This is a genomic window from Herbaspirillum robiniae, assembly GCF_002213415.1.
GTDB classification, from domain to species: Bacteria; Pseudomonadota; Gammaproteobacteria; order Burkholderiales; family Burkholderiaceae_D; genus Herbaspirillum; species Herbaspirillum robiniae.
In genome coordinates, this window is record NZ_NJGU01000006.1 from 400,608 (window position 1) to 494,036 (window position 93,429).

The following is a 93,429-nucleotide window of genomic DNA, read 5'->3' on the forward strand; positions in this document are numbered from 1 at the left end:
GCGACCGCACCAAGATTTCGGTATCGGGCTTCTCGACGCTGGGCCTGGTGGAAATGACGCGCAAGCGCACCCGCGAATCGCTGGCCCACATCCTGTGCGAGACCTGCCCGGCCTGCAAGGGCCGCGGCCAAGTGAAGACATCGCGTACGGTGTGCTACGAGATCCTGCGCGAAGTGATGCGCGAGGCCAAACAGTTCAACCCGCGCGAATTCCGCATCCTGGCGTCACAAGTCGTCGTGGACATGTTCCTCGAAGAAGAATCGCAACATCTCGCCATGCTGGGCGACTTCATCGGGAAACCGATTTCGCTGCAGGTGCAGAGCGATTATCAGCAGGAGCAGTACGACATCATTCTGATGTGATCGGGACTGCCTCCTGATCCTTGCGGCAATGGTGAGGCGATTGCCGCGCCATGCAGCGCATGTTGCTCGAAGGATTGACGTACCCAGGCCTCACCCGGCGGCGGCTGAATTGGCCGCCTGTCGCGGCATGAGGAACTTGGGAGCGAATCGGGAGAACTATCTTTCTCCACGGGCGGGGGGGATGGCGGCAGCCATGGGGCAAGCTGCGACGGAAATCTGTTCGAAAAGCCGTCACACGGCCAAATGCGCAGGACTGAACACGATCTGGCCGACAGTCCGACCAAGCACGAAGATCAGTCCCTTATCCTACCGGCCATGAGGCGTCTTGCTTGCAGCATTCAAGCCGGCGCGCTGATCTCCCGATCAGGTTGCCGGAAGCGGAACAAGGCCGCCATCGTCACGGCCAGCACCACGGTGTAGAACAGTCCGCACTCGCGCCACGCGAACATCACGTCCACCAGGCCATCCAGGAAATAGGACAGGCACAGCACGGTACCCATGCAGGCAGCCGCCTTGACGCTGCCCGGCTGGCCACGCGCATATCGAACGAAATACGCAACCGGAATGAAGTACAACGCCAGCAGCGCGACGATGCCGCAGGAGCCGAACAGCACGGCGGTAAAAAGAATCTCGTTGTGGGAATGCGGGTATTGCGCACTGCCTTCGCTGATCACTCCCTCATCGGCCATTTTCCTCAGCGCCCGGGAGTATCCGTTGATCCCGACGCCGATGAAGGCATTTTCCCGATACAGGCGCAAGGATGCCTGCCAGAGCTGGAAGCGCGTGCCGACGGAGGTATTGAGGTCTGATTTGTTTTCGAACTGGACAACATCGTTACGGGCAGCCAGCAAACGCTCACGCACCGAGTCCGTCGATCCATAGATGCCCGCGACCACCAGCATGATCGCCAGCACCGCCGCCATCTTGCGCAGCATGCTTGAGCTGGGGAGGAAAAGTAAGCATGTGGCCACCGCAAAGACTGGAATGGCCAACCATCCGCCTCGGGACTGGTAAAGATAAATCGCGTACAGCCCCCCGAGACCAGACACTACTTTGAGAGCGAACAACAACCTGCGAATGCTCTCTGGCAGTTCTACGTCCCATTTGACGGAACACATAGCCATTGTCCCCGAGATGGCAGCTAATTCGGTATAGGCCAGGATAGGCATGAAGTTAGGGTGCTCACGTACTGTTCCGCCGGCGGTCATCCAGTAGGTCTTGGCCGTGGCCACAAGGGCGGCGATGGCAAAAGCGACACCCAACCACTTGAAGAATCGCCGCGGAAGATGCAGGAACACCCAGAACAGCAGGACGAAGCCCTGAAAGCGCAGGGCGAAATTGAAGTCCTTGGCCGAACCGTTGGCCACGAGGATCTGGCTCAGCACCAGACAAAACGTGAAACCTGAAACGGCCAGGTACAGCGGCCAGAACGTGCGCCAGGAAGCCAGAAACGCTGAAACCGACGAACGGCCGCGGATGAAGACCGCCACGATGCCCAGCAGCAACATGGCGTAATAACTGATGCCGGCAATCTTGTCGACCGACAGCCCGAGCACGATAAAGGCCGTTGCGGCAGCAAACATCATCCATTGCATCGGTACCGGCAACATCGGTTTCTCACTCATTGCCAGCTCCCCCGGGCACGCCGAACAGCCACAAAAGCGAGCTGGAGCCATTTCCCTTCGGAAGCAAGAAACCGCAGACTTCCCCAAAATTCATTGTCTTTCCCTGATGCTTCAAGTACAAAGCGCCCCCTTGTATCCACACGCGCTTGTATGTCGCCGTGCGCCTCGACGTAGTCTTCCGGACATCGTCGGCGGACGGCTGCTGCGTTGTGCGCTGCGAAGTATAACGGTTCGATATACGGCTGGCATGGCAATTTCACTCGCCGACCGGCGCTGTTGGAAAGCTGCGGCGAAAATCAAATGTTTCACTTGACAGCCGCGTGAGCCATGACCGATGTCACGCGTCGCGCGTCAGTACCTCCATCACGTCATCAACGGAGATTTCCGTCAGCCATCCTTTGCGCGTCTTTACACTCAGGACGGTGCTGTTGGCGGCATCGATCGGGGTCCATTCGGGACTGGTCTGGCGCATCAGCGCGACGACCGGGACATGCACCGCATTGGCCAGGTGCATGACCGCCGTCTCGACCGAGACAATCAGGCTGCACAAGCTCAAGACTGCCGGCAGCTGGAAGAAGTTCTCTTCAGCGCTGAAAAGCTGCAGTTTGCCGCTCTGGTCGGCGGCGATCACCGACCTGGCCTGCGCCAGCTTCTCCGGCACCACGTTGAGGATGAAGTGCGCGTCGCGCCATTTCTCCAGGCTGCGCATGCGTCCGGCGAGCTCCACCATGCGCTGCAAGGGCCAGCTGCGCTCCTCGGACTTCGAAAACGCGTTGAGAAATACCAGCGGCGCGTCGTCGGCCACACCCTGCGCGCGCAGATCCGCGCGTGCGCGCTGCTGCCATTGCGCGGAAACATCGAGATAGGGAAAGCGCTCCGACTCGGGTATGGCCATGCCGAACAGGCTCTCGAACCAGCCGGCGTAGATCGCGCTGATGTGTTGTCCTTGTCCGGTTGCGGCGTAGGCCGGAATGAAGGCGTCCAGCTTGCGGTAGGCCAGGTGCTTGCGGATGTCCAGCAGGCGTACGCGCTTCTTCTGCGCCACGATGAAGCCCTGCGGACTCAGCTTGCGCGCCAGTTCGGCGTACAGGTGCCGGCGCAGGACCGCGAACGAAACCACGATGGGATAGTGCTCTGCGCGCGCCTCGTCGATCGACTGCTTGTAGAGCTGCGGGCTGTAGGTCTGATCGTAAATCCTGTCGAACATCCCGCAGGCCTTGACCCAGTCATACAGCGCGTACTTGCGCAGGTGCTCCCATTGGGAGGCATCCGGGGTGCGCCGCACCTCGTCCACCCACAAATGCATGCGGATATGCGGAAACGCCCGCGCAAATGCGCGGAAACAGTTTTGCATATACGTGAAGTCGCCCAGCGCCAGATGCGCCACGAAGAGGATCTTGTCGGCTTTGCGAAGCAGCGCTGAGGGAATCAGTTGTTCGGCCATGTTTTTGCTTTCCGATCGCGCGGCCCATGCGCGCGAGTGATATGAATGTCGTCAGTACCGCGCCCGGCGGCTCACTTGCGCGCGCGCCGCACCATCAGGTAGCGCCAGTACCAGCGCAGGCTGTCGATGCGCTTGCCGCGCGCCCACTGGAAGCGCGAGTGCATGCGCAATTCCTTGTAGTTGGTCGGCTCCAGGTCGAGCGCCTGGTCGGACCAGCCCGACAAGGCATGGTACTTCTCGAACAGGAGCACCGAATCGTGCCCGCTCCACACGCCCCAGGGCTTGACCGAGCCGGCGAAGTGGATGAAGGTCGCGGCGCCGTCCGGAATGGCCAGCGCAGGCCGGTTGTTTTCGAGGTCGCCGACCAGGCCGTACAGGTAGTTCCAGCGGATGCCGACGAAACGCGCCCGGCCATCCAGCACGACGTTGAGCGCGTCCTGGTCCGGGAAGCGGAACTGTTCGCCATCCTTCAGGATCGCGTCGATGGTCTGCTGCGTGATGCCCGCCGCTATCCAGGCCGGAATGTTGATGTACAGCATGCCGGAGTTGAAGTAACGCGGATGCTTCAGCTTGAGCGCATCCACCCGGCGCCGCGTGGTGGCCTCGGCATCCGGCACGACGGCGGCGATGTCGCCGCTCAGGTCGAGTTGCGCCAGCTCGTCGATATTGCCCACGCACAGTATGTCGGCGTCCAGGTAGAGCACCCGGTCCGTGTACGACTTGAGGATGTCGGGAATCACCAGCCGCGCGAAAATGGCGGACGAATAATAGGAAGACTTGGTGTACTGCTCGAAGCGCGAAAACAGCGAGGCGTCGAGCAGATGCAAATGCGTGGAGACCTGCCGGCCATTGGCCAGCGCCGCGAAGCGCCGGCGGTTGTCGTCCGACACCTTGGTCGCCAGGACATGGAACGCGAAATTGCGCGCGGGATTGTTGGCGACGATGGACGCGATGGTCGCGCCCATGCAGCGAAAATACCGGTCGTCCACGCAGAACACCACATGAAAGGCGTCCGCCGCGGGCGCCGCCCCGGCTTGCATGGTTTCATTCATGGCAGTACCTCCATCACTTGCTGCACGTCGATGGCGTCGACCCAGTCGCCGCGCCGGGCGGCCATGATCACCGTGCTGTGCTCGCGGTCGATCGGCGCCCACTCGGGGTTCTTGCGGCGCATGAGCGCCACCACCGGCACCTTCACGGCATTGGCCAGGTGCATGACGGCGGTCTCCACGGAAATGATCAGGTCGGCGCGCTGCAACAGCGCCGGCAGCTGGAAGAAGCTCTGCTGCGCGCTGAACCAGTGCGTATTGGGCGGCAGGCGGTCGGCGATCTGCGCCTTGGCATGCTCGATCTCCTGCGGCGTGGCGTTGATCACGAAGGTGGTCGTGCGCCATTCCTCCTTCTGCTGCAGGGCGACGATCAGGTCGGCGACCTTGGCCACGGGCCAGCAACGTTTCTTTGTCTTGGCGAAGGGATTGATGAACACCAGTCCGGGCCGCCCGTCGGCAGCCTGCACGGCCACGCCCCATTGGGCGAGCTGGTCCGCCGCCGCCTGTTGCCATTGCGGCGCGATGTCGACGAAAGGATAGCGCGCCGCGCCCTCGACCCGCAACCCCGACAGCTGGCCGAACCAGTCGGCGTAGACATCGGTGATGTGATAGCCGGCAAACGACGAGAACGGGGCGAACGATGCGTCCAGCTTGCGGTAGGCCAGGAAATCCCCCGGCGCATACCAGCGCGTCTTGCCGCGCATGCCGACCACCCAGGCGTCCGGGCCGCCGGCGTCGCGCGCCAGGCGCGCATATTGCGCCGGCCGCAGCGTGGCCAGCGACACCACCAGCGGATACTGCTCGGCGCGCGCTTCGGCGATTGACTCGGCCAGCAGCTGCGGGCTGTAGGTGCGGCGATAGACCTTGGCGAAGAACGGGCAATTCTCGGCCCAGTCGTACAGCGCATAGTTCTTCAGGTAGCCCCACTTGGCCTGGTCGTTGGTGCGCCGGACCTCGTCGATCCAGATGTGCACCTTGAGGTGCGGGTGCGCCTCGGCGAAAGCCTTGAAGAAATTCTGCAGATAGGTGAAGTCGCCTATCGCAAGGTGGGCGATAAAGAGGATCTTGTCGGCCGCCGCCAGGCGCTGTGGAGGAAGGAGCTGCATCTCAGCCGGCCATCCGGGCAAGTTGACCGGGAGTAAAGCGCGGCGCGCTGCCCATGGGCATCTGCAAGAACTCCATCACCGTATCGACGCTGATCTTGTTGATCCAGTCGTCCTTCTCCGGGGTGTAGACGATGTTGGTGTTGGCGGCATCGATCGGCGCCCATTCCGGGTTGATCTGGCGCATCATCGCCACCACCGGCACCCGCACCGCATTGGCCAGATGCATGATGGAGGTCTCGACGGTGATGATCAGGTCGCTCTGCTCCAGCATGGCCGGCAGCTGGAAGAAGTGGTCGTGCGCGCTGAACAGCCGCACGCGCGGCACGCCCGCGGTCTGCACGTCGCGCTGGGTGCTGTCCCACAGCTCGGGCATGGTGTTGATGACGAAATCGGCGTCGGCCCACTTGGGATCGGCCTGCATGCGGCGCACCAGCTCGGTCACGTTCGACACCGGCCAGGAGCGCTCGGGAGGCTTGGCGAAGGCGTTGAGGAACACCAGCGCGCGAGTGCGGCCGGCCTTGGCCGCGATGCCCCACTCCTGCAACTGGCGCACGGCGCCATCCTTCCATTGCTGCGGCACGTCCATGGTCGGGATGCGCTTTTCATGCGGCACCTGGATGCCGAACAGGCTGGTGAACCAGTTGGCGTAGACGTCGCTCACATGCAGGGTCTTGTCGTGCGAATACACGGGGATGGTGCCGTCCAGCGCGCCATAGATCAGGTGCTTGCGGAAATCGTAGAAACGCACGCGCTTGGTCATGGCGACGGCGAAGCCCTTGCGGCTGATCTTGCGCACCATCTGGGCATACATCGGACGGCGCGCCAGGCCGAACGACACCACGACCGGGTAGTCCTCCTTCTGGGCCTCGCGGATCGATTCGCGCAGCACGAAGGGGCTGTAGGTCTTGGTGTAGAGCTTGTCGAACATCGGGCAGGTCTGCAGCCAGTCGAACACGACGTAGTTCTTCAGGTGCTTCCACTGCCGGAAATCATAGGTACGGCGCACCTCGTCCACCCACAGGTGGATCTTGATGTGCGGGTAGGCTTCGGCGAAGGCCTTGAAGCAAGCCTGCATGTAGGTGAAATCGCCCAGCGCGAGGTGGGCGACGAACAGGATCTTGTCTGCCTTTTCCAGCAACTCGGCCGGCACGATCTGGTTCAGCTTGGGCAGTGATCCTGCATCGATCTGTTTGGTCATGCTTTTTCTTCTGATATGCGCTCGTGGTTCAGAGCAGTTTCTTCAATTGCTGCAGCTTGGCTTCGTCCTGCTCGGTTCCTTCGCCCGAGAACTGGAGGTGATACAGCTTGGCGTAGGCGCCGTTCTTGTCCAGCAGCTCCTGGTGCGAGCCGACCTCGACCACCTGGCCGGCCGACAGCACCACGATGCGGTCGGCGCGCTCCACCGTCGACAGGCGGTGCGCGATGACGAAGGTGGTGCGGCCTTCCATCAGCCAGTCCAGCGCGGCCTGGACAGCGCGCTCGGATTCGGTGTCGAGCGCCGAGGTGGCCTCGTCGAGAATCAGGATGGGCGCATTCTTGTAGATCGCGCGGGCGATCGCCAGGCGCTGGCGCTGGCCGCCGGACAGGCGCGAGCCGTTGTCGCCGACCACGGTGTGGATGCCCTCGTGCAGTTCCTTCATCAGGTCGCCCAGATGGGCCGCGTCGAGCGCCGCCTCGACCTTGGCCAGGTCAGGATCCGGATCGCCGTAGGCGACGTTGTCGATGATGGTGCCGTTGAACAGCACCACGTTCTGGCTGACCATGGCGATCTGCTGGCGCAGGCTGCGCAGGGAAATGTCGTCGATGGACTCGCCGTCCAGCAGGATCTGTCCGGCGGTGGCCGAATAGAAACCCGGGATCATGTTCACCAGCGTCGACTTGCCGCCGCCGGACATGCCCACGAAGGCGATCGTCTCGCCGGCATTCACGCTCAGGTTCACATGATCCAGCGCCAGCTGGTCGCGCTCGGGGTAGCTGAAGCACAGGTCCACCAGGTCGATCTTGCCGGCGGCGCGCTTTTCCAGCGCGCGGCCGCCGGTGCGTTCGGTCGGCATGTCGATCAGGTTGAACACCGCCTCGGCGGCGGCCATGCCGCGCTGCAAGGGGCCGTTGACTTCAGCCAGCTGCTTGAGCGGGGTGAGCAGCATCAGCATGGCGGTGATGAAGGACACGAAGCCGCCCACGGTGATCTGGCCGTTGCCCGACTGGATCAGCGCCATGACGATGACGATGGCCACCGCCGAGGCGGTCATGAACTGCGTGATGGGCACGGTCGACGAGAAGGTCTTGGTCATGCGCATGGTGTAGCGGCGCAGGTTTTCCGAGTTCTCGTGGAAGCGCCGCTTTTCAAACTCCTGGCCGCCGAAGATCTTGATGACCTGCTGGGCGCGGGTCGATTCCTCGATCACCTGGGTCAGCTCGGCGTTCACCCGCAGCGAATCCTGGTTCAGCTTCTTCAGGTTGCGGCTGGTGAAGCGCACCACGATGGCCAGCAGCGGCAGCAGGATCAGCGTGACGATGGTCAGCACCCAGTTCAGGTAGAGCAGCCAGGCCAAAAGGCCCAGCACGGTCAGCGCCGAGCGGATGATGGAGGTGAAGATGCGGGTCACCATGTCGGTGATGCCCTGCACTTCGAACATGATGGAGTTGATCACCTTGCCGACGCTGTTGGTGGCGTAGAAGGCCAGTGGGAAATCCAGCATGCGGGCAAACATCTGGCCGCGCACTTCGTTGAGGATGCGCGTGGTCACCCAGGTCATCAGATAGCTGCTGGCGAAGGTCGATGCGCCGCGAATGACGAAGATCCCGATCACCGCCACCGGCACCAGCCACAGCGAGAACGTCGGCTTGCCGACGAAGCCCTTGTCCAGCAACACCTGGAAGATGTAGGGAACGACCGGTTCGGTGCCCGCAGTCACGGCCATGGCGATGAACGCCAGCAGCAGGCGCCAGCGGTATGGCTTGTGCATGTGCAGCAGGCGGATGAAATACGGCGAGATGTTCAGTTTCATTCTGTTATTCCAAAAGCGGGCGTCTTGTCGGACGCGCCCGCATCATTGCATCACGGCCTGCCCTTCCCGACAGGCCTTCCGATTGGCCAAACCCGCGATTTTACCGCTGCAGCGCAAAAAACCCGGGCCAAAGGCGGACGAATCAGTATTCGACCACCACCGCTTCCTTGCCGAACGACGCCACCAGCGAGCTCTGCAGGCTGTCGCTGGGGTTGACGCGCCAGGCGTCGCCGAGCATGACCTCGCAGCCGGCGTCGGCCTGCAGGTAGCGCATCACGAACGGCAGCCCCTGCTCCTGGCGGTGCGACGACAGCGTGTCGCGCAGCAGGTTGGCGTCGACCGCCTTGTTGATCTGCACCACCATGCGCACGCCATACTGGATACGCGCGGCGCCGAGGTCCATGACCTTTTCGGCCGACACGCGCAGGCCGCCGTTGAAGCGGTCTTCCGATACCCGCCCCTGCACCACCAGCAGTTCGTCTTCCTTGATCAGGTGCTTGAAGGGTTCGAACACTTCGTTGTAGATCGATGCCTCGATCACGCCGGTGCCGTCATCCAGCGTGCAGATCACCAGCTTGCCGCGCTGGGTCATCTGCACCCGCACGCCGGTGATGATGCCGGCCAGGCTGCGCGGCTCGCGCGAGGGTTCCAGGCTGGAGATCTTGGTGCGCACGAAGCGGCGCACTTCCTTCTCGTAAGCGGAGAACAGGTGGCCGGACAGGTAGAAGCCCAGCGCGCCCTTCTCTTCGGTCAGGCGCTGCTTGTCGCTCCAGGGTGTGACCTGCACGTATTCCAGCGGCGCTTCAAGGTCGCTGTCGTCGCCGCCGAAGAGGCTGACCTGGTTGGCCGACTTCTCCGCCTGCTCGGCGCTTTCCCAGGCCAGGCCGACCGAGGCTTGCAGGATCGCGCGGTCGACCTTGAAGCAGTCGAAGGCGCCGGCGCGGATCAGCGAGTCGATGGTGCGGCGGTTGATCTGTTTCTTGTCGACCCGCTTGGCGAAGTCGAACAGGTCCTTGAACGGGCCGCTCTTGCGCGCCTCGATGATCGATTCGATGGCGTTCTGGCCGGCGCCCTTGACCGCGCCCAGGCCGTAGCGGATCTGCGTGGCCTTCTTGCCCGGCTCGCCCACCGGCATGAAGCGGTAGTCGGACTGGTTGATGTCCGGCGGCAGGATGGTCAGCTTGCAGATGTCGAGTGCGTCCTCGATCAGGATCTTGACCTTGTCGGTGTCTTCCATGGCCAGCGACAAGTTGGCTGCCATGAACGCGGCGGGATGGTGTGCCTTCAGGTAGGCGGTGTAGTACGACAGCAGCGCGTAGGCGGCGGCGTGCGACTTGTTGAAGCCGTAGCCCGCGAACTTCTCCATCAAGTCGAAGATCTCGTCGGCCTTCTCGGTCGACAGGCCGTTCTTGGCGGCGCCCTCGCGGAACAGCTCGCGGTGCTTGGCCATTTCTTCGGCCTTCTTCTTGCCCATCGCGCGACGCAGCAAGTCGGCGCCGCCCAGCGAGTAGCCGCCGATCACCTGCGCCATCTGCATCACCTGCTCCTGATACACCATGATGCCGTAGGTCTCGGAGAGAATGCCTTCGGTACGCGGGTCAGGATAGTCGAAGGCCTCACCGTGCTTGCGCTTGCAGAAGTCGGGGATCAGGTCCATCGGGCCCGGGCGGTACAGCGCCACCAGCGCGATGATGTCCTCGAAGCGGTCGGGCCGCGCATCCTTCAGCATGCCCTGCATGCCGCGGCTTTCAAGCTGGAACACGGCGACCGTCTTGGCCTTGGTCAGCAGCTCGTAGGACGCTCGGTCGTTCAGCGGCAGCGTCTCCAGCTCGAAGCCGGCGTTGGCCGGGTCGAGCATGCGGATGTAGCGCACCGCGCGGTCGAGGATGGTCAGCGTGGTCAGGCCCAGGAAGTCGAACTTCACCAGGCCCACGGCCTCCACGTCGTCCTTGTCGTATTGCGACACCACGCCGGCGTCGCCGCCCTGCGTGTACAGCGGGCAGAAGTCGGTCAGCTTGCCGGGCGCGATCAGCACGCCGCCGGCGTGCATGCCGATGTTGCGAGCGATGCCTTCGACCTGCTGGGCCAGGCCCATCAGCTGCTTCACTTCTTCTTCGTTTTCCAGCCGCTCTTTCAGCAGCGGCTCTTCCTCGATGGCGTCGGCCAGCGTGACCAGCTTGCCGGGCTTGAACGGGATCAGCTTGGAGATGCCGTCGCAGAAGTTGTAACCCAAATCCAGCACGCGGCCCACGTCGCGCACCGCGCCCTTGGCGGCCATGGTGCCGAAGGTGGCGATCTGCGAGACCGCCTCCTTGCCGTAGCGGTCCTTCACGTACTGGATGACGCGGTCGCGGCCTTCCTGGCAGAAGTCGATGTCGAAGTCGGGCATCGAAACGCGTTCAGGGTTCAGGAAGCGCTCGAACAGCAGGTTGTAGCGCAGCGGATCCAGGTCGGTGATCAGCAGGCAATACGCCACCAGCGAGCCGGCGCCGGAACCCCGGCCGGGGCCGACCGGCACGCCGTTGTTCTTGGCCCACTGGATGAAGTCGGCCACGATCAGGAAGTAGCCCGGGAACTTCATCTTGATGATGGTGTTGTTCTCGAACTCCAGGCGCGCCTCATAGCGCGGCCTTTGCTTCTCGCGCTCGGCCTCGTCGGGGAACAGGTGCTTCAGGCGCTCCACCAGGCCGGCCTTGGTCTGGGCCACCAGGAAGTCGTCGATGGTCATGCCGTCCGGCGTGGGGAAGTCCGGCAGTTGCGGCTTGCCCAGCTGCAGCACCAGGTTGCAGCGCTTGGCGATCTCGACGCTGTTGGCGATGGCGCCCGGCAGGTCGGCGAACAGCTCGGCCATCTCGGCCTGCGACTTGAAGTATTGCTGGTCGTTGAAGCGGCGCACGCGGCGGGCGTTGGCCATGATCTCGCCTTCGGCGATGCAGGTGCGCGCCTCGTGGGCGATGAATTCTTCGGCGCTCTGGAACTGGATCGGGTGCGTGGCCACGCTGGGCAGGCCGAGCCTGGCGCCCAGCGCCACGGTCTGGCGCACCTGGATTTCCATGTTGGCCTGGCCGGCGCGCTGCAGCTCGAGGTAGTAGGAGCCGGGGAAGATCTCGCTCCAGCGGCGCGCGCATTCCTCGGCCAGCGCCATGTTGCCGTTGTCGATGGCCTGGCCGACGTCGCCCAGCGAGGCGCCCGAGAGCGCGATCAGGCCGTTGCCGCCCTCCTGGCGACGCAGCGCGTCCAGCCATTCGATGCGCACTTCGGCGCGGCCCTTGTACTGGTTGCTCAGCCAGGCTTCGGACAGCAGCTCGCACAGCTGCAGGTAGCCGTGGCGGTTCTTGATCAGCACCAGGAGGCGGAACGGCTTTTCGCGGTCGGCGTCGTTGGTGATCCAGAGGTCGCAGCCGGCGATGGGTTTCACGCCCTTGCCGCGCGCTTCCTTGTAGAAGCGCACCATGCAGAACAGGTTGGCGAGGTCGGTGACCGCCATGGCGGCCTGGCCATCCTTGGCGGCGGCCTTGACGATGTCGTCGATGCGCACGAGGCCGTCGACGATGGAGTACTCCGAATGCATCCGGAGGTGTACGAATTGCGGTGTAGTCATGGGGCCACATTTTACCGGAGGTTGGGATGCGAACCGGTCCCGATTAGCCGCTTTTTACCGATGGCTGAAGACGCTTGACAAGCCGTCGCCCCACCCTGTCCGCCGCCCGCTTGGACTGTGCTTGATCTGCATCAGAGAAGGGCCGATTAGCTGCGAAGACCGGCCCCGCGCGTATATAATGCTGACAATTCAAAGACTTAGAGCAAAGAACCATGCAGTCCCCGGATACACCCTACGTCAATATCGCCGCCTACAAATTCATCAGCTTCGACGACACCGCCGACAAGCGCGCCGAATTCCTGGATATTTGCCAAAAGAACAACCTGCGCGGCACCGTGCTGCTCACGCCGGAAGGCATCAACATGTTCCTGGCCGGCCTGCGTCACGAGATCGACGCCTACCTGGCCTGGCTGCGCGCCGATCCGCGCTTCGCCGACATCATCGTCAAGGAAAGCTACTCCGAGAAGCAACCCTTCACCCGCATGCTGGTCAAGCTCAAGGCCGAGATCATCACGATGAAGCACCCGCTGATCAAGCCGGAGGAAGGCCGCGCGCCCTTCGTCGAGCCCAAGGACCTGAAGCGCTGGCTGGACCAGGGCCATGACGACAACGGCAAACCGGTCGTCATGGTGGACACCCGCAACGGCTTCGAGGTCGACGTCGGCACCTTCGACAACACGGTGGACTACCGCATCGCCAAGTTCACCGAGTTTCCCCAGGTCATCGCCGACCACAAGGCCGACTTTGACGGCAAGACCGTGGTCACCTTCTGCACCGGCGGCATCCGCTGCGAAAAGGCCGCGATCCACATGCAGAACATCGGCTACGACAGCGTCTACCAGCTCGAAGGCGGCATCCTCAAGTATTTTGAAGAAGTCGGCGGCGCCCATTACAACGGCGACTGCTTCGTGTTCGACTACCGCACCGCGCTGAGCCCGGACCTGAAGGAAAGCCAGACCGCGCAATGCTTCGCCTGCCGCGCCGTGGTCACGCCGCGCGAGCAGCTGTCGCCGGATTATGTGCCGGGCAAGTCCTGCCCGCACTGCGCGCCCAGGCAGCGCGCCGCGGCCGACGACGTGGCCGCACAGGCTTGATCCGGGGGCGAGTCATCCGCCGCGCCCCAGCCGCAATGAAAAAAGCCCACCATCCGGTGGGCTTTTTTTACGTCCTTGGAATCCTGGGGCTTATTTCTTGAAGCGAATCGCGGTTTCCACGACGCGCTTGCCGAACAGCTTGGCGGTTTCCAGGTCGCCCGGCAGCGGGCCTTCTTCCGGCGAGGAGTCCGACGGGCTTTGCGCCATCAGGCCCGAGAAGGAGCCGACGAAGTTGATGTCATTGCGCTGCGCGGCCTTGCTGTTGGCGGGCATCAGACCGGTGCCGACCCACACCATGCTGTGCTGCATGCCCAGCGTGAACAGGTAGTGCAGGGTCGACAGCTTGTCGCCGTTCATGGTCGCCGAGTTGGTGAAGGCGGCGCCGACCTTGTCTTTCCACTTCTGGCCGAACCAGGGCTTGGAGGAGGCGTCGGCGAACTTCTTGAATTGCCAGGACACGGTGCCCATGTAGGTCGGCGAGCCGAAGATGATGGCGTCGGCCGCATCCAGCGTCGCCCAGTCGGCGTCGGTGATGTTGCCTTCGGCGTTGATGGCGATCAGCTCGACGCTGGCGCCGGCGACCGATGCGGCGCCGGCCTGTACGGCTTCAGCCTGCTTCTTGGTGTGGCCGTAGCCGGAGTGGTAGACGATGGCGACTTTGCTCATGGCGGTGTTCCTTCTCTAGAGATTGACGAGGTTGAAAAAGACCGCCGGTGTGATCGGTACCGGCGGGTGCTGCGGATTTCAATAAACGATACGGCTCAGTGCGGCAGGTCGAACAGCAGGACCTCGGCCTTGTCGCCGCCGCTGATCTCGACCTTGTCGATCGCGGCCAGCTGCAGCGCGTCGCCGGCTTGCAGCGCCTGGCCGTTGACGCTGACCGAACCGCGGGCCACGTGCACATAGCCCAGGCGACCTTCCGGCAGCGTGTAGCTGGCGCTTTGCTCGCCGTCGAACAGGCCCGCGTAGAGCTGGGCGTCCTGGTTCATGCTGACCGAACCGTCGCGGCCGTCGCGGGAGGCCACCAGGCGCAGCCGGCCATCCTTGTCGGCGGCCGAGAAGTGGGCCTCCTGGTAACCCGGCTCGGCGCCGGCGCGATCCGGCATGATCCAGATCTGCAGGAAGTGCGTGGTGCCGTCCTGCGAGTGGTTGTACTCGGAGTGGCGCACGCCGGTGCCGGCGCTCATGCGCTGCACGTCACCCGGGCGGATCACGCTGCCGTTGCCCATGCTGTCCTTGTGGGCCAGTTCGCCTTCCAGCACGTAGGAAATGATCTCCATGTCGCGATGGCCGTGGGTGCCGAAACCCTGGCCGGCGGCCACGCGGTCTTCGTTGATCACCCGCAGCGGGCCAAAGCCCATGTGCTTCGGATCATAGTAGTCGGCGAAGGAGAAGCTGTGGTACGAATCCAGCCAACCATGGTTGGCGTGGCCACGATCGTTCGCTTTGCGCAGTTGCATCATGTCAACACCTCTTTCTTCAAGTGACGTACGACTCGGAAGTGATTCGTACAAATTGTTTGTCGATGTCGTCACTATAGGCACTATCTTTTTCCGATATAAGGCCTAAAATCCGTAGGGTTCATTCAAAAAATTTAAACAAGCCGGAGCCGACTTGAACCTGACCCTGGAATCGCTGCTGATCCTCGACATGATCGACCGCAAAGGCAGCTTTGCCGCCGCCGCCGTGGCGCTGGACCGCGTCCCCTCGGCGCTGACCTACAGCGTGCGCAAACTGGAAGACGACCTCGATGTCCTGCTGTTCGACCGCCGCGGCCACCGCGCCCAGCTGACCCCGGCCGGGCAGCAGCTGCTGCAGGAGGGCCGCCACCTGCTGCTGGCGGCCAGCGACCTGGAGCAGCGCGTCAAACGCACCGCCACCGGGCGCGAGACCGAACTGCACATCGTGCTCAACAGCCTGATTCCCTTCGGCAAGATCCTGCCCATCATCGAAGCCTTCGACCGCGAACAGTCCGGCACCCGCCTGCGCTTCACGCCCGGGGTGCTGACCGGCGCCTGGGAAAAGCTGATCGAGGGCCGCGCCAACCTGGTCATCGGCGTGACGCTGGACGGCCCGGAGGTGGTACGCACCAGCGGGCGCTTCCAGATGCAGGAGCTGGGCACGGTGGACTGGGTGTTCGCCGTGGCGCCCCACCATCCGCTGGCCGATGCGCCCGAGCCGCTGTCGGCCGAACTGGTGCGCTCGCACCGGGCGGTGGCCGTGGGCGACAACAGCCAGTCGCTGCCCACGCTGACCATGGGCCTGCTGTCGGGCCAGGAGACCCTGACGGTGGCCACCGTGGCCGACAAACTGGAAGCGCAACTGGCCGGGCTGGGCTGCGGCCACCTGCCGCGCATCTGGGCCGAGCCCTATCTCGCCAGCGGCGCGCTGGTCGAAAAGCAGACGCTGGCCTCCAAACCCAACGACAACTTCATGGTGGCCTGGCCCAAGGCAGAACAGGGCAAGTCGCTGAAATGGTTCATCCATCACCTGAGCCAGCCGCAAGTGCGGCACTCGCTGATCGGCCCGGTCGCGGCGAACCTGCAGGCATGAGCATGGCGGCGGACTACATCGGCCGTTTCGCGCCCTCGCCCTCCGGCCCCCTGCACGCGGGGTCGCTGGTCGCGGCCCTGGCCAGCTACCTGGATGCGCGCGTGCACGGCGGACGCTGGCTGCTGCGCATCGAAGACATCGACGAAACCCGCACCGTGCCGGGCGCGGCCGACGCCATCGTCGCCGCGCTGGCGGCGCTGGACATGCGCTCCGACGGCCCGGTGCTGGTGCAAAGCCAGCGCAAGCATCGCTACCAGGCCGCGCGCGACCGGCTGGGCGCGCTGGCCTACCCCTGCGGCTGCAGCCGCAAGGAAATCGCCGACTCGCGCGTGGGCACCGCCAGCGACGGCGCAGCCATCTATCCCGGCACCTGCCGCCACGGCCTGGCGCCGGGCAAGGTGGCGCGCACCTTGCGAATGCAGGTGCCCGACGCCGGCAGCGAAGGCGAACTGGTGCGCTTCGACGACCGCTGGCTGGGACCGCAATCGCAACACCTGGCCGCGGAAGCGGGCGACTTCGTCCTGCAGCGCGCCGACGGTTTCTGGGCCTACCAGTTGGCGGTGGTGGTGGACGACGCCGACCAGGGCGTGACCGACATCGTGCGCGGCGCCGACCTGCTGGACTCGACCGCGCGCCAGATCTACCTGCAGCGTCAGCTGGGCTATGCGACGCCGCGCTACCTGCATGTGCCGCTGCTGACCAACGCGGCGGGAGAGAAATTCTCCAAGCAGAACGGCGCGCAGGCGCTCGATCTTTCACAACCGTTGGAAGAGCTGCGCCGCGCCGCCCACTTCCTCGGCATCGACGCCGGCGCGGCGCGCGACCGCGAGGCCTTCTGGACGCTGTCGCTGGCGGCCTGGGATGCGCGCTTCGGCGCCGGATGAGACGCAGCGATGCCCCAATAAAAAAGCCCGCTGGATGCGGGCTTTTTTATTGCGGGTGCGGAAGGCTCAACGCTTGGGCATGCCGCCCAGCAGCGCCGCCACCTTGGGCTTGGCGCGGTTGGACTTGGCCAGCTCCGGCTTGGTCGACACCACTTCGCCGGAGGTCGGCTCGTAGGGCTTGAGGAACCAGGGATCGACCTTGTCGCGACGCGGCGACGGCGCGCTGCCGTCACGGCTGCGGCTGCTGCGTTCGCTGCGCTCTCCACGTTCACCGCCACGGTCGCTGCGCTCGGTGCGGTCACCCCGCTCACCACGTTCGGAACGCTCCGCGCGCTCATGGCGAACGCGGGGGGCGAAGCCGTCCAGCGCGGCGCGCTCGAATTTCTTCTTGATCAGCTTTTCGATGTCGGTCAGCAGGCGCTCGTCCTTGTCGCAGAACAGCGAGATGGCGTCGCCGGAGGCGCCGGCGCGGCCGGTGCGGCCGATGCGGTGCACGTAGTCTTCGGCGTTGTACGGCAGGTCGTAGTTGATCACGCAGGGCAGCTCGGCGATGTCCAGGCCGCGCGCTGCGACGTCGGTGGCGACCAGCACTTCGATCTGGCCTTGCTTGAAGGCTTCCAGCGCGGCCATGCGTTCGCCCTGGGTCTTGTCGCCGTGGATGGCGGAGGCGTTGATGCCTTCGGCAAGCAGCGTGCGCGCCAGGCGCGAGGCGCCGATCTTGGTGTTGGAGAAGACGATCACCTGCTTCAGCTGGCGCTGGCGGATGATGTAGGCGACGGCGTCGGCCTTGGCCGACTCGTCGACCTTGTAGATGGCCTGGGTCACGGTCTCGGCGGTGGCGTTGCTGCGCGCCACTTCGATGGTGACCGGGTTGTTCTGGAAGCTGGCGGCCAGCTTCTTGATCTCGGGCGAGAAGGTGGCCGAGAACATCAGGTTCTGGCGCTGCTTGGGCAGCAGGTTGATGATGCGCTGCAGGTCCGGCAGGAAGCCCATGTCGAGCATGCGGTCGGCCTCGTCCATCACCAAGATCTGGGTCTGGCCCAGGTTCACGGTCTTTTGCTGCACGTGGTCCAGCAGGCGGCCCGGGGTGGCGATCACGATCTCGACGCCGGCGCGCAGCGCCGCGGTCTGCGGCGCCATGTCGACGCCGCCGAAGACCACCGTGGCGCGCAGCGGCGTGAAGCGCGAGTATGCCTTGACGTTGTCGGCGACCTGGTCGGCCAGTTCTCGGGTGGGCGTCAGGATCAGCGCGCGCACCGGGTGCCGCGCGGGCGAAGCGCTGTGGCTGGCGTGGGCCAGCAGGCGCTGGATGATCGGCAACGAGAAACCGGCGGTCTTGCCGGTGCCGGTCTGGGCGGCGCCCATGACATCGCGCCCCTGCAGGACCACGGGAATCGCCTGGGCCTGGATCGGGGTGGGATGGACGTAGCCTTGCTCGGCCAGCGCCTTGAGGATGTCGGGCGAGAGGCCGAAATCTTCAAAACGGACGGCGGGTGCAGCCGGTGCTGCGGACGCGGACGTGGTGTCGGACATGGTTTATTGCGAACGGTGCGACAGCGCCGCGGCAGCCGCCAGGCGGCTCCGGTGCATGGGGTGCATGCGCACGGGTTCAGTTGCTTTCAGTGTTGAAGTATTACGCAAGGAGCGACCGATCTGCCCGACCGCCCGCTTCGGATGATGCAAGGAATTGCTGACCGGGCCGGCTGAAGCGATTGCCCGGAAGCCAGCTATTATACGCCGCATCGCAGCGGCCTTCATGACAGTTTGGTGTCCGGGCCATGCCGGGCGCGGGAAATGCCGCCAAAATGGCACGGATCCGGGCGCCAACGCTGTCTTTTTGATATCGGCCGCAGGCACCGTCCCGACCGGGATGCGGCGCCCGCCACGCCGCTATCAGCCGATGGTGATGTTGATGTCCGGCAAGCCTTCCACATGGCCTTGCAGCCGGTCGCCCTTGACCACGGCGCCCACGCCTTCCGGAGTGCCGGTGAAGATCAGGTCGCCCGGGAACAGCTCGACCAGGCCCGACAGGTAGGAAATGGTCTCGGCCACGCTCCAGATCAGGTCCGACAGGTCGCCTTCCTGGCGCAGTTCGCCGTTGACCTTGAGCCACACCGGGCCCTTGGCCGGATGGCCGGCCTGGGCCACCGGCACGATGGGCGCGCACGGCGCGGACTGGTCGAAGCCCTTGGCCATGTCCCAGGGGCGGCCCATCTTCTTGGCCTGGGCCTGGATGTCGCGACGGGTCATGTCAAGGCCGACGGCATAGCCGTACACCAGCTCCAGCGCCTTTTCCACCGGAATATCGCGGCCGCCGCCGCTGAGCGCCACCACCATCTCGATCTCGTGGTGATAGTCGGCCGTGGCCGCCGGATACGGCACCACGGAGTCGGTCGGGACGATGGCGTCGGCCGGCTTGGTGAAGAAGAACGGCGGTTCGCGGTCGGGATCGTGGCCCATCTCGCGGGCGTGGGCGGCGTAGTTGCGGCCGACGCAATAGATGCGGCGCACCGGGAAAGGATTGCCGCCGACCACGGGAATGGTGGTCTGGGCTGGCGCGGGGATGGCGAAACTCATCGGGAAGACTCCGTAGTGGATGAAAGCCGGTTGGCCGGCCGGTTATGGCGTTGATGGCTTGCGGCACTGCGGCGGGCGACGCGCGCCCCACTTCGCATGTGCAGGCGGCAAGTTTAAAAGAAAAGCCGCACTCCCGCTTGGCCGGCCCGGTTCGGCCGATGCTGGGCCCGGCGACGGAGCCGCGGCGCGAAGCGCAGCATGGGGCGGGGCGAAGATATAGGCGGCAATTCCGCCTGTAATCCGCTGGATAAAACAGCGCGAATTTGGGACACTTGCGGCATGACAAAGCGCGGCCCGCCGCAGATTCCGGACGGATCGCTTTTTCCCAACCCAGCAGAACAAGACTTTCCTACCCATGCGTCAGCAAGCAAATGCCGCCACCATCCTGTTGCAACAGGCCCTGGCGCTGCATCAGAAGGGCCAGATGGCGCCCGCAGAAGAACTGTACAAGAAGGCGCTGGCCAAGTCGCCCGAGCATTTCGAGACCAATTACCTGTACGGCATGCTCAAGCTGCACCAGGAGGACTGGCAGACGGCGGCGCAGCAGCTGGGGAAGGCGATCGAACTCAATCCCGGCCACATCGATACCTATTTCGATCACGCCACCGCCCTGCAAAAGCTCGGGCGTCATGAAGAAGCCATCCGCAGCCTGGACCGCGCCATCGCGCTCAAGCCCGATTTCGCCGAAGCCCTGCTCCAGCGCGGCAACAGCCAGCGCCAGACCGGCCGCACCCAGGCGGCGCTGGACAGCTTCCAGCGCGCGCTGGCCATCGACGCCGACAATGCCAACGCCTGGTTCCAGCGCGGCAACGTCAAGCACGACCTGAAGCAATACGCCGAAGCGCGGGACAGCTACCGCAAGGCGGTCGAGCTGCGTCCTGACTTCGCCGAGGCCTGGTTCAACCTGGGCAACACGCTCAAGGACCTGGAGCAGCCCGAACAGGCGCTCGAGGCTTACGACCATGCCCTGGAGATCGAGCCCGACTTCGCACAGGCGCTGACCAACCGCGGCTATGTGCTGTTCCTGATGAAGCGCTCCGAAGACGCCCTGGAGAGCTACGACCGCGCCAGCCTGCTGGACGACGCATCTTCCGAACTCTGGTTCAACCGCGGCTCGACGCTGGAAGACCTGCAGCGCTTCGACGAAGCCATCGCCAGCTACCAGCGCGCGCAGCAGATCGATCCCGATGCCGCCTCGCCGCACTGGAACGAAAGCCTGACCCGCCTGCTGCTGGGCGATTTCGAGACCGGCTGGCAGAAATACGAATGGCGCTGGGCGACCGAGCAGATGCGCGATTTCGTGCGCCGACTGCCGCAGCCCTTGTGGCTGGGCAAGGAATCGCTGCAGGGCAAGACCATCCTGCTGCATTCCGAACAGGGTTTCGGCGACACGCTGCAGTTCGCCCGTTTCGTGCCGCTGCTGGCAGCTCAGGGCGCGCGCGTGATCCTTGAGGTGCAGCCCTCGCTGAAGAACCTGATGGCCAACCTGCCCGGCGTGAGCCAGGTCATCACCAGCAGCGACTATCCGCGTCCCCAGTTCGACCTGCATTGCCCGCTGATGAGCCTGCCGCTGGCGTGCGGCGTGACCGGCGACGAGGACATCCCGCGCGCGCCCTATCTCGCCGCCGAGCCGAAGAAATGGGGCGAATGGTATCGCCGCATGCCGCAAAACCGCGCGCTGCGCGTGGGCCTGGTGTGGTCGGGCAATCCGCGCGCCAACAACGCGGCGGCCAATCGCATCGATTCGCTGCGCTCCATGCCCTTCGAGACGCTGGCGCCCATCGTCGAGCTGGCGCGCGACCAGGGCGGCGTCGAGTTCTACTCGCTGCAGGTCGGCGACAACGCGGCGGCCCAATTGCGTCGCCATCCGCTGGCGGCCTACGTCACAGATTACTCCGCCGAACTGCGCGACTTCTCCGAGACCGCCGGCCTGATCGCCAACCTCGACCTGGTGATTTCGGTGGATACCTCGGTGTGCCATCTGGCCGGCGCCATCGGCAAGCCGGTCTGGCTGCTCAACCGCTTCAATACCTGCTGGCGCTGGCAGCTGGAGCGCACCGACACACCCTGGTACCAGAACTTCACGATCTTCCGCCAGAGCGTGCAGGGCGACTGGAGCGACGTGATCGCCCAGATGCGCGAGGCGCTGTCGGCGCACCTGGCCGGCGAATAAGCCGACGCGCGCGCAGGCCCCGGGCCGGGTTGCCGTCAAGGCAATCCGGCTTTTTCATACGGGAAGAGGATGCAAGCTCATCCATGGCGCCAGTCATCGGAACCTGGCACGCCCTCTTCCCTCATAGCATGTAGGGAAGCTTCATCAGCCCGCCCATCCCTGACTACAACATGCCTGCACGCCACGCAATCCGGCAGGCAGCGCAAAGGACAAAAAGGACAACAGGAATGCAGACCGGCGACCAGAACAGCAGCACCATCCACACCGGCGGCGCCGACCACGCGGACGGACCGCGCCTTTTGGCCGACATCGGCGGCACCAACGCGCGCTTCGCGCTGGAGCCGGGCCCCGGCCGCATCGAGCAGATCAAGACCCTGCCCGCCGCCGAGTACAAGGAATTCACCGACGCCGTACAGGCTTACCTGCGACTGGCGGGCAATCCGCCGGTGCGGCACGCGGTAGTCGACATCGCCAATCCGGTGCAGGGCGACCAGATCAAGATGACCAACCACGACTGGGCGTTTTCCATCGAGGCCGCGCGCCAGCTGCTGGGCTTCGACACCTTGCTGGTGGTCAACGATTTCACCGCGCTGTCGATGGCGGTGCCGCAGCTGAAACCGGCCGACCTGTGGCAGATCGGCGGCGGACAACCCGAAGCGGAACAGCCGATCGGCCTGGTGGGCGCCGGCACCGGCCTGGGCGTGGGCGGGCTGGTGCGCGGCGGCGGTCGCTGGCTGCCGCTGGCCAGCGAAGGCGGACACGTCGCCTTCGCGCCGGCCAACCCGCGCGAGGCCGCGGTGCTGCAATACGGCTGGCAAAGCCATGAGCACCTGTCGGCCGAGCGCCTGGTCTCGGGCCCTGGGCTGGAGATGATCCACCGCGCACTGCTGGCCATCGACGGCCATCCCGCCGAAGAACTCAAGGCCGCGCAGATCGTGGAGCGCGGCCTGCAGCAGGGCGACGCCATCTGCAAGGAAACGGTCGACCTGTTCTGCAGCATGCTGGGCACCGTGGCCGCCGACCTGGCGCTGACGCTGGGCGCGCTGGGCGGCATCTATATCGGCGGCGGCGTGGTGCCGCACCTGGGCGACTACTTCGGACGCTCGCCGTTTCGCGCTCGCTTCGAGAACAAGGGACGCATGTCGGTACTGACCCGGAAGATCCCGACCTACGTCATCACCGCCGACTACCCCGCCTTCATCGGCGTGTCGGCCATCCTCGATGAAAAGCTCGGCGCCGGCGGCGTCCCCATCCTCGAACGCATCCGCAGGATGCAAGCCGATTTCTCGCCGGCCGAAGAGCGCGTGGCGGCGCTGGTGCTGGCGCATCCGCGCGTGGTCGCGGGCGAACCGATCTCGGCCATCGCGCGCCGCGCCAAGGTCAGCCAGCCCACCGTGATCCGCTTTTGCCGCAGCATGGGTTGCGAAGGACTGGCCGACTTCAAGCTCAAGCTGGCCTCGGGCGTGACGGGCAACCTGCCGGTCGCCCACAGCACGGTGCAGGAAGACGATGCGCCGCTGGACGTGGCGGCCAAGGTGGCCGACAACACGATTGCCGCCATCCTCGAGCTGCGCGACACAATCAACGCCGACACGCTCACGCGCGTGGTCGACGAGTTGAACCGGGCCGCGCGCGTCGAGCTCTACGGCTTCGGCAGCTGCGGCACGGTGGCCGAGGACGCGCAACAAAAGCTGTTCAGCCTGGGCCTGGCCTGCGCCGCCTACGTCGACCCGCAGTTGCAGGAAGTCTCGGCATCGCGCCTGAAGGCGGGCGACGCCGCCGTGTTCATTTCGGATTCGGGAAAGCTGGGGCACCTGTCGCGCGCAATGGAGCTGGCGCTGGAATCGGGCGCGACCGTCATCGCGCTGGCGCCGGCGCAGTCACAGCTGGCCAGGCGCGCGCATCACGCGCTGGCGGTGGAACACGACGAAGACACGGCCACGCAGATGCCGATGCTCTCGCGCACGCTGTTCCTGCTGGTGGTGGACATGCTGGTGGTGAGCCTGTCGCTGCAACGCGCGACCGGCGATGACGCTGCCTGAGGAAGGGAAAACTTCAGGGAAGAAAAAGAGAGAGGCGAGCCTTGTCTGCGGCACTTGCGGGAAATGGCTGTGGCTGCTTCGTTCCCGACCTGACCAGGTTGACCATGCCACAATGCGCAGGGGCCCGCCGGCGCAAATTGTACCGCATTTCACGCTGCCCCGGCCAGAGAATTCACGCCGGCGCCCGCCGCAATGAAAAAGCCGCGCAATTGTTTACACAATTTGCGCGGCTTTTTTTTGTCCATCGCCTCAACGCATCAGATGCCCAATTGGGACCAGATGTCGTCAACGCGGCGCTTGACCTCGTCGCTCATCGCAATCGGCGTGCCCCACTCGCGGCTGGTTTCGCCCGGCCACTTGTTGGTGGCGTCGATCCCCATCTTGCTGCCCAGCCCGCTGATGGGCGAAGCGAAGTCGAGATAGTCGATCGGCGTGTTGTCCACCATGACCGTGTCGCGCACCGGATCGACGCGGGTCGTGATGGCCCAGATCACTTCCTTCCAGTCGCGGATGTCGACATCCTCATCCACCACCACGATGAACTTGGTGTACATGAACTGGCGCAGGAAACTCCACACCCCGAACATCACGCGCTTGGCATGGCCGGCATAGGACTTCCTCATCTGCACCACCGCCATGCGGTAACTGCAACCTTCGGGCGGCAGGTAGAAATCGGTGATCTCGGAGAACTGCTTCTGCAGCAGCGGCACGAACACTTCGTTCAGCGCCACGCCCAGCACGGCCGGCTCGTCGGGCGGCTTGCCGGTGTAGGTCGAGTGATAGATCGGGTCGCGCCGCATGGTGATGCGGTCGATGGTGAAGACCGGGAACCAGTCCTGCTCATTGTAGTAACCGGTATGGTCGCCGTACGGACCTTCCAGCGCATGCTCGTAGCCGGACGGATGATTTTCGTCGGGATAGATATGCCCTTCCAGCACGATCTCGGCCGAGGCCGGCACGCGCAGCTCGCTGCCCATGGCCTTGACCAGCTCGGTGCGGCTGCCGCGCAGCAGGCCGGCGAACTGGTATTCGGACAGGCTGTCAGGCACCGGCGTCACCGCTCCTAATATAGTAGCGGGATCGGCGCCGAGGGCGACGGCCACCGGATAAGGCTTGCCAGGATTGGCGATGCAGTGCTCGCGGAAATCCAGCGCGCCGCCGCGATGCGCGAGCCAGCGCATGATGACCTTGTTCGGCCCCAGCACCTGCTGGCGATAGATGCCCAGGTTCTGGCGCTTCTTGTTGGGTCCCTTGGTGATCACCAGGCCCCATGTAATAAGAGGCGCGACGTCGCCCGGCCAGCAATGCTGGATCGGCAGGCGCGACAGGTCGACGTCCTTGCCCTCCCACACCACGTCTTGGCAGGGAGCGGAACTGCGCTCCTTGGGCGCCATGTCCCACAGCGACTTGACCATCGAGCCCAGGCCCAGCACATCCTTGAAGCCCTTGGGCGGTTCCGGCTCCTTGAGCTTGGCCAGGAGGTGGCCGATGCGGCGCAGCTCGGCCGTATCCTCGGCGCCCATGCCCAGCGCGACGCGGCGCGGGATACCGAAAAGATTCGCTAAAACCGGGATATTTTTCTGGTCGACGCGCTCAAAAAGGAGCGCCGGACCTTCCGCCCGAAGGGTGCGGTCGCAGATCTCGGTCATCTCCAGATGCGAAGAAACCGGAATGGATACGCGCTTCAGCTCACCATTTTGTTGCAACTGAGAAATAAAATCGCGCAGATCCGTGTATTTCATACTTTTTAACAAATTTCTTTTTGCATCACAGCCGGATCAGGTATCCCCGGCAAACGCTTGATTCTATTGATTTTTGAAGGAAGGCCACGACCAATATGATACACAAAAGTTATAAAGACAAAGTTCAATAGTATTGACTCGATATAAAGTGGCTTCTACAATGCGCCCACCCTAACCGAAGGGTAGAGCTTAAAGAAGCTCATCGAGGCTTGAAACAAAGATAACAAGCCGCAAGGTATCCAGGGCCACGGGGGCCCAGCAACTTAAGAAGTGTCATCCAAGGCGTCAGCCTTACCCCCCGAACACCGCCATCCGTCGGCAGGGCCAGCAGGCCTCGCGGATGGCCTTGCCGTAACGCCTTGCGACGGTAACGTAATTGATTGCAGCAGCGCCAGTCCAGTTCTCCGGTCTTCACTTCTTGGCCGGCGAGCCCTGTCTTTGCCGCAATAACGCAGGAGGTTCAATGTCCAACCAAGCTACCGAGGCGCCTTTAGCAGGCACCCCGCAGATGGTTCGCCGCGTCGCCTTCCGGATCTCGTCCGGCAATGCACGCATTGGTCAATTTTTCAGCATCGCCCACCGCGCTCTGACGGTACTCGGCGTTGCCGCCCTGTTCGTACTGGGCCTGATGTTCTTCAACCCGGACCTGGCCGACAAGCTGATCAGCATGTCGCCGTTTTCGGACTCGACGGATGAAATGGCCGCCGACGCACCGGAAGCCCCGCCGCTGGCCGAGCTGATGTCGCCGGCCATGCCGGTGGCAACCGTGCCGGCCATCGCCGGCGCCGCTGCGGCGGCGTCCGTGGCGCCCGCCGCCACCCCGCAGCTGAGCGCGGAAGAGCGCCAGCTGCTGGGCACGCCGCGCCAGCAGAAGCTGGTCACCGACTGGCTGGCCAAGCGCTATCGCGTGGCCAGCGACGCGGCCGACATGCTGGTCTCGGCCGCTTACCTGACGGCGCGCGACATCAAGCTCGACCCGCTGCTGATCCTGTCGGTGATCGCCATCGAGTCGCGCTTCAATCCGTTCGCGGAAAGCCCAATGGGCGCGCAAGGCCTGATGCAGGTGATGTCCAAGGTGCACCATGACAAGTTCCAGGACCTGGGCGGCATCAAGGCAGCCCTGAATCCGGTGGCCAATATCCGCGTCGGTTCGCAGATCCTGAAGGAATACGTGACCCGCGGCGGTTCAGTCGAAGCGGGCCTGAAGACCTACGTCGGCGCGGCCGAAATGGCCAACGACGGCGGCTACGGCGTGAAGGTGCTGTCCGAGTACCAGAACCTGAAGCAGGTGGCGATGGGCAAGAACATCTCGATCTACACCAACGCCATGATCAAGCTGCCGCCGGCGGCCCCGGCCGTGTCGGCCAGCGCCGCGCAGCCCAAGCCGGCCAGCAACAACGTGGCCTCGGCGACGCCCGCCAAGCCCAAGACGGAAGAACAACTCGCTGCTTTATGAGCGTGTTGCGATTGAATATTACCGGTATTCAAAACGCAAAAAAGGAGCCTTCGGGCTCCTTTTTCTTTTCAGGGCTTCCTGCCGCAAGCCCTGTCAGACAAGGCGCTCAGGCCGCCTTGCGCTTGTCGAAGAAGACCTTCAGGCGCGCCACCGCCTCCTGCAGGTTTTCCATCGACGTGGCATACGACAGGCGGATGTAGCGGCGCGCCGTGAACGGGCCGAAATCCAGGCCCGGCACCAGCACCACGCCGGCCTCGTTGAGCATGTCGACGGTGAGCTGGTCGGCGTCATCGGACAGCGCGCTGCAATCCGCGTATACATAGAAGGCCCCGTCCGGCACCACCGGCACGGTGAAGCCCAGGCTTTCCAGCGCCGGGACGATGTAGTCGCGGCGGCGCTTGAACTCGGCCTTGCGCTCTTCGTAGATGGCGATCGACTCCGGCGCGAAACAGGCCACGCCCGCATGCTGCGCGATCGAAGAGGCGCAGATGAACAGGTTCTGCGCCAGCTTCTCGATCTGCGGCACCAGCGCCGGCGGCAGCACCAGCCAGCCCAGGCGCCAGCCGGTCATGTTGAAGTACTTGGAGAAGCTGTTGATCACCACCACATCCTCGCCCAGCGACAGCGCCGAGAACGGCGCGCCTTCATATGACAGGCCCTGGTAGATCTCGTCGACGATGGTGAAGCCGCGGCGTTCGCGCACCTCGGCGACGATGGCGCGCAACTCCTCGGGCAGGATGGAAGTGCCGGTCGGGTTCGACGGCGAGGCCAGCAGCACGCCGCGCGTGGCCGCCGACCAGTGCTCGCGCACCATTTGCGCCGACAGCTGGAAGCGATGCTCGGGACCGCTGGCGATCAGCCTGGCCTGGCCTTCGAAGGCTGCCACGAAATGGCGGTTGCACGGATAGCTGGGGTCCGGCATCAGCACTTGCGCCCCCTTTTCCACCAGCGCCGCGCATGCGAGCAACAATGCCGCCGACGCGCCGGCCGTGACCACGATGCGCGAAGGCGCGATGTCGAGTCCGTAGACGCTGCGGTAATGGTCGGAGATCGCCTGGCGCAGCTGCGGCAGGCCGGTGGCCGAGGTGTATTGCATCTTGCCGTCGGCCATGGCGCGCGTGGCCGCCTCCACCACGGCCGGCGGCGCGGTGAAATCGGGCTCGCCGATCCCCATGTGGATGATGTGACGCCCCTGCTGCTCCAGCACGGCGGCCTTCTTGGCCAGCTCCATGACGTGGAAGGGGGCGATGTTCTGCAGGCGGGATGCGAGTTCGTTCAGTTGCATGACGGATCCGGAAGATCGGCGCATGCGGGCGACGCTGCGCCGGGATGGAAATGAGACGGGGTGCGGATGATCACGGACGGCCGCGCATGGGCCGCCCGGCGGCGATGCTCAGCGGCGGCCGGCTTCGACTTCGGTGGCGCGGGCCTGGGCGGCGAAACGGTCCAGCACGCCGTTGACGTACTTGTGGCCGTCGATGCCGCCGAAGGACTTGGTCAGCTCCACCGCTTCGTTGATGACCACCTTGTAGGGAATCTCGATGTGGTTCTGCAGTTCGTAGGCGCCGATCAGCAACGCGGCGTGCTCCACCGGCGACAGCTCCTTGATCGGGCGGTCGATCAGCGGCGCCAGGTCGGCACGCAACTTCTCGGCATTGCGGATGGCGCCGGTGAGCAGCGTATCGAAGTGCTCGGCATCGGCCTTGTCGAAACCATGGGCTTCGCGGATGTGGGCCTCGATGGCGCCCGCGTCCTCGTGGTTGAGCAGCCACTGGTACAAGCCCTGCAACGCGAACTCGCGCGCGCGGTGGCGCGGGGTGCGGTTCTTGTTCGAGTTTGCGTGTTGATTTTTGTTCGACATGATGAATGCGGCCGTAGCCTTGATCTTACTTGGTTGTTACTGAAATGCCTGCGCGCTGCAAGCCGCCCGCCGGATCGCTATGCCCGGCCAGGCAGCCTCCGGCGCCGGCTTACTCTTCTTCGTCGGTCGCCTGACCCAGCTCTTCCAGGACGATCGACAGGTTGGCCATCTCGACGGCCACGCGCGCCGCGTCGGCGCCCTTCTCGGCCATGCGCGCTTCGGCCTGCTCGTCGTTCTCGGTGGTCAGCACGGCGTTGGCGATGGGCACGCCGAAGTCCAGGGCGATGCGGGTGATGCCGGCGCCGGATTCGTTGGAGACCAGCTCGAAGTGATAGGTCTCGCCGCGAATGACCGCGCCCAGCGCGATCAGTGCGTCGAACTGTTCGGTCTCGGCCATTTTCTGCAGCGCCAGCGGGATTTCCAGCGCGCCCGGCACGGTCACGTGCAGGATGTCCTCGTCGGCGACGCCCAGGTGCTTCAGTTCAGCCAGGCACGCGGCCAGCAGGCCGTGGCAGACGTCTTCGTTGAAGCGCGCCTGCACGATGCCGATGCGCAAGCTTTCGCCATTCAAATCCGCTTCAAATGTTCCAATGGTCATGGCTTTTCCTTATCTGTGTTGACTTGCGTGATTGCTGATCGTTGTTCGGTGCGCCTGCGCGCTCATGCATCTTCGCGCGCCTGGTAGCCGGTGACTTCGAGCTTGAAGCCGGCCATCGAGGGCATCTTGCGCGGGCTGGCGAGAAGCTTCATCTTGCACACGCCGAGATCCTTCAGGATCTGGGCGCCGATGCCGTAGGTGCGCAGGTCCATGCGGTCGGCGCGCGCGGGCTTGGTGGCGGCGGCGGTGCCGACCTTGTTCAGCGCGCCGAACTGGTCGAACATCTGCTGCGCCGACTCCTCGCAGTTGAGCAGCACGATCACGCCGGAAGGCGCGGCCTGCACCGCCTTCATGGCCGCCGCCAGGTTCCACGAGTGGGTGGTGACTTCGGACTCCAGCAGGTCCAGGATGGACACCGGCTGGTGTACGCGCACCAGGGTTTCCTCGCCCGGCTGGATGTCGCCGCGCACCAGCGCCAGGTGGGCGCCGCCGGAGGGCGTGTCGCGATAGGCGATGGCCTTGAAGCTGCCGTGCACGGTGTGCATGTCGCGCTCGGCGACGCGCTCGATGATGCTTTCGTTGCGGCTGCGGTAGTGGATCAGGTCGGCGATGGTGCCGATCTTCAGCTGGTGCTTCTCGGCGAACTCCATCAGGTCCGGCAGGCGCGCCATGGTGCCGTCTTCCTTCAGGATCTCACAGATCACGGAAGCCGGGGTCAGGCCGGCCATCGCGGTCAGGTCGCAACCGGCTTCGGTGTGGCCTGCGCGCATGAGCACGCCGCCCTTCTGGGCGCGCAACGGGAAGATATGGCCCGGGTTGACCAGGTCGGACGGCTTGGCGCTGCGCGACGCGGCCACCTGCACGGTGCGTGCGCGGTCGGCTGCGGAGATGCCGGTGGTCACGCCTTCGGCGGCCTCGATGGATACCGTGAAGTTGGTGCCGAACTGGGTGCCGTTGCGCGAGGCCATCATCGGCAGGTCGAGCTGGTCGCAGTGTTCTTCGGTGAGCGTCAGGCACACCAGGCCGCGCGCGTGCGTGACCATGAAATTGATGGCTTCGGGCGTGACGAAATCGGTGGCGAGCACCAGGTCACCCTCGTTTTCGCGGTCTTCCTCGTCGACCAGGATCACCATGCGTCCGGCACGGAGTTCGGCGACGATTTCTTCTGTTGTTGCGAGTGGCATATGATTTCTTTTCCCTTTTGGAACCAGCTATTTTAAAGGATTGCCGGGCTCCCCACTAAGCCTGTGGCGCGCTTTGGCGCGATTTATTGATGCAGGGCAGCCTGGGCCGCCTGGCTCAGCGCCAGCGCCTCGCGCAACAGCGCCGGATCGCCCAGCGCCAGGCGCTTGGAGTCCGACAACGCCTGGCGGAAGGCGCGCGCGCCCGGCACGCCGGTCAGCAGGCCCAGCATATGGCGGGTCATGCTGTTCAGGCGCAGGCCGCGGCCGTTGTCGCCGTGCAATTCCAGCTGGCGTTTCATGTAAGGCAACATCGCCGCCACGACTTCCTCGCGGCTGGGGTGGCGGCCGCCTTCGAGGCCGGCGTAATAGCGGGCGTCGAAACCGGCCATCAGATAGGGGTTATGGTAAGCCTCGCGGCCCAGCATGACGCCGTCGACATGCTTCAAATGCGCGTCGATCTCGTCCACCGTCTTGATGCCGCCGTTGATCAGGATTTCCAGCGCAGGGAAATCCTTCTTCAGCTCATACGCATAGTGGTACTTCAGCGGCGGGATTTCGCGGTTTTCCTTCGGGCTCAGGCCTTTCAGGATGGCGTTGCGGGCATGCACGATGAAGGTGGTGCAGCCGGCGTCGGCGATCTTGCCGACGAAGTCACGAACGAAATCATAGGACTCGACGCTGTCGATGCCGATGCGATGCTTCACCGTCACGTCGATCGACACCGCGTCGCGCATGGCCTTCACGCAGTCGGCCACCAGTTCCGGCTCATTCATCAGGCAGGCGCCGAACGCGCCCTTCTGCACGCGCTCGGACGGGCAGCCGCAGTTCAGGTTGACCTCATCATAGCCCCACTGCTCGCCCAGGCGGGCGGCGTGCGCCAGATCGGCCGGCTCGCTGCCGCCCAGCTGCAGCGCGACGGGATGTTCTTCTTCATTGAAGTCGAGGTGGCGCGGCACGTCGCCGTGCAGCAGCGCACCGGTGGTCACCATCTCGGTGTAAAGCCAAGTATGGCGCGTGATCTGGCGATGGAAGACGCGGCAGTGCCGGTCGGTCCAGTCCATCATGGGCGCAACGCTCAAGGTGCGCGGGGGCAAGGGTTTCTTCATTTGCTGGCGAAATCGTCAATCCGTAAATCGTTTCCGCTGTCGGCTGCCCCGCGGATAGGGTCCTGCATGTGTGCCGGATGCGGCGACGGGCCGCGGCGCGTGCACCATCTTCAGGCAGTGTCGGCGAAGGTCCGGCGCATCGCAAGCCTGGCCCCGGGGAGCCTCCGGAAGCGGCGCAAATAGAAAGCCCGCAAGGCTTTCGCGTTGCGGGCTGGTGTCCCCTCTATCCTCTGTGAGATAGGATTTTTATACAGCGGACACGATTCTGCACCACAATCCCGCAGGCGTCATTTCGCAATGCACAAATTCAGTGCCGAATGCGAAACATGCCGAGAAAACAACGACACTCCAATACCACCGTCCGGGAATTGTCTGTTGGCGTCTTTGTTCAAGCACCTCTGCCGGCCGCGGCAGCTCATCGGTGGAAAGCCTTGCCATGGAAGGCGTCGCCAAACTGATTCGACAAAAAAAAAGCCCACAACCGAAGTTGCGGGCTTGAATCCAATTCTTTAGGAGGAAATTGGAGGAGACAGGTGTAACTATATGGCAGCGCATCATAGTTGTCTGCTTTATTGTGCTGATATCTGATATTCACAAAAAAGATATCAACCCAGGCAGACGCCGTCTCCATGGCGGCCCCGCCACACGGCGGGCCGCCCTTCCGCATTACAGCGATTCTTCGCGCGAGGCCTTCTTGCGCTCGTGTTCCTTCAGGTGACGCTTGCGCAGGCGGATGCTCTTGGGCGTCACTTCGACCAGTTCGTCGTCTTCGATGAACTCGACCGCGTATTCCAGGTTCAGCTCGATCGGCGGCACCAGGCGCACTGCTTCGTCGGTGCCGGAAGCGCGCACGTTGGTCAGCTGCTTGCCCTTGATCGGGTTCACGACCAGGTCGTTGTCGCGCGAGTGGATGCCGATGATCATGCCTTCGTACACCGGGTCGTTGTGGCTGACGAACATGCGGCCGCGATCCTGCAGCTTCCACAGTGCGTAGGCCACGGCGGCGCCGTCGTCCTGCGAGATCAGCACGCCGTTGCGACGGCCTGCCAGTTCACCCTTGGTGGTGTCGACCGGCTTGTAGTCGTCGAACACGTGGCTCATCAGGCCGGTGCCGCGGGTCAGGGTCATGAATTCGCCCTGGAAACCGATCAGGCCGCGTGCCGGAATGTGGTATTCCAGACGCACACGGCCCTTGCCGTCCGGTTCCATGTTCTGCAGGTCGCCGCGGCGGCGGCCCAGTTCTTCCATCACGCCACCCTGGTGGGTTTCTTCGACGTCGACGGTCAGGTTTTCGTACGGCTCTTCACGCACGCCGTCGACCATGCGGAACACCACGCGCGGACGCGACACGGCCAGCTCGAAGCCTTCGCGGCGCATGTTTTCGATCAGGATGGTCAGGTGCAGTTCGCCGCGGCCCGACACTTCGTAGGTCGAGTCGTCGTTTTCAGCCTGCACCACGCGCAGCGCCATGTTGGACTTCAGTTCCTTTTCCAGGCGGTCGCGGATCTGGCGGGTGGTGACGAACTTGCCTTCACGGCCGGCCAGCGGCGAGGTGTTGACCATGAAGTTCATGGTCAGGGTCGGTTCGTCGACCTTCAGCATCGGCAGGCCGTTCGGGGTGTCCGGGGCGCAGATGGTGGAGCCGATGCCGATTTCTTCGATGCCGTTGATCAGCACGATGTCGCCGGCCAGGGCTTCGTCCACCAGCACGCGCTCCAGGCCCTTGAAGGTCAGCACCTGGTTGATGCGGGCCTTGGTCGGCTTGTCTTCCGGACCGTTCATCCACACCACGTCCTGACCGCCCTTGACGCGGCCGGCCAGGATGCGGCCGACGCCGATCTTGCCGACGTAGGACGAGTATTCCAGCGAGGTGATCTGCAGTTGCAGCGGGGCGTTCGGGTCGTCTTCACGCGCCGGCACGTACTTCAGGATGGCGTCGAACAGCGGCTCCATCGAGCCGTCGCGCACGTCCGGGGTCAGGCCGGCGTAGCCGTTCAGGCCGGAGGCGTACACCACCGGGAAGTCCAGCTGTTCTTCGGTCGCGCCCAGCTTGTCGAACAGTTCGAAGGTGGCGTTGATCGCCCATTCCGGACGCGCGCCCGGACGGTCGATCTTGTTCAGCACGACGATGGGCTTCAGGCCCAGCGCCAGCGCCTTGCGGGTCACGAAGCGGGTCTGCGGCATCGGGCCTTCCTGCGCATCCACCAGCAGCAGCACGCTGTCGACCATCGACAGCACGCGCTCGACTTCACCGCCGAAGTCGGCGTGGCCTGGGGTGTCGACGATGTTGATGTGGGTGCCCTTGTACTCGACCGCGCAGTTCTTCGACAGGATCGTGATGCCGCGTTCCTTTTCGATGTCGTTCGAGTCCATCACGCGGTTGTCGACTTGCTGGTTGTCGCGGAAGGTGCCGGACTGGCGCAGCAGCTGGTCGACCAGGGTGGTTTTGCCGTGGTCAACGTGGGCGATGATGGCGATGTTGCGAATTGCGCGGATATTGTTTGACATGGTGAATATGGGTTGGAATACCGATTCTCGGAAGGCGCGCATTATAGCATGTTGCGACGCATGAAATTAGAAAAGACCTGTATTTTCAACGGCTTGCCGCCGTTCGGACGCCACCTCGAAAGGAGCGCCCGAAGCCGATTTCCGGCTGGTTCATCAGGCGGTGGACACCAGCCGTTCCGGCGCCAGGATGCTGTATTCCTGCAACAGTCCGGTTCCAAGCAGCACTGCGTCGGACTCCCGATAGACGCGCACGCGCCCGGAATGCTCCGGCGCGGCCACGCCTTCCTTGGCCAGCGGCAGGCGCTGCCCGTGCAGGAAACGGCGCGCCAGCTCGTCCGGCAACTGCACCGCGGGGAAACTCTGCAGCAAGCCGTCCACCGGCAACAGCGCGGCCTTGCGCTGCTCGACTTCGCCCGCCGCGTCGAACTGCTCCAGCGTCATGGCGCCCTGCAGGCTCAGCGGACCGACGCCGGTGCGGCGCAATGCGTTCAGATGCGCACCGCAGCCCAGCGCCTCGCCCAGGTCTTCACCCAGCACGCGGATGTAGGTGCCCTTGCTGCAGGTGACGCGAATGGTCAGCATCGGCGCCTGATAGCCCAGCATCTCAAGACTGTGGATGACCACGTCGCGCGCCTCGCGCTCCAGCGTGATGCCGGCGCGGGCGTATTCGTACAGCGGCTTGCCGTCGCGCTTCAAGGCCGAATGCATGGGCGGCACCTGGCTGATCGGGCCGCGAAAACGCGCCATGGCGGCTTCGATTTGCGCAATGTCCACATCCACGGCGCGCTCGGCGATGACCTGTCCCTCGGTGTCGCCGGTATCGGTCTTCACGCCGAGGTGGACCACGGCTTCATACGTCTTGTCCGCTTCCAGCAAGTCTTGCGAAAACTTGGTCGCCTCGCCGAAGCACAGCGGCAGCAGTCCGGTCGCGAACGGATCGAGCGTACCGGTGTGCCCGGCCTTGGGCGCGTTGAGCATGCGCTTGGCGCGGATCAGCGCGTCGTTGGAGGACAGGCCGACCGGCTTGTCCAGCAACAGCACGCCGTGCACCGGCACGCGCGGCGGCCGGGGCGCGCGCGGCGCCTGGATGCGCTTGCCGCGCTTCTCATTGCCGGAAATGGGGGACGCTGCGTCCGCCGTCGTGTTGTCTGCCATGGGATAAGCTGCCGCCGCGCGTACCAGCGCGCAGGCGGGGATTGAATCGTCTAAGGAGTGCGGCGCCAGCGGCCGCATCTTGTTGTCTTGCTGTACTGCGCTGCGCCGGACTCAGGCTTCGTCGTCCGAATCCTTGGCGCGGGTGGCGTTGGCTTCGTCGATCAGGCGCGACATCTCGATACCGCGCGCGGTCGAGTTGTCGTGCACGAAATGCAGCTCGGGCAGCGTATGGATGGTCAGCCGGCGGCCGAGCTGGGTGCGCAGGAAACCGGCGGCCTTGCGCAGGCCGGCCAGGGTGTTCTTGACCGCGTCGGCGTTGTCCACCAGCGTGGTGAAGAAGACCTTGGCGTGCGCGTAGTCCGGAGTGACCTGCACTTCGGTGATGGTGATCATGCCCACCCGCGGATCCTTCAGCTCGAAGGCGATCAACTCCGACAGATCGCGCTGGATCTGGTCGGCGACGCGCAAGCCGCGTCCGGGAATGGATTTGCTGTGTTTTGCCATGCTTTAAAAAAACAATCCGCCGGTGGCTAGTCGGGACGATTCCCGCGTTGCTGCGACGGATCCTTCAAATGATGCCGGCGCGAAGACGATTCGCGCCGGCGGGACTGCATTACAGGGTACGAGCCACTTCCTGGACTTCGAAGATCTCGAGCTGGTCGCCCACCTCGATATCGTTGTAGCCCTTGAGCGACAGACCGCACTCGAAGCCCGACTTGACTTCCTTGGCGTCGTCCTTGAAGCGCTTGAGCGAGTCCAGCTCGCCGGTCCAGACCACCACGTTGTTGCGCAGCAGGCGGACTTGCGAACCGCGCTTGACCAGGCCTTCGAGCACGTAGCAACCGGCGATCGAGCCGACCTTGCTGACCACGAACACCTGGCGGATTTCCACCAGGCCCAGCGAGTGTTCGCGCTTTTCCGGAGCCAGCATGCCCGACATCGCAGCCTTCACCTCGTCCACCGCATCGTAAATGATGTTGTAGTAACGGATGTCCACGCCGTTGGCTTCGGCCAGCTTGCGTGCGGAGGCGTCGGCACGGGTGTTGAAGCCGATGATGACCGCCTTCGATGCGACCGCCAGGTTGACGTCGTTTTCGGAAATGCCGCCGACGGCCGCATGCACCACCTGAACACGCACCTCGGCGTTGGACAGTTTTTGCAGCGATTGCACCAGCGCTTCCTGCGAACCTTGCACGTCGGTCTTGATGATCATCGGCAGGTTCTTGACCTCGCCTTCGGTCATCTGGTCGAACATGTTTTCCAGCTTGGCGGCCTGCTGCTTGGCCAGCTTCACATCGCGGAACTTGCCCTGACGGAACAGACCGATTTCACGCGCCTTGCGCTCGTCCGACATGACCAGCACTTCTTCACCGGCCGACGGCACTTCGGTCAGGCCCTGGATCTCGACCGGCAGGGACGGACCTGCGGCGGTGATGTTCTTGCCGTTCTCGTCCAGCATCGCACGGACGCGACCGTAGGCCGAACCTGCCAGCACGACGTCGCCGCGCTTCAGGGTACCGGACTGCACCAGGATCGTTGCCACCGGGCCGCGGCCCTTGTCCAGCTTGGCTTCGATCACCAGGCCACGGGCCGGCACATCGATCGGGGCGGTCAGTTCCAGCACTTCGGCTTGCAGCAACACGTTTTCCAGCAGCGAGTCGATGCCTTCGCCGGTCTTGGCCGACACCGGAATGAACGGCGATTCGCCACCGTATTCTTCCGGCACGACGCCTTCGGCAATCAGTTCCTGCTTGACGCGGTCCAGGTTGCCGCCCGGCTTGTCGATCTTGTTGATCGCCACCACCAGCGGCACGCCGCCGGCCTTTGCGTGGGCAATCGCTTCCTTGGTCTGCGGCATCACGCCGTCGTCGGCTGCCACCACCAGAATCACGATGTCGGTCGCCTTGGCGCCGCGGGCACGCATTGCGGTAAACGCTTCGTGACCCGGGGTATCCAGGAAGGTGATCATGCCGCGCGGGGTTTCCACGTGGTAAGCACCAATGTGCTGGGTAATGCCGCCGGCTTCGCCGGAAGCGACCTTGGCGCGACGGATGTAATCCAGCAGCGAGGTCTTGCCGTGGTCGACGTGACCCATGACGGTGACCACCGGTGCGCGCGGCAGGGCTTCGGCATTCGCGTGTTCTTCGCCTTCGACCAGCAAGGCTTCGGGATCGTCTTCCTTGGCCGGGTGAGCGCGGTGGCCCATTTCCTCGACCACGATCATCGCGGTTTCCTGATCCAGCACCTGGTTGATGGTTACCATCTGGCCCAGCTTCATCAGGTGCTTGATGACCTCGGATGCCTTGACCGCCATCTTGTGCGCCACTTCGGCCACGGTGATGGTTTCCGGCACGTAGACGTCGTGCACCACGGCTTCGGTCGGCACCTGGAAGTTGCTCTCGCGGGAATCGTCGCCATGCGAATGACGACGACCGCCCTTGCCGCCTGCGCGCCAGCCGCTGTCGCGACCGCCGCCGGTGGCTCCGCGCGACTTCATGCCGCCGGTGCCGCGCTTCTTGGCGTCGTCCTGCCAGGTCGAGGCGACATTGGCCGACTTGATCGACTTCTTGTCGGCGGCGACGGCCGGCTTCTTGTCATCCTTCTTCTCGCCCGGCTTCTTGTCGGCCGGCTTATGCAGCGTGCCTTCCGACGTCTTGGCGGGTGCGGGCGCCGGTTCCGGCGCCTTCATGACCTTGCGCGGCGCATTCATCATGGCCTTGATCTGGGCCACTTCATCTTCTACGGCCTTGCGCGCGCGCTCAGCGGCGGCAGCGCGTTCGGCTGCTTCCTTGGCGGCCTCGGCAGCCTTCTTCTTGGCTTCCTCGGCGGCGGCGCGCTTCTTTTCCTCTTCAGCCGGATTCGGCGCGGCAGCGGGCGCAGTCTGTACGCCGGCCTTGGCCTTCTCGGCTTCGGCGGCAGCTTCGGCTGCGGCGCGCGCGGCTTCCGCCTCGGCGGCTTCGCGGGCGCGCTTCTGCTCCAGCTCGGCGGCCTGGGCCTGGGCCACACGCTCGGCTTCCAGCTGGGCCAGGCGTTCTTCCTGGGCCTTCAGTTCAGCCTGACGGCGAGCCTCTTCCTCGGCACGTTCCTGCGCTTCGGCCTGATCGTTCTGGGTCGCCGCGACGCGGGTCGCGGTTTCCTCGACGGTCGGTTCGTCACGCTTGATGAAGGTGCGCTTCTTGCGCACTTCCACCTGGATCGTGCGCGATTTGCCGGTCGCATCGGCCTGCTTGATCTCGCTGGTTTCCTTGCGGGTCAGCGTGATCTTCTTCTTCTCGCCTTCCGGCGCGGCGCCGCGCGAGCGGCGCAGATGTTCAAGCAGGCGGTCCTTGTCTTCCTTCGACAGGGAATCGGATGCAGAGCTCTTCTCAACGCCGGCCGAACGCAGCTGGGTAAGCAGCAGGTCGGCGGGCATTTTCAGCTCGGTGGCAAATTGGGCAACGTTGGTACTCGCCATTCAGTCCTCTTTTCTATGTGGCTCGACAGATGATGTGGAATCGCAAAGTCCGCAAATCAGCGGGCTTCGGTCTCGCTCCATGCCTTGGCTTGCAACGCCTTGGCCCGCTCATCGTATTTGGAATCGATGAGCTTCATTTCATCGTCGGTCACATCTTCAAATGCATTTTCAATCAGTTGGCGCGCGCGCTCGGAAGGCAGTGCCAGGATCGCGCCGAATTCGTCATACGCCAGGCCGGCGAAGGCTGCCAGCGTCTTCACGCCGGCCAGGCCCAGCTTGCCGGCCAGCACACGGTCCAGGCCTTCGAAGTTGATCAGTTCCTCGTCCATGCCTTCCAGGCCTTCTTCGGAAGCGATCGCTTCGGTCACCAGGGCGTCGCGGGCGCGGTTGCGCAGCTCGTTGACGGTGTCTTCGTCGAACGATTCGATCTCGAGCATCTCGTTGATCGGCACGTAGGCGATTTCTTCCAGGGTCGAGAAGCCTTCCTCGACCAGGATGTCGGCCACTTCCTGGTCGACGTCCAGCTTTTCCATGAACAGCGTACGGATCACGGCGGTTTCGGCGGCCGACTTGTCGGCCGATTCCTCGGCGGTCATGATGTTGATCTGCCAGCCGGTCAGTTCCGATGCCAGACGCACGTTCTGGCCGCCGCGGCCGATGGCGATGGCGAGGTTTTCCTCGTCGACCACCACGTCCATGGCGTGCTTTTCTTCGTCAACCACGATGGAGGTGACGTTGGCCGGGGCCAGCGCGCCGATGACGAACTGCGCCGGGTCTTCCGACCACAGCACGATGTCCACGCGCTCGCCGCCCAGCTCGCCGGTCACGGCCTGCACGCGCGAACCGCGCATGCCCACGCAGGTGCCGATCGGGTCGATGCGCTTGTCGGCGGTATACACCGCGATCTTGGCGCGTACGCCCGGGTCGCGCGCGGCGGACTTGATTTCCAGCGAGCCCTGCTCGATTTCCGGCACTTCCAGCTCGAACAGCTTCATGATGAATTCGGGCGCGGTGCGCGACAGGATCACCTGCGGGCCGCGGGCGCTGCGGTCGATGCGCAGGATGAAGGCGCGCACGCGGTCGCCGATGCGCAGGTTTTCCTTCGGGATCATCTGGTCGCGCGGCAGGCGCGCTTCGATCTTGCCCGACTCGACGATGGCGTCGCCGCGCTCCATGCGCTTGATGGTGCCGGTGACCAGCGCGTCGCCGCGGGCCAGGAAATCGGCCAGGATCTGTTCGCGCTCGGCGTCGCGGATGCGCTGCAGGACGACCTGCTTGGTGTCTTGCGCGAAGCGGCGGCCGAACTCGACGGATTCGATCGGTTCTTCGATGTATTCGTCGACTTCGATATCGGCGTACTGTTCCTTGGCTTCGAACAGCAACACTTCCTGGTCGGGCAGCTGCAGGCCGGCCTCATCGGGCACCACGTGCCAGCGGCGGAACGACTCGAACTCGCCGCTTTCACGGTCGATCGAGACGCGAATGTCGACTTCGCCTTCGTAGCGCTTCTTGGTCGCCTGCGCAAGCGCATGCTCCAACGCGCCGAAGACGACTTCCTTATCGACATTCTTTTCGCGCGCCAGCGCATCGACCAACAACAAAATTTCGCGGCTCATCCTTTGCGACTCCTAAAATCGACCTGCGGCACGAGTTGTGCCTTATCCACATCGGCCAGCGTGAAATTCAACACGGCGGCCGACCCATCGTTTGCTTCAAATTCCAATACCAGGTTCTCGCCTTCCGGTTCACGCAGCATGCCCTGGTAGCTCTTGCGGTTGGACGTGCCGGGCAGCGGCACGCGCAGTTTGACGATTGCTTCGCAGTCGGCGAAACGCACGTAGTCCGAGAACTTCTTCAGGGGGCGGTCCAGCCCGGGCGAGGACACTTCGAGACGTTCATAGAGCACTTCTTCGACGGTGAAGACGTGCAGCAACTGATGCGTCACCTTCTCGCAATCCTCGACGGTGATCGAACGCTCTTCTTCAGCGGCGGGGTCGAACGGGAAATCGATGAAGACGCGCACGAGGCCGCGCGGCGCCTTCTCGAACTCAACCAGTTCGTAGCCCATGCCCGACAGGGTGGATTCGATCAGCTCCAGCAATTGCAAGACTATTTCTCCGTTTTGACGCCGGCATGACGCGCCGGCATCGAAATTGATCAGCAAAAAAAAAATGGGCATCCGCCCATCTTTTGTTATCTCTACGCAACTTCGAGATCACACTTCACGCGAACCGCCAAGCCATTCACGACACATCCAACAAGTCGTGGCGCAGGCGGATCTTTCAATGAATTAGCACATATGCGATTCGCGGCAGGTTGCGTTTAACTTGCACATTATAACCGATTACGGTATGCACGGCAATTCAAGATTGGACGGAATGCACCAAACCCGGCACAGGATTTGGCGCCAAACCCGATGAAAATGCCCCGCGGAGAGGCGTTTCATCAATTTTCTTCCCTTTGGCGCCACCGGAATTTCCACAGGGAAAATCCGACAACACCTCAAGGCATCAACGTCCGCGACCGCCACCACCGCCGCCACCGCGACGGTTCATGCCCGGCAGGCCGGCCAGGGCGAAACTGCCCATGCCGTTGCCGCGCTGCGGACGATTGTTGCGGCGCTGACCGGCGTCGGGGAAACCGAGCGCCGTCTGCAGCGGATCCGGCTGGCGGCTCTTGGGCTGGCCACCGCTCTTGCCGCCGTTGCCCCCATTACCACCATTGCCACCGTTACCGCCATTGCCACCGTAGTTGCCGCCATTGCCGCCGCGTCCCTTTTGCGGACCGCGGTTCTGGTTCTGCATCTGGTTGCCGCGCGGGCCCTGGCTCTGGCCCTTGCCCTGGCCGCCGCTGCCGGAAGCCTTTTGCTCGCTGCCCTGCTTTTCCAGGCCACAGGCCACCAGCAGGTTGCGCACGGCGTTTTCTTCCAGCTCTTCCCAACGACCGCGCTTCAGGGTCTGCGGCAGGCTCATGGCGCCGTAGCGGGTACGGATCAGTCGCGACACCGTCAGGCCGATCGCCTCGAACATGCGGCGCACTTCGCGGTTACGGCCTTCGCCGATGGTCACGCGATACCACTTGTTGACGCCCTCGCCGCCGCCGTCGGCGATGCGCGAGAACTGCGCCAGGCCGTCATCGAGCTCGACGCCGTGCAACAGCTTCTGGCGCATGCCTTCTTCCAGCTCGCCCAGGGTGCGCACCGCGTATTCGCGCTCGATGTTGTAGCGCGGGTGCATCAGGCGGTTGGCCAGGTCACCGGAGGTCGTAAACAACAGCAGGCCTTCGGTGTTGAAGTCGAGGCGGCCCACGGCCAGCCACTTGCCGGCCTTCATGGTCGGCAGGCGGTCGAACACCGAGCTGCGGCCTTCCGGGTCGGCGTGGCTGACGATTTCGCCGGCCGGCTTGTGATACACCAGCACGCGCGGCGGACGCTTGGAAACCTTGCGTTGCAGCAGCTTGCCGTTGATGCGGACCTGGTCGGTCGGCAGGATGCGCTGGCCGATGTGGGCGGGCTCGCCGTTGACCGAGACGCGGCCGGCGACGATCAGCTCTTCCATGTCGCGACGCGAACCCAGGCCGGCGTCTGCCAGCACCTTGTGCAGCTTGGGCGCATCGTCTTCGGCGGTCAGGTCGCGGCGGCCGTTCTTGCCGCGCAGCTGGTGCGGATGGCGATTCTGGCTCTTGCCGCCTTCATCGCGGTCGAAGGCTTCCGAGGTCACATACGAGAAGATGTCGTCGGCAGGCTGCTCGGCGCGCAGGCCCAGCTGCGGCGCCTTGGGCTTTTTGTGGCCCTTGTCGAAGGCCTTCTTGCCTTGCTGGCCTTGTTGCTGGCCCTGATTCTTGAACTGGGGACGGGCCTCCGGCGCCGCACCGGCTTCACCGGCAGGCTTCTGCTGGCCCGACGCCGCTTCGGCGCCGGCAGCGGCGCGTTGCGCCGCGCGGTTGTTGCGCAAGGCACGGGGGCCGCGCACACCGCGGCGCGCGGGCTTGGCGCGATTGGGGTCGACCGGCGCATCCAGCAGCACCGGCGGCGCCACCACTTCGTCGCCGACGGTCACGATGACCTTGGGCGCCTCGGCCGGAGCTGGCGCGCCTGCCTTGGCCGGCGCTTCCATGTCGAGGCTGAGCTGGGAGACGGGCGCCGACTCGGCAGCCTTGTCCGCCTTCTTGGCGCGCGGCTTGGTCACGCGCGGCTTCTTCTCGGCGGCCGGCGCTGCTGCCTCTGCGACCTCTGCCGGCGGCGCTACAGGCGCCTCCTCGGCCACGACCTTCTTGGCGCGGCTGGCACGCTTCTTCGGCGCAGGCGCTTCGTCGGCGGCGACCGGAGCGACCGCAGCTTCGGCAGGCGCCTCGGCGCCGGCTGCGGCCTTGCGGGTACGCTTTTTCACCGGCTTCTCGGTGGCGGCCGCATCTGCCGCGGCAAGCTCGACGCTTTGCTCGTCTTTGGAACTAGTTGGCTTCATTCTTCGAATCTTGATTGCGCGGATCCGGTTCGGCCCGCTCGGTGGTGTCGTTGTGCTCGCCTGCCGCTTCGTCGGCGGTCTCATCGGCGTCTGTGCCAGTTACGGCAACGTCTTGTCCAAAAGGTTCTTGCGCTTCTTCAGAAGCGTCTTCACCAGGTGCTGCGGCCGCTTCCCCATCGACCACATCCTTGTCTGCTGCCTGCTCTGCCGCTGCCGCATCCTGCTCGGCCACTTCCGGCCCGAGCGCATCGGACTGGATACCGGCTTCTGCTTCTGCCTCTGCTTCTGCTTCTGCCTGCAGCGACTGCGCGTCGGGATCCATCCCGGCGGCGTCGGTACTCATCGCGGCCTCTTCGGACGCTGCGGCGGGAGTTTCCTCGTCGCCTGCGGCCTCGGCCAGTTCCATCTGGCCATCCTGCGTCGCATCCTCCTCGGACGCTTCGGCTTCGCCCTCGGCCTGCTCCGCCAGCGCGGCAACGCCGCCTTCCAGCGCCTGCAGCTCCAGCAACGCGCCCTGGGCGGCCGCTTCGGCGCCGACCGTCTGCAACGGCGGCAACTCTTCCAGCGAACTCAAACCCAGGTCATCCAGGAACTTGCGGGTGGTGGCAAACAACGCCGGGCGGCCCGGCACGTCGCGGTGACCGATGGACTCGATCCAGCCGCGTTCTTCCAGCATCTTGATCGTCTGCGAATTGACCGCGACGCCGCGGATCTCTTCGATGTCGCCACGCGTGACCGGCTGCCGGTAGGCGATGATGGCCAGCGTTTCCAGCGTGGCGCGCGTGTATTTCGGCGGTTTTTCCGGGTTCAGGCGCTCCAGGTAGACCTTCATCTCCCGGCGGCTCTGGAAACGCCAGCCGGTCGACAGGCTGACCACTTCCACCCCCTTGTCGGCCCATTCCTCGCGCAACTCGTCCAGCATCTGGCGGATGGCATCCGCGCCGATCTCGCTGGCCTGATCGCTTTCCGGGTCGACGTACAGCTTTTTCAGATCATTGATCGATAAGGGCTCATGCGTGCAAAGCAATGCGGTTTCGAGGACTTTCTTCGCCTCAGCAATATTCATGTACGACTCTTGTGCGTCTTGTTGTTAAACAAAAGTTCGGCTCGTGCTTGTTCCAGAGACCGGCATGGTTGCGACTATCCCCGGCGCCCCGATGAGCCGGGTGCGGCAAACCTGCTGCGCTGTGCATAAAGCGGTGGCGCTGCTTTCCGGTGCCCGATTTTTAGGAGATTGAATGAGCTGGAATCTAAGACCCGGGCAAATCGGCGTCGCGGGATGATCCGCGCTTTCGCAAAGCCGTCATGTCGCGGGGTTGCGGACGGCCGATCTGCACCTTTTCAACTACCGGCCTTGCGTCGTGGAGCCGTTGTTTGCCGCAGAGGCTGCGGCGGTCGGGCGCAAAGCAAAAAAGTACTGCGCGGAGTGTAGCACAAAGATTTCCGGGCTTGGGGCCTGTTGCGGCCCCTACACAATAATTTGCGCCAGCCGTCAGCCCGGCGTCAGCGCGCCTCGCCGAGGCGACCGGCTTCTTCGCCCAGCCGGCGGGTGAAATCGGCCGCCGTCATCGGCTTGCCGAAATAATAACCCTGCACCTCGTCGCAACCATTTTCCTTCAGGAAAGCATGTTGCTCCTCGTCCTCCACCCCTTCGGCGATGACCCGCAGGTTGAGAATATGCGCCAGCGAGATCACCGCCTTGACGATGGCCGCGCTGTCGGCGTCGCGCGCGATGTCGCGCACGAAGGACTTGTCGATCTTGAGCGCGTCGACCGGGAAGCGGCGCAGGTAGGACAGGCTGGAATAGCCGGTGCCGAAGTCGTCCACCGATATCTGCAGGCCCAGGCGCTTGAGCGCGTGCAGCGCGGCCACGGTCTTCTCGGCGTCCTTCATGACAACGTTTTCAGTGATCTCCAGCTCCAGCCACGCCGCCGCCAGTCCGCTCTGGGCCAACACATCGGCCACGAAATCGGGCAAGGCCGGGTTCATCTGCCGCGGCGACAGGTTCACCGCCACCGGCACCGGCGGCAGGCCGGCATCCTGCCACGCCTTGTTCTGCCGGCAGGCGGTGCGCAGCACCCATTCGCCGATGGGCACGATCAGCCCGGCCTCCTCGGCGAAGGGGATGAAGCGGTCCGGCGAGATCATGCCCTGCTCCGGCGACTCCCAGCGGATCAGCGCCTCGGCGCCGATGATGCTGCCGTCCTTCAGGCTCAGCTTGGGCTGGTAGAACAGCTTGAACTCCTGCTGGTCCAGCGCGCGGCGCAGGCTGATCAGCATTTCCAGGCGATTGCTGACCTGGCTGTCCATCCACGGCGCGAAGAACTGGAAGTTGTTGCGGCCCTGCTCCTTGGCGCGGTACATCGCCGAGTCGGCGCTCTTGAGCAGGGTTTCCACATCCTTGCCGTCGGTCGGGTAGCGGCTCACGCCGATGCTGGAGGTGATGTGGAATTCTCGGTCGCCCGCCTGCCAGGGACGCGATACCGCCGCCAGGATGCGCTGCATCACCTCGGCGATGCCGGCCTCGCCGCCAGTCTGGTTCTGCAGCACCAGGACGAACTCGTCGCCGCCCTGGCGCGCCACCATGTCGGAGTCGCGCAGGCAGGATTGCAGCCGCTGCGCCACGGTCTTGAGCAACTCGTCGCCGACCTGGTGGCCCAGGCTGTCGTTGATGAACTTGAACTGGTCGAGGTCGACGAAAGCCACCGCCGTCAGCCCGCCCTTCTGGCGCGCGTTGTTGATCGCGCGCTGCAGGTGGTCGTGCAGCATGTTGCGGTTGGGCAGGCCGGTGAGCGCGTCGTGGGTGGCCTGGTGACGCATCTCGGCCTCGTAGAGCTTGCGCTCGGTGATGGCCTCCACCGTGCCCTCGTAGCACACCAGGTTGCCGGCCTCGTCGCAGACGGCGCGGGCATTTTCGGAAATCCAGATGATGTCGCCGTCGCGCCGATAGACGCGCGATTCGAAATTCGACACCTGGCCCCGCTCTTCCATCAAACGCATGAATTCGTTGCGCCGCTCCGGCTCGACGTAGAGCTGGTGGCGGATGTCGCGCAGGCTGACGATCAGGTCTTCCGGCGAGCGATAGCCGTAGATGCGGGCCAGCGCCGGATTGACCGCGATATAGGTGCCGTCGGGCGTGGTCTGGAACACGCCCTCGATGGCGTTCTCGAAGATGCTGCGGTAGCGGCGCTCGGCTTCCTGCAGCGCCTGGGCCGCCTCCTTGCGCTCGGTCACGTCCTGCATGAAGCCTTCCAGCGCCTCGACCTTGCCGCCGGCGCCGTAGATGCCCACGCCGCGCGCCCACACCCAGCGGGTCTCCCCGTCGGCGCGGCTGATGCGGTATTCGACGTCGATGCGGCGCCGCGCGGCCACGCACTGGGCCACATGCGCGCGCACCATCTCGCGGTCGTCCGGATGGATCAGGTCGGCGAAGGACAGCCGCTGGTTCAGCAGCAGGTCTTCCGGCAGGTAGCCGGTCAGCTCGAGGCAGCCCTCGCTGACGAATTCGATGGTCCATCGCTCGTCGTCGCGCGAGCGGTAGACCACGCCGTCGAGATTGGCGAGCAGGGTTTCAAGCAGGCGCGGCGAGCGCGGAATGGAATGGACGGAAGAATTGCCCTGGTCCTGAAAGGCCGGTGAAGCTGCTGTTTTCATAAAGACATCGCGTGTCTCGCCCCCGCTGCGGATGAAATATGTGGTTTGGCCGCCCTCCCCGGAGCGACTTCTTCTGGTGATCGATATAAGCAATAAGGATGCCACTGGCCCAAACAACGGCCCGGCACAAGGGCGCGCAGGCCGGTACCGGCAAATCGGCGGTAAAGACCCCTCAGTTCGGCCCAATCGCAAGCTCTGCGTCGGCGTTAGAATCCTGCAAACTCCGTCGGACGGCGCCAAGCCGCTTCGTCTCGGCACAACAACGACAACAAGCGGATCTTCATCATGTGGGCAAACCGTTATTTCGTGTTCTGGTCGGTCATCATCCTGACCGCCGCCTTGCTGCTCCTGGCCGGCGGCCATTACATCAGCTGGGGCTGGTCGCTGGTGCCGCTGGTGTTCTCGGTCATCGGCATCCGCGACCTGGTGCAGCGACGGCATGCGGTGCTGCGCAACTATCCGCTGATCGGGCACTTCCGCTTCATGTTCGAATCGATCCGGCCTGAAATCCGCCAATACTTCTTCGAGGGCGAGATGGACGGCCGTCCGTTCTCGCGCAAGAAGCGCAGCATCGTCTACCAGCGCGCCAAGGCCGACGTCGACAGCCGTCCCTTCGGCACCGAGCTGGACATGCAGCAAGGCGGCCACGAATGGATAGGCCACTCGCTCTCGCCCACCAAGATCGCCAGTCACGATTTCCGCGTCATCGTCGGCGAGGGGCGCGCCCAGCCTTATTCGATGTCGGTGTTCAACATCTCGGCGATGAGCTTCGGCTCGCTCTCGGCCAACGCCATCCGCGCGCTCAACCACGGCGCCAAGAAAGGCAACTTCGCGCACGACACCGGCGAAGGCTCGGTCTCGGCCTACCACCGCGAGTTCGGCGGCGACCTGGTGTGGCAGGTGGCCTCCGGCTACTTCGGCTGCCGCAATGCCGACGGCAGCTTCGACGAAGAGAAATTCGCCGTCCAGGCGCAGGCGCCGCAGATCAAGATGATCGAGGTGAAGCTCTCGCAAGGCGCCAAACCCGGCCACGGCGGCGTGCTGCCGGCGGCCAAGATCACGCCGGAGATCTCGGCCACGCGCGGCATCCCGATGGGCATCGACTGCATTTCACCGGCGGTGCATTCGTCGTTCTCGACGCCGATCGGCCTGCTGGAATTCATCGAGAAGCTGCGCCAGCGCAGCGGCGGCAAACCGGTCGGGATCAAGATGTGCATCGGCCACCCGTGGGAGTTCTTCGGCATCGCCAAGGCCATGCTGAAAACCGGCATCGTGCCCGACTTCATCACCGTGGACGGCTCCGAAGGCGGCACCGGCGCGGCGCCCCTGGAGTTCGTCGACCACGTCGGCATGCCGCTGCAGGAAGGCCTGCTGATGGTGCACAACACCCTGGTGGGCATCGGCCTGCGTGACAAGGTGAAGATCGGCGCCGGCGGCAAGATCGTCACCGCCTTCGACCTGGCGCGCACGCTGGCGCTGGGCGCGGACTGGTGCAACTCGGCGCGCGGCTTCATGTTTGCGCTGGGCTGCATCCAGTCGCAGAGCTGCCACACCGACCGCTGCCCGACCGGCGTGGCGACCCAGAACGCCCAGCGCGCCCGCGCGCTGGTGGTGCCCGACAAGGCCGAGCGCGTCTACCGCTTCCACCAGAGCACGCTGCACGCGCTGCAGGAACTGGTCCAGGCCGCGGGCCTGCCGCATACCTCGGCGCTGCGCCCGCACCATATCGTGCGGCGCATCAACGACCACGAGATCCAGCTGATGTCCAACGTGCTGAAATACCTGGAACCCAACGACCTGGTCGACGGCAATTACCGCTACCAGGTCTACGAGAAGTTCTGGCCGATCGCGCGCGCCGAAAGCTTCCACCCGGAGTTCTGAACCGCTGCCCTCTGGCACGGACGAAAAAAAGCCCGCATCTGCGGGCTTTTTTCATTGCTGCCGGTGTTTTGCACCTTGTGCGCACCGTTCGCTCCATGCGACTTGCTGCAGGTGCGCGGCCTCCGGCGGCGGTAGATGCTACTTGCGCTTCATGAAGAAGATGAACTCGTGCTCATCGTTCTGCGACTGCTCAAGCAGATCGTTGCCGGTCTGCTTGGCGAATGCCTGGAAATCGCGCACCGAACCGGTGTCGGTGGCGGTAACCCTGAGCACTTGGCCGCTTGCCATATCGGCCAGCGCCTTCTTGGTCTTGAGTATCGGCAGCGGACAGTTCAGGCCGCGCGCATCAAGTTCCCGGTGAAATTCAATGGTCATTACTTCGACTCAAAATGGAACACAACGAAAACGATTTTACTGCAAAGATGCGCCGAGTTGATGCATCGCACAAGATATGTTGTATTCGCCGCACTAAGCTTGTGCAAAAGCAACTAAACAGCCCTTGTCGGGCCTACTTGGCGATATGGGGCGTCTCGATAGGCGTGCTGGAACCGGCGAATTCGACGTACTGCACCGGCAAGCCGCGCTCGCGCATCCAGTCCGCCACCGCATGACCGGTGCCTGCCGGCCAGGGACGCAGGTCGGCCGGCGCGCTCAGGCGGTATTCCAGCAGTTCCGGCGACAGCTTGATGGCGCCGGTCGCCTTGACGTGATAGGCGATGATCAGCTCGTTCTTGCGAATGAATTCGTAGACCCCGATGAGCTTGATTTCCTGGGCGTCGAGATCGGTTTCTTCCTTGATCTCGCGGGCGATGCCTTCTTCAGGCGTCTCGCCGCGCTCCATGAAACCGGTGATCAGCGCGAAGCGGCCTTCGGCCCACGCCGCATTGCGCGCGGTCAGCATCTTGCCGTCGATTTCAACCAGTCCGGCCAACACCGGCAGCGGATTGTCCCAGTGGGTCCAGTGCCCCTCCGGGCAACCCAGCCGGACCTTGCCGGCTTCTCCCTCGTCGGCGCGCAGCACCAGGTCGGCTGCGCATACCGGACAAAACTTGAAATCGCTCATCGGGCTCTCCGTGGCCTGTTGATGGGATCCTGGATTCAGGATCAGAGCTTGGCGCCAACCCAGTCGGACACACCCTTGAGTGCGTCGGGCAGGCCGGCCGGCTCGGTGCCGCCGGCTTGCGCCATGTCTGGACGGCCGCCGCCCTTGCCGCCCACCTGCTGGGCGACGAAGTTGACCAGCTCGCCGGCCTTGACCTTGCCGGTGGCGTCGGCGGTGACGCCGGCGATCAGGCTGACCTTGCCGTCCTTCACCGACGCCAGCACGATGGCGGCGCTCTTGAGCTTGTCCTTCAACTTGTCCATGGTCTCGCGCAGGGTGGCGACATCGGCGCCTTCCAGCGTCGCGGCCAGCACCTTGATGCCCTTGATGTCGACGGCCTGGGTCACCAGTTCGTCGCCCTGGCTTGCGGCCAGCTTGGATTTGAGCGCAGCCAGTTCCTTCTCCAGCGCACGGACCTGATCCTGCACCTGGCCGATGCGCGGCAGCAGTTCTTCCGGCTGGGTCTTCAGCGCGGCAGCGGCTTCGGCCACGCGCGAGGACAGCGACTGCACCAGCGCCAGCGCGCCTTCGCCGGTGACGGCTTCGACGCGGCGGATGCCGGCGGCGACGCCGCCTTCGGACACGATCTTGAACAGGCCGATGTCGCCGGTGCGCTCGACGTGGGTGCCGCCGCACAGTTCGGTCGAGGTGCCGATCGACAGCACGCGCACTTCGTCGCCGTACTTCTCGCCGAACAGCGCCATGGCGCCGGCGGCGATCGCGTCGTCATAGCCCATCAGCTTGGCGCCGGTGGCCACGTTGGCCAGCACTTCGCGGTTGACGATCTCTTCCACGCGGCGGATTTCCTCAGCGCTCATCGGGGCGTTGTGGCTGAAGTCGAAACGGGTCTTGTCGGCGTCGACCAGCGAACCCTTCTGCGACACGTGCACGCCCAGCACTTCGCGCAGGGCCTTGTGCATCAGGTGAGTGGCCGAGTGGTTGCGCATGGTGCGCGCGCGCTGGTCGGCATCGACCTTGGCTTGCACGGTGTCGCCCACGGCCAGGCTGCCCTGGATCAGTTGGCCGTGATGGCCGAACACGTCGGCCTGGATCTTTTGCGTGTCGGCCACGGCGAACAGGCCGCCGGAGGCTTCCAGCGCGCCGGCGTCGCCGCTCTGGCCGCCGGATTCGGCGTAGAACGGGGTGGTGTCCAGCACCACGATGGCGTCCTGGCCGGCGTCGATTTTCTGCACCGGCGAACCCGCCACGTACAGCGCGACGACCTTGGCCTGCTGCGCCAGCGCCTCGTAGCCGACAAATTTGGTCTTGTCGCCGGTGTATTCGATGGCCGCTGCCATCTTGAACTTGCCGGCGGCGCGCGCGGCGTTCTTCTGGCGCTCCATGGCGGCGCCGAAGCCGGCCTCATCCAGCTCGACATTGCGCTCGCGGCAGATGTCGGCGGTCAGGTCCAGCGGGAAGCCGTAGGTGTCGTACAGGGTGAAGGCGGTCTCGCCGTCCAGCTTGCCGGTGTTGGCGGCCAGCGCGGCTTCCAGGATCTTCATGCCGTGTTCCAGCGTCTCGCCGAAACGTTCTTCTTCCTGCTTCAGGACCATCTCGACGCGTTGGGCGGCTTCCGGCAGCTCCGGATAGGCCACGCCCATCTGCTCGACCAGGTCCTTGACCAGCTTGTAGAAGAACGGCTTGGTCTGGCCCAGCTTGTGGCCGTGGCGCAGCGCGCGGCGGATGATGCGGCGCAGGACGTAGCCGCGGCCTTCGTTGCCGGGGATGACGCCGTCGACGATCAGGAAGGAGGTCGCGCGGATGTGGTCGGCGATCACGCGCAGCGAGGCGTTGGACAGGTCGGTCTCGCCGGTTTCGCGCGCGGCGGCCTTGATCAGCGCCTGGAACAGGTCGATCTCATAGTTGCTGTGCACGTGCTGCAAGATCGCGGCCAGGCGCTCCAGGCCCATGCCGGTGTCGACGCAGGGCGCCGGCAGCGGGGTCAGCGTGTATTCGCCGGTGGCCGGGTCGAGCTGGCGGTCGAACTGCATGAACACGTTGTTCCAGATCTCGATGTAGCGGTCGCCGTCCTGCTCCGGGCTGCCCGGGGGGCCGCCCCAGATCTCCGGGCCGTGGTCGTAGAAGATTTCCGAGCAGGGGCCGCAGGGGCCGGTCTCGGCCATCTGCCAGAAGTTGTCGGAGGCGTAAGGCGCGCCCTTGTTGTCGCCGATGCGCACCACGCGCTCCGGCGGCAGGCCGATTTCCTTGGTCCAGATGTCGTAGGCTTCATCGTCGGTCTGGTAGACGGTGGCCCACAGCTTGTCCGCGGGCAGGCCGTAGACCTTGGTCAGCAGCTCCCAGGCCCACTTCAGCGATTCGCGCTTGAAGTAGTCGCCGAAGGACCAGTTGCCCAGCATCTCGAAGAAGGTGTGGTGGCGCGCGGTGTAACCGACGTTTTCCAGGTCGTTGTGCTTGCCGCCGGCGCGCAGGCAGCGCTGCACGGAAGCCGCGCGCACGTAGTTGCGCTTGTCGGAGCCCAGGAACACGTCCTTGAACTGAACCATGCCGGAGTTGGTGAACAGCAGGGTCGGGTCGTTACCCGGGACCAGGCTGGAAGACCGGACGACGGTGTGTCCTTTGGATTCAAAGAATTTCAGAAACTTATCGCGAATTTCGGCTGAGTTCATGTTCGAAGGCTGGTAATAGACGGTGCAAAAAATGATTGCGAACCGACGATTATACGTGATACTGCGCGGGAGAAGCAGCCCCGCGGCCATGGCGCCGGGGTTGCCTGCCGGACATCGCGGGCCGCCTCCCCGCTACCTCCCCGCTACCTCCCCGCTACCTCCCCGCTACCTCCCCGCTACCTCCCCGCTACCTCCCCGCCGCCGATGCCGCAGCAGCAACTGCGTCCGGCGTGACGCTGCCCTCGCCCCGGCGCGGGCGAAAAAAAACCCGTCGGAGTCATCCGACGGGTTACAGGTTTGGCTGATCCTCAATCCGGTGTGACGCGGTATCCGCGCACCCCGGCCCCTTAACAGTTCCAGCCGCCCCTTCCGGTAATGCCTTGCAGCCGACGACGCTGGCCGTCGGCCTGCGTGATCACGCGCCCTTGTTGATGGGCAGGGCCGGAGCCGCCTTCTTGGCGTGCTTCTTGTGCTTCTTGTGCTTCTTCGCCTTCTTGGCGTGCTTCTTGTGCTTCGGCGCCGGCTTGGCGGCCGGAGCTGCTGCGGCAGGAGCCGGGGCCGGTGCGGGCTGGGCCAGGACCGGCATGGCGAAGGCGGCGACGAGTACGGCTGCCAGCAGTTTGTTGATCTTCATCGTTTTCCTCTATCTCTCAGTGTTGTGTGCTCCACAAGTCCACCGGCGCTCTCACATGCACCGGCCTTGTGCTTCCTTAACGTGCCTGCCCGCAGATCGTTGACAGCGTCCCGCTCCCCCTTCGGCGCGCACGCCGGCTCGGGCGGCAAGGAAATCATAGCCAGAGCCGGGCGATTCAGTCCCCCGGTAAGAGCCCGATTTGCCGCTTAATTCGACGCAGCGCCGCGCGCCCTTGTTCTACCAGGCGTCGGCGGGAATGAGGTCGATGCGGTCGGTGCAGAAGGCATCCACGCCCCAGCCCCTGATCTCGGCGGCGCGCGCCGGGTCGTTGACCGTGTAGCAGAACAGGCCGTAGCCGGCCGCCTTGACCTGGCCCGCCAGCGCCGGGGTGAGGTTCTTGTGGCTGGTGTGCAGCGCCACCGCCTGCAGCTGCGCCAGGCGCGCCTCCCAGTCGTCGGGAATCACGTCCACCAGGAAGCCGCGCGGCAGATCGGGCGCCGCCTCCTTGGCTGCCATCAGGGCCTCGAACGAGAACGAGGACAGCACCGGCAACGACGCCTGCAGCGACACGCCGGCAAAGCGCCGTGCGACCGCCTGCGCCGCCAGCTCGCCGGTGCGGCGGGCATGTGCTGCGGCGGCCGGCTTGATCTCGACGTTCATCCAGATGCCGTGCTCGAGGCAGAAGTCGAGCCCCTGCTCCAGCGTGCACAGGCGCTCGCCCGCAAACGAGGCATCCAGCCAGGCGCCGGCATCGAGCTCGCGCAGGACCGCCCAGTCGGTCTCGGCGATCAGGCCTTCGCCGGGCAGCGTGCGCCCGCGCCTGGGGTCGTGCATCAGGATCGGCACTTCGTCGCGGGTGAGCATGACGTCGAACTCCGCCGCGCGGTAGCCGTGCTGCAGGCCGGTGCGAAATCCTGCCAGCGTGTTTTCCGGCGCCAGCGTGCCGCCGCCCCGGTGGGCGAGAACCTTGGGATAGGGCCACATGTTCATTCTCCGTTCGTGTTGTCCGGCATCGGCGCCGGCCGGCGCATAAGGTAGAGCAGATCGCGCCGCGCTTCAAGCGCTTCGCGCCGGCCGCGGCGCATTTCGTCGCGCCGCGCTGGCCGGCGCGGCCCGGCTGCGGCATTGTGCGGCCATGGCGCCACGGCTGGACTGTGGCCCGGGGAATCGGGATACTATGCACGCCCGCGCCCCGTTTCACTGAATCGCACACGAATGAATCAACGAGATACCTCCGTCCCGCCCCGCCTGGCCCTGCTGCTGCGTGAGCTGGCCAAATCGCTGCTGCCCACGCTGGTCATCAACCTGATGTGCGCGCTGGCGGTCACCTACCTGATGCGCATCGGCGACGGTTTCTACTCCAACCTGCAGATCGCGATGTGCATCGGCATCCTGGCCATGCTGCTGATCAACGGCCTGCGCCTGGCGATCTGGGGCGACGGCGAGCCGCACAAGGTCGGCTTTGCGCTCATGCTGGTGGTGATGGCGCCGCTGTCGGTGCTGCTGGGCCGCCTGCTGGCAAGCTACCTGATGGGACACCCGATCGCCACGCTGATGCCCGAGCACAGCGACAACATCATCGGCGTGATCGTGCTGACCTTCCTGGCCTGCTTCGGCGCCGCCTTGTTCTTCTGGAACCGCGAGAAGATGGCCGCGCTGCAGGCCCACGCCAGCCAGGTCGAGAAGCAGGCGGTGCAGGCCCAGCTGCAGATGCTGCAGGCGCAGATCGAGCCGCACATGCTGTTCAACACCCTGGCCACGCTGCAGACCCTGATCGCCTCCGAACCGCTGCACGCGCAGCAGATGCTGGACCAGCTGATCCAGTACCTGCGCACCACGCTGTCGGCCTCGCGCGCGGACAGCACCTCGCTGCAAAAGGAATTCGACCTGATCAAGGCCTATCTCGGCCTGATGTCGCTGCGCATGGGTATGCGCCTGTCGTACACGCTGCAGCTGCCGGAACACCTGGGCCGCCTGCGCCTGGCGCCGATGCTGCTGCAGCCGCTGGTGGAAAACGCCATCAAGCACGGCCTCGAACCCAAGGTGGACGGCGGCAACTGCACCGTGCGCGCGGCCACCCACAACGACATGCTGGTGCTGTCGGTGTTCGACACCGGCGTGGGCCTGCCCACCGGGGTCAGTTTCAACCAGCCCTCGCCCGCGTTGCGGCTGGCCGCGATGACCGGCAAGAAGGAGCCCGAGATCGGCATGCACTTCGGCCTGGAAAACATCCGCGAACGCCTGGTCACGCTGTACGGCCCGCTGGCCGAGCTGATCATGACGCACAACGTCCCGGCCGGGGCGATGGCGCAGATCACGATTCCGCTCAAGGCGCTCAAGGCCGCGCACCGCCCGGTGCGCGGCGCGCGCATCCTCGACAACTGAAGCGCCTTTCCTCCACGGGAGCCGGCATGCCGCAACCGACCGCACTGATCGCCGAAGACGAACCGCTGCTGGCCAATGCGCTGCGCCAGGCGCTGCAACGCACCTGGCCCGAGCTGGAGGCGCCGCACATGGCCGCCAACGGCATCGAGGCGCTGGAGCAGGCGCTGGCGCTGCTGCCGGACGTGCTGCTGCTCGACATACGGATGCCGGGACGCAGCGGGCTGGAGGTCGCGCGCGAACTGGCCGACGCCTGGCCCGCCGGGCGCCCTTTCCCGCTGATCGTGTTCGTCACCGCCTACGACAACTACGCGGTGGAAGCCTTCGAGCGCGCGGCCGTGGACTACCTGCTCAAACCGGTCAACGACGCGCGCCTGGGCGCCACCGTCGCCCGCCTGAAGGCGCTGCTCGATCAACGCGCCGCCGGCAGCCAGGACGAGCATCTCGAGCGCGCGCTGGCGCAGCTGCGCCGGCTGGCCTCCCCGGATACAGCCGAGGCCGAGGCCCAGCCGGCGGCCAGGCTGGACATCATCCGTGCCGCGGTCGGCAACCAGGTGCGCATGATCCCGGTAAGCGACGTGATCTACTTTGAAGCCACCGACAAATACGTCAACGTGGTCACCGCCGACGGCCAAGCGCTGATCCGCACCAGCCTGCGCGAGCTGATTCCCCAGCTCGATGCGCAACAGTTCTGGCAGGTGCATCGCGGCACCGTGGTGCAGGTGCGCCACGTGCAGGCGGCGGTGCGCGACGAAGCCGGCAAGATGTCGCTGGTGCTGCGCAACCGTTCCGAGAAGCTGGCCGTCAGCCGGCTGTTCAGCCACCTTTTCAAACAGATGTAGCGGACGTGAAAAAGCCGCGTCGTCCCCGGGACGAGCGCGGCCGCCGTCTGGTCCATCCGCCTCAGACCGGTTTGGCCACCATCAGCCAGGCTGCCGCCAACGGCATCAGCGTGGCCAGCGCGCCCGCCGCCGTCCACACCAGCGCCAGCCTGCGATAGGCCTGCGGCACCGGCGCATCGTCCGGCAACGGCGCCAGCAGGCGCGCCTGCTTCCACTGCACCGGCACCAGCACCGCCAGCCACAGCACGCCGGTGGCGATGAACAGACCCGACGCCGTCGTCAGCCAGAAGCTGCCCGTCACGCCGCCGAACGCCGGCGCCATCGCATGGCCGGCGCCGGCCAGCAGCACGATTGCGCCGAAGGTAAACACCAGGTCGGCCCAATTGGTGACCCTCACGGCAAAGCGGATCACGGCCAGTTGCCCGGTGCGCTCGGCCAGCGTTTTCCAAAATGCGGTGACGATGATGTTGCCGAGAAAAAGAACGGCGCCCAGCAAGTGGATGGCTTTGACGGTGGTCGGCGACATGGCGGGTTTCCTTGCGGAGCGTGAACGATGCGCCACTGTCGCGCGCCGGGCGGCCGATGGCCAGCGCCGTGCGACGAATGGGGAATCCGCAGCCGCCAAATGAAAAAGGCGGTCACCGGAATGTCGGTAGCCGCCTTCGCCTCGCCATCTTGCCGTGCGAGAATATTTCCCAAAAGATATTTATCGTGCCGTCCTGTCCTCAGCGCCCGTAGTAGTAGCCCGGGCCCGGTCCGTAGTAAGGACGGTAGTAATGCGGATGCGGCGGGCCGGCCGGCACCACCACACAAGCGGACAAGGTGGCTGCCGCAACGCCCGCGGCCACCAGCAGTTTGACGATTCGTTTCATGATGCCCTCCTTGGTTTCTGAGCGGTTCCGGGTCGGCGCCAGGGCCGATCCATGACGGCAGATTGCCACCCGCGCGCCATGACAGGTAATTCGCACCCGTATCATCTGTAACAGAATGAGGGCGGTCGCCGATGTATTGAACGGCGGCAAAATTTCCGCCGCACATCGCCGCAAAGGCCGATGAAAACGGGCGCGTGCGGTAAAATGCTTGCCATCTGTATAAATAGGCTTTCCTCCCGATTCATCCCATGAGCAACGAACTGAAAAACGGACACACACCTGCGCCCTCCACCAATTTCCTGCGCGGCATCATCGAAGCCGACCTGGTCTCCGGCACCTACGCCGACCGCGCCACCCAGGAAGGCCAGGCGCTGCCGCAGGTGATCACCCGTTTTCCGCCCGAGCCGAACGGTTACCTGCACATCGGCCACGCCAAGTCGATCTGCCTGAACTTCGGCCTGGCGCGCGACTACGCCGGCCGCTGCCACATGCGCTTCGACGACACCAATCCCGAGAAGGAAGAGCAGGAGTACGTCGACACCATCCTCGACTCGGTCAAGTGGCTGGGCTTCTCGTGGGAGCATGAAGGCAAGCCCCACCTCTACTACGCCAGCAACTACTTCGACACCATGTACGCTGCCGCCCAGGCGCTGATCCGCAAGGGCCTGGCCTACGTGGACGAGCAGAACGCCGAGCAGATGCGCGAGAACCGCGGCACCCTGACCGAACCGGGCAAGAACTCGCCGTGGCGCGACCGCGCGGCCGACGAGTCGCTGCGCCTGTTCGAGGAAATGCGCGACGGCAAGCACCCGGACGGCTCCATGATCCTGCGCGCCAAGATCGACATGGCCAGCCCCAACATGAACCTGCGCGATCCGGCCATCTACCGCATCCGCCACGCCACCCACCACAACACCGGCGACAAGTGGTGCGTCTATCCGATGTACACCTTCGCGCACCCGATCGAGGACGCGCTGGAAAACATCTCGCACTCGATCTGCACGCTGGAGTTCGAAGACCAGCGCCCGTTCTACGACTGGCTGCTGGAGCAGCTGTCGCAGGAGGGCTTCTTCAAGAAGCCGCTGCCGCACCAGTACGAATTCGCGCGCCTGAACCTGACCTACATCATCACCAGCAAGCGCAAGCTGCGCCAACTGGTGGATGAGAAGATCGTCGCCGGCTGGGACGACCCGCGCATGCCCACCATCGTCGGCCTGCGCCGCCGCGGCTACACGCCCGAGGCGATCCGCCTGATGAGCGACCGCACCGGCGCCTCCAAGAACAACAGCTGGATCGACTTCAGCGTGCTGGAAGGCGCGCTGCGCGAAGACCTCGACCCCAAGGCGCCGCGCGCCGTGGCCGTGCTGCGCCCGCTGAAGCTGATCATCGACAACTTCCCCGAAGGCCAGAGCATCGACTGCAGCGCGCCGGTCTACCCGCCCGCGCATCCCGAGCACGACACCGCGCACCGCCACTTCCCGATCACCAAAGAACTGTGGATCGAGCGCGAGGACTTCATGGAAGAGCCGACCAAGGGCTACTTCCGCCTGTTCCCGGGCAACAAGGTGCGCCTGCGCTACGGCTACGTGGTCGAATGCACCGGCTGCGACAAGGATGAACACGGCAACGTCATCGCCGTGCACTGCAACTACTTCGAAGACAGCAAGAGCGGCACCGAGGGCAGCTCGAACTACAAGGTCAAGGGCAACCTGCACTGGGTCAGCGCCGAGCATGCGCTGGCCACCGAGGTGCGCCTGTACGACCGCCTGTTCTCGGATCCGCATCCGGACGCCGGCGGCAAGGATTTCCTGGCCGCGCTGAACCCGAACTCGAAGGAAGTGATCACCGCCTACCTGGAGCCGACCCTGAAGAGCGCCCAACCCGGCGAGATCTTCCAGTTCGAGCGCCACGGCTACTTCGTCGCCGACCGCGTCGATTCCACCGAAGGCAAGCCGGTATTCAACCGCGCCGTCACGCTCAAGGACAGCTGGGGCAAGTAAGCACAGGCAGCACCGGCAGTACCACGGCGAGGGCCGCGCAATCGTTTCCGGGGGCGCGCGGCCCATGCCACAAGACACCGGCCGCAGCGGCCGGCATCAGCAGGAACAAGCAAGAGGGGAATCATGTTCGAGCAGATCAAGATCCAGCGCATGTCGATGGGCACCATCTACAAGCTGCTGGCCATCGGCACCACGTTTTCGCTGGTGCCGTTTTCCGTGCTCATGGGCGTGCTGTCGCTGTTCGGCGCGCAGACCATCACCTGGGACGGCAAGCACCTGATCGGCTACGACGGCCTGATCGCCTCGCCCTTCATCGGCCTGTTCCTGTCGGGATTCATCACCCTGTTCCTGGGCACGCTGTGCACCATCGGACTGTGGCTGTATTCGCTGTGGCGCCCGCTGGCGCTGCGCGTGGAGCCGGTGGACAACCTCGACATCGACCGCCTCATCCGCGAGAGCGAAGAGGCCATGGCCGAGCGGGAATAAGCCGCTTGCGGTTCGCGCCGGCCGGGCGGCCGGCGCGCCTCAGAATATCCGCATCCACTTGAGCAGGGCCACCGTGGCCACGCCCAGGCCGCCCATCACTCCCATCACGATCCAGAAGGATCCCTCGTCGTGCAGGCCCGGCAGGCCGGCGACGTTCATCCCGAAAATCCCCGACACCAGCGTGGCCGGCATCAGCAACGCGGTCAGCACCGACAGCGCCATCAGGTTGCGGTTCATCTGTTCCGACATCTGCGAGGCGATCTCTTCCTGCAGCAGCTTGGCGCGTTCGTAGACCGCCTCCACCGTCGAATGCAGTTCATTGAGCTCGTCGAGCGCGTGGGTCAGGTCTTCCATCGCCTCCAGCGGCACCCATGAGGGGCGCAGCCGGTTGAACTGCGCCAGGATGCGGCGCTCCGGCGCGATGAAGCGGCGCAGCTCGGCCAGCTGGCGGCGGATGCCGGAAAGCTCGGCGCGGTCTTCCGGACGACGGTCCGACAGCACCGAGAATTCGATGTCGTCGACCTTGTCGTTGAGATGGTCCAGGCGCGAATTGAAACCGTCGGCCAGGCAGCGCAGCAGCTCGGCGAACAGGTCCATGGTGTTGTCGAACTCGCCGCCGTCGAGCACCTTCTGGCGCAGCATGTTGGTCGACAGCAGCGGCTGCGTGCGCAGCGTGAGCAGGCGCGAGCGGTCGAGGTAGAAATGCAGCGCGCCCTTCTCGGTGCCGGTGTCGCCGATCTCCATCTTCATGTCGGTCAGCGTGCCGTAGACGCCGTCGGGCGTGGCGTGCAGGCCGGGATGGGTGTCGTTGCTGAGCAGGAACTCGGTGATGTATTCGGGAATGCCGCTGTGATGCTGCATCCAGTGCTGGATCTTCACGTCGGCGGTCTTCACGTGCAGCCAGCTGAAGGACGGCGCAACGGTGTGGCAGTCGAGCACCTCGTTCCACTTCATCTGGGCGGCGCGGCCTTCGTCGAAGCGGAAGGCGCAGATGAATCCGGCCGGCTCGTAGAGCAAATGCAGGGATTGCGTGGTTTCCGGCGGGTTGTGCATAAGCGGCCAAGGTGGATCTGGGGACGAGGCATTCTAACGAGCGACTTTGACAAATTTGTGACAGAGCCGTGACTGCGCCTGCCAACGCCTCGCGGCAGAACTTTTCCCGTCCGCGGCCGCTCGCACCCATGTCGACCACCACCAACAAGGAGAACAATGATGACAGGAAACAAACTCGCCGCCGGCCTGCTGGCGCTGGGCCTGGCCTTGGGCGCCACCGGCGCGTTCGCGCAGGCCGCCGCCCCGCAATACATGAACGGCGGCATCGGCGAAGGCGAACAGGACGCGATCAAGGCCGCGGCCAAGGATTACAACCTGCACCTGCTGTTCGCCCAGAACAACGGCGAATACATCAGCGACGTCAAACTCGAGATCAGCGACGCCCACGGCGCTACGCTGCTGACCTTGCCATCTGCGGGCCCGATGACCAACGTCAGACTGCCGCCCGCGAAGTACAAGGTCGCCGCGACCTACAAGGGCCAGACGAAGGAGCAGCAGGTCACGGTGAGCGAAGGGAAGACCAGCAACCTGTCGTGGCGCTGGGACGGCGCGGGCAAGTAGCCCGCGCGATGAAGGGGATCAGTAGTTGAAGTTGCGGTTGCCGTAGGCTTCGCGCGCCGCGTCGCAGACCCTGATCTGGGTCGGGCTCATGCCGGAGGTGCCGTTCAGGGAGCACTGGTCGGAGACCGACTTGGCCTCGTCGATATGCTGGCGGAAATAGGCGTAGTCCTTCTTGCCGGCGACGGCGTCGCAGGCCGACAGCAAAGGCATGGCGGCGCACAGCAGTGCGCACAGGCTGATGGTCTTGTTCATGCTGCGGTTCCCCTTGAGGCGGTGCGGGCGTAGCCCTGAGAAGCGAAAGTGAAGAAGCGCAGAAGCGCGATCTGGAGGCAAGATCGACTGGCGTCTGCGAGCGTCTTTGGTCCTGCGGCGGAGCAATCCCCTGCCCCGCATCCAGCGAGTCCGGCATCCCTCCCCGGGTGCCTGGATAGTTGGCGCGCTCGCTGCAACGCCGCAAAGTATAGTCAGCAAATCCGGATTGCTCAACGGAAATCTTCTGCCTGGCCGCTGTATTCCCCGGTTTGGCCTGCGCTGTATCGCCGCCGATGACAACATCGCGGCAAAAGCTTGTACAAATGAAAAGGGCCGGTCTGCATGACCGGCCCTGTTGCTTGTCGGAACGCTACGACCGCGCCTCAACCGCGACGCCGCAGCAGCGCGTACAGGATGATGGCGCCGAAGGTGGCGGTACCGATGCCGCCCAACGCGAAGCCGCCCAGCTTCAGCGTGAAGTCGCCGGCGCCCAGCACCAGGGTCACGGCGGCCACGATCAGGTTGGTGTTGTTGGAGAAGTCGACCTTGTTCTCGACCCAGATGCGCGCGCCGGAGACGGTGATCAGGCCGAACACCACGATCGACACGCCGCCCAGCACCGCGCCCGGAATGGTCAGGATGACCGCGCCGAACTTGGGCGAGAAGCCGAGCAGGATCGCAATCACCGCCGCCACCACGAACACCAGCGTGGAGTAGATCTTGGTCACGGCCATCACGCCGATGTTCTCGGCATAGGTGGTCACGCCGGTGCCGCCCACGCTGCCCGAGAGCATGGTGGCCAGGCCGTCGCCGATGAAGGCGCGGCCGATGTAGCGGTCCATGTTCTGGCCGGTCATGGCCGAGACGGCCTTGATGTGGCCCAGGTTTTCCGCCACCAGGATGATGGCCACCGGCGCCAGGAGCGCCATCGCGCTGCCCTGGAACACCGGGGTCGCGAAGTGCGGCACGCCGAACCAGGCGGCGTTGGCGACGACCGAAAAGTCGATCGGCTTGCCCAGCCCGGCGCCGTTGGTCAGGATCGCATAGATCACATAGGCCAGCAGCAGGCCGACCAGGATCAGCAGGCGCTGTAGCATGCCGCGCGTAAACACCGCCACGAAGCCCACGCACAGCACGGTGGCCAGCGCCATCCACGAGTCGAAGCTGTTGCCGGAGACGCCCTTGACCGCGATCGGCGCCAGGTTCAGGCCGATCACCGCCACCACCGAGCCGGTCACCACCGGCGGCATCAGCGATTCGATCCAGCGCGTGCCCACGCCCGAGACGATCAGGCCGATCACGGTATAGGCCGCGCCGCAGGCGATGATGCCGCCCAGCGCCACGCCCAGGTTGGCGTTGGGGCCGGAGCCGGCATAGCCGGTCACGGCGATCACCAGGCCGATGAAGGAGAAGCTGGAGCCCAGGTAGCTCGGCACGCGGCCGCCCACCAGCAGGAAGAACAGCAGCGTGCCCACGCCCGACATCAGGATCGCCAGGTTGGGATCGAACCCCATCAGCAGCGGCGCCAGCACGGTCGAGCCGAACATGGCCACCACGTGCTGCACGCCCATGGCCAGCGTCTGCGGCGCGGGCAGGCGCTCATCGGCGGCGATGACGGTCCCCTGACCGTCGTTGGTGCCGCTGCGCAGCCGCCATTGGGGGAAATAAGAACCCGGCATGGATATCCCTTTCGTTATGGATTATTGGATTTTGCTTGACGGGGGCTAGTGTATTGAGCGGCAGGCCAAATAACAATTGGTCTGGCGGGCCGCGCGGCAAAAAATATCAAAAAGATTTTCCGCCGCGCGCCGGCTGCTGCGCGGCGGTGCAAAAAGCGGGGATGGTGCATCGGCCCGCCCCAAAAAAGACGGCCGGCGATGCGCGCGGGAAGCCGCGGCATGCGAGGCACGGGCATGCTTCTTGCGCCTCGGGAACGGTTAGAATCACGCCGCCACGCAAGAGAACAAGATGCACATGATGAACCTCACCACCCCCGCCCTGCTGTTTCCCGCCACCTCGTTGCTGCTGCTGGCCTACACCAACCGCTTCCTGGTGCTGGCCCAGCTGATCCGCAACCTGCAGAACCAGGACAAGGACGACGGCCGCGACCGCGTCATCCGCCAGATCCTCAACCTGCGCAAGCGCATCGTGCTCACGCGCTACATGCAGGCGCTGGGCGTGTCGAGCTTCATCATGTGCGCCGTCTCGATGTTCCTGATCTTCATCGAGCGCGACCACATGGCCGAGGCCTTCTTCGGCATCAGCCTGTTCCTGCTGGTGATGTCGCTGCTCGTCTCGCTGTGGGAAATCACGATCAGCACGCGCGCCATCGAGATCACGCTGGAAGACATGGAGCAAAAGCTGCGCGCCGCCTCGGCGATCGCCCCGCGCCGCACGCCGGAGTGAAGCCTTTTCACCGGCCGCGCGAATTTTCTTGAACGCCGGCCGCCGGGGAAAATGTGATAATCGGGCGGCATTGCCCCGCATGGCAGACATGCGCGGGCGAGCCCACCCTCGACAATGGAGACCCACATGATCCTGGAACTGGCGGACATCCGCATCCAACCCGGCAAGCAAGCAGAATTCGACGAAGCCATCCAGCGCGGCATCGCGCAGACCATCGCAAAATCCAAGGGCTACCTCGGCCACAAGGTGCAAAAAGGCGTGGAGTCGCCCGAGCGCTACCTGCTGATGGTGCACTGGGCCACGCTGGAAAACCACACCGTGGACTTCCGCGAATCGCCCGCCTTCACCGAATGGCGCGGCATCGTCGGCCCCTTCTTTGCCGGCGCGCCCACCGTCGAGCACTTTGCGCTGCTGACCGAATCGGCCTGATATCCTGTGGCCTGCCGCCCGCCAGGCGGGCCGCGGAACGAATGTTTCCCGGCCCGGACTAACGGGCTTGCAGGCCGCGCGCGGAGATCCCGACGGCTTGCCGGAATGACAAGCGCGCAGGCACGATCGCGCGCCCTCCCCGCCATGCACAGCCACAACAAGAGCGAGCGCCCCGCCGCACGCCAGGAATCCGGATGACCAGACTGCCCCGCCTCATTGCCCCTCACGTACGCCGCCGCACCCGCCTCATGGCAGGCGCCTGTTCACTGGGCGCGGCGCTCGCGCTGGGCGGCTGCAACAACTTCAGCGGCGAAGAGCAACGCCAGGCCGAGGTGATCGGCGCCTTCTACAACATCCATATCAAGAACGCCATTCCCGGGCTGCCGTCGGCCGACGAACTGCGCCAGTACCAGCCGCTGGTCAGCCGCGCGCTGTTTTCGCTGCTCACGCAGGCCGAGGCCGCCGATGCGCGCTATCACGCCGCAGCCGGTAGCCAGGCGCCGCCCATCATCGAGGGCGACCTGTTCACCTCGCTCTACGAAGGCGCCACCTCCTTCACCGTCGAGTCATGCGACACCGAAGACAGCCGCTCCTCCTGCCAGGTCGCCTTCCGGTACAAGAAGGACGGCGCCGAGGAAGCCTGGAACGACAAGGTGCTGCTGGTGCGCGAAGACCAGCACTGGCGCATCGACGACATCGAGTTCATCGGCAACGACCAGTCCTCGCAACGCGAATATCTCACCGACACCCTGGCCGACGCCATCAAGGAAGGCGGCTGAACGCCGTTACCGGTGCAGCGGCGGCAGGCGCATCTATCGGCGACATTTCCCGGTTGACAACATTTGTCCGCGAAACGCCCGCAACGCAGCCGCAGGCGGCGGAATTGGCGGACTTTTGGCGATGTGTTCTCGGCCTCTTCCGTAGCGCAAAGGGCGTAAGCTTGCCGTGAAGAATGCTTGTCGTTTTTGCCACCGCCATGCGGTCCGGCGAAACCGGAAATCGGGGATCTGCCGGCCCAGGGCCGGAAACTCTGCAGGCAATGACATCGGGACCCGCGCCCGCGGACGGCAGGCTTTGCCGCCCGCGGCTACGCGCGTGCGCTGCTGCGGCGTCGCCCATGCGGCGCGGCATCGAACAGAATACGAAACGGCAATACGTGCCGCTTCCGGCGAGGAAGCGCACAAAGGGAGAACGGATTGTGAAGCGGATCGGCAAAATACTCATCGTCGCGGCAAGCCTGTTGCTTGCCGCCTGCTCGGGCAACGACGAGGGCAAGGCGAAGGAGCTGGTCAACGATTTCTATCAGTCGCACCAGACCGCGCACCCGTCGGGCGCATTGACGCTCAAGGAACTGATCACCTTCCGCCGCTTCCTGTCGGTGCCGCTGTTCGACCTGCTCAAGGATGTCTCGGTGGCCGAGGAGGCGCGCGTGGCGCAGTCCGCGGCCGACCCGCTGCCGCCGCTGTTCGAAGGCGACATCTTCACCGCCAATCCGGCCGGCGCCTCGACCTTCCGCGTGCTCAAGTGCGAGATGCAGGAACGCGAAAGCACCTGCTCGGTGGAGCTGATCTTCAGCGACGCCAAGCTGAAGTCGCCGTCGAAGTGGATCGACAAGGTGCAGCTCACCCGCGACGCCCGCGGCTGGGTGATCGACAACATCGACTACGCCGGCGGCGCCGCCCCGATGCGCAGCGGCAACCTGCAGGACGCGCTGCGCAAGCTGTTGAAGCGCGATACGCCGCCGCTGCAGTAATCCCTTCCCTGCCGTTCGAAAATCCGCTCCGCAATGGCGCCGCAAGGCTGCCTGCGGGCTCGGAGGCTCTATAATCGCGCGATCGACTTTTTACAGCCTGCACAAACGCGCGATGTCCAACCATACCTTCCTCTGGCACGACTACGAAACCTTCGGCGTGGTCCCGCGCCGCGACCGGCCGGCGCAGTTCGCCGCCGTGCGCACCGATGCCGAACTCAACGAGATCGGCGAGCCGATCATGATCTACTGCCGGCCGGCCCCGGACTTCCTGCCCGACCCCGTGTCCTGCCTGATCACCGGCATCACGCCCCAGCATTGCCTGGAGCAGGGCCTGCCCGAGCATGAGTTCGCCGCGCAGATCGAGCAGGCGCTGGCCGAGCCCGGCACCATCGGCGTGGGCTACAACACCATCCGCTTCGACGACGAGGTCACGCGCTTCATGTTCTGGCGCAACCTGATCGACCCGTACGCGCGCGAGTGGCAAAACGGCTGCGGCCGCTGGGACCTGCTGGACGTGGTGCGCCTGTGCTACGCGCTGCGCCCCGAGGGCATCCACTGGCCGACCAAGGAAGACGGCAGCGTCAGCTTCAAGCTGGAGCAGCTTTCCAAGGCCAACGGCCTGGTGCACGAGGCGGCGCACGATGCGCTCTCCGACGTGCGCGCCACCATCGCGCTGGCGCGCCTGATCCGCGAGAAGAATCCGCGCCTGTTCGACTTCGCGCTGGCGTTGCACAAGAAGGACAAGGCGGCTGCCGAGATCGGCCTGCCGGTGAACAAGCCCTTCCTGCACGTCTCGGGCATGTTCCCGGTGGCCAATGGCTGCCTGGCGCTGATGTGGCCGCTGGGCATGCACCCGACCAACAAGAACGAGGTGATCGCCTGGGACCTGTCGGCCGACCCGACCGAACTGGCGACACTGGACGCGGCCGCCGTGCGCGAGCGCATGTTCAGCAAGCGCGACGCCCTGCCCGAGGGCGTCACCCGCCTGCCGGTCAAGAGCATCCACCTGAACAAGTCGCCGATGGTGGTGGGCAGCCTGAAAACCCTGAGCGCGGCGCGCGCGGCCGAGCTGGGCATCGACGTGGAGGCGGCGCTGCGCCATGCCGACCTCGCCGCCGCCCTGCCCGACCTGTCGGCGCTGTGGCGCGAGGTCTTCCATCGCGAGCCGGAAGGCACGCCGGATGTGGACGAGGATTTGTACGGCGGCTTCATCGGCAACGGCGACCGCCGCCAGCTGCAGCAGCTGCGCTCGCTGCCGCCGCAGGAACTGGCGCGCACCAGCGTGGCCTTCGACGACGCGCGGCTCAACGAGATCCTGTTCCGCTACCGCGCCCGCAACTTCCCCGACACGCTCAGCGCCGAAGAAGCCCAGCATTGGGAAGAACACCGCGCGGCGCGCCTGTTCGACGGCGCCGGCGGTGCGCGCACCATCGCGCAGCTGTTCGAGGAAATCGACCGCCTGCAGGAAGAAGCGGACGACGAACGCACCCAGGACGTCCTGGGCGCGCTCTACGATTATGCGGAGATGATCGCGCCGGCCAACATGTAGGCGGCGCGGCTGCGACTGCAGCCGTGGCCGCTCACTCGGTGGCCGGGCGTCCCTGCGACTTCAGCTTGCCGATGAATTCGCGCATGGCCGGCTGGATCTCTTCGAACAGCGGGTGCTTGCGGTTCTTCAGCATGACTTCCGAAAACAGCTTCAGGCCCAGCGCCAGCTGCGCGCTGGTGTCGGCGTCGAACTGGCCGTTGCCGCGGATGCGCTCGATGATGGCGAAGATGTCGTCGTGGTTGCCCGCCTCAAAATTCAGCGGCGCGTGCTGCTGCTGGCCTTCGGAGGCGGTGGCCAGGTGCTCCAGGGTGATGCGGTAGCGATGTTCTTTCATGGTTTCCCTTTCAACGATGCTTGGCAGGCGCCGATCCCGCGCGGGACGGCGCCTGTCGTCAATCAGCTGCGCTCGACGGCCACTGCGGCCTGGTCGATGATGTCGACGATGGCGTGCAGCTCTTCCTTCGTCAGGCGGCCCCGGGCCAGGCGCGCATGCAGCGCCATGCGGAAGTTCTGCACCGCGCGGCGCAGCTCCGGGGAATCCTCGTCGGGCCGTTCGGCGCGGCGGATCTCGAACTTGCGCAGCACCTGCTGCAGCATTTCATTGTTCTCCTGCAGATGCGCCTGGCCTTCGGCGGTGATGCTGTAGAGCTTCTTGCCGCCGTCTTCGTTGCCGACCGAGGCGTAGCCCATTTCTTCCAGCAGCGTCAGCGTCGGGTAGACCACGCCCGGGCTCGGGCTGTAGCCGCCGCCGACCAACTGCTCGATGGCCTTGATGATTTCATAGCCGTGGCGCGGCTTTTCCTGCAACAGGTGGAGCATCACGACGCGCAATGCGCCCTGCTCGAACATGCGCGCCCCGCGGCCGCCTTCGCCGCGCTCCCGCGGGCCGCGCTCCTCGAACATGCCGCCGCCATGATGCGGGCGGTCAAAACGGTGGTGGTGTTTGCCGCCGTGGCCGGCGCGCGCCATCAGATGTCTGAACATGGTGTTTCCTTTTCGTCTGGTTCATAAAAATCGACTTCATCAAACAGAAGCCGTGTATCGATCGATGGATCCAAGATATATCTTAGAAATAGCAAAATCAAGATATATCTTAATAATATTTTTAGTTGCCATTCTGACATCATTGAACACGCGCACCCGCGCATCGTCAGCCGGGCGACATTGACCGGGCGCCGGAAGTGGTAACTTGGAGGCCAGCCGGCGCGCCAACGACGCCGCGACGCAAACACCCAAGGAGACCGTCATGCCCCAGCTGCCCATCGGCCGCTTCCCCGTGCCTGAACTGAACGACCTTCCCGAAGACATCCGCGCCCGCATCCTGGCGGTGCAGGAGAAATCGGGCTTCATCCCCAACGTCTTCCTGGTGCTGGCGCACCGCCCTGACGAGTTCCGCGCCTTCTTCGCCTATCACGACGCCCTGATGGACAAACCCGGCAAGCTGACCAAGGCCGAGCGTGAAATGATCGTGGTCGCCACCAGCAACGCCAACCAGTGCCAGTACTGCGTGGTGGCGCACGGCGCGATCCTGCGCATCCGCGCCAAGGACCCGCTGGTGGCCGACCAGGTCGCGATCAACTATCGCAAGGCCGATATCACGGACAAGCAAAAAGCCATGCTGGACTTCGCCCTGAAGGTGTCGGCCAGCGCCTGGGCGGTCAATGAGGAGGATTTCGGCGTGCTCAAGCGGCACGGTTTTGGCGAGGAAGAAGCCTGGGACATCGCCGCGATCGCGGCTTTCTTCGGCATGTCGAACCGGCTGGCCAACGTGACCAGCATGCGGCCCAACGACGAGTTCTACCTGATGGGGCGGGTGCCCCTGCAATAAGGATCAGCGCGACGCCGCGTGCCAGCGCGCCACCAGCGCCAGGCAGGCGCGCAGGTCGCCGCGCACCAGTTCGCAGGCATGCGCCAGCATCAGGTTGCGCGGCAGCCCGAAGTCCTCGATCAGCATGCCGTCCCGGCAATAGCCGGGCTCGGCCTGCGGCACCTGCGCCAGCAGATCGGCCTCGGGCGTGTTGTAGCACCACACCTTCTTGCCGCGCCCGACCGCGTAGCCGATCTCGAACACCGTACCCGAATCGGGCTCATGGCCGCGGAAGTTGCACACGTTCGCCACCACGTAATCGGCCGACTCGATCAGCGCCATGTTGATGTCGAAGATCCCCCGCGAAATCTCGGGCTTGCTCGCCCCTGTCACCTCATCATCGCCCGGACAAAGCGCCGCCAGCCCCAGCTCCGCGCACCATTGCTTGATGCGCGCCTTGTGCTGCGCATAGTCGCGCTGGAAAACGTCGGGGCCGGCCATGTAGATGCGGGGGATGGTGGACATGCTGATGTAAGGAGGTGTTGTGAGCGGTGGAGGATACGCCAGATTCTGACGGAATTGGGCAGTGCATGTTGCGGCTCCCTGACGGCGGCAACTCGCCTGAGCGTCGCTGATGGAATCCGGCCCTGCTTTCGCGGACGGTGCTCCGTTTCGACCGGAGAAAGATGGAACGAGCGCCAGTACATCAGCACGTAGCTAGACCAGACTGCGCCCAGGGGACAACCGCATGCACGCTGGCTTCGATACGCCGCACAGCGGCTACTCAGTCCGAACGAGGTTCTCAGAAGCGCGACGAACGACACTGGATCCCGGCCTTCGCCGGGATGACGGATTAAACAGGATAGCGAGTCTGCACATCGAAGCCGGAGTCGAAGTGCAAGCGCTAACGACAAAGGCCAAGCAGATAAAGGGGATCGCGAGCAACCGCCCCAATGCCGCAGGCGAGCGGCAAGCACCGCGAGGCCGAAGGCGAGCACGAAAAGAAACAAGGCAAAGCCGCAGGCGAGCCGGATCGGAAGTCCGCTTCTGCCCAGCCGCTGAACCGCGCGGAAAAATGGATCAGAAAGGAGGCCGGAGCGTAGCGACTTGCCTCCTTTCCCATTTTTCCGTGCGGTTCAGCGGGCACCCCGAAAGGGGCTGGGCGGTAGCGGCCGCCTTCTTTTGCTTACTTTTCTTGGCGGAGCAAGAAAAGTGAGCGGCTGCCGGGCCGCCCCCGGCGCTCCGCTTCGACCGGAGAAAGATAGGCATAGAGCCAGTACATCGGCATGCAGCAAGACCAAACTACCCAAACCCAGCTCAAGCCATCAAAAAACCATCAAGGCAACCGCCCCAAAATCTCATTCCGATCAAAATCCGCAGAAAAATCATCCACCTGCACCGTCAAATCACCATAGTGCGCAAACTCATCCAGCGCCGCCCGCTCGGACTCGGAGATGAACCCGCGCTCAAAGGCCAGCGCATTCCATCCTTTCATCTCGATCAGGCTCTGCGGCATAGGCGGCAAAGCGCCATCCATGACATCCTGCTTCAGGCGATGCTCCAACTGCTGCACCACGGGCGTGAGCGCAAACGCCCGCTCCCCGCATGCCAGCGGATCCTCGCCCTTGGGCAGGTAGGCGTCGGCAAGCAGCCGCTCGCGCGCGGCGCCGGGCTTTTGCATGGCCTTGGCCACCAGCGTACCCAGGGCGTCGGTGGGCTTACGATAGATCAGCCCCAGCGGGAAGATCACCACCCGCAAACCGAACGCGATCCACGGATTGGGGAAATTCTGCAGCACGTCGATGATCGCCTCCTGCGCCCGGTGCAGGGCGTCCTGCACCGACCACTCCACGAAGGGCAGATCCTCCTCCTGCCGCCCCTCGTCCTCATAGCGCTTCAGGGCCGCCGACACCAGGTAGAGCTGCGACAGCACATCGCCCAGCCGCGCCGAAATGCGCTCGCGGAATTTCAGCGTCCCGCCCAGCACGCCCATGCTCACATCCGTCAGCAGGGCGAAGGCCGAAGAAAGATGCACCACGGCGCGGTAATAGCGCTTGGTCTGGCGCGCCGCGTAGGAGGTGGACGGCAGCAGCCAGCCGCAGCTGATGCCGCCGACGAACGCGCGCGCCTTGTTGGCGGCAACGAAGGAGAGGTGCGCGAACAGCAGCCGGTCGAACTCCTGCAGCGCGCGCTCCTGGCTCTCGTCGCCGGCCGCGGCCAGCTCCTGCAGCACATAGGGATGGCAACGGATCGCACCCTGGCCGAAGATGATCAGGCAGCGCGTCAGGATGTTGGCGCCTTCCACCGTGATGGCGATCGGGATCTGCTGATAGGCGCGCGCCAGGAAATTGCCCGGCCCCATGCAGATGCCCTTGCCGCCGATCACGTCCATGCCGTCGTTGACCACGATGCGGCCACGTTCGGTGACGTGGTATTTGGAAATGGCGGAAATCACCGAAGGTTTCTCGCCGGCGTCCACCGCCAGCGCCGACAGGCGCCGCGTGGCGTCCATCATGTAGAGGTGGCCGCCCATGCGCGCCAGCGCCTCCTGCACGCCCTCGAACTTGCCGATCTCGATCTTGAACTGGCGCCGCATGGCGGTGTAAGCGCTGGTGCCGCGCACTGCCAGCTTGGAGAAGCCGACGTTGGACGAAGGCAACGAGATGGCCCGGCCCGCGGCCAGGCATTCCATCAGCATGCGCCAGCCGCGGCCGACCTGGGCCATGCCGCCGATAACCCAGTCCATCGGGATGAACACGTCCTGCCCCTGCGTGGGGCCGTTCTGGAACACGGCATTGAGCGGCCAGTGGCGGCGGCCGGTGACCACGCCGGGATGGCTGGTCGGAATCAGCGCGCAGGTGATGCCCGGCTCCGGGTTGTCGCCCAGCAGGCCATCCGGGTCGCGCACGCGAAAGGCCAGGCCCAGCACGGTCGCAACAGGCGCCAGCGTGATGTAGCGCTTGCTCCAGCTGACGCGAAAACCGAGCGTCTCCCGGCCCTCATGGACGCCGCGGCAGACTACGCCGATGTCGGGAATCGCGGCCGCGTCCGACCCCGCATAGGGGCTGGTCAGCGCAAAGCACGGGATCTCGAGCCCGGCCGCCAGGCGCGGCAGGTAGTGGCTCTTCTGCGCCTCGGTGCCGTAGTGCAGCAGCAGCTCGGCCGGACCCAGCGAATTGGGCACCATCACCGAGATCGCCGCGGCCGAGCTGCGCGAGGCCAGCTTCATGATGACCTGCGAATGCATGTAGGCCGAGAATTGCTTGCCGCCGTACTGGCGCGGGATGATCATGCCGAGGAAGCCGCGGTCCTTGATGAACTGCCAGGCCTCGGGCTGGATGTCCTGGTGCTTCACGGTGGTGTCCCAGTCGCTGACCATGGCGCACAGCTGCTCGACCTCGTTGTCCATGAAGGACTGTTCTTCCGGCGTCAGGCGCGGCGGCGAGATCTCGAACAGGCGGCGCCAGTCGGGCTTGCCGGAAAACAGCTCGGCATCCCACCAGACGGTGCCGGCCTCGATGGCGTCGCGCTCGGTGGAGGACATGCCGGGCATGATCTTGCGGAACATGTCCAGCGCCGGCCGGCTGATCAGCGATTGCCGGATCGATTTCACCGCCACCAGGATGGTCGGCGTAAAGAGCAGGATGGCCAGCAATACCATCACCGGCAGCTCGACGCCGGCCAGCGGGCCGCCCAGCCAGATCCACACCGCCTCGGCCAGCAGCCAGGTCCAGGCATTGACCCGCGCCATCATCAGCGCCAAGCAGCCAGCCACGAGAATGACGAGCCATAAGATCATGTGAAGCCTCCAGTTCTGTTTTTTGTTCGAAAGGCGACAGCGGGGGCGCCCTGCCTTGCCGGGCGCCGCGCTTTATAGTCCCACCAAATTGCATCGCCGCAAAGAATTTCCGTTTTTACGCTGCAACATACCGCGCGCCTTGTCGCCCGGGCAATCGGACAGTGCCGCCAGCGCGCCGTCAGACAAAACCGACAAGCGGCGCCGCCGGCGTCGCGTTTTGTTACAGATCTGACCCCATCGGAGCGCCTGCGGTTCATCCCGCCGGCCCCGGCCTCCATTACAATCGCGCCATGGCGCCGGCAGCGGCGCAGGCTTCAGGCAAAGGAACACATCATGAAATGGGAAGGCAATCGCGAGAGCGACAACGTGGAAGACCGCCGCGGCGAGGATGGCGGCTACGGCGGCGGAGGCGGAGGTTTCTCCTTCGGCGGCCGTTCGATCGGCCTGGGCACGGTGGCGGTGGCGCTGGTGGCGTCCTATTTCCTGGGCGTCAATCCGCTGACGGTGCTCAACCTGCTCTCCGGCGGCAGCGGACCGGCGCCGGTCCAGCAGCACGCCCCGGCCCACAAGCCGCCGCCGGACGACCAGATGGCGCGCTTCGTCTCCACCGTGCTGGCCGACACCGAAGACACCTGGGGCCCGATCTTTGCCGCCAACAACTCGCAGTACGTGCGGCCCAAGCTGGTGCTGTTCTCCGGCAGCACGCCGACGGCCTGCGGCACCGGCCAGACGGCCACCGGCCCGTTCTACTGCCCGGGCGACCAGAAGGTCTACATCGACCTGTCCTTCTATGAACTGATGAAGCAGCGCTTCAAGGTCTCCGGCAACTTCGCCCAGGCCTACGTGATCGCGCACGAGGTCGGCCACCATGTGCAGCACCTGCTGGGCATCTCCGACAAGGTCGACCGCGCCCGCCGCAATGCCGGCGAGAAGGAGTCCAACGCGCTGTCGGTACGGCTGGAACTGCAGGCCGACTGCTTCGCCGGCGTCTGGGCCTTCCACGCCGACCAGGCGCGCCATATCCTGGAACAGGGCGACATCGAGGACGCGCTCAACGCCGCCTCGGCCATCGGCGACGACGCCCTGCAGCGCCAGGCGCGCGGCACCGTGGTGCCCGACTCCTTCACCCACGGCACCTCGGCCCAGCGCGTATCCTGGTTCAAGCGCGGCATCACCGAAGGCAAGGTGAGCGCCTGCAACACCTTCGCGGCCAAGCAGCTGTAACAAACGCATGCCTATCTCCTACTGGTGCATCCTGATCGCCGGCATGCTGCCCCACCTGACCGTGGCGGTGGCCAAGTGGGGCAAGCGCGACTTCGACAACGCCGAACCGCGCGCCTGGCTTGAAAAGCAGACCGGCCTGCGGCGCCGCGCCGACTACGCGCACCGCAACCACCTGGAGGCCTTCCCCTTCTTCGCCGCCGCGGTGCTGGTGGCGCAGCAGGCCGGAGGACTGCAGGAGCGCATCGACCTCGCCGCCATGCTGTTCATCGCCGCGCGCGTCGTCTACACCGTGCTCTACCTGACCAACCGCTCCACCGCCCGCTCGGCGGTCTGGATCCTGGGCCTGGCGTGCGTGCTGTCGCTGTTCGCGATCGCCGCCGCGGCCTGATCGATGACAAGGACCAAGATGGCAAACGCCTACGAACCGCAGCTGGCCTCCATGCGCGAAGTGCTGACCCGCCTGCAGCAGGGCCAAACCGGCATCGCCGACCTGTGCACCGCCTGGCGCGCCCGCGGCGACGTCATGGCGGCGTTGCCGCCGCGCTACCTGCAGGTCGCCGAAGACCTGCTGGGCCGCCTGGAAGCAGGCAGCCTGTTTACCGAAGAAAGCTGCTCGTTCAGCCAGAAAGACCTGACCGACAGCCTCAGCACCTGGCTCGACAAAGCCGGGCAAACCCTGGCGCAGGCCTGAGCCCGCGCCCCACGCAAGAACCCTGAAAGAAACACGATGCAAAAAATCTCCTTCCCGCTGCAAGGCCATCCCTACGTCGAGCTCAACCAGCTCCTGAAGCTGTGCGGCCTGTGCGACAGCGGCGGCGCCGGCAAGCAGCTGGTGGCCGAGGGCGTGGTCAAGGTCAACGGCAAGACCGAATCGCGCAAGACCTGCAAGATCACCGCCGGCCAGAAGGTGGCCCTGGGCGACGTCGTGATCACCGTCACGCAAGACTGAGCATGGCCGCATCCGCACAAGAACAGGCCGGCGCGGTCCTCGATTTCTGGTTCGGCCCCGGCTGGGCCGCCGCTTCCGCCTCGCAAGTGGCCGAGCGGCAGCAGCGGCTGTGGTGGAGCAAGAACCCGGAGATCGACGCCCAATGCCGCACGCGCTTCGAACCGCTGCTCCAGGACGCCGCCGCCAACCGGCTGGCGGACTGGGCCGACGAGCCGTACTCGATGCTGGCGCTGATCCTGCTGATGGACCAGTTCCCGCGCAACATCTACCGCGACACGCCGCAGGCTTTCGCCTTCGACGAGACCGCGCGCCAGTACACCCACCTGGCGCTGGCCATGGGACTGGAACAGGAGCTGCCGGCGATTGCCCGCGTGTTCATCTACATGCCGCTGGAACATTCGGAAGACATCGAGGACCAGGAATATTGCCTGCAGCTGTTCCGCGCGCTCGCCAGGCAGGCCGATGATGCCGACCGCAAGCACTTCGACGGCTACGCCGACTATGCGAAGAAACACCATGCCGTGGTGGAACGCTTCGGCCGCTTCCCGCACCGGAACAAGATCCTCGGCCGCGCCTCGAGCGCCGAGGAAACCGCCTTCCTGCAACAGCCCGGCTCCTCCTTCTAGGCATCGCTGCAATCGGCTTCGACGGCCGCGAAGAACTACTTCGACGCCGTGAAGAAATAAGCGCCTCCCCTGCGGAGGCGCTTTTTCTTTCACCTACACTCGCCGCTTTCCACTGCGTCTGCGGCCCATGTCTTCACGCTGCTCCGGCTTCACGATGATAGAAGTGCTGGTCGCCATGCTGGTGATCGGCACCGGCGCGCTGGCCGTGGTCATGCTGCAGCTGCATGCGATCAGGAGCGCCCGGGACAACGCCATGCAGGCGGCCGCCACGACCATGGCGGCGGAGTTGGCCGAACTGCGCGCAGCCGGGCGCGACGCCGCTTCCGGCGGCGACGATCCCTACCTGTTCACCTTCGACGCCACGCGCGGCGCGGCCGTCGTGACAGCCCCGGACTGCGCCGCTTCGGCCTGCGACGCCCGCGGCTTTGCGGCCGCCAACGTCGCGCAATGGAGCGCACGGCTGGCGCGCGAGCTGCCCGGAGCGCGCGCCGTCGTCTGCCGCGACAGCCGCCCCGCCGACCAGCCGGACTGGCAGTGCGACGCGTCGCCTTTGTCCCCCGTGGTCGCCAAGCTGGGCTGGAAGCGCGCCAGCGACGCACAAGCGCCGGCCAGGCCGTTGATGACATTGCCGGTCGGCCGCTGATGCGATGCATGCGCGCCTCGCCTGCCCAACGCCAGCGCGGCCTCACGCTGGTGGAGATGATGGTCGCGCTGGCGGCCGGCCTGATGGTGGTGCTGGCCGCCGGCGCGCTGCAGAACAACGCCCGCGCCGCCTATCAGGACATCGACGATGCCGGCCACGTACAGGAGACCGGGCGCATGGCGCTGGCCCATCTGGCCGACGCCGTGCGCCAGGCCGGCCACCTTCCCAGGGACAGCCTGGGCGGCCAGGCGCCGCCGCGGCTGTCGCCGGCGCTGCGCGGCATCGACGACAGCCGCCAGGCAAACGAACTCGATCCGTCGCAAGGACGCTTCGACGCCGCTGCCGGCAACGGCTACAACAGGAGCGACCTGCTGATGCTCGGCTTCTTCGGCGCCGCGCGCGGGATGGACGCGGACATCGCCAACTGCGCCGGCGCCACGGCCACGACCGGCAGCGCGCCGCTGGAGGAAAGCGAACGCAGCTGGAACATCTACTACATCGCGCCCGGCGTGGGCAATGAACCCGAACTGCGCTGCCGCTACCGCGGCAAAAACGGCGCCTGGACCTCGGATGCCATCGTGCGCGGCGTCGAGGCGATGCAGCTGCGCTACGGCGTCGACACCGACTTCGACGGCCTTCCCGATCGCTGGCTGGACGCCTCTGCCATCGCCGGCGACGCCTGGCGGCAGGTGAAGCTGGTGCGCATCGCGCTGCTGGTGCGCGGCAAGCAGGCGCGCCCGGGAGCCGCCGGCCGGGGACGCAGCTACGAGCTGTTTGCGCAGTCAGGCCGACCCAACGAGGCCTGGCGCTTCACCGAAAAGGATGGCGACCAGCGCTTGCGCGCCGTCTTCCAGACCACCGTCTACCTGCGCAACGCCGACGCCGGCGGCGGGACGCCGCCATGAGGATGGCACCCCTGCGCCAGCGCGGCGCCACGCTGCTGATCTCCCTCGTCATGCTGGCCGTGATCCTGCTGCTGGGCACGGCCGCCGCTTCGCTGCTGGTGCTGGACGAACGCGCCGCGCGCAACCACCGCGCGCACCAGCAGGCCCGGCTCGCGGCGCAGGCGGCGCTGGACGATGCCTGTGAAGAAATCCGGCTGGGCGCACGCATCGACGATGCGGCCTTTCCGCGTGAAGACGGCTGCCGGGCCGACGCCGAAGGCCGCGGCCTGTGCACCGGCAAACCAACGCATGCAGGCTGGCGGGCGGCGCAATTGGCCGGCGCCGAGCCGGGCTCTGCCGCCTACGGCGACTTCACCGGCGCCCGTCCGCCGGGCAACGGCGCCACCGCGCCGCGCTATCTGATCGAGCGGGTGCCGGGCGGCCGCGAAACGCTGTACCGCGCCAGCGCCATCGGTTTCGGCCCCAACGCCGCCGTGGCGCGCATGCAGGGCGTCGCCGTGCGCCGGGGCGACGATGCGGGTTCTGCGCGCTGCGTGTGGCTGTCGTGGCGCGCGCTTTCCACCCACTGAGCGCAAGAGAGGAGCGATGATGAACAGACCCGCACGCGGCTTTACCCTGATCGAACTGGGCGTGACGCTGGCCGTGATCGGCGTGCTCGCCGCGCTGGGCTGGGGCGGCTACAGCCACCACATCCTGAAGGCGAAGCGCGCCGAAGGACGCGCCGCCCTGCTGCACGTCCTGCTGCAGCAGGAGCGCCAATACGCCTATCAGCACAGTTACCTGGCCTTCCGTCCCGGCGTGAACGCCGCCGAATTCAAGTGGTACTCCGGCGAGCGCCCGCACACCAGCGCCTACAGCATCGCCGCCGAACCCTGCGGCGACGAAGACCTGCGCGGCTGCGTGCGCGTCACCGCGACGCCCGGCGGCCCCATGGTCAACAGCGCCTGGCGCGACGGGCAATGCGGCCAGCTGTATGCCGACAGCCGCGGGCGGCGCGGCGCCGACGGCGGCCTCGCCTGCTGGTGACGCATGCGCAGCCGCGGTTTCACGCTGGTCGAGATGATGGTGGTGCTGCTGATCGCGGGCATCGTGCTCGCGGCCGGCGTGCCGGCCCTGCAGGACTTTGCCGCCGAGCAGCAGCTGATCAGCGCCGGCAACGCCTTCTTCCACAGCGCCTCGCTGACCCGTTCCGAGGCGATCCGCCGCGGTCGCCCGGCCAGCATGTCGCCGAATGACGGACATGACTGGACCAGCGGCTGGAAGATCGAGGCCGGCGAGCGCCTGGTGATGATGCAGTCGCCGCTGCCGCCGGGCATTTCGGTCAGCTACCGCGCCGGCGGCGAGCTGGTCGGCTATCGCGCCAACGGCACGCCGCTCAAGAGCTCCAGCTGGTACTTCAGCAGCCACGGCAAGACCCGCGCGGTGGTGATCAATTTTCTCGGGCGGGTGCGGGTCTGCAACCCGGTTTCCGACAAGAGTTGCGCCAGGGGCGAGGAGGACTGAGCCAGAGCGTCCCGGCCGCAAAGCCGTGTATATTGACGGGCATCCGGCCGCCCGCGCCCCGGCGGCGGCCTCATCCATACACGGCACGCCCATGAATCCGACAGAAGATCCGATCTACCAATTCGACATCGAGAACGACCAGCAAGCCATGGCGCTGGCGCTGGTGCAAGCCGGTTTCGGCATGCTCACCACCACGCCCAATCCGCGCGTGGGCTGCGTCATCGTCAAGAACGGCCGCATCGTCGGCGCCGGCTTCACCCAGCCGCCGGGCGGCAACCATGCCGAGATCCAGGCGCTGGCCGACGCCGCCGCGCGCGGCAACGACGTGCGCGGCGCCACCGTCTACGTCACGCTGGAACCCTGCAGCCATTTCGGCCGCACCCCGCCCTGCGCCGATGCGCTGGTGCGCGCCGGCGTGGCGCGCGTGGTGGCGGCCATCGCCGACCCCAACCCACTGGTGGCCGGCCAGGGGCTGGCCAAGCTGCAGGCGGCCGGCATCCAGGTGGCCTGCGGCCTGCTGGAGGAAGAGGCAGCCGAGATCAACATCGGCTTCCTGCACCGCATGCGCACCGGCAAACCCTGGGTGCGCATGAAAAGCGCCGCCAGCCTGGACGGCAAGACCGCCCTGCACAACGGCGTGAGCCAGTGGATCACCAGCCAGGCCGCGCGCGACGACGGCCACATCTGGCGCGCCCGCGCCTGCGCCGTGATGGCCGGCATCGGCACCATCGCCAAGGACGATGCCCAGCTCACCGTGCGCGCCATCGATACGCCGCGCCAGCCGCGCCGCATCGTGGTCGACAGCAAGCTGGCGGTCTCGCCCGAGGCGCGCGTGATCCAGGGCGGCGGCACCTGGGTCTTCACCGCCGCCGAAGACCGTGAAAAGACCGCCTCCCTCGAAGCCCAGGGCGCCGAAGTCATCGTCCTGCCCAACGCCGACGGCAAGGTCGACCTGCCCGCGCTGGTGCGCGAACTGGGCCAGCGCCAGATCAATGAACTGCACGTGGAGGCCGGCTCCAAGCTCAACGCCTCGCTGATCCGCGAAGGCTGCGTCAACGAGCTGCTGGTCTACCTCGCGCCCAGCCTGCTGGGCGACGGCCGCAACATGTTCGACCTGCCGCCGCTGGAAGACCTGTCCGACAAGATCGGCCTGCGCTTCAACGAGGTCAAGCAGGTCGGCCCGGATTTGCGTATCCTTGCACGCTTCAATTGACACACAGCTTTCAGCATCAGGACAGATCATGTTTACAGGTATCGTCGCCGCCGTCGGCAGCATCACATCCGTACAACCCCTGGCCGCCGGCCCTGACGCCGGCGTGCGCCTGAACGTCGACGCCGGCCCCCTGCCGATGGCCGACGTCGGCCTGGGCGACTCGATCGCCCTCAACGGCGCCTGCATGACGGTGGTGGAAAAGACCGCCACCGGCTTCACCGTCGACGTCTCGCGCGAAAGCCTGAACCTCACCGTGGGCCTGGACGCGCCCGGCGAAGTCAATCTGGAAAAGGCCCTGACCCTGGCCGAGCGCCTGGGCGGCCACCTGGTCTCCGGCCACGTCGACGGCCTGGGCCGCGTGCACTCCTTCGAGCCGGTCGGCGAATCGCGCGAGCTGATCGTCGACGCCCCCAAGGCGCTGGGCAAGTACCTGGCCTACAAGGGATCGATCGTGGTCAACGGCGTCTCGCTGACCGTCAACCGCGTCGAGGACCTGGCCGACGCCTGCCGCTTCTCGATCAACCTGATCCCGCACACCGTGGAAGTCACCACGCTCAAGCACCTGAAGGCCGGCAGCACGGTCAACCTGGAGATCGACCTGATTGCGCGTTATGTGGAGCGCATGCTGAGCGCCGCCAAATAAGGAAAAATCCTCCCGAGACGCCCCGTAGCGTCACCCGCCCGGGAGGCGCTGCGCGCGGCAATCAGCCCGCCGGAACCCGCCGCGACGCCTTCGAAGCGCCTCCGATAGCGGTTTTCCGGCAACACCCGCTTGAAATACAGCTAGGTGAATTGGCCGATCATAGGTATAGTGGCCCGTCTTACCGGCTTGGTAAGCTGAAAGTCTTTGGCTCCCACGCACCTGTATTGCGCTTTCTGCAATACCTGCCTGATCCCAGTCCATCCCCTTTCAAACGGTCCTCCGACCGTTTTTGCTTGCCGCCACGCAAGCCTCGCGAATTGACCGCCCCGCCGTAGGCGCAGCCTGTTTCCGGATCGCAAGCGACTCCGGCCCCATGACTGCCGCCCTGCATGGACAGCCCGTAGCCCGGGCGAGAGCCCTATGGCGAGGCCTTTTAACCAGCTGTTTTTAAGGAGCCCGAATGGCAAAGGAAGAACTGATTGAAATGCAAGGCCAGGTCACGGAAGTGCTGCCCGATTCCCGATTCCGCGTAGACCTGGAAAATGGCCATTCCCTGATCGCCTACACGGCCGGCCGCATGAAGAAGAACTTCATCAAGATCCTCGCCGGCGACAAAGTGACGCTGGAACTGTCCCCTTATGACCTCAACAAGGGACGCATCATCTATCGCCATATCGAGAACCGTGGCAGCAGCGGCCCCCGCCCTCAGGCCCGCAGGCGCTAAGTTTTCGCATTGCCCGGCGCCGAACCGGCGCCAGAACGCAAAAAGCCCACCAAAAGGTGGGCTTGTTCATTGTTAATTCTGAATTCTCTTCAGCCCATGCTATCTGCATGGTGCCTCAGGTTCGAACGGCCCGGCCTATCCGGACGGTGCCATCTCAAATACAGGCGATCACCGATGCCATCCGCCCCGTGAAGGGCGGCATGGCCGCTGGCGAACATTAATAACTATTTGCTCAGCCGGTCCTTCCCTCGCGCACACCCGCGCTATCTGCGCGTTGGCATGCGACCGGGAATCCGGCCGGTCCCCGGCTGCATGATGCAGTCGGAAACCTTGCGCCGCCGCCGCTTCGATTCGATCGTCCGGCCCATGCTATCTGCAGGGTGCCGGGCTACGGATATCCGGGAATCGTTACGGCAAAGGCGCTTGTGCCTGGCTATCTGCTGGTATGGACGGTCGATAGCGCCCAGGCTTGATACTGCCGGCGATCAGGCGATCACTTTGATGTTGCTGGCCTTCTCGCCCTTGGGGCCGTTGCTGCGTTCGAACGACACGCGCTGGTTTTCGGACAGGCTCTTGAAGCCGGTCGACTGGATGTCCTGGAAGTGGGCGAACAAGTCCGCGCCGCCTGCATCGGGGGTGATGAAACCAAAACCCTTTGCATCGTTGAACCACTTCACTACGCCTGTTTGCATGCTCATGCTGTTTCCTTAGATTGAATAGGGGCGACGTGCCCGAAAGGCACTTGAGACCAAGAAATGAAACCGAAGGAAAAAGACAGAACGACCGGAGGAAAAACAACAGTCAGGCGGAATTGGAACCAACAAGAATACGGCTTGATACAAGTACGACACGAACTATACCCCATTTGAAGGGATCTTGCACGCAACTGTATTAATTTGTTCACAAATTGCCATTTACTTCCATTTATTGCCGCCTGTTGCCCGGCCCCGCTCCCCCGAATTGCCCGGCCTTCACCGGTGCGGCCCGCTCGCAGCGCCCGCGCGCACGGCCCGCATATGCACATGCGAAATCATTCCTTCGCCCGCCGCGCCCCGCGCGCTAGCGTCTGCCTGCAGTGCTCACCCACGACAACAAGCGAGACCCACCATGGCAGACACCCCCAACTGGAAATTCGAAACCCTCTCCGTCCACGCCGGCTATGACCCCGACCCGACCACCCGCGCGGTGGCCGTGCCGATCTACCAGACGGTCGCCTTCGCCTTCGACGACACCCAGCACGGCGCCGACCTGTTCGACCTGAAGGTGCAGGGCAACATCTACTCGCGCATCATGAACCCGACGCAGGACGTGCTGGAAAAGCGCCTGGCCGCCCTCGAAGGCGGCATCGCGGCGCTGGCCGTGGCGTCCGGACAGGCGGCGGTGACCTACGCCATCCAGACCATCGCCGAAGCCGGCGACAACATCGTCTCGGCTTCCACGCTCTACGGCGGCACCTACAACCTGTTCGCGCATACGCTGCCGCAGTTCGGCATCCAGACGCGCTTCGCCGATCCGCGCCAACCCTCGTCCTTCGAGCCGCTGATCGATGCGCGCACCAAGGCGATCTACATCGAATCCATCGGCAACCCGCTGGGCAACGTCACCGACATCGCCGCCGTGGCCAGGATCGCGCATCGCCACGGCGTGCCGCTGATCGTCGACAACACCGTGGCCACGCCCTACCTGTTGCGCCCCATCGAGCACGGCGCCGACATCGTCGTGCATTCGCTGACCAAATACCTCGGCGGCCACGGCACCACGCTGGGCGGCGCCATCGTCGACTCCGGCAAGTTCCCGTGGGCGCAGCACAAGGACCGCTTCAAGCGCCTCAACGAACCCGACGTCAGCTACCACGGCGTGATCTACACCGAAGCGCTGGGCGAGGCCGCCTACATCGGTCGCGCGCGCGTGGTCCCGCTGCGCAATACCGGCGCGGCGCTGTCGCCGTTCAACAGCTTCCAGATCCTGCAGGGCATCGAGACGCTGGCGCTGCGCCTGGACCGCATCACCGCCAACGCGCTGGCCGTGGCGCAATACCTGAAGCGTCATCCCAAGGTGCGCTGGGTCAATTACGCCGGCCTGGAAGATCATCCCGACCACGCGCTGGCGCGCAAGTACTTCAACGGCCGCGCCTCGGGCGTGCTGACCTTCGGCGTGGCCAACGGCCGCGACGGCGGCGCGCGCTTCCAGGATGCGCTGCAGCTGTTTACGCGCCTGGTCAACATCGGCGACGCCAAATCGCTGGCGACGCACCCCGCCTCGACCACGCACCGCCAGCTCTCACCGGCCGAACTGGAAAAAGCCGGCGTCACCGAAGACACGGTGCGCCTGTCGATCGGCATCGAGCACATCGACGACCTGATCGCCGACCTCGAACAGGCATTGCACTCCGCGTAGTCCACCGCCGCCAACGTCAGACCTGGCGCGCCTTGCGACAATATGCCGCACGACGCGCCGGGCCCGGCGCTGCATAATTCCCCCCTCGCAATGCCGCGCCGCCGGCGCCTTCGCACCGCGCATGGCGCCATGCCTCGCACGACGCGCGATGCCGCACCCGCGGCTGCCGCCTCACATCACAATAACGACGGGGAATCCCAATGAAGCTCACTCGCTGCGCCCTCGCAGTGGCGCTGGCCTGCGCCGCCCATACTCAAACCCATGCCCAGTCGCCGGCGCAGACCCAGGCCGGGCAGGACGACAAGCTGCCCGCCATCACCGTGACCGGCGACAAACCGGTACCGCAAAGGAACGGCGCCGACAGCGCCCTGCTGCCCGCCGCCGAACCGGGCTATGCCACCGCGGCGGCCGGCGGCGTCTCCGCGCTGCCGGTGTTGAACGGCTTCGCCGCCGACCGCATCAAGGTCCGGCTGGACGGCATGGAAGTCACCGCCGCCTGCGGCAACCAGATGAACTCACCGATGTCCTATATGCCGCCCGCCCAGGTCGGCACGGTGCGCGTGATCGCCGGCATCACGCCGGTCAGCGCCGGCGGCGACAGCATCGCCGGCAGCATCGAACTCAATTCGCCGGCGCCGCAATATGCGGACGGGCCGGGCTGGTCGCTGGTCAAGGGCGGCTTCTCGGCCTCCGCGCGCAGCGTCAACGCCGAAGTCTCCGCCTCGGTCAACGCCACCGTCGCCAGCGACACGCTGTCGGTGGCCTACACCGCCAGCCGCACCCGCGCTGAGAGCTACGTGAACGGCAACGGCGACAAGGTGCTGGGCAGCCAGTTCGAGAGCAACAACCACGCGCTGACGCTGGCCGCGCGCGGCAGCGGCCAGCAACTGGTGCTGAAGGTCGGGCAGCAGTACATTCCCTTCCAGGGCTTCCCCAACCAGTACATGGACATGACCGGCAACCGCGCCACCTTCGCCAACCTCGGCTACGACCGCCGCTTCGACTGGGGCAAGCTGTACGCCAGGCTCTACTGGCAGCACACCGCGCACGAGATGGGCTTCTTCACCGCCGAGCGTCCCGGTACCATGCCGATGGATACGCGCGGACGCGACATGGGCTACACCGTGCGCGCCGACATCGACCTCGGCCAGGACGGCGGCTCCACGCTGCGCCTGGGCAGCGAGCTGCACAGCTTCCGCCTGAACGACTACTGGCCGGCCGTGCCGGGCTCGATGATGATGGGTCCCAATACCTACGTGAACATCAACGACGGCACGCGCGACCGCTTCGCCCTCTTCGCCGAATGGGAGCACAAGCTGGACGCACGCTGGAGCACCCTGGTTGGTGTGCGCGATGAACTGGTGAAGACCGACGCCGGCAATGTGCAAGCCTACGGCACCGGCATGATGAACGCCGCCGACGCCGCAGCCGCCAGCGCCTTCAATGCGCGCGGCCACGGCAAGACCGACAACAACATCGACCTCACCGCGCTGGCGCGCTTCGAGCAGGATGCCGGCAAGAGCTTCGAGTTCGGCTACGCCCGCAAGACCCGCTCGCCCAATCTGTATGAGCGCTACACCTGGGGCCGCGGCACCATGGCCATGACCATGACCAACTGGTTCGGCGACGGTAACGGCTATGTCGGCAACATCGACCTCAAGCCCGAAGTGGCCAACACCCTCAGCGCCACCGCCGACTGGCACAGCGAAGACAGCGAAGGCAACGAGCGCCGCTGGTTCTTCAAGGCCACGCCCTACTTCAGCTACGTGCAGAACTACATCGACGCCGACGTGACCGGCAGCTTCAACCCCTACGGCATCGCCGGCGCCTCCGGCAACCTGCTGCAGTTCGCCAATCACGACGCCCGCCTGTATGGCATCAACCTCTCGTGGAAACTGCCGCTGGCCAACAGCGCATCGCTGGGCAGCCTCGCCTTCACCGGCAAGGCCAGCCTCACCCGCGGCTCGCGCGTGGGCGGCGGCAACCTGTACCACATGATGCCGTTGAACCTGCTGGCCGCGCTGGAACAGCGCAGCGGCCCGTGGAGCAACCGCGCCGAGCTCAACTACGTCGCCCGCAAGACGCTGGTCGATGCGCAGCGCCTGGAACCGGTCACCGCCAGCTACACGCTGGTCAACCTGAAGAGCACCCTGCAGGCGACCCGCACCATCTCGGTCTGGGCCGGCGTAAGCAACCTGTTCAACCGCAACTATGCCGATGCGCTGGGCGGGGTCTATCTGTCGGGGCTGGCCAATGCGAAGTCGGGATCGCTGCAGGCGCTGCCGGGTTATGGTCGCTCGCTGGATGTGGGAGTGAACGTCAGCTTCTGATTTATCCACAGGCAAAAACAAAAAAGGCAGGGATCACTCCCTGCCTTTTTCATTCGTGCCTTGCGTCGTCCTCAGGCCGCTTTCTTCGCCAGCCGTTGCGCGACCAGTTCACGCGTACGCGGAATCAGTTCGCGGCCATAGTCGGTGGCATCTTCCAGCGGATCGAAACCGCGGATGAGGAAGGTCGTCACACCCAGGTCGTAGTAGTCCAGCAGCGCCTCGGCCACCTGCTCCGGCGTGCCCACCAGCGCGGTGGAGTTGTAGCGTGCCCCGGTTTCCTTGGCGATCGCAGTCCACAGGCGCTTGTCCACGCGCGTGCCCTTGTCGGCGGCGGCCAGCAGGCGACGCGCGCCTTCGCTTTGTTGCGGGCCGGTGTAGGCCGGGTGCAGCCTGGCGTTGCCGGCGCGCAGGCGGCGCGTCTCTTCCAGGATGCGCTCGGCGCGCTCCCAGGCCTGGTCCTCGGTGTCGGCCAGGATCGGCCGGAAGGAAATCGAAAACTCCACCTTGCGCCCGTGGCGCGCCGCCTCGGCCCGCACGCGGCCGGTCAGGTCGCGCACCTGGTCGAGCGACTCGCCCCACAGCGCATAGATGTCTGCATGGCGGCCGGCCACCGGAATGGCCGCGTCCGACGCGCCGCCGAAGAAGATCGGGATATGCGGCTTCTGCACCGGCTTGACTTCAGAAAAGGCTTGCTCGAACCGATAGTGCGCGCCCTCATGGTCGAACGGTTTTTCTGCGGTCCAGACCCGGCGCAGGATCTCCAGGTATTCGTCGGTGCGCGCGTAGCGCTGGTCGTGGTCGAGGTAGTCGCCGTCGCGGCGCTGCTCGATGTCGGAACCGCCGGAGATGATGTGCACGCCCAGGCGGCCGCCGCTGAAGTGGTCGAGCGTGGCCAGCTGGCGCGCCGCCAGCGTGGGCGAGACGAAGCCCGGCCGGTGCGCCAGCATCAGCTTAATGCGGCTGGTGGCGGCGGCGACCTGGGCGATGGTCAGGATCGCGTCCGGTCCGTTGGAGTGATACGGCACCAGCACACGGTCGAAGCCGGCATCCTCGTGCGCTTTGGCAAAGCGCAGCAGGTAGTCGGTGTCGATGGCCGGGCCGGCCGAGGGATGGATCTCCGAGTTCTTGTGAGTGGTGACCATGCCGATGAAGTTGACGCTCATGCTGTTCTCCTTTTACGTGAATCAGACCTTGACGATGTAATCGGTGACTTTCACTTTCTGCGGCAGGATCTTGCGTTCCGACAGCCAGTCCGCCGCGCCCTGGAAGGTGGCGATGAATTTGGCGTCATCGGCGCCGTGAAACTCCCAGCGGCGCGCCAGCCTGATCAGCGAGTCGCGCACCGCGTCGGAATAGCCGGCGTCCTTCTGCACCAGGATCTCGGCCTCCTTCGGGTTCTTCGTGATCCACTCGCCCTCGGCGCGGTAGGCCGCGTTCACGGCGCGCACGATGTCGCCGTTCTCTTCGGCGAACTTGCGGTGCGTGACGTAGGAATTGAAGTCGATCAGGAACTCCAGGTCGCGGCCTTCGAAGAACACGTCATGCGCCTTGTACTCCACGCGGGCGATGTCCACGCCCGGGCTCCACATCGACCACGCGTCGACCTTGCCCTGCGCGAACGCCGGGCCGGCGTCGGGCGGATTGAGATAGACGAACTTGACCTTGTCGCGCGCGATGCCGTGCTTCTCCAGCGCCGCCACCAGCAGGAACTCGCCCAGGCCTGAACGGTTCACCGCCACCGTCTTGCCCACCAGGTCGGCGACCTTGTCGATGCCGGAACCGTCCTTGGCGATGATGGCCGTGCTGCGCGGCTCCACTACCGCAAACTGTGTGAACACCAGCGGCGAGCCGGCGATCATCGCCGCCAGCGCGGGCGTGGTGCTGCCGCCGAAACCGAAGTCGGCGCTGCCGCCGGTGACCGCCTGCAACGACGGTGCATGGTTGGGAAACGGCCCGACCCACTGCACCTTGATGCCGTCTTTGGCCAAGGTCTTTTCAAACTCGCCGCGGGTGCGGGCGATGCCGGGCAGGCCGCCCTTGCCCCAGGCCAGGCGCACGGTGTCGGTGTTGCGCGACTTGCCGTGCGCCAGCAGCGGCAGGCCGGCGCCGCCCAATGCGGCGCCGGCGATGGCGGCTTGCAGGAGGTGGCGTCGATGGAGGTTGGCAGGTTTGTCGTGTTCGCTCATGAGATGGAAGTGGGAGGAATGAAGAGCCGCCGCGCCGCAGGCATGCGACGCGGCCGCCGGGAAAAATGCAAGGGAGTCAGGCCGGCGTCGCGGCCGCCACGCCCAGCTCGTCCAGCAGCTGCGCGCGCAAGGCTTGCGCGGCCGGATGGTCGCGGTTGTGCGCGGCCTCGGGCGCGACCGTGTAGTCGCTGGCGATGGCGCCGTCGCGCATGACCAGGATGCGGTCTGCCAGCACGATGGCCTCGTCCACATCGTGCGTGACCAGCAGCACGCCGGGACGGTGGCGATCCAGCAGCTGGCGCACCAGCGCATGCATGCGGATGCGCGTCAGGGCGTCGAGCGCGGCGAAGGGTTCGTCCAGCAGCAGCAGGCGCGGTTCGCGCACCAGCGCGCGGGCCAGCGCCACGCGCTGCGCCTGGCCGCCGGAGAGGTTGCGCGGCCAGTCGTCGATGCGGCTGCCCAGCCCGACCTCTTCCAGCGCCGCCTTGGCCAGCGGCTTGCCGGTCCTGTCGTCCAGACCGAGGGAAACGTTGCGCCACAGCGGATCCCAGGGAATCAGCCGGTGCTCCTGGAACACCACCGCCGGCTGCGAGGCGCCTTCGATGCGGCCGCCGTCGATGCAATCCAGCCCGGCCAGCGCGCGCAGCAGCGTGGTCTTGCCGCAGCCGCTCTCGCCCAGCAGGGCCACGAACTCGCCGCGCGCGATGCGCAGGTTCAGGCCCCTGATCACGGTGCGCTGGCCGTAGCGGCGCTGCAGGTTGCTGACGGTGACCGCGGCCTCGTCGAACCCGGCCGGGTGCATGGTGTGGGTGGCGGGCGACATCAGCGGCCCCTCCCTGCGTAGTTGGGATGCCAGGCCAGCAGGCGGCGCTCCAGCAGGCGGGCGATGCCGTCTGACACCACGCCGATGCCGGCGTAGATGACGATGGTCAGCACGATCACGTCGGTCTGCAGGAACTCGCGCGCATCCATAGCCAGCGAGCCGATGCCGACATTGGCGGCGATGGTCTCGGCGATCACCAGCGCCAGCCAGGCCACCGCCAGCGCGTAACGCACGCCGGCGAGGATGGAAGGCAAGGCGCCCGGCAACACGATGCGGCGAATCAGCGTCCAGTTCGACAGGCCGGTCACGCGGCCCAGCTCCAGCAGCTTGGGGTCGACCTGGCGGATGCCCAGCACGGTGTTGATATAGATCGGGAACAGCACGCCCAGCGAGACCAGGAACACCTTGCCGCCCTCGCCCACGCCGAACCACACGATCACCAGCGGCAGCGCCGCCAGGAAAGGCACCGCGCGCACCATCTGCACGCTGCGGTCGAACAGCGCCTCGGCCAGGCGCGAGAAGCCCACCAGCGTACCCAGGGCGAAACCGATGCTGCCGCCGATGGCAAAGCCGGCCGCCGCGCGCAGCAGGCTGGCGCCGAGATCGGAGAGCAGCCGCCCCTGGCCGATCAGGTTCCAGGCGGTGGCCAATACCTTGCTGGGCGCCGGCAGCACCTGCGGCGAGAGCGCGCCGGCGCGGGCCAACGCCTCCCACGCCAGCAGCAGCGCCAGCGGGGCGATCCACGAGATGAGGAAGAGGCTGCGTTCTCCCAACGCGACCCGCGCGCTCGCGGCGGGCTGCGTCGCGGAACGCGGCGAAGAAGATGCCGGCGTCGCCGCCGGCAGGGGAAGTCGGTTGACCGCTTCGGGCATGGATGATCCTTCACAAGTCTTGCGCGCGGCGGGCCGCCGCGGCGAGAAGGAAAATCCTAATCAGCTTTGCCCGATGCGATAACTAATGATTTTGAACTTGCATATCCGGTAAACACATTTGCGGCGCCGGCCCGGGCAAGCGGCCGGCGCCGCCCTTCAACATCAGAAGATCAGAAGGTGTGACGGATGCCCAGCTGCACGCCGGTCTCGCTGGCGCCGGCGTCCGGGCTCAGCGCCTGGCTGGCGGTGTAGCTGGCGCCGGTCATCTTGTAGGCGGCGGTGTTCTGGTTGATCAGACGCGAGGCCACCGCATACAGCCGGGTACGCTTGGACAGGTCGTAGTTCACGATCAGGCTGAACTGCCGCGCGTTGTTGTTGAGGCTGGAGCTGTCCTTGATGTAACCGCCGCCGGCGCCGATGGTGGTGCTGGCGTTGATGCGGTAATCGGCCGACAGGCTGTAGGTGTTGTGGTAGTTGCCCGGCGTGTTGCCGACCACGGCGCCGCTCGGGTCGTACTTGCCGGCCGGATTGGTGAACACGTTGCCGGTGGTGGCAGAGATCACTTCGTTGGTGCGGAAGAAGCCGAGATAGACCTTGCCGCTGCCGTAGTCGTAGTTGCCGCCCAGCATGAACTGCTTGACGCTGTTGGTGTTGGTGGCGTTGTTGGCGTTCAGGTAGGCGCTGCCGACGTACAGCGGCCCCTGCTGGGTCTGGAAGCCGATCTGGTAGACCGCGTTGGAGGCGGTGCTGCCGGAGCGTTCGCCCACCGAGTAATGCAGCTCGAGGTTGGAGTTGGCGAACTTGGGCGAGATGTAGCTGATGTCGTTGTCCACCCGCGCCAGCCAGTTGGCGAAGTTGTTGTAGGCCGAGCCGTAGGTGGCCGCGCCGAAGGCGTCCATGTTGCCGGCGTAGAGGAACATGGGTGAATTCTGGCGGCCCACGCGCACCTCGCCGAAGCCGCCGCCCAGGCCCACCCATGACTGGCGGTCGAAGAAGCGATAGCTGTTCTGCAGGCCGCCGGTGCTGGGATCGAAGCCGGTCTCCAGGTTGAACGTCGCGCGGTAGCCGTTGCCGAGGTCTTCAGTGCCCTTGAAGCCCAGGCGGCTGGTCATCTCGCCGTTGTTGCCCATGGCCCAGAGCGACGTGTTCTTGCCGCCCACGGTGCTCTTCTGGTAGCCGGTGTAGACGTCCAGCACGCCGTAGATGGTGACCGAACTCTGGGCGTAGGCCGCCGGTGCGGCGGCCAGCAGCAGCGCCGCGGGCAGCAGTTTGATCCTGGTAGTGAAATGCATCTGAGCTCCTCCTCAAGGTATGTCGATGTTGTTGTTGCGGGTTGAAAATCTGCCGGCGCGCAGGCATCCCGCTGCCGTTGCGCGCCTGGTGAAACGTGGATGAAAAGCGGCCGTGCGCGAAATCGCAGGCAAGCCGCTCCCCTCGCGCCGGAGGGTGGCTCCGGCGCTGTTGTATTGCGCGCTGTCGCGCGCGACGGATCAGCCCTGGCGTTCGAAGTGCTTCTTCACGATCAGCGCCAGCGGCACGGTGAAGAAGATGTGCGACATGAAGCCGCCGATGATGACGCCCGGGTCGTAGTAGTTGGGATGGTTGTCGGAGGCGATCATGATGGCCACGTGCATCAGGATCCACGCCACTACCGCATAGAACAGTGCAACGAAGGTGGCCTCATAGCCCCTGCGGCGGAAGTGCGGCCAGATCGCGGCGAACAGGATGCCCCACACCAGCGTGAAGAAGAAGTGGATGCCGGTGCCGACGAAGTAGGCGACGATGCCCAGCGACTCCTGCACGTCCCGGCCGAACACCAGCCCGGTGGCGTTGCGCGGGATGCCGGCCAGCGGCATCAGGTGCTGCGCGCCGACCCAGACCAGCGCCTCGTAGATCCAGATGATGACGCCGCCGGTCAGGCCGCCGATGATGCCGGCCCTGATCAGCGCCGAACGGTCCTTCCAGCCGGAAGTGGATGATGCCGCGCCGATGGCGGCCGTGTGTTGTGCGGTCTGCATGGTGTCTGCCTTTCTCCTTAAGTTGGCGATTTGTGCGGACGGTGTTGCCGTCCATTTTTTCTTCTGTTGCGGTATTGCTTTTGTTTGTTATTCGTCGCTGCCGGCTTGTTTGAATTGTCTTGCCGTCGTCTCCTTCCATTCCCTCCGCGGGTCCGTGCTGCGGGCGTGCTCCGTTTCAGTCGATGTATTTCAGCCCCGCCGCCGCCAGCGGGCCGCGCATGTCGTACATGTCCAGCCCCAGCACACCGGCGGCCAGCTTGTCGCGCTTTTCGCCTTCCAGCGCTTCGCGCTTGTGCGCGGCCTGGGCCACGCGCGCGGCGTCCGCCGCCGGCACCGCCACCACGCCGTCGTCGTCGGCCACGATGGCGTCGCCGGGGTTGACCAGCGCGCCGGCGCAGATCACCGGGATGTTGACCGAGCCCAGCGTCGCCTTGATCGTGCCCTTGGCGCTGACGGCGCGGCTCCAGACAGGGAAGCCCATTTCCTTCAGCACCTTCACGTCGCGCACGCCGGCGTCGATGATCAGCGCCTTCGCGCCGCGCGCCATGAAGCTGGTGGCCAGCAGGTCGCCGAAGTAGCCGTCAGTGCATTCGGCGGTGACGGCAGCCACCACGATGTCGCCGGGGCGGATCTGCTCGGCCGCCACGTGCATCATCCAGTTGTCGCCCGGATGCAGCAGCACCGTCACCGCGGTGCCGGACACCACGGCGCCCGGCCAGATCGGCCGCATGTAGGGCTTCATCAGGCCGGTGCGGCCCTGCGCCTCATGCACGGTGGCCGTACCGAACTTGCCCAGCTGCGCGACCGCATCCTCATCGGCGCGCCCGATGTTGCGTTTGACGATGCCCAGCTGGTTGATCAGGGGAGTGCTCATGCTTACAGCCCTTTCGCTTTCAGGGCGGCGTCCAGGCGCGGATACACGCGGCGGGCGTTGCCTTCGTAAATCTGGTGGCGCTCTTCGGGGCTCAGGGCGGCCGCCTCGATGTAGCGCTTGGTGTCGTCGTAGTAGTGCCCGGTCTCCGGATCGATGCCGCGCACCGCGCCGATCATCTCGGAGGCGAACAGCACGTTGTCCACCGGGATCACCTTGGTCAGCAGGTCGATGCCCGGCTGGTGATACACGCAGGTGTCGAAGAAGATGTTGTTGAGCAGGTGATCCTTCAGCAGCGGCTTCTTCATCTCCTGCGCCAGGCCGCGGAAACGTCCCCAGTGGTACGGCACCGCGCCGCCGCCGTG

The 93,429-nt window shown here is 65.2% G+C and carries 84 protein-coding genes and 1 other RNA gene (1 of these 85 cut by a window edge); 35 read left to right on the top strand and 50 right to left on the bottom strand.

Annotated features, from left to right (window positions below; all coding sequences use genetic code 11):
• Positions 1–362 carry the 3' end of a ribonuclease G gene (gene rng / locus CEJ42_RS13270; RefSeq protein ID WP_079218597.1) on the top strand. Its footprint begins 1,102 nt before the window's first position, so only the last 362 of its 1,464 coding nucleotides appear in the window; its start codon lies beyond the left edge, outside the window; the stop codon is at positions 360–362.
• 338 nt (positions 363–700) lie between these two features.
• Here rng and CEJ42_RS13275 read toward each other — a convergent pair whose 3' ends face one another.
• From CEJ42_RS13275 to dnaE, 7 genes are all read right to left on the bottom strand, one after another.
• A complete protein-coding gene (locus tag CEJ42_RS13275) occupies positions 701–1,987 on the bottom strand; it encodes an O-antigen ligase family protein (RefSeq protein ID WP_165774432.1) in 1,287 nt (428 codons plus the stop codon).
• 337 nt (positions 1,988–2,324) lie between these two features.
• Complete coding sequence (locus tag CEJ42_RS13280) at positions 2,325–3,431, bottom strand: glycosyltransferase family 9 protein (protein ID WP_088751383.1); 1,107 nt, start codon at positions 3,429–3,431, stop codon at positions 2,325–2,327.
• Between the two features lie 71 nt (positions 3,432–3,502).
• Entirely contained in the window at positions 3,503–4,483 is a 981-nt protein-coding gene (locus CEJ42_RS13285; protein WP_088751384.1) for a glycosyltransferase family 8 protein, read from the bottom strand.
• On the bottom strand, positions 4,480–5,586 hold the full coding sequence (locus CEJ42_RS13290) for a glycosyltransferase family 9 protein (protein ID WP_088751385.1): 1,107 nt from the start codon (positions 5,584–5,586) through the stop codon (positions 4,480–4,482). The genes CEJ42_RS13285 and CEJ42_RS13290 overlap by 4 nt, the downstream gene beginning before the upstream one ends.
• Before the next feature lies 1 nt (position 5,587).
• On the bottom strand, positions 5,588–6,784 hold the full coding sequence (locus CEJ42_RS13295; RefSeq protein WP_243397860.1) for a glycosyltransferase family 9 protein: 1,197 nt from the start codon (positions 6,782–6,784) through the stop codon (positions 5,588–5,590).
• A gap of 28 nt (positions 6,785–6,812) precedes the next feature.
• Entirely contained in the window at positions 6,813–8,597 is a 1,785-nt protein-coding gene (msbA, locus tag CEJ42_RS13300) for a lipid A export permease/ATP-binding protein MsbA (protein WP_088751386.1), read from the bottom strand.
• A 142-nt stretch (positions 8,598–8,739) separates the two neighbouring features.
• Positions 8,740–12,198 (bottom strand): DNA polymerase III subunit alpha, encoded by a 3,459-nt coding sequence (gene dnaE, locus CEJ42_RS13305; RefSeq protein WP_079218585.1) that lies wholly within the window; start codon positions 12,196–12,198, stop codon positions 8,740–8,742.
• Between the two features lie 212 nt (positions 12,199–12,410).
• Here dnaE and CEJ42_RS13310 point away from each other — a divergent pair, with 212 nt between their 5' ends.
• On the top strand, positions 12,411–13,292 hold the full coding sequence (locus CEJ42_RS13310; protein WP_088751387.1) for a sulfurtransferase: 882 nt from the start codon (positions 12,411–12,413) through the stop codon (positions 13,290–13,292).
• Between the two features lie 90 nt (positions 13,293–13,382).
• Here CEJ42_RS13310 and CEJ42_RS13315 read toward each other — a convergent pair whose 3' ends face one another.
• Positions 13,383–13,958, bottom strand: coding sequence for a flavodoxin family protein (locus CEJ42_RS13315; RefSeq protein ID WP_079218583.1), 576 nt, complete (start codon positions 13,956–13,958; stop codon positions 13,383–13,385).
• 95 nt (positions 13,959–14,053) lie between these two features.
• Positions 14,054–14,755, bottom strand: coding sequence for a pirin family protein (locus CEJ42_RS13320; RefSeq protein ID WP_079218582.1), 702 nt, complete (start codon positions 14,753–14,755; stop codon positions 14,054–14,056).
• A gap of 151 nt (positions 14,756–14,906) precedes the next feature.
• Between CEJ42_RS13320 and CEJ42_RS13325 the strand changes: the two genes are divergently transcribed.
• Complete coding sequence (locus tag CEJ42_RS13325; protein ID WP_088751388.1) at positions 14,907–15,845, top strand: LysR family transcriptional regulator; 939 nt, start codon at positions 14,907–14,909, stop codon at positions 15,843–15,845.
• Positions 15,846–15,847: 2 nt separating this feature from the next.
• Positions 15,848–16,729, top strand: coding sequence for a tRNA glutamyl-Q(34) synthetase GluQRS (gene gluQRS / locus CEJ42_RS13330; RefSeq protein ID WP_420840766.1), 882 nt, complete (start codon positions 15,848–15,850; stop codon positions 16,727–16,729).
• A gap of 66 nt (positions 16,730–16,795) precedes the next feature.
• Here the strand turns inward: gluQRS and CEJ42_RS13335 are convergent, their stop codons facing one another.
• Positions 16,796–18,262 carry a DEAD/DEAH box helicase gene (locus tag CEJ42_RS13335; protein WP_088751390.1) on the bottom strand — a complete coding sequence of 489 codons (1,467 nt, stop codon included), beginning with the start codon at positions 18,260–18,262 and terminating at the stop codon, positions 16,796–16,798.
• Positions 18,263–18,622: 360 nt separating this feature from the next.
• Entirely contained in the window at positions 18,623–19,306 is a 684-nt protein-coding gene (locus tag CEJ42_RS13340) for a fumarylacetoacetate hydrolase family protein (RefSeq protein ID WP_088751391.1), read from the bottom strand.
• Positions 19,307–19,661: 355 nt separating this feature from the next.
• Between CEJ42_RS13340 and CEJ42_RS13345 the strand changes: the two genes are divergently transcribed.
• Positions 19,662–21,479 (top strand): tetratricopeptide repeat protein, encoded by a 1,818-nt coding sequence (locus tag CEJ42_RS13345; RefSeq protein ID WP_088751392.1) that lies wholly within the window; start codon positions 19,662–19,664, stop codon positions 21,477–21,479.
• Between the two features lie 227 nt (positions 21,480–21,706).
• Complete coding sequence (locus CEJ42_RS13350) at positions 21,707–23,521, top strand: glucokinase (RefSeq protein ID WP_088751393.1); 1,815 nt, start codon at positions 21,707–21,709, stop codon at positions 23,519–23,521.
• Positions 23,522–23,551: 30 nt separating this feature from the next.
• Here the strand turns inward: CEJ42_RS13350 and ffs are convergent.
• Positions 23,552–23,650, bottom strand: an RNA gene (gene ffs / locus CEJ42_RS13355) — signal recognition particle sRNA small type.
• 128 nt (positions 23,651–23,778) lie between these two features.
• Positions 23,779–25,263, bottom strand: a complete 1,485-nt coding sequence (gene ubiD / locus CEJ42_RS13360; RefSeq protein ID WP_088751394.1) for a 4-hydroxy-3-polyprenylbenzoate decarboxylase — start codon at positions 25,261–25,263, stop codon at positions 23,779–23,781.
• Between the two features lie 463 nt (positions 25,264–25,726).
• On the opposite strand from ubiD, the gene CEJ42_RS13365 reads away from it, so the two are divergent.
• Entirely contained in the window at positions 25,727–26,719 is a 993-nt protein-coding gene (locus CEJ42_RS13365; protein WP_079218574.1) for a lytic transglycosylase domain-containing protein, read from the top strand.
• Positions 26,720–26,825: 106 nt separating this feature from the next.
• Here the strand turns inward: CEJ42_RS13365 and CEJ42_RS13370 are convergent, their stop codons facing one another.
• The 14 genes from CEJ42_RS13370 to CEJ42_RS13435 form a co-directional block, all read right to left on the bottom strand.
• On the bottom strand, positions 26,826–28,004 hold the full coding sequence (locus tag CEJ42_RS13370) for a pyridoxal phosphate-dependent aminotransferase (RefSeq protein WP_079218573.1): 1,179 nt from the start codon (positions 28,002–28,004) through the stop codon (positions 26,826–26,828).
• A gap of 108 nt (positions 28,005–28,112) precedes the next feature.
• A complete protein-coding gene (nusB, locus tag CEJ42_RS13375) occupies positions 28,113–28,580 on the bottom strand; it encodes a transcription antitermination factor NusB (protein WP_079218572.1) in 468 nt (155 codons plus the stop codon).
• Positions 28,581–28,689: 109 nt separating this feature from the next.
• Positions 28,690–29,178 carry a 6,7-dimethyl-8-ribityllumazine synthase gene (ribH, locus tag CEJ42_RS13380; protein WP_079218571.1) on the bottom strand — a complete coding sequence of 163 codons (489 nt, stop codon included), beginning with the start codon at positions 29,176–29,178 and terminating at the stop codon, positions 28,690–28,692.
• A 62-nt stretch (positions 29,179–29,240) separates the two neighbouring features.
• Positions 29,241–30,362, bottom strand: a complete 1,122-nt coding sequence (ribBA, locus tag CEJ42_RS13385; protein ID WP_088751395.1) for a bifunctional 3,4-dihydroxy-2-butanone-4-phosphate synthase/GTP cyclohydrolase II — start codon at positions 30,360–30,362, stop codon at positions 29,241–29,243.
• 83 nt (positions 30,363–30,445) lie between these two features.
• Entirely contained in the window at positions 30,446–31,468 is a 1,023-nt protein-coding gene (gene dusA / locus CEJ42_RS13390) for a tRNA dihydrouridine(20/20a) synthase DusA (protein WP_079218569.1), read from the bottom strand.
• Positions 31,469–32,134: 666 nt separating this feature from the next.
• A complete protein-coding gene (gene typA, locus CEJ42_RS13395) occupies positions 32,135–33,976 on the bottom strand; it encodes a translational GTPase TypA (RefSeq protein ID WP_079219352.1) in 1,842 nt (613 codons plus the stop codon).
• Between the two features lie 153 nt (positions 33,977–34,129).
• The gene (gene truB, locus CEJ42_RS13400; protein ID WP_088751396.1) at positions 34,130–35,131 is read right to left on the bottom strand and encodes a tRNA pseudouridine(55) synthase TruB; all 1,002 of its coding nucleotides are present in this window, start codon (positions 35,129–35,131) and stop codon (positions 34,130–34,132) included.
• Positions 35,132–35,242: 111 nt separating this feature from the next.
• Positions 35,243–35,635 (bottom strand): 30S ribosome-binding factor RbfA, encoded by a 393-nt coding sequence (gene rbfA / locus CEJ42_RS13405; protein ID WP_079218567.1) that lies wholly within the window; start codon positions 35,633–35,635, stop codon positions 35,243–35,245.
• Between the two features lie 109 nt (positions 35,636–35,744).
• Positions 35,745–38,585, bottom strand: coding sequence for a translation initiation factor IF-2 (infB, locus tag CEJ42_RS13410; RefSeq protein ID WP_088751397.1), 2,841 nt, complete (start codon positions 38,583–38,585; stop codon positions 35,745–35,747).
• A 56-nt stretch (positions 38,586–38,641) separates the two neighbouring features.
• The gene (gene nusA, locus CEJ42_RS13415) at positions 38,642–40,201 is read right to left on the bottom strand and encodes a transcription termination factor NusA (RefSeq protein ID WP_079218565.1); all 1,560 of its coding nucleotides are present in this window, start codon (positions 40,199–40,201) and stop codon (positions 38,642–38,644) included.
• The gene (gene rimP / locus CEJ42_RS13420; protein ID WP_079218564.1) at positions 40,198–40,692 is read right to left on the bottom strand and encodes a ribosome maturation factor RimP; all 495 of its coding nucleotides are present in this window, start codon (positions 40,690–40,692) and stop codon (positions 40,198–40,200) included. The genes nusA and rimP overlap by 4 nt, the downstream gene beginning before the upstream one ends.
• A gap of 403 nt (positions 40,693–41,095) precedes the next feature.
• Complete coding sequence (gene rluB, locus CEJ42_RS13425) at positions 41,096–43,048, bottom strand: 23S rRNA pseudouridine(2605) synthase RluB (protein WP_088751398.1); 1,953 nt, start codon at positions 43,046–43,048, stop codon at positions 41,096–41,098.
• Positions 43,035–44,114 (bottom strand): SMC-Scp complex subunit ScpB, encoded by a 1,080-nt coding sequence (scpB, locus tag CEJ42_RS13430; RefSeq protein WP_088751399.1) that lies wholly within the window; start codon positions 44,112–44,114, stop codon positions 43,035–43,037. Before scpB ends, rluB begins: the two co-directional genes overlap by 14 nt.
• A 437-nt stretch (positions 44,115–44,551) precedes the next feature.
• Positions 44,552–46,702 carry a putative bifunctional diguanylate cyclase/phosphodiesterase gene (locus CEJ42_RS13435; RefSeq protein WP_079218561.1) on the bottom strand — a complete coding sequence of 717 codons (2,151 nt, stop codon included), beginning with the start codon at positions 46,700–46,702 and terminating at the stop codon, positions 44,552–44,554.
• Between the two features lie 285 nt (positions 46,703–46,987).
• Here CEJ42_RS13435 and CEJ42_RS13440 point away from each other — a divergent pair, with 285 nt between their 5' ends.
• A complete protein-coding gene (locus CEJ42_RS13440) occupies positions 46,988–48,583 on the top strand; it encodes an FMN-binding glutamate synthase family protein (protein WP_088751400.1) in 1,596 nt (531 codons plus the stop codon).
• 138 nt (positions 48,584–48,721) lie between these two features.
• On the opposite strand, the gene CEJ42_RS13445 is transcribed toward CEJ42_RS13440, so the two are convergent.
• The 5 genes from CEJ42_RS13445 to ugpQ all read right to left on the bottom strand — a co-directional run bounded on the left by CEJ42_RS13445 (position 48,722) and on the right by ugpQ (position 53,930).
• Positions 48,722–48,958, bottom strand: coding sequence for a sulfurtransferase TusA family protein (locus CEJ42_RS13445; RefSeq protein ID WP_079218559.1), 237 nt, complete (start codon positions 48,956–48,958; stop codon positions 48,722–48,724).
• 133 nt (positions 48,959–49,091) lie between these two features.
• Positions 49,092–49,646 carry an NUDIX domain-containing protein gene (locus tag CEJ42_RS13450; RefSeq protein ID WP_088751401.1) on the bottom strand — a complete coding sequence of 185 codons (555 nt, stop codon included), beginning with the start codon at positions 49,644–49,646 and terminating at the stop codon, positions 49,092–49,094.
• A 41-nt stretch (positions 49,647–49,687) separates the two neighbouring features.
• The gene (alaS, locus tag CEJ42_RS13455; protein ID WP_088751402.1) at positions 49,688–52,312 is read right to left on the bottom strand and encodes an alanine--tRNA ligase; all 2,625 of its coding nucleotides are present in this window, start codon (positions 52,310–52,312) and stop codon (positions 49,688–49,690) included.
• 415 nt (positions 52,313–52,727) lie between these two features.
• Complete coding sequence (locus CEJ42_RS13460) at positions 52,728–52,946, bottom strand: hypothetical protein (protein WP_079218556.1); 219 nt, start codon at positions 52,944–52,946, stop codon at positions 52,728–52,730.
• 237 nt (positions 52,947–53,183) lie between these two features.
• The gene (gene ugpQ, locus CEJ42_RS13465; protein ID WP_088751403.1) at positions 53,184–53,930 is read right to left on the bottom strand and encodes a glycerophosphodiester phosphodiesterase; all 747 of its coding nucleotides are present in this window, start codon (positions 53,928–53,930) and stop codon (positions 53,184–53,186) included.
• A gap of 231 nt (positions 53,931–54,161) precedes the next feature.
• Here ugpQ and CEJ42_RS13470 point away from each other — a divergent pair, with 231 nt between their 5' ends.
• Together CEJ42_RS13470 and CEJ42_RS13475 are read left to right on the top strand one after the other, a co-directional pair.
• Positions 54,162–55,331, top strand: coding sequence for a sensor histidine kinase (locus tag CEJ42_RS13470; RefSeq protein WP_088751404.1), 1,170 nt, complete (start codon positions 54,162–54,164; stop codon positions 55,329–55,331).
• A 26-nt stretch (positions 55,332–55,357) separates the two neighbouring features.
• Entirely contained in the window at positions 55,358–56,170 is an 813-nt protein-coding gene (locus CEJ42_RS13475) for a LytR/AlgR family response regulator transcription factor (RefSeq protein WP_088751405.1), read from the top strand.
• Positions 56,171–56,231: 61 nt separating this feature from the next.
• Here CEJ42_RS13475 and CEJ42_RS13480 read toward each other — a convergent pair whose 3' ends face one another.
• Both CEJ42_RS13480 and CEJ42_RS25040 read right to left on the bottom strand, forming a co-directional pair.
• The gene (locus CEJ42_RS13480) at positions 56,232–56,696 is read right to left on the bottom strand and encodes a DUF2269 family protein (RefSeq protein WP_088751406.1); all 465 of its coding nucleotides are present in this window, start codon (positions 56,694–56,696) and stop codon (positions 56,232–56,234) included.
• Between the two features lie 199 nt (positions 56,697–56,895).
• The gene (locus tag CEJ42_RS25040) at positions 56,896–57,042 is read right to left on the bottom strand and encodes a hypothetical protein (protein WP_165774433.1); all 147 of its coding nucleotides are present in this window, start codon (positions 57,040–57,042) and stop codon (positions 56,896–56,898) included.
• 248 nt (positions 57,043–57,290) lie between these two features.
• On the opposite strand from CEJ42_RS25040, the gene CEJ42_RS13485 reads away from it, so the two are divergent.
• Both CEJ42_RS13485 and CEJ42_RS13490 read left to right on the top strand, forming a co-directional pair.
• The gene (locus CEJ42_RS13485; protein ID WP_079218551.1) at positions 57,291–59,042 is read left to right on the top strand and encodes a glutamine--tRNA ligase/YqeY domain fusion protein; all 1,752 of its coding nucleotides are present in this window, start codon (positions 57,291–57,293) and stop codon (positions 59,040–59,042) included.
• A 123-nt stretch (positions 59,043–59,165) separates the two neighbouring features.
• Positions 59,166–59,528: a hypothetical protein gene (locus CEJ42_RS13490; protein WP_079218550.1), complete on the top strand. Its 363-nt coding sequence runs from the start codon at positions 59,166–59,168 to the stop codon at positions 59,526–59,528.
• A gap of 39 nt (positions 59,529–59,567) precedes the next feature.
• On the opposite strand, the gene CEJ42_RS13495 is transcribed toward CEJ42_RS13490, so the two are convergent.
• Complete coding sequence (locus CEJ42_RS13495) at positions 59,568–60,581, bottom strand: transporter (protein WP_079218549.1); 1,014 nt, start codon at positions 60,579–60,581, stop codon at positions 59,568–59,570.
• Positions 60,582–60,737: 156 nt separating this feature from the next.
• Between CEJ42_RS13495 and CEJ42_RS13500 the strand changes: the two genes are divergently transcribed.
• Positions 60,738–61,142, top strand: a complete 405-nt coding sequence (locus tag CEJ42_RS13500; RefSeq protein ID WP_088751407.1) for a hypothetical protein — start codon at positions 60,738–60,740, stop codon at positions 61,140–61,142.
• Positions 61,143–61,160: 18 nt separating this feature from the next.
• Here CEJ42_RS13500 and CEJ42_RS13505 read toward each other — a convergent pair whose 3' ends face one another.
• A complete protein-coding gene (locus tag CEJ42_RS13505) occupies positions 61,161–61,394 on the bottom strand; it encodes an EexN family lipoprotein (RefSeq protein WP_079218548.1) in 234 nt (77 codons plus the stop codon).
• Between the two features lie 383 nt (positions 61,395–61,777).
• Positions 61,778–63,073 (bottom strand): solute carrier family 23 protein, encoded by a 1,296-nt coding sequence (locus tag CEJ42_RS13510; RefSeq protein WP_088751408.1) that lies wholly within the window; start codon positions 63,071–63,073, stop codon positions 61,778–61,780.
• 295 nt (positions 63,074–63,368) lie between these two features.
• On the opposite strand from CEJ42_RS13510, the gene CEJ42_RS13515 reads away from it, so the two are divergent.
• The 5 genes from CEJ42_RS13515 (at position 63,369) to sbcB (ending at position 67,531) form a co-directional block, all read left to right on the top strand.
• Positions 63,369–63,800: a DUF2721 domain-containing protein gene (locus tag CEJ42_RS13515; RefSeq protein ID WP_079219350.1), complete on the top strand. Its 432-nt coding sequence runs from the start codon at positions 63,369–63,371 to the stop codon at positions 63,798–63,800.
• A gap of 126 nt (positions 63,801–63,926) precedes the next feature.
• Positions 63,927–64,229 (top strand): antibiotic biosynthesis monooxygenase family protein, encoded by a 303-nt coding sequence (locus CEJ42_RS13520; RefSeq protein ID WP_079218546.1) that lies wholly within the window; start codon positions 63,927–63,929, stop codon positions 64,227–64,229.
• 194 nt (positions 64,230–64,423) lie between these two features.
• Positions 64,424–65,008 carry a DUF3828 domain-containing protein gene (locus CEJ42_RS13525; protein ID WP_079218545.1) on the top strand — a complete coding sequence of 195 codons (585 nt, stop codon included), beginning with the start codon at positions 64,424–64,426 and terminating at the stop codon, positions 65,006–65,008.
• 419 nt (positions 65,009–65,427) lie between these two features.
• On the top strand, positions 65,428–65,982 hold the full coding sequence (locus CEJ42_RS13530; RefSeq protein ID WP_088751409.1) for a YqhG/Tai3 family protein: 555 nt from the start codon (positions 65,428–65,430) through the stop codon (positions 65,980–65,982).
• Positions 65,983–66,094: 112 nt separating this feature from the next.
• Positions 66,095–67,531 carry an exodeoxyribonuclease I gene (sbcB, locus tag CEJ42_RS13535; protein WP_088751410.1) on the top strand — a complete coding sequence of 479 codons (1,437 nt, stop codon included), beginning with the start codon at positions 66,095–66,097 and terminating at the stop codon, positions 67,529–67,531.
• Positions 67,532–67,562: 31 nt separating this feature from the next.
• On the opposite strand, the gene CEJ42_RS13540 is transcribed toward sbcB, so the two are convergent.
• Positions 67,563–67,865, bottom strand: coding sequence for a DUF3861 domain-containing protein (locus tag CEJ42_RS13540; protein WP_088751411.1), 303 nt, complete (start codon positions 67,863–67,865; stop codon positions 67,563–67,565).
• A 62-nt stretch (positions 67,866–67,927) separates the two neighbouring features.
• On the bottom strand, positions 67,928–68,515 hold the full coding sequence (locus CEJ42_RS13545; protein WP_088751412.1) for a PadR family transcriptional regulator: 588 nt from the start codon (positions 68,513–68,515) through the stop codon (positions 67,928–67,930).
• Between the two features lie 262 nt (positions 68,516–68,777).
• On the opposite strand from CEJ42_RS13545, the gene CEJ42_RS13550 reads away from it, so the two are divergent.
• The gene (locus CEJ42_RS13550) at positions 68,778–69,359 is read left to right on the top strand and encodes a peroxidase-related enzyme (protein ID WP_088751413.1); all 582 of its coding nucleotides are present in this window, start codon (positions 68,778–68,780) and stop codon (positions 69,357–69,359) included.
• Positions 69,360–69,362: 3 nt separating this feature from the next.
• Here CEJ42_RS13550 and CEJ42_RS13555 read toward each other — a convergent pair whose 3' ends face one another.
• Positions 69,363–69,863: a nucleoside 2-deoxyribosyltransferase gene (locus CEJ42_RS13555; RefSeq protein WP_088751414.1), complete on the bottom strand. Its 501-nt coding sequence runs from the start codon at positions 69,861–69,863 to the stop codon at positions 69,363–69,365.
• Positions 69,864–70,291: 428 nt separating this feature from the next.
• On the opposite strand from CEJ42_RS13555, the gene CEJ42_RS25045 reads away from it, so the two are divergent.
• Positions 70,292–70,441 carry a hypothetical protein gene (locus CEJ42_RS25045; RefSeq protein ID WP_165774434.1) on the top strand — a complete coding sequence of 50 codons (150 nt, stop codon included), beginning with the start codon at positions 70,292–70,294 and terminating at the stop codon, positions 70,439–70,441.
• Between the two features lie 233 nt (positions 70,442–70,674).
• On the opposite strand, the gene CEJ42_RS13560 is transcribed toward CEJ42_RS25045, so the two are convergent.
• Positions 70,675–73,137, bottom strand: a complete 2,463-nt coding sequence (locus CEJ42_RS13560; RefSeq protein ID WP_088751415.1) for an acyl-CoA dehydrogenase — start codon at positions 73,135–73,137, stop codon at positions 70,675–70,677.
• 333 nt (positions 73,138–73,470) lie between these two features.
• Here CEJ42_RS13560 and ypfJ point away from each other — a divergent pair, with 333 nt between their 5' ends.
• From ypfJ to infA, 13 genes are all read left to right on the top strand, one after another.
• The gene (gene ypfJ / locus CEJ42_RS13565; RefSeq protein WP_079218537.1) at positions 73,471–74,361 is read left to right on the top strand and encodes a KPN_02809 family neutral zinc metallopeptidase; all 891 of its coding nucleotides are present in this window, start codon (positions 73,471–73,473) and stop codon (positions 74,359–74,361) included.
• A gap of 7 nt (positions 74,362–74,368) precedes the next feature.
• Positions 74,369–74,749, top strand: a complete 381-nt coding sequence (locus CEJ42_RS13570) for an MAPEG family protein (RefSeq protein WP_079218536.1) — start codon at positions 74,369–74,371, stop codon at positions 74,747–74,749.
• An 18-nt stretch (positions 74,750–74,767) separates the two neighbouring features.
• A complete protein-coding gene (locus CEJ42_RS13575) occupies positions 74,768–75,052 on the top strand; it encodes a hypothetical protein (RefSeq protein ID WP_079218535.1) in 285 nt (94 codons plus the stop codon).
• Between the two features lie 36 nt (positions 75,053–75,088).
• A complete protein-coding gene (locus CEJ42_RS13580) occupies positions 75,089–75,310 on the top strand; it encodes an RNA-binding S4 domain-containing protein (protein ID WP_088751416.1) in 222 nt (73 codons plus the stop codon).
• 2 nt (positions 75,311–75,312) lie between these two features.
• Positions 75,313–75,936 (top strand): DUF924 family protein, encoded by a 624-nt coding sequence (locus tag CEJ42_RS13585; protein WP_088751417.1) that lies wholly within the window; start codon positions 75,313–75,315, stop codon positions 75,934–75,936.
• A gap of 127 nt (positions 75,937–76,063) precedes the next feature.
• Complete coding sequence (pilV, locus tag CEJ42_RS13590) at positions 76,064–76,579, top strand: type IV pilus modification protein PilV (protein ID WP_088751418.1); 516 nt, start codon at positions 76,064–76,066, stop codon at positions 76,577–76,579.
• Positions 76,580–76,587: 8 nt separating this feature from the next.
• Entirely contained in the window at positions 76,588–77,484 is an 897-nt protein-coding gene (locus CEJ42_RS13595; RefSeq protein WP_088751419.1) for a PilW family protein, read from the top strand.
• Positions 77,481–78,053: a pilus assembly PilX family protein gene (locus CEJ42_RS13600; RefSeq protein WP_243397861.1), complete on the top strand. Its 573-nt coding sequence runs from the start codon at positions 77,481–77,483 to the stop codon at positions 78,051–78,053. Before CEJ42_RS13595 ends, CEJ42_RS13600 begins: the two co-directional genes overlap by 4 nt.
• A 19-nt stretch (positions 78,054–78,072) precedes the next feature.
• A complete protein-coding gene (locus tag CEJ42_RS13605) occupies positions 78,073–78,510 on the top strand; it encodes a type IV pilin protein (protein ID WP_243397862.1) in 438 nt (145 codons plus the stop codon).
• 3 nt (positions 78,511–78,513) lie between these two features.
• Positions 78,514–78,987 carry a GspH/FimT family pseudopilin gene (locus CEJ42_RS13610; protein WP_088751422.1) on the top strand — a complete coding sequence of 158 codons (474 nt, stop codon included), beginning with the start codon at positions 78,514–78,516 and terminating at the stop codon, positions 78,985–78,987.
• A 91-nt stretch (positions 78,988–79,078) separates the two neighbouring features.
• Entirely contained in the window at positions 79,079–80,200 is a 1,122-nt protein-coding gene (gene ribD / locus CEJ42_RS13615) for a bifunctional diaminohydroxyphosphoribosylaminopyrimidine deaminase/5-amino-6-(5-phosphoribosylamino)uracil reductase RibD (protein WP_088751423.1), read from the top strand.
• A gap of 28 nt (positions 80,201–80,228) precedes the next feature.
• Positions 80,229–80,843 (top strand): riboflavin synthase, encoded by a 615-nt coding sequence (locus CEJ42_RS13620; RefSeq protein WP_088751424.1) that lies wholly within the window; start codon positions 80,229–80,231, stop codon positions 80,841–80,843.
• Positions 80,844–81,303: 460 nt separating this feature from the next.
• Positions 81,304–81,567 carry a translation initiation factor IF-1 gene (infA, locus tag CEJ42_RS13625; protein WP_079218525.1) on the top strand — a complete coding sequence of 88 codons (264 nt, stop codon included), beginning with the start codon at positions 81,304–81,306 and terminating at the stop codon, positions 81,565–81,567.
• Positions 81,568–82,052: 485 nt separating this feature from the next.
• Here infA and CEJ42_RS13630 read toward each other — a convergent pair whose 3' ends face one another.
• Positions 82,053–82,265: a cold-shock protein gene (locus tag CEJ42_RS13630; protein WP_276329110.1), complete on the bottom strand. Its 213-nt coding sequence runs from the start codon at positions 82,263–82,265 to the stop codon at positions 82,053–82,055.
• A 409-nt stretch (positions 82,266–82,674) separates the two neighbouring features.
• Here CEJ42_RS13630 and CEJ42_RS13635 point away from each other — a divergent pair, with 409 nt between their 5' ends.
• The gene (locus CEJ42_RS13635; protein ID WP_088751425.1) at positions 82,675–83,964 is read left to right on the top strand and encodes an O-acetylhomoserine aminocarboxypropyltransferase/cysteine synthase family protein; all 1,290 of its coding nucleotides are present in this window, start codon (positions 82,675–82,677) and stop codon (positions 83,962–83,964) included.
• A gap of 200 nt (positions 83,965–84,164) precedes the next feature.
• Positions 84,165–86,294, top strand: a complete 2,130-nt coding sequence (locus CEJ42_RS13640) for a TonB-dependent receptor (RefSeq protein WP_088751426.1) — start codon at positions 84,165–84,167, stop codon at positions 86,292–86,294.
• Between the two features lie 71 nt (positions 86,295–86,365).
• Here CEJ42_RS13640 and CEJ42_RS13645 read toward each other — a convergent pair whose 3' ends face one another.
• From CEJ42_RS13645 to CEJ42_RS13680, 8 genes are all read right to left on the bottom strand, one after another.
• Positions 86,366–87,457 carry an LLM class flavin-dependent oxidoreductase gene (locus tag CEJ42_RS13645; protein ID WP_088751427.1) on the bottom strand — a complete coding sequence of 364 codons (1,092 nt, stop codon included), beginning with the start codon at positions 87,455–87,457 and terminating at the stop codon, positions 86,366–86,368.
• A gap of 21 nt (positions 87,458–87,478) precedes the next feature.
• The gene (locus tag CEJ42_RS13650; RefSeq protein WP_088751428.1) at positions 87,479–88,480 is read right to left on the bottom strand and encodes an NrtA/SsuA/CpmA family ABC transporter substrate-binding protein; all 1,002 of its coding nucleotides are present in this window, start codon (positions 88,478–88,480) and stop codon (positions 87,479–87,481) included.
• Positions 88,481–88,556: 76 nt separating this feature from the next.
• Positions 88,557–89,303, bottom strand: a complete 747-nt coding sequence (locus tag CEJ42_RS13655) for an ABC transporter ATP-binding protein (RefSeq protein WP_088751429.1) — start codon at positions 89,301–89,303, stop codon at positions 88,557–88,559.
• Positions 89,303–90,175: an ABC transporter permease subunit gene (locus tag CEJ42_RS13660; RefSeq protein WP_088751430.1), complete on the bottom strand. Its 873-nt coding sequence runs from the start codon at positions 90,173–90,175 to the stop codon at positions 89,303–89,305. The genes CEJ42_RS13655 and CEJ42_RS13660 overlap by 1 nt, the downstream gene beginning before the upstream one ends.
• A gap of 170 nt (positions 90,176–90,345) precedes the next feature.
• Positions 90,346–91,467, bottom strand: a complete 1,122-nt coding sequence (locus CEJ42_RS13665; protein WP_088751431.1) for a porin — start codon at positions 91,465–91,467, stop codon at positions 90,346–90,348.
• A 198-nt stretch (positions 91,468–91,665) separates the two neighbouring features.
• Positions 91,666–92,193: a hypothetical protein gene (locus tag CEJ42_RS13670; protein WP_088751432.1), complete on the bottom strand. Its 528-nt coding sequence runs from the start codon at positions 92,191–92,193 to the stop codon at positions 91,666–91,668.
• 175 nt (positions 92,194–92,368) lie between these two features.
• Positions 92,369–93,052: a 4-carboxy-4-hydroxy-2-oxoadipate aldolase/oxaloacetate decarboxylase gene (gene ligK / locus CEJ42_RS13675; RefSeq protein WP_088751455.1), complete on the bottom strand. Its 684-nt coding sequence runs from the start codon at positions 93,050–93,052 to the stop codon at positions 92,369–92,371.
• A gap of 17 nt (positions 93,053–93,069) precedes the next feature.
• Positions 93,070–93,429: amidohydrolase family protein (locus tag CEJ42_RS13680; protein ID WP_165774435.1), on the bottom strand; the 360-nt coding region annotated here is incomplete at its 5' end.

Excerpts from the sequence above, each read along its gene's own strand:
- CEJ42_RS13440 (WP_088751400.1), top strand. The coding sequence starts at position 46,988 with ATGTGGGCAAACCGTTATTTCGTGTTCTGGTCGGTCATCATCCTGACC.
- CEJ42_RS13505 (WP_079218548.1), bottom strand. The coding sequence starts at position 61,394 with ATGAACAAGACCATCAGCCTGTGCGCACTGCTGTGCGCCGCCATGCCT.
- CEJ42_RS25040 (WP_165774433.1), bottom strand. The coding sequence starts at position 57,042 with ATGAAACGAATCGTCAAACTGCTGGTGGCCGCGGGCGTTGCGGCAGCC.
- CEJ42_RS13545 (WP_088751412.1), bottom strand. The coding sequence starts at position 68,515 with ATGTTCAGACATCTGATGGCGCGCGCCGGCCACGGCGGCAAACACCAC.
- CEJ42_RS13525 (WP_079218545.1), top strand. The coding sequence starts at position 64,424 with ATGACCAGACTGCCCCGCCTCATTGCCCCTCACGTACGCCGCCGCACC.
- CEJ42_RS13310 (WP_088751387.1), top strand. The coding sequence starts at position 12,411 with ATGCAGTCCCCGGATACACCCTACGTCAATATCGCCGCCTACAAATTC.
- CEJ42_RS13560 (WP_088751415.1), bottom strand. The coding sequence starts at position 73,137 with ATGATCTTATGGCTCGTCATTCTCGTGGCTGGCTGCTTGGCGCTGATG.
- CEJ42_RS13540 (WP_088751411.1), bottom strand. The coding sequence starts at position 67,865 with ATGAAAGAACATCGCTACCGCATCACCCTGGAGCACCTGGCCACCGCC.
- CEJ42_RS13340 (WP_088751391.1), bottom strand. The coding sequence starts at position 19,306 with ATGAGTTTCGCCATCCCCGCGCCAGCCCAGACCACCATTCCCGTGGTC.
- CEJ42_RS13620 (WP_088751424.1), top strand. The coding sequence starts at position 80,229 with ATGTTTACAGGTATCGTCGCCGCCGTCGGCAGCATCACATCCGTACAA.
- scpB (WP_088751399.1), bottom strand. The coding sequence starts at position 44,114 with ATGAATATTGCTGAGGCGAAGAAAGTCCTCGAAACCGCATTGCTTTGC.
- CEJ42_RS13610 (WP_088751422.1), top strand. The coding sequence starts at position 78,514 with ATGCGCAGCCGCGGTTTCACGCTGGTCGAGATGATGGTGGTGCTGCTG.
- CEJ42_RS13295 (WP_243397860.1), bottom strand. The coding sequence starts at position 6,784 with ATGACCAAACAGATCGATGCAGGATCACTGCCCAAGCTGAACCAGATC.
- CEJ42_RS13475 (WP_088751405.1), top strand. The coding sequence starts at position 55,358 with ATGCCGCAACCGACCGCACTGATCGCCGAAGACGAACCGCTGCTGGCC.
- rluB (WP_088751398.1), bottom strand. The coding sequence starts at position 43,048 with ATGAAGCCAACTAGTTCCAAAGACGAGCAAAGCGTCGAGCTTGCCGCG.
- CEJ42_RS13605 (WP_243397862.1), top strand. The coding sequence starts at position 78,073 with ATGAACAGACCCGCACGCGGCTTTACCCTGATCGAACTGGGCGTGACG.
- CEJ42_RS13660 (WP_088751430.1), bottom strand. The coding sequence starts at position 90,175 with ATGCCCGAAGCGGTCAACCGACTTCCCCTGCCGGCGGCGACGCCGGCA.
- CEJ42_RS13445 (WP_079218559.1), bottom strand. The coding sequence starts at position 48,958 with ATGACCATTGAATTTCACCGGGAACTTGATGCGCGCGGCCTGAACTGT.
- CEJ42_RS13370 (WP_079218573.1), bottom strand. The coding sequence starts at position 28,004 with ATGCAACTGAACGAACTCGCATCCCGCCTGCAGAACATCGCCCCCTTC.
- dnaE (WP_079218585.1), bottom strand. The coding sequence starts at position 12,198 with ATGACTACACCGCAATTCGTACACCTCCGGATGCATTCGGAGTACTCC.
- CEJ42_RS13650 (WP_088751428.1), bottom strand. The coding sequence starts at position 88,480 with ATGAGCGAACACGACAAACCTGCCAACCTCCATCGACGCCACCTCCTG.
- CEJ42_RS13495 (WP_079218549.1), bottom strand. The coding sequence starts at position 60,581 with ATGCACAACCCGCCGGAAACCACGCAATCCCTGCATTTGCTCTACGAG.
- CEJ42_RS13595 (WP_088751419.1), top strand. The coding sequence starts at position 76,588 with ATGCGCGCCTCGCCTGCCCAACGCCAGCGCGGCCTCACGCTGGTGGAG.
- CEJ42_RS13520 (WP_079218546.1), top strand. The coding sequence starts at position 63,927 with ATGATCCTGGAACTGGCGGACATCCGCATCCAACCCGGCAAGCAAGCA.
- CEJ42_RS13345 (WP_088751392.1), top strand. The coding sequence starts at position 19,662 with ATGCGTCAGCAAGCAAATGCCGCCACCATCCTGTTGCAACAGGCCCTG.
- CEJ42_RS13550 (WP_088751413.1), top strand. The coding sequence starts at position 68,778 with ATGCCCCAGCTGCCCATCGGCCGCTTCCCCGTGCCTGAACTGAACGAC.
- CEJ42_RS13315 (WP_079218583.1), bottom strand. The coding sequence starts at position 13,958 with ATGAGCAAAGTCGCCATCGTCTACCACTCCGGCTACGGCCACACCAAG.
- CEJ42_RS13515 (WP_079219350.1), top strand. The coding sequence starts at position 63,369 with ATGATGAACCTCACCACCCCCGCCCTGCTGTTTCCCGCCACCTCGTTG.
- CEJ42_RS13350 (WP_088751393.1), top strand. The coding sequence starts at position 21,707 with ATGCAGACCGGCGACCAGAACAGCAGCACCATCCACACCGGCGGCGCC.
- CEJ42_RS13630 (WP_276329110.1), bottom strand. The coding sequence starts at position 82,265 with ATGAGCATGCAAACAGGCGTAGTGAAGTGGTTCAACGATGCAAAGGGT.
- CEJ42_RS13655 (WP_088751429.1), bottom strand. The coding sequence starts at position 89,303 with ATGTCGCCCGCCACCCACACCATGCACCCGGCCGGGTTCGACGAGGCC.
- ribD (WP_088751423.1), top strand. The coding sequence starts at position 79,079 with ATGAATCCGACAGAAGATCCGATCTACCAATTCGACATCGAGAACGAC.
- truB (WP_088751396.1), bottom strand. The coding sequence starts at position 35,131 with ATGGCAGACAACACGACGGCGGACGCAGCGTCCCCCATTTCCGGCAAT.
- dusA (WP_079218569.1), bottom strand. The coding sequence starts at position 31,468 with ATGAAGAAACCCTTGCCCCCGCGCACCTTGAGCGTTGCGCCCATGATG.
- sbcB (WP_088751410.1), top strand. The coding sequence starts at position 66,095 with ATGTCCAACCATACCTTCCTCTGGCACGACTACGAAACCTTCGGCGTG.
- CEJ42_RS13600 (WP_243397861.1), top strand. The coding sequence starts at position 77,481 with ATGAGGATGGCACCCCTGCGCCAGCGCGGCGCCACGCTGCTGATCTCC.
- CEJ42_RS13285 (WP_088751384.1), bottom strand. The coding sequence starts at position 4,483 with ATGAATGAAACCATGCAAGCCGGGGCGGCGCCCGCGGCGGACGCCTTT.
- CEJ42_RS13665 (WP_088751431.1), bottom strand. The coding sequence starts at position 91,467 with ATGCATTTCACTACCAGGATCAAACTGCTGCCCGCGGCGCTGCTGCTG.
- CEJ42_RS13485 (WP_079218551.1), top strand. The coding sequence starts at position 57,291 with ATGAGCAACGAACTGAAAAACGGACACACACCTGCGCCCTCCACCAAT.
- CEJ42_RS13635 (WP_088751425.1), top strand. The coding sequence starts at position 82,675 with ATGGCAGACACCCCCAACTGGAAATTCGAAACCCTCTCCGTCCACGCC.
- CEJ42_RS13555 (WP_088751414.1), bottom strand. The coding sequence starts at position 69,863 with ATGTCCACCATCCCCCGCATCTACATGGCCGGCCCCGACGTTTTCCAG.
- CEJ42_RS13510 (WP_088751408.1), bottom strand. The coding sequence starts at position 63,073 with ATGCCGGGTTCTTATTTCCCCCAATGGCGGCTGCGCAGCGGCACCAAC.
- CEJ42_RS13435 (WP_079218561.1), bottom strand. The coding sequence starts at position 46,702 with ATGAAAACAGCAGCTTCACCGGCCTTTCAGGACCAGGGCAATTCTTCC.
- CEJ42_RS13645 (WP_088751427.1), bottom strand. The coding sequence starts at position 87,457 with ATGAGCGTCAACTTCATCGGCATGGTCACCACTCACAAGAACTCGGAG.
- CEJ42_RS13290 (WP_088751385.1), bottom strand. The coding sequence starts at position 5,586 with ATGCAGCTCCTTCCTCCACAGCGCCTGGCGGCGGCCGACAAGATCCTC.
- infB (WP_088751397.1), bottom strand. The coding sequence starts at position 38,585 with ATGGCGAGTACCAACGTTGCCCAATTTGCCACCGAGCTGAAAATGCCC.
- CEJ42_RS13580 (WP_088751416.1), top strand. The coding sequence starts at position 75,089 with ATGCAAAAAATCTCCTTCCCGCTGCAAGGCCATCCCTACGTCGAGCTC.
- CEJ42_RS13570 (WP_079218536.1), top strand. The coding sequence starts at position 74,369 with ATGCCTATCTCCTACTGGTGCATCCTGATCGCCGGCATGCTGCCCCAC.
- infA (WP_079218525.1), top strand. The coding sequence starts at position 81,304 with ATGGCAAAGGAAGAACTGATTGAAATGCAAGGCCAGGTCACGGAAGTG.
- msbA (WP_088751386.1), bottom strand. The coding sequence starts at position 8,597 with ATGAAACTGAACATCTCGCCGTATTTCATCCGCCTGCTGCACATGCAC.
- CEJ42_RS13500 (WP_088751407.1), top strand. The coding sequence starts at position 60,738 with ATGATGACAGGAAACAAACTCGCCGCCGGCCTGCTGGCGCTGGGCCTG.
- CEJ42_RS13335 (WP_088751390.1), bottom strand. The coding sequence starts at position 18,262 with ATGTCCGACACCACGTCCGCGTCCGCAGCACCGGCTGCACCCGCCGTC.
- CEJ42_RS25045 (WP_165774434.1), top strand. The coding sequence starts at position 70,292 with ATGCCGCAGGCGAGCGGCAAGCACCGCGAGGCCGAAGGCGAGCACGAA.
- nusA (WP_079218565.1), bottom strand. The coding sequence starts at position 40,201 with ATGAGCCGCGAAATTTTGTTGTTGGTCGATGCGCTGGCGCGCGAAAAG.
- CEJ42_RS13480 (WP_088751406.1), bottom strand. The coding sequence starts at position 56,696 with ATGTCGCCGACCACCGTCAAAGCCATCCACTTGCTGGGCGCCGTTCTT.
- CEJ42_RS13280 (WP_088751383.1), bottom strand. The coding sequence starts at position 3,431 with ATGGCCGAACAACTGATTCCCTCAGCGCTGCTTCGCAAAGCCGACAAG.
- rbfA (WP_079218567.1), bottom strand. The coding sequence starts at position 35,635 with ATGGCAAAACACAGCAAATCCATTCCCGGACGCGGCTTGCGCGTCGCC.
- typA (WP_079219352.1), bottom strand. The coding sequence starts at position 33,976 with ATGTCAAACAATATCCGCGCAATTCGCAACATCGCCATCATCGCCCAC.
- ribH (WP_079218571.1), bottom strand. The coding sequence starts at position 29,178 with ATGACCATTGGAACATTTGAAGCGGATTTGAATGGCGAAAGCTTGCGC.
- CEJ42_RS13640 (WP_088751426.1), top strand. The coding sequence starts at position 84,165 with ATGAAGCTCACTCGCTGCGCCCTCGCAGTGGCGCTGGCCTGCGCCGCC.
- CEJ42_RS13490 (WP_079218550.1), top strand. The coding sequence starts at position 59,166 with ATGTTCGAGCAGATCAAGATCCAGCGCATGTCGATGGGCACCATCTAC.
- ubiD (WP_088751394.1), bottom strand. The coding sequence starts at position 25,263 with ATGAAATACACGGATCTGCGCGATTTTATTTCTCAGTTGCAACAAAAT.
- CEJ42_RS13585 (WP_088751417.1), top strand. The coding sequence starts at position 75,313 with ATGGCCGCATCCGCACAAGAACAGGCCGGCGCGGTCCTCGATTTCTGG.
- CEJ42_RS13320 (WP_079218582.1), bottom strand. The coding sequence starts at position 14,755 with ATGATGCAACTGCGCAAAGCGAACGATCGTGGCCACGCCAACCATGGT.
- ypfJ (WP_079218537.1), top strand. The coding sequence starts at position 73,471 with ATGAAATGGGAAGGCAATCGCGAGAGCGACAACGTGGAAGACCGCCGC.
- CEJ42_RS13275 (WP_165774432.1), bottom strand. The coding sequence starts at position 1,987 with ATGAGTGAGAAACCGATGTTGCCGGTACCGATGCAATGGATGATGTTT.
- CEJ42_RS13460 (WP_079218556.1), bottom strand. The coding sequence starts at position 52,946 with ATGAAGATCAACAAACTGCTGGCAGCCGTACTCGTCGCCGCCTTCGCC.
- nusB (WP_079218572.1), bottom strand. The coding sequence starts at position 28,580 with ATGTCGAACAAAAATCAACACGCAAACTCGAACAAGAACCGCACCCCG.
- gluQRS (WP_420840766.1), top strand. The coding sequence starts at position 15,848 with ATGGCGGCGGACTACATCGGCCGTTTCGCGCCCTCGCCCTCCGGCCCC.
- CEJ42_RS13450 (WP_088751401.1), bottom strand. The coding sequence starts at position 49,646 with ATGAGCGATTTCAAGTTTTGTCCGGTATGCGCAGCCGACCTGGTGCTG.
- ribBA (WP_088751395.1), bottom strand. The coding sequence starts at position 30,362 with ATGCCACTCGCAACAACAGAAGAAATCGTCGCCGAACTCCGTGCCGGA.
- CEJ42_RS13470 (WP_088751404.1), top strand. The coding sequence starts at position 54,162 with ATGAATCAACGAGATACCTCCGTCCCGCCCCGCCTGGCCCTGCTGCTG.
- CEJ42_RS13670 (WP_088751432.1), bottom strand. The coding sequence starts at position 92,193 with ATGCAGACCGCACAACACACGGCCGCCATCGGCGCGGCATCATCCACT.
- CEJ42_RS13365 (WP_079218574.1), top strand. The coding sequence starts at position 25,727 with ATGTCCAACCAAGCTACCGAGGCGCCTTTAGCAGGCACCCCGCAGATG.
- pilV (WP_088751418.1), top strand. The coding sequence starts at position 76,064 with ATGTCTTCACGCTGCTCCGGCTTCACGATGATAGAAGTGCTGGTCGCC.
- alaS (WP_088751402.1), bottom strand. The coding sequence starts at position 52,312 with ATGAACTCAGCCGAAATTCGCGATAAGTTTCTGAAATTCTTTGAATCC.
- CEJ42_RS13575 (WP_079218535.1), top strand. The coding sequence starts at position 74,768 with ATGGCAAACGCCTACGAACCGCAGCTGGCCTCCATGCGCGAAGTGCTG.
- ugpQ (WP_088751403.1), bottom strand. The coding sequence starts at position 53,930 with ATGTGGCCCTATCCCAAGGTTCTCGCCCACCGGGGCGGCGGCACGCTG.